The sequence below is a fragment of the Pseudomonas sp. DWP2-2 genome (assembly GCF_049897065.1).
Classification (GTDB): domain Bacteria; phylum Pseudomonadota; class Gammaproteobacteria; order Pseudomonadales; family Pseudomonadaceae; genus Aquipseudomonas; species Aquipseudomonas paracarnis.
Map to the genome: position 1 here is coordinate 1 of NZ_JAFCVN010000004.1, position 111897 is coordinate 111897.

Annotated in this window: 109 protein-coding genes, 2 tRNA genes, 1 rRNA gene and 2 pseudogenes; 55 read left to right on the forward strand and 59 right to left on the reverse strand. The window is 60.0% G+C overall.

Annotation, left to right across the window (positions count from 1 at the left end; translation table 11 throughout):
* From rrf to ACP7CZ_RS10315, 4 genes are all read left to right on the forward strand, one after another.
* Nucleotides 1-74, forward strand: a 5S ribosomal RNA gene (gene rrf / locus ACP7CZ_RS10300); the annotation flags it as partial.
* 191 nt (nt 75-265) lie between these two features.
* Complete coding sequence (locus ACP7CZ_RS10305; RefSeq protein WP_034128130.1) at nt 266-925, forward strand: paraquat-inducible protein A; 660 nt, start codon at nt 266-268, stop codon at nt 923-925.
* A complete protein-coding gene (locus tag ACP7CZ_RS10310; protein ID WP_054897181.1) occupies nt 912-1535 on the forward strand; it encodes a paraquat-inducible protein A in 624 nt (207 codons plus the stop codon). The genes ACP7CZ_RS10305 and ACP7CZ_RS10310 overlap by 14 nt, the downstream gene beginning before the upstream one ends.
* Nucleotides 1528-3831, forward strand: a complete 2304-nt coding sequence (locus tag ACP7CZ_RS10315; protein ID WP_054921763.1) for a PqiB family protein — start codon at nt 1528-1530, stop codon at nt 3829-3831. The genes ACP7CZ_RS10310 and ACP7CZ_RS10315 overlap by 8 nt, the downstream gene beginning before the upstream one ends.
* A 187-nt stretch (nt 3832-4018) precedes the next feature.
* On the opposite strand, the gene mksF is transcribed toward ACP7CZ_RS10315, so the two are convergent.
* The 3 genes from mksF to mksB are packed head-to-tail and all read right to left on the reverse strand — an operon-like array spanning nt 4019 to nt 8830.
* Nucleotides 4019-6859 (reverse strand): Mks condensin complex protein MksF, encoded by a 2841-nt coding sequence (gene mksF, locus ACP7CZ_RS10320; RefSeq protein ID WP_034128127.1) that lies wholly within the window; start codon nt 6857-6859, stop codon nt 4019-4021.
* Nucleotides 6856-7563: an Mks condensin complex protein MksE gene (gene mksE, locus ACP7CZ_RS10325; RefSeq protein ID WP_003188281.1), complete on the reverse strand. Its 708-nt coding sequence runs from the start codon at nt 7561-7563 to the stop codon at nt 6856-6858. Before mksE ends, mksF begins: the two co-directional genes overlap by 4 nt.
* Nucleotides 7553-8830 carry an Mks condensin complex protein MksB gene (mksB, locus tag ACP7CZ_RS10330; protein WP_032893713.1) on the reverse strand — a complete coding sequence of 426 codons (1278 nt, stop codon included), beginning with the start codon at nt 8828-8830 and terminating at the stop codon, nt 7553-7555. The genes mksE and mksB overlap by 11 nt, the downstream gene beginning before the upstream one ends.
* 187 nt (nt 8831-9017) lie before the next feature.
* Between mksB and ACP7CZ_RS10335 the strand changes: the two genes are divergently transcribed.
* Together ACP7CZ_RS10335 and rimI are read left to right on the forward strand one after the other, a co-directional pair.
* On the forward strand, nt 9018-9764 hold the full coding sequence (locus ACP7CZ_RS10335) for a hypothetical protein (RefSeq protein WP_060764114.1): 747 nt from the start codon (nt 9018-9020) through the stop codon (nt 9762-9764).
* Nucleotides 9757-10209 carry a ribosomal protein S18-alanine N-acetyltransferase gene (gene rimI, locus ACP7CZ_RS10340; protein ID WP_054897177.1) on the forward strand — a complete coding sequence of 151 codons (453 nt, stop codon included), beginning with the start codon at nt 9757-9759 and terminating at the stop codon, nt 10207-10209. Before ACP7CZ_RS10335 ends, rimI begins: the two co-directional genes overlap by 8 nt.
* A gap of 119 nt (nt 10210-10328) precedes the next feature.
* Here the strand turns inward: rimI and ACP7CZ_RS10345 are convergent, their stop codons facing one another.
* Nucleotides 10329-10733, reverse strand: coding sequence for a hypothetical protein (locus ACP7CZ_RS10345; RefSeq protein ID WP_054897176.1), 405 nt, complete (start codon nt 10731-10733; stop codon nt 10329-10331).
* A gap of 138 nt (nt 10734-10871) precedes the next feature.
* Between ACP7CZ_RS10345 and can the strand changes: the two genes are divergently transcribed.
* Nucleotides 10872-11516, forward strand: a complete 645-nt coding sequence (can, locus tag ACP7CZ_RS10350; protein WP_003188288.1) for a carbonate dehydratase — start codon at nt 10872-10874, stop codon at nt 11514-11516.
* Here the strand turns inward: can and ACP7CZ_RS10355 are convergent.
* The 3 genes from ACP7CZ_RS10355 to acpA form a co-directional block, all read right to left on the reverse strand.
* Nucleotides 11513-12037 carry a hypothetical protein gene (locus tag ACP7CZ_RS10355; protein ID WP_034128124.1) on the reverse strand — a complete coding sequence of 175 codons (525 nt, stop codon included), beginning with the start codon at nt 12035-12037 and terminating at the stop codon, nt 11513-11515. The genes can and ACP7CZ_RS10355 overlap by 4 nt on opposite strands.
* Before the next feature lie 135 nt (nt 12038-12172).
* On the reverse strand, nt 12173-13342 hold the full coding sequence (locus ACP7CZ_RS10360) for a hypothetical protein (protein WP_054897175.1): 1170 nt from the start codon (nt 13340-13342) through the stop codon (nt 12173-12175).
* Between the two features lie 119 nt (nt 13343-13461).
* Nucleotides 13462-15162: an acid phosphatase gene (gene acpA / locus ACP7CZ_RS10365; protein ID WP_181125421.1), complete on the reverse strand. Its 1701-nt coding sequence runs from the start codon at nt 15160-15162 to the stop codon at nt 13462-13464.
* Nucleotides 15163-15317: 155 nt separating this feature from the next.
* On the opposite strand from acpA, the gene ACP7CZ_RS10370 reads away from it, so the two are divergent.
* Nucleotides 15318-15608 carry a nucleotidyltransferase family protein gene (locus tag ACP7CZ_RS10370; RefSeq protein WP_032893707.1) on the forward strand — a complete coding sequence of 97 codons (291 nt, stop codon included), beginning with the start codon at nt 15318-15320 and terminating at the stop codon, nt 15606-15608.
* Between the two features lie 81 nt (nt 15609-15689).
* A complete protein-coding gene (locus tag ACP7CZ_RS10375) occupies nt 15690-15827 on the forward strand; it encodes a hypothetical protein (protein WP_230633863.1) in 138 nt (45 codons plus the stop codon).
* A gap of 69 nt (nt 15828-15896) precedes the next feature.
* Here the strand turns inward: ACP7CZ_RS10375 and ACP7CZ_RS10380 are convergent, their stop codons facing one another.
* Nucleotides 15897-17315 carry a short-chain fatty acid transporter gene (locus tag ACP7CZ_RS10380; protein WP_034128121.1) on the reverse strand — a complete coding sequence of 473 codons (1419 nt, stop codon included), beginning with the start codon at nt 17313-17315 and terminating at the stop codon, nt 15897-15899.
* A gap of 186 nt (nt 17316-17501) precedes the next feature.
* Here ACP7CZ_RS10380 and ACP7CZ_RS10385 point away from each other — a divergent pair, with 186 nt between their 5' ends.
* Complete coding sequence (locus ACP7CZ_RS10385; protein WP_054897172.1) at nt 17502-18791, forward strand: MFS transporter; 1290 nt, start codon at nt 17502-17504, stop codon at nt 18789-18791.
* Nucleotides 18792-18794: 3 nt separating this feature from the next.
* Here the strand turns inward: ACP7CZ_RS10385 and ACP7CZ_RS10390 are convergent, their stop codons facing one another.
* Nucleotides 18795-20165, reverse strand: coding sequence for a gluconate:H+ symporter (locus tag ACP7CZ_RS10390; RefSeq protein WP_060764118.1), 1371 nt, complete (start codon nt 20163-20165; stop codon nt 18795-18797).
* 217 nt (nt 20166-20382) lie between these two features.
* Here ACP7CZ_RS10390 and ACP7CZ_RS10395 point away from each other — a divergent pair, with 217 nt between their 5' ends.
* The 4 genes from ACP7CZ_RS10395 to ACP7CZ_RS10410 all read left to right on the forward strand — a co-directional run bounded on the left by ACP7CZ_RS10395 (nt 20383) and on the right by ACP7CZ_RS10410 (nt 26912).
* Nucleotides 20383-21288, forward strand: a complete 906-nt coding sequence (locus ACP7CZ_RS10395) for a cation diffusion facilitator family transporter (protein ID WP_294152318.1) — start codon at nt 20383-20385, stop codon at nt 21286-21288.
* A gap of 109 nt (nt 21289-21397) precedes the next feature.
* The gene (locus tag ACP7CZ_RS10400; RefSeq protein WP_054897169.1) at nt 21398-22624 is read left to right on the forward strand and encodes a TolC family protein; all 1227 of its coding nucleotides are present in this window, start codon (nt 21398-21400) and stop codon (nt 22622-22624) included.
* 19 nt (nt 22625-22643) lie between these two features.
* The gene (locus ACP7CZ_RS10405) at nt 22644-23750 is read left to right on the forward strand and encodes an efflux RND transporter periplasmic adaptor subunit (protein ID WP_096144137.1); all 1107 of its coding nucleotides are present in this window, start codon (nt 22644-22646) and stop codon (nt 23748-23750) included.
* 18 nt (nt 23751-23768) lie between these two features.
* On the forward strand, nt 23769-26912 hold the full coding sequence (locus ACP7CZ_RS10410; RefSeq protein ID WP_054897167.1) for a CusA/CzcA family heavy metal efflux RND transporter: 3144 nt from the start codon (nt 23769-23771) through the stop codon (nt 26910-26912).
* 143 nt (nt 26913-27055) lie between these two features.
* Here the strand turns inward: ACP7CZ_RS10410 and ACP7CZ_RS10415 are convergent, their stop codons facing one another.
* The 3 genes from ACP7CZ_RS10415 to ACP7CZ_RS10425 all read right to left on the reverse strand — a co-directional run bounded on the left by ACP7CZ_RS10415 (nt 27056) and on the right by ACP7CZ_RS10425 (nt 30774).
* On the reverse strand, nt 27056-28447 hold the full coding sequence (locus ACP7CZ_RS10415) for a heavy metal sensor histidine kinase (RefSeq protein WP_054897166.1): 1392 nt from the start codon (nt 28445-28447) through the stop codon (nt 27056-27058).
* The gene (locus tag ACP7CZ_RS10420) at nt 28444-29118 is read right to left on the reverse strand and encodes a heavy metal response regulator transcription factor (RefSeq protein ID WP_032893695.1); all 675 of its coding nucleotides are present in this window, start codon (nt 29116-29118) and stop codon (nt 28444-28446) included. Before ACP7CZ_RS10420 ends, ACP7CZ_RS10415 begins: the two co-directional genes overlap by 4 nt.
* A 336-nt stretch (nt 29119-29454) precedes the next feature.
* Entirely contained in the window at nt 29455-30774 is a 1320-nt protein-coding gene (locus ACP7CZ_RS10425; protein ID WP_054921782.1) for an OprD family porin, read from the reverse strand.
* 226 nt (nt 30775-31000) lie between these two features.
* Here ACP7CZ_RS10425 and ACP7CZ_RS10430 point away from each other — a divergent pair, with 226 nt between their 5' ends.
* The 4 genes and pseudogenes from ACP7CZ_RS10430 to ACP7CZ_RS10445 all read left to right on the forward strand — a co-directional run bounded on the left by ACP7CZ_RS10430 (nt 31001) and on the right by ACP7CZ_RS10445 (nt 33382).
* Nucleotides 31001-31333 carry a DUF2790 domain-containing protein gene (locus ACP7CZ_RS10430; protein ID WP_014716799.1) on the forward strand — a complete coding sequence of 111 codons (333 nt, stop codon included), beginning with the start codon at nt 31001-31003 and terminating at the stop codon, nt 31331-31333.
* A gap of 186 nt (nt 31334-31519) precedes the next feature.
* Nucleotides 31520-32206: pseudogene (locus ACP7CZ_RS10435) on the forward strand (PAS domain-containing protein); the annotation flags it as partial.
* 108 nt (nt 32207-32314) lie between these two features.
* Nucleotides 32315-32746 (forward strand): annotated as a pseudogene (locus tag ACP7CZ_RS10440) (methyl-accepting chemotaxis protein); the annotation flags it as partial.
* Between the two features lie 60 nt (nt 32747-32806).
* Nucleotides 32807-33382, forward strand: coding sequence for a flavin reductase family protein (locus ACP7CZ_RS10445; RefSeq protein WP_034128112.1), 576 nt, complete (start codon nt 32807-32809; stop codon nt 33380-33382).
* A gap of 139 nt (nt 33383-33521) precedes the next feature.
* Here the strand turns inward: ACP7CZ_RS10445 and ACP7CZ_RS10450 are convergent, their stop codons facing one another.
* Entirely contained in the window at nt 33522-34331 is an 810-nt protein-coding gene (locus ACP7CZ_RS10450) for an AraC family transcriptional regulator (protein WP_034128111.1), read from the reverse strand.
* 162 nt (nt 34332-34493) lie between these two features.
* On the opposite strand from ACP7CZ_RS10450, the gene ddlA reads away from it, so the two are divergent.
* Nucleotides 34494-35591: a D-alanine--D-alanine ligase gene (gene ddlA / locus ACP7CZ_RS10455; RefSeq protein WP_073845001.1), complete on the forward strand. Its 1098-nt coding sequence runs from the start codon at nt 34494-34496 to the stop codon at nt 35589-35591.
* A 22-nt stretch (nt 35592-35613) separates the two neighbouring features.
* Here the strand turns inward: ddlA and ACP7CZ_RS10460 are convergent, their stop codons facing one another.
* The 6 genes from ACP7CZ_RS10460 to ACP7CZ_RS10485 all read right to left on the reverse strand — a co-directional run bounded on the left by ACP7CZ_RS10460 (nt 35614) and on the right by ACP7CZ_RS10485 (nt 40069).
* Complete coding sequence (locus ACP7CZ_RS10460) at nt 35614-35928, reverse strand: helix-turn-helix domain-containing protein (protein ID WP_019817027.1); 315 nt, start codon at nt 35926-35928, stop codon at nt 35614-35616.
* The gene (locus tag ACP7CZ_RS10465; RefSeq protein WP_019817026.1) at nt 35915-36235 is read right to left on the reverse strand and encodes a hypothetical protein; all 321 of its coding nucleotides are present in this window, start codon (nt 36233-36235) and stop codon (nt 35915-35917) included. Before ACP7CZ_RS10465 ends, ACP7CZ_RS10460 begins: the two co-directional genes overlap by 14 nt.
* A 194-nt stretch (nt 36236-36429) precedes the next feature.
* Nucleotides 36430-38259: a gamma-glutamyltransferase gene (ggt, locus tag ACP7CZ_RS10470; protein WP_294152297.1), complete on the reverse strand. Its 1830-nt coding sequence runs from the start codon at nt 38257-38259 to the stop codon at nt 36430-36432.
* A gap of 38 nt (nt 38260-38297) precedes the next feature.
* Nucleotides 38298-39077: a PhzF family phenazine biosynthesis protein gene (locus tag ACP7CZ_RS10475; protein WP_034128107.1), complete on the reverse strand. Its 780-nt coding sequence runs from the start codon at nt 39075-39077 to the stop codon at nt 38298-38300.
* A 128-nt stretch (nt 39078-39205) separates the two neighbouring features.
* Nucleotides 39206-39282, reverse strand: a tRNA-Met gene (locus tag ACP7CZ_RS10480).
* A gap of 235 nt (nt 39283-39517) precedes the next feature.
* Nucleotides 39518-40069: an RNA polymerase sigma factor gene (locus ACP7CZ_RS10485; RefSeq protein WP_054897146.1), complete on the reverse strand. Its 552-nt coding sequence runs from the start codon at nt 40067-40069 to the stop codon at nt 39518-39520.
* Between the two features lie 263 nt (nt 40070-40332).
* Here ACP7CZ_RS10485 and ACP7CZ_RS10490 point away from each other — a divergent pair, with 263 nt between their 5' ends.
* Genes ACP7CZ_RS10490 through sctU form a run of 11 tightly spaced genes read left to right on the forward strand, consistent with a single transcriptional unit; the run spans nt 40333 to nt 50475 of the window.
* Nucleotides 40333-41388, forward strand: a complete 1056-nt coding sequence (locus ACP7CZ_RS10490; protein ID WP_181125409.1) for a TyeA family type III secretion system gatekeeper subunit — start codon at nt 40333-40335, stop codon at nt 41386-41388.
* Nucleotides 41385-43478, forward strand: a complete 2094-nt coding sequence (sctV, locus tag ACP7CZ_RS10495; protein WP_072446975.1) for a type III secretion system export apparatus subunit SctV — start codon at nt 41385-41387, stop codon at nt 43476-43478. The genes ACP7CZ_RS10490 and sctV overlap by 4 nt, the downstream gene beginning before the upstream one ends.
* Before the next feature lie 37 nt (nt 43479-43515).
* Entirely contained in the window at nt 43516-44421 is a 906-nt protein-coding gene (locus ACP7CZ_RS10500; protein WP_294152290.1) for an FHA domain-containing protein, read from the forward strand.
* A complete protein-coding gene (locus tag ACP7CZ_RS10505; protein WP_034128102.1) occupies nt 44418-45776 on the forward strand; it encodes a FliI/YscN family ATPase in 1359 nt (452 codons plus the stop codon). The genes ACP7CZ_RS10500 and ACP7CZ_RS10505 overlap by 4 nt, the downstream gene beginning before the upstream one ends.
* Nucleotides 45763-46191 carry a type III secretion system stalk subunit SctO gene (sctO, locus tag ACP7CZ_RS10510; protein ID WP_054921802.1) on the forward strand — a complete coding sequence of 143 codons (429 nt, stop codon included), beginning with the start codon at nt 45763-45765 and terminating at the stop codon, nt 46189-46191. The genes ACP7CZ_RS10505 and sctO overlap by 14 nt, the downstream gene beginning before the upstream one ends.
* The gene (locus tag ACP7CZ_RS10515; protein WP_054921804.1) at nt 46188-46643 is read left to right on the forward strand and encodes a type III secretion system HrpP C-terminal domain-containing protein; all 456 of its coding nucleotides are present in this window, start codon (nt 46188-46190) and stop codon (nt 46641-46643) included. The genes sctO and ACP7CZ_RS10515 overlap by 4 nt, the downstream gene beginning before the upstream one ends.
* 2 nt (nt 46644-46645) lie before the next feature.
* Nucleotides 46646-47659 carry a FliM/FliN family flagellar motor switch protein gene (locus ACP7CZ_RS10520; RefSeq protein ID WP_089041408.1) on the forward strand — a complete coding sequence of 338 codons (1014 nt, stop codon included), beginning with the start codon at nt 46646-46648 and terminating at the stop codon, nt 47657-47659.
* Nucleotides 47656-48312 (forward strand): type III secretion system export apparatus subunit SctR, encoded by a 657-nt coding sequence (gene sctR / locus ACP7CZ_RS10525; protein ID WP_294152280.1) that lies wholly within the window; start codon nt 47656-47658, stop codon nt 48310-48312. Before ACP7CZ_RS10520 ends, sctR begins: the two co-directional genes overlap by 4 nt.
* Nucleotides 48313-48319: 7 nt before the next feature.
* Nucleotides 48320-48583 (forward strand): type III secretion system export apparatus subunit SctS, encoded by a 264-nt coding sequence (sctS, locus tag ACP7CZ_RS10530; protein ID WP_034128097.1) that lies wholly within the window; start codon nt 48320-48322, stop codon nt 48581-48583.
* A gap of 9 nt (nt 48584-48592) precedes the next feature.
* Nucleotides 48593-49381, forward strand: a complete 789-nt coding sequence (sctT, locus tag ACP7CZ_RS10535) for a type III secretion system export apparatus subunit SctT (protein WP_054897140.1) — start codon at nt 48593-48595, stop codon at nt 49379-49381.
* Nucleotides 49378-50475: a type III secretion system export apparatus subunit SctU gene (sctU, locus tag ACP7CZ_RS10540; RefSeq protein WP_034128095.1), complete on the forward strand. Its 1098-nt coding sequence runs from the start codon at nt 49378-49380 to the stop codon at nt 50473-50475. Before sctT ends, sctU begins: the two co-directional genes overlap by 4 nt.
* Here sctU and ACP7CZ_RS10545 read toward each other — a convergent pair whose 3' ends face one another.
* The 19 genes from ACP7CZ_RS10545 to ACP7CZ_RS10635 all read right to left on the reverse strand — a co-directional run bounded on the left by ACP7CZ_RS10545 (nt 50476) and on the right by ACP7CZ_RS10635 (nt 64795).
* Entirely contained in the window at nt 50476-50841 is a 366-nt protein-coding gene (locus ACP7CZ_RS10545) for a hypothetical protein (RefSeq protein ID WP_034128094.1), read from the reverse strand.
* Nucleotides 50838-51041: an HrpT family type III secretion system protein gene (gene hrpT, locus ACP7CZ_RS10550; protein WP_054897139.1), complete on the reverse strand. Its 204-nt coding sequence runs from the start codon at nt 51039-51041 to the stop codon at nt 50838-50840. Before hrpT ends, ACP7CZ_RS10545 begins: the two co-directional genes overlap by 4 nt.
* Nucleotides 51038-53176: a type III secretion system outer membrane ring subunit SctC gene (gene sctC, locus ACP7CZ_RS10555; RefSeq protein WP_054921807.1), complete on the reverse strand. Its 2139-nt coding sequence runs from the start codon at nt 53174-53176 to the stop codon at nt 51038-51040. The genes hrpT and sctC overlap by 4 nt, the downstream gene beginning before the upstream one ends.
* 14 nt (nt 53177-53190) lie before the next feature.
* Nucleotides 53191-53580 (reverse strand): type III secretion system chaperone, encoded by a 390-nt coding sequence (locus ACP7CZ_RS10560; protein WP_034128091.1) that lies wholly within the window; start codon nt 53578-53580, stop codon nt 53191-53193.
* A gap of 1 nt (nt 53581) precedes the next feature.
* Nucleotides 53582-53800, reverse strand: coding sequence for a hypothetical protein (locus tag ACP7CZ_RS10565; protein WP_034128090.1), 219 nt, complete (start codon nt 53798-53800; stop codon nt 53582-53584).
* Nucleotides 53801-53904: 104 nt separating this feature from the next.
* Nucleotides 53905-54477, reverse strand: a complete 573-nt coding sequence (gene sctL, locus ACP7CZ_RS10570) for a type III secretion system stator protein SctL (RefSeq protein ID WP_034128089.1) — start codon at nt 54475-54477, stop codon at nt 53905-53907.
* Between the two features lie 24 nt (nt 54478-54501).
* A complete protein-coding gene (locus ACP7CZ_RS10575) occupies nt 54502-55044 on the reverse strand; it encodes a hypothetical protein (protein ID WP_034128088.1) in 543 nt (180 codons plus the stop codon).
* Nucleotides 55037-55825 carry a type III secretion system inner membrane ring lipoprotein SctJ gene (sctJ, locus tag ACP7CZ_RS10580; protein WP_054897135.1) on the reverse strand — a complete coding sequence of 263 codons (789 nt, stop codon included), beginning with the start codon at nt 55823-55825 and terminating at the stop codon, nt 55037-55039. The genes ACP7CZ_RS10575 and sctJ overlap by 8 nt, the downstream gene beginning before the upstream one ends.
* Before the next feature lie 6 nt (nt 55826-55831).
* Complete coding sequence (locus ACP7CZ_RS10585; protein ID WP_057977397.1) at nt 55832-56194, reverse strand: hypothetical protein; 363 nt, start codon at nt 56192-56194, stop codon at nt 55832-55834.
* A gap of 53 nt (nt 56195-56247) precedes the next feature.
* Nucleotides 56248-56415, reverse strand: a complete 168-nt coding sequence (locus ACP7CZ_RS10590; RefSeq protein ID WP_034128085.1) for a hypothetical protein — start codon at nt 56413-56415, stop codon at nt 56248-56250.
* A gap of 180 nt (nt 56416-56595) precedes the next feature.
* Nucleotides 56596-57513: a sigma 54-interacting transcriptional regulator gene (locus ACP7CZ_RS10595; protein ID WP_294152256.1), complete on the reverse strand. Its 918-nt coding sequence runs from the start codon at nt 57511-57513 to the stop codon at nt 56596-56598.
* A 370-nt stretch (nt 57514-57883) separates the two neighbouring features.
* Complete coding sequence (gene ychF / locus ACP7CZ_RS10600) at nt 57884-58984, reverse strand: redox-regulated ATPase YchF (protein WP_014716830.1); 1101 nt, start codon at nt 58982-58984, stop codon at nt 57884-57886.
* 22 nt (nt 58985-59006) lie between these two features.
* Nucleotides 59007-59591, reverse strand: coding sequence for an aminoacyl-tRNA hydrolase (gene pth, locus ACP7CZ_RS10605; RefSeq protein ID WP_054921813.1), 585 nt, complete (start codon nt 59589-59591; stop codon nt 59007-59009).
* Between the two features lie 167 nt (nt 59592-59758).
* On the reverse strand, nt 59759-60358 hold the full coding sequence (locus ACP7CZ_RS10610) for a 50S ribosomal protein L25/general stress protein Ctc (RefSeq protein ID WP_003188351.1): 600 nt from the start codon (nt 60356-60358) through the stop codon (nt 59759-59761).
* Nucleotides 60359-60495: 137 nt separating this feature from the next.
* A complete protein-coding gene (locus ACP7CZ_RS10615) occupies nt 60496-61437 on the reverse strand; it encodes a ribose-phosphate pyrophosphokinase (protein WP_003171603.1) in 942 nt (313 codons plus the stop codon).
* A gap of 46 nt (nt 61438-61483) precedes the next feature.
* Nucleotides 61484-61558: transfer RNA gene (locus ACP7CZ_RS10620), tRNA-Gln, on the reverse strand.
* Nucleotides 61559-61595: 37 nt separating this feature from the next.
* Nucleotides 61596-62447, reverse strand: a complete 852-nt coding sequence (gene ispE / locus ACP7CZ_RS10625) for a 4-(cytidine 5'-diphospho)-2-C-methyl-D-erythritol kinase (protein WP_034128083.1) — start codon at nt 62445-62447, stop codon at nt 61596-61598.
* Between the two features lies 1 nt (nt 62448).
* Nucleotides 62449-63066 carry a lipoprotein insertase outer membrane protein LolB gene (gene lolB / locus ACP7CZ_RS10630; protein ID WP_032893661.1) on the reverse strand — a complete coding sequence of 206 codons (618 nt, stop codon included), beginning with the start codon at nt 63064-63066 and terminating at the stop codon, nt 62449-62451.
* A 4-nt stretch (nt 63067-63070) separates the two neighbouring features.
* Nucleotides 63071-64795, reverse strand: coding sequence for a tetratricopeptide repeat protein (locus tag ACP7CZ_RS10635; RefSeq protein ID WP_181125151.1), 1725 nt, complete (start codon nt 64793-64795; stop codon nt 63071-63073).
* Nucleotides 64796-65111: 316 nt separating this feature from the next.
* Here ACP7CZ_RS10635 and hemA point away from each other — a divergent pair, with 316 nt between their 5' ends.
* From hemA to ACP7CZ_RS10665, 6 genes are all read left to right on the forward strand, one after another.
* Entirely contained in the window at nt 65112-66401 is a 1290-nt protein-coding gene (gene hemA, locus ACP7CZ_RS10640; protein WP_003188356.1) for a glutamyl-tRNA reductase, read from the forward strand.
* On the forward strand, nt 66398-67480 hold the full coding sequence (gene prfA / locus ACP7CZ_RS10645) for a peptide chain release factor 1 (protein ID WP_054896862.1): 1083 nt from the start codon (nt 66398-66400) through the stop codon (nt 67478-67480). Before hemA ends, prfA begins: the two co-directional genes overlap by 4 nt.
* Complete coding sequence (prmC, locus tag ACP7CZ_RS10650; protein WP_294151252.1) at nt 67481-68311, forward strand: peptide chain release factor N(5)-glutamine methyltransferase; 831 nt, start codon at nt 67481-67483, stop codon at nt 68309-68311.
* Nucleotides 68305-69060: a molybdopterin-synthase adenylyltransferase MoeB gene (locus ACP7CZ_RS10655; protein WP_034128079.1), complete on the forward strand. Its 756-nt coding sequence runs from the start codon at nt 68305-68307 to the stop codon at nt 69058-69060. The genes prmC and ACP7CZ_RS10655 overlap by 7 nt, the downstream gene beginning before the upstream one ends.
* Nucleotides 69053-69847 carry a glutamate racemase gene (gene murI, locus ACP7CZ_RS10660; protein ID WP_294151248.1) on the forward strand — a complete coding sequence of 265 codons (795 nt, stop codon included), beginning with the start codon at nt 69053-69055 and terminating at the stop codon, nt 69845-69847. The genes ACP7CZ_RS10655 and murI overlap by 8 nt, the downstream gene beginning before the upstream one ends.
* Before the next feature lie 111 nt (nt 69848-69958).
* Nucleotides 69959-70477, forward strand: a complete 519-nt coding sequence (locus ACP7CZ_RS10665; protein WP_014716838.1) for an acyloxyacyl hydrolase — start codon at nt 69959-69961, stop codon at nt 70475-70477.
* 108 nt (nt 70478-70585) lie between these two features.
* On the opposite strand, the gene ACP7CZ_RS10670 is transcribed toward ACP7CZ_RS10665, so the two are convergent.
* The 12 genes from ACP7CZ_RS10670 to ACP7CZ_RS10725 form a co-directional block, all read right to left on the reverse strand.
* On the reverse strand, nt 70586-70888 hold the full coding sequence (locus tag ACP7CZ_RS10670; RefSeq protein WP_054922553.1) for a YkgJ family cysteine cluster protein: 303 nt from the start codon (nt 70886-70888) through the stop codon (nt 70586-70588).
* Nucleotides 70889-70942: 54 nt separating this feature from the next.
* The gene (locus ACP7CZ_RS10675; RefSeq protein WP_057977391.1) at nt 70943-71434 is read right to left on the reverse strand and encodes a DUF2878 domain-containing protein; all 492 of its coding nucleotides are present in this window, start codon (nt 71432-71434) and stop codon (nt 70943-70945) included.
* A complete protein-coding gene (locus ACP7CZ_RS10680; RefSeq protein WP_054896866.1) occupies nt 71427-72698 on the reverse strand; it encodes an SAM-dependent methyltransferase in 1272 nt (423 codons plus the stop codon). The genes ACP7CZ_RS10675 and ACP7CZ_RS10680 overlap by 8 nt, the downstream gene beginning before the upstream one ends.
* Nucleotides 72685-73494 carry a DUF1365 domain-containing protein gene (locus ACP7CZ_RS10685; RefSeq protein ID WP_294151203.1) on the reverse strand — a complete coding sequence of 270 codons (810 nt, stop codon included), beginning with the start codon at nt 73492-73494 and terminating at the stop codon, nt 72685-72687. Before ACP7CZ_RS10685 ends, ACP7CZ_RS10680 begins: the two co-directional genes overlap by 14 nt.
* Nucleotides 73491-74738 carry an NAD(P)/FAD-dependent oxidoreductase gene (locus ACP7CZ_RS10690; RefSeq protein ID WP_054922542.1) on the reverse strand — a complete coding sequence of 416 codons (1248 nt, stop codon included), beginning with the start codon at nt 74736-74738 and terminating at the stop codon, nt 73491-73493. The genes ACP7CZ_RS10685 and ACP7CZ_RS10690 overlap by 4 nt, the downstream gene beginning before the upstream one ends.
* Nucleotides 74735-75517, reverse strand: coding sequence for an SDR family NAD(P)-dependent oxidoreductase (locus ACP7CZ_RS10695; RefSeq protein ID WP_054896869.1), 783 nt, complete (start codon nt 75515-75517; stop codon nt 74735-74737). Before ACP7CZ_RS10695 ends, ACP7CZ_RS10690 begins: the two co-directional genes overlap by 4 nt.
* Nucleotides 75514-75936, reverse strand: coding sequence for a nuclear transport factor 2 family protein (locus tag ACP7CZ_RS10700; protein WP_054896870.1), 423 nt, complete (start codon nt 75934-75936; stop codon nt 75514-75516). Before ACP7CZ_RS10700 ends, ACP7CZ_RS10695 begins: the two co-directional genes overlap by 4 nt.
* Nucleotides 75929-77371, reverse strand: a complete 1443-nt coding sequence (gene phrB / locus ACP7CZ_RS10705; protein ID WP_198791010.1) for a deoxyribodipyrimidine photo-lyase — start codon at nt 77369-77371, stop codon at nt 75929-75931. The genes ACP7CZ_RS10700 and phrB overlap by 8 nt, the downstream gene beginning before the upstream one ends.
* Nucleotides 77372-78301, reverse strand: a complete 930-nt coding sequence (locus ACP7CZ_RS10710) for a MerR family transcriptional regulator (protein ID WP_034128070.1) — start codon at nt 78299-78301, stop codon at nt 77372-77374.
* A gap of 3 nt (nt 78302-78304) precedes the next feature.
* A complete protein-coding gene (locus tag ACP7CZ_RS10715; RefSeq protein ID WP_054896872.1) occupies nt 78305-79264 on the reverse strand; it encodes a YbgA family protein in 960 nt (319 codons plus the stop codon).
* A 112-nt stretch (nt 79265-79376) separates the two neighbouring features.
* A complete protein-coding gene (locus ACP7CZ_RS10720; protein WP_054896873.1) occupies nt 79377-79592 on the reverse strand; it encodes a TIGR02450 family Trp-rich protein in 216 nt (71 codons plus the stop codon).
* The gene (locus ACP7CZ_RS10725) at nt 79589-80575 is read right to left on the reverse strand and encodes an NAD(P)/FAD-dependent oxidoreductase (protein ID WP_034128068.1); all 987 of its coding nucleotides are present in this window, start codon (nt 80573-80575) and stop codon (nt 79589-79591) included. Before ACP7CZ_RS10725 ends, ACP7CZ_RS10720 begins: the two co-directional genes overlap by 4 nt.
* Nucleotides 80576-80787: 212 nt before the next feature.
* Here ACP7CZ_RS10725 and ACP7CZ_RS10730 point away from each other — a divergent pair, with 212 nt between their 5' ends.
* The gene (locus ACP7CZ_RS10730; protein ID WP_054896874.1) at nt 80788-81687 is read left to right on the forward strand and encodes a TIGR01777 family oxidoreductase; all 900 of its coding nucleotides are present in this window, start codon (nt 80788-80790) and stop codon (nt 81685-81687) included.
* Nucleotides 81688-81701: 14 nt separating this feature from the next.
* Complete coding sequence (gene hemH, locus ACP7CZ_RS10735) at nt 81702-82727, forward strand: ferrochelatase (protein WP_236279328.1); 1026 nt, start codon at nt 81702-81704, stop codon at nt 82725-82727.
* Between the two features lie 631 nt (nt 82728-83358).
* Here the strand turns inward: hemH and inhA are convergent.
* Nucleotides 83359-84039 (reverse strand): isonitrile hydratase, encoded by a 681-nt coding sequence (inhA, locus tag ACP7CZ_RS10740; RefSeq protein WP_054898222.1) that lies wholly within the window; start codon nt 84037-84039, stop codon nt 83359-83361.
* 89 nt (nt 84040-84128) lie between these two features.
* Here inhA and ACP7CZ_RS10745 point away from each other — a divergent pair, with 89 nt between their 5' ends.
* A complete protein-coding gene (locus ACP7CZ_RS10745; RefSeq protein ID WP_294165637.1) occupies nt 84129-85097 on the forward strand; it encodes a GlxA family transcriptional regulator in 969 nt (322 codons plus the stop codon).
* Here ACP7CZ_RS10745 and ACP7CZ_RS10750 read toward each other — a convergent pair.
* Genes ACP7CZ_RS10750 through ACP7CZ_RS10760 form a run of 3 tightly spaced genes read right to left on the reverse strand, consistent with a single transcriptional unit; the run spans nt 85083 to nt 88601 of the window.
* Entirely contained in the window at nt 85083-85994 is a 912-nt protein-coding gene (locus ACP7CZ_RS10750; RefSeq protein ID WP_205548215.1) for an alpha/beta fold hydrolase, read from the reverse strand. The genes ACP7CZ_RS10745 and ACP7CZ_RS10750 overlap by 15 nt on opposite strands.
* Nucleotides 85982-87808 (reverse strand): glycoside hydrolase family 15 protein, encoded by a 1827-nt coding sequence (locus ACP7CZ_RS10755; protein WP_054898225.1) that lies wholly within the window; start codon nt 87806-87808, stop codon nt 85982-85984. Before ACP7CZ_RS10755 ends, ACP7CZ_RS10750 begins: the two co-directional genes overlap by 13 nt.
* A complete protein-coding gene (locus ACP7CZ_RS10760; RefSeq protein ID WP_054898226.1) occupies nt 87801-88601 on the reverse strand; it encodes a glucose 1-dehydrogenase in 801 nt (266 codons plus the stop codon). The genes ACP7CZ_RS10755 and ACP7CZ_RS10760 overlap by 8 nt, the downstream gene beginning before the upstream one ends.
* 146 nt (nt 88602-88747) lie before the next feature.
* Between ACP7CZ_RS10760 and ACP7CZ_RS10765 the strand changes: the two genes are divergently transcribed.
* The 7 genes from ACP7CZ_RS10765 to ACP7CZ_RS10795 all read left to right on the forward strand — a co-directional run bounded on the left by ACP7CZ_RS10765 (nt 88748) and on the right by ACP7CZ_RS10795 (nt 96012).
* The gene (locus ACP7CZ_RS10765) at nt 88748-89149 is read left to right on the forward strand and encodes a cytochrome c (RefSeq protein ID WP_080757661.1); all 402 of its coding nucleotides are present in this window, start codon (nt 88748-88750) and stop codon (nt 89147-89149) included.
* A 79-nt stretch (nt 89150-89228) separates the two neighbouring features.
* Nucleotides 89229-89729 carry a sigma-70 family RNA polymerase sigma factor gene (locus ACP7CZ_RS10770; protein WP_181125376.1) on the forward strand — a complete coding sequence of 167 codons (501 nt, stop codon included), beginning with the start codon at nt 89229-89231 and terminating at the stop codon, nt 89727-89729.
* A gap of 26 nt (nt 89730-89755) precedes the next feature.
* A complete protein-coding gene (locus ACP7CZ_RS10775; protein WP_294165641.1) occupies nt 89756-90706 on the forward strand; it encodes a FecR family protein in 951 nt (316 codons plus the stop codon).
* 97 nt (nt 90707-90803) lie between these two features.
* Complete coding sequence (locus ACP7CZ_RS10780) at nt 90804-93197, forward strand: TonB-dependent siderophore receptor (RefSeq protein WP_294165643.1); 2394 nt, start codon at nt 90804-90806, stop codon at nt 93195-93197.
* A 245-nt stretch (nt 93198-93442) separates the two neighbouring features.
* Nucleotides 93443-94459 carry a type III secretion effector protein gene (locus tag ACP7CZ_RS10785; protein WP_294165645.1) on the forward strand — a complete coding sequence of 339 codons (1017 nt, stop codon included), beginning with the start codon at nt 93443-93445 and terminating at the stop codon, nt 94457-94459.
* A 292-nt stretch (nt 94460-94751) separates the two neighbouring features.
* A complete protein-coding gene (locus ACP7CZ_RS10790) occupies nt 94752-94928 on the forward strand; it encodes a type III secretion effector protein (RefSeq protein WP_080757665.1) in 177 nt (58 codons plus the stop codon).
* Between the two features lie 421 nt (nt 94929-95349).
* Complete coding sequence (locus ACP7CZ_RS10795; RefSeq protein WP_230960040.1) at nt 95350-96012, forward strand: type III secretion effector protein; 663 nt, start codon at nt 95350-95352, stop codon at nt 96010-96012.
* A 9-nt stretch (nt 96013-96021) separates the two neighbouring features.
* Here ACP7CZ_RS10795 and ACP7CZ_RS10800 read toward each other — a convergent pair whose 3' ends face one another.
* A complete protein-coding gene (locus ACP7CZ_RS10800) occupies nt 96022-97173 on the reverse strand; it encodes an MFS transporter (protein WP_294165651.1) in 1152 nt (383 codons plus the stop codon).
* A 360-nt stretch (nt 97174-97533) separates the two neighbouring features.
* Here ACP7CZ_RS10800 and ACP7CZ_RS10805 point away from each other — a divergent pair, with 360 nt between their 5' ends.
* From ACP7CZ_RS10805 to ACP7CZ_RS10825, 5 genes are all read left to right on the forward strand, one after another.
* On the forward strand, nt 97534-98520 hold the full coding sequence (locus ACP7CZ_RS10805) for a diaminopimelate epimerase (protein WP_252950279.1): 987 nt from the start codon (nt 97534-97536) through the stop codon (nt 98518-98520).
* A gap of 285 nt (nt 98521-98805) precedes the next feature.
* On the forward strand, nt 98806-100701 hold the full coding sequence (gene tssI, locus ACP7CZ_RS10810; protein ID WP_054898233.1) for a type VI secretion system tip protein TssI/VgrG: 1896 nt from the start codon (nt 98806-98808) through the stop codon (nt 100699-100701).
* The gene (locus tag ACP7CZ_RS10815; RefSeq protein ID WP_054898234.1) at nt 100701-101537 is read left to right on the forward strand and encodes a DUF4123 domain-containing protein; all 837 of its coding nucleotides are present in this window, start codon (nt 100701-100703) and stop codon (nt 101535-101537) included. Before tssI ends, ACP7CZ_RS10815 begins: the two co-directional genes overlap by 1 nt.
* A complete protein-coding gene (locus ACP7CZ_RS10820; RefSeq protein ID WP_372241982.1) occupies nt 101530-102309 on the forward strand; it encodes a hypothetical protein in 780 nt (259 codons plus the stop codon). The genes ACP7CZ_RS10815 and ACP7CZ_RS10820 overlap by 8 nt, the downstream gene beginning before the upstream one ends.
* Before the next feature lie 13 nt (nt 102310-102322).
* Nucleotides 102323-104473 carry a lipase family protein gene (locus tag ACP7CZ_RS10825; protein WP_252950278.1) on the forward strand — a complete coding sequence of 717 codons (2151 nt, stop codon included), beginning with the start codon at nt 102323-102325 and terminating at the stop codon, nt 104471-104473.
* A gap of 9 nt (nt 104474-104482) precedes the next feature.
* Here the strand turns inward: ACP7CZ_RS10825 and codA are convergent, their stop codons facing one another.
* From codA to ACP7CZ_RS10845, 4 genes are all read right to left on the reverse strand, one after another.
* The gene (codA, locus tag ACP7CZ_RS10830; RefSeq protein ID WP_057976618.1) at nt 104483-105718 is read right to left on the reverse strand and encodes a cytosine deaminase; all 1236 of its coding nucleotides are present in this window, start codon (nt 105716-105718) and stop codon (nt 104483-104485) included.
* Between the two features lie 48 nt (nt 105719-105766).
* Nucleotides 105767-107035, reverse strand: coding sequence for a cytosine permease (codB, locus tag ACP7CZ_RS10835; RefSeq protein WP_057976620.1), 1269 nt, complete (start codon nt 107033-107035; stop codon nt 105767-105769).
* A 398-nt stretch (nt 107036-107433) separates the two neighbouring features.
* Nucleotides 107434-107790, reverse strand: a complete 357-nt coding sequence (gene queD / locus ACP7CZ_RS10840) for a 6-carboxytetrahydropterin synthase QueD (RefSeq protein WP_057976622.1) — start codon at nt 107788-107790, stop codon at nt 107434-107436.
* A gap of 182 nt (nt 107791-107972) precedes the next feature.
* Nucleotides 107973-109052, reverse strand: a complete 1080-nt coding sequence (locus ACP7CZ_RS10845; protein WP_054898802.1) for a hypothetical protein — start codon at nt 109050-109052, stop codon at nt 107973-107975.
* A gap of 158 nt (nt 109053-109210) precedes the next feature.
* On the opposite strand from ACP7CZ_RS10845, the gene ACP7CZ_RS10850 reads away from it, so the two are divergent.
* From ACP7CZ_RS10850 to ACP7CZ_RS10865, 4 genes are read left to right on the forward strand one after another with little or no spacing between them, the layout of a single operon-like run.
* Nucleotides 109211-109513 carry a PepSY domain-containing protein gene (locus ACP7CZ_RS10850; protein ID WP_054898803.1) on the forward strand — a complete coding sequence of 101 codons (303 nt, stop codon included), beginning with the start codon at nt 109211-109213 and terminating at the stop codon, nt 109511-109513.
* Nucleotides 109513-109824 carry a PepSY domain-containing protein gene (locus ACP7CZ_RS10855; protein ID WP_003190266.1) on the forward strand — a complete coding sequence of 104 codons (312 nt, stop codon included), beginning with the start codon at nt 109513-109515 and terminating at the stop codon, nt 109822-109824. Before ACP7CZ_RS10850 ends, ACP7CZ_RS10855 begins: the two co-directional genes overlap by 1 nt.
* Nucleotides 109824-110492, forward strand: coding sequence for a response regulator transcription factor (locus ACP7CZ_RS10860; protein WP_034125807.1), 669 nt, complete (start codon nt 109824-109826; stop codon nt 110490-110492). Before ACP7CZ_RS10855 ends, ACP7CZ_RS10860 begins: the two co-directional genes overlap by 1 nt.
* Nucleotides 110489-111802, forward strand: a complete 1314-nt coding sequence (locus ACP7CZ_RS10865) for a sensor histidine kinase (RefSeq protein ID WP_252950276.1) — start codon at nt 110489-110491, stop codon at nt 111800-111802. Before ACP7CZ_RS10860 ends, ACP7CZ_RS10865 begins: the two co-directional genes overlap by 4 nt.
* Nucleotides 111803-111897: the final 95 nt, after the last annotated feature.

Consider the following 111897-nt stretch of genomic DNA (forward strand, 5'->3'; position numbering starts at 1 on the left):
AACTCAGCAGTGAAACGATGCATCGCCGATGGTAGTGTGGGGTTTCCCCATGTGAGAGTAGGTCATCGTCAAGATTAAATTCCGAAACCCCAATTGCGAAAGCAGTTGGGGTTTTGTTTTGGGCGCTCGAAAAGTGTCCACCTTGTCCCCGTACACCTGTGCGCCCCAACCTCCGACCTGACTGCCCCGACAAATTTGCACAGTTATTTCTGAGCGACACCACTAGAATAGCCACCTAATCATTTTTAGAGTCAGAGCCCTATCTATGCCCGATCCGGTTGATGCCCACGAGGTATCGGATTTACCGCTAGACGATCTGGTGGCATGCCATGAGTGCGACTTGCTGATGCGCAAACCAACGCTCGCCCTCGGCGAAAAAGCCCAATGCCCACGCTGCGGCTACGAGCTATACGCTCACCGTCACAATGTGGTCGAGCGCAGTCTCGCCTTGGTACTGGCAGCCCTGCTGCTGTACGTCCCCGCGAACTTTTTGCCCATCATGCAGCTCAATCTACTCGGGCAGTCTTCGGAGGACACCGTGTGGAGCGGCGTCGTTGGCCTGTTCGATACGGGCATGCAAGGCGTTGCCGCCGTGGTGTTCCTGTGCAGCATGGGCATCCCCTTGCTCAAGCTTCTGTGCCAGTTGGCAGTGCTGCTCAGTATTCGCTGGAACATCGGGCGCAATTACGGGCTGCTGCTATATCGCATCTACCACCACATGAAGGACTGGGGGATGTTGGAGGTCTACTTGATGGGTGTGCTGGTGGCGATCGTAAAGCTCGCCGACATGGCCTCCATCACAATTGGCCTGGGTCTGGTCTGCTTCGTGAGTCTATTAATGGTTCAAGTTCTGCTTGAGGTGGTGATGTCGCCCCATCAGATCTGGCAAGCGCTGTCAGGAGAGGATGACCATGCGGGCGATTGATGCAGGTATTCTGATTTGTACCGAATGCCATGAGTTGAACAAGCAGGAAGCGGATAGCGAGGAGCAGCTCTGCACACGTTGTGGCGCGTTGATCCATGCCCGTCGCCCCAATAGCCTTACACGTACCTGGGCGCTGTTGATCACCGCGGCGATCCTGTATATCCCCGCTAACCTGTTACCCATCATGACGGTCAGCTCCCTTGGCCAAGGCGACCCCAGCACCATCATGTCGGGTGTCATCCAACTGGTGCAGCACGGGATGTTTCCTATCGCTGCCGTGGTGTTCATCGCCAGTATCCTGGTACCGACCTTCAAGTTGGTCGGCATTGGCCTGCTGCTGTTCTCGGTGCAGCGTCACCAACCGCTGTCCGCGCAACAACGCATTGTGATGTATCGCTTTATCGAGTTCATTGGGCGTTGGTCCATGCTGGATATCTTCGTGATCGCCATCCTGGTGGCGCTCGTTAACTTTGGGCGGCTAGCCAGTATCGAGGCCAACCTCGGCGCTGCGGCGTTCGCCAGTGTGGTGATCTTGACGATGTTTGCCGCAGTAACTTTCGATCCCCGACTGATTTGGGATAACACGGAGTCGGACGACGACCATGAGTGATTTGCCTAAAGCTAAAACCCGCCCAGCCTCTAACTGGTCGGCCATTTGGGTGCTGCCCCTGATTGCCCTGATCATCGGTGGCTGGCTGGGGTGGCGTGCCTATTCCCAGCAAGGTATCGAGATTCAAGTTCGCTTTGAAAGCGGCGAAGGTATTCAGGTCAACAAGACCGAAGTGGTCTACAAAGGCATGACCGTGGGCAAGGTCAAAACCCTGGCCCTGGATGACGAAGGCAGCAATCGCGGGGTGATCGCCACCATCGAGATGAACAAGGACGTGGAGCAGTACCTCAAGACCAACACCCGCTTCTGGTTGGTCAAGCCCAGCGTCAGCCTTGCCGGTATCACCGGCCTGGAAACCCTGGTTTCAGGTAACTACATCGCCGCCAGCCCCGGTGATGGCGAGCCCACGCGCAAGTTCAAGGCGCTCTCCGAAGAGCCGCCGTTATCCGACGCCAAGCCCGGCTTGCACCTGACCCTCAAGGCCGATCGCCTGGGCTCGTTGAACCGTGGCAGTCCGGTGTTCTACAAGCAGATTCAGGTCGGCCAGGTCAAAAGCTACCTGCTGTCTGAAGACCAGAGCACCGTCGAGGTCAAGGTCTATATCGAGCCGACCTATGCCAACCTGGTGCGCAAACACACGCGTTTCTGGAATGCCAGCGGCATCAGTATCGACGCCAACCTTTCCGGCTTGAAAGTGCGCAGCGAATCCCTCTCCAGCATTGTCGCCGGAGGTATCGCCTTCGCCACTCCTGAAAACCGCAAAGACAGCCCGCCCACCGACCCGAGTCTGCCTTTCCGGCTATACGAAGATTTCGACGCCGCCGCAGCGGGCATCAAGGTCAAGGTCAAACTCACCGACTTTGAAGGCCTGCAGGCCGGGCGTACGCCGGTCATGTACAAAGGCATCCAGGTCGGCAGCCTGAAAACCCTGAAGATCGACCCGGACCTGTCCAGCGCCAGTGCCGAGCTGACCCTCGATCCATTGGCTGAAGACTACCTGGTCGAAGACACGCAATTCTGGGTGGTCAAACCGTCCATCTCCCTGGCGGGCATCACCGGCCTGGAGGCCTTGGTCAAGGGCAACTACATCGCGATTCGCCCAGGCGACAAAGGCACCCCGCCACAACGCGAATACGTAGCCCGCGCCAAGGCGCCACCTTTGGACCTGCGTTCCCCGGGCCTGCACATGGTGTTGCTCACCGACAGCCTGGGCTCGTTGGATGTCGGCAGCCCGATTCTGTACAAACAGGTCAAAGTCGGTTCGGTGCAGAGTTACCAGTTTTCACGCAAGAAAAAACAACTAGTGATCGGCGTTCATATCGAGAAGGAATACGAAAGCCTGGTCAACGGCTCGACGCGCTTCTGGAATGCCAGCGGCGTCACCCTTACGGGCGGGCTCACCGGCGGTATCCAGGTCAAAAGCGAATCCCTGGCCAGCCTGATGGCGGGCGGTATCGCCTTCGAAACGCCGGAACCGAACGTGCCATTGAAACATCGCATCCCGCGCTTTCGCCTGTATGCCGACCGTGATGCCGCCAACCAGCACGGCACTCTGGTGACCATCAAAGTCGACCGCGCCGACGGCCTGAGCGCCGGCACACCGGTGCGCTTCAAGGGGCTGGATGTGGGCAAGATCGAAAGTGTCGACCTCAGTGCCGACATGCAGTCGGTGCTGCTCAAGGCGCGTATCACTCAGGTTGCGGACCGCATTGCGCGCACGGGCAGCCAGTTCTGGGTGGTCAAGCCGGAACTGGGGCTGATGAAGACGGCTAACCTGGAGACCCTGGTCACTGGCCAATACATCGAGGTGCAACCGGCCGCGAAAAACGCCGGCCCGCAGAAGAGCTTTGTCGCCCTGACCCAGCCGCCTGAAACCGTGCATCAGGAAGCTGGCCTGAGCCTCACACTCAGCGCCGCCCGCCGTGGTTCGTTGAAGGAAGGGGTACCGGTCACCTACCGTGAAGTGACGGTCGGCAAAGTCACCGGCTATGAGCTGGGCCAGACCGCCGACCGTGTGTTGGTGCACATCCTGATCGAGCCCAAGTACGCACCTCTGGTACGCAGTGGCAGCCGCTTCTGGAACACCAGCGGCTTTGGCCTCGACTTCGGCTTGTTCAAGGGCGCGACCGTGCGTACCGAGTCCCTTGAAACGCTGGTGGCCGGCGGCATCGCCTTTGCCACGCCGGATGGCGAGCGCATGGGTAACCCGGCACGGCCGCAGCAGACGTTCCCGTTGTTCGACAAGTTTGAGGATGAATGGCTGACCTGGGCGCCTAAGATTCCACTCGGTAAATAAACCGAGGCGCGGCTATCGCGGGCAAGCCCGGCTCCCACAGGGATATGCATTTTCAGCAAGTATGCATTCCAACTGTGGGAGCCGGGCTTGCCCGCGATGAGGCCCACAAACACACCGCAAATCCCAAGCCGAAAAAAAGGCCGCGATCCCAAAAGATCGCGGCCTTTTTGCCTTTCAGTACAGCCCGTCAGACTTCATCCAGCTCCGGCTCGTCCGCCTGCACATTCATCGTCGCCTTCACCACATCATGGCGACGGATGTACTTCCAGTCCGCCTCATCAATGTAGATCCCGTTCGGCCCGCTGCCGCCCTCCAGGTCGATCGCCACCTGGGCGGACACCTGCGGCTTCACACTCGCCAGGATCGGTACAAAGCCCAATTGCAGGCTGGTTTCCAGCAGTGCTGCCTGGTTCTTCTCATCGATGTCTGCCGCTTCATCGAGGTAGTACGGCAACCGCACGCGACCGGCCTGGTCGCGGTCCATCAGGTGCAGCAACAAGTACATGTTGGTCAGCGCCTTGATGGTCATGGTAGTGCCGTTGGACGCAGCGCCGTCGATGTCGGTATGGATCACCGGCTGGCCGTTGACCTTGGTGATTTCGAACGCCAATTCGAACAAATCCTTGAGGCCCAACTGGTTATGGTTGGCGGCGACCAGGCGAGCCAGGTATTCCTTGGCTTCTTCGTTCTTGTTGTCCTGTTCGGCGCTCTGGCTGAGGTCGAACACCGAGAGGGTCTCGCCTTCTTCATACTGACCGGCACTGTGGATGATCTGGTCGATATGCTTGAGCGCTTCCTTGTTCGGCGCCAGTACGATGCGGAAGCTTTGCAGGTTGGAGACCTGGCGCTTGTTGATCTCACGGTTGAACAACGCCAACTGGTGTTCCAGGCTGTCGTAGTCACTACGGATGTTGCGCAGGGTACGGGCGATGTCGGTGACCGCTGCACGGCGCGCCTTGCCGAGGGTCAGCGCCTCGTCGGTACGGTGCGCATAGGCGTTGATCAGCAGTTGCAGACGACGCTCGACATCATCCTCACTGTCGAACTTGGCCACGCCCTTGAGACGCACCTGGGCGTACAGCGCTTCGATCTGGCCATCGGCGCGCAGCAAACCCTGCCAGCTGTCCTGATAGTCATTGAGCAGCGGCAGCAGGTTGTCCATGGAGTCGTCGACCGGGTCCATGAACGGCGTACCGAACGGCAGGTCCGCCGGCAACAGCTGACGACGGCGCAACGCGTCATCCAGCGTGCGTTGCTTGGCTTCCATATCGCCGATCTGACGGCCGACCAGTTGCAGCTTGGCCGACAGTTGCTGGACGCGCTCGGTAAAGGCATCGCTGGAACGCTTCAACTCGTCCTGGGCCGCTTCCATCTGCGCCAGGTTTTCCAGCTTCTCGCCTTCTTCGGCGCTCAGGGTCTGGGTGCGGCGGAAGTCTTCCAGGGCCTTTTGGGCATCCAGTACCTGCTGGTACAGCGCTTCGGTCTGGGTCTTGCTTGCGGCGCGGTCGGACGCCACGGCCTGCTGGGTTTTCAGTTGCTTGAGCTCTTTTTCCAGGCGCTCTTTCTGGTCACGCAACGCGGCGCGATCCGCCAGGGCTTGCAGTGCCGGCGGCTCGATGTGCGAGATGTCGATGGACAGCCCCGGCACCTCAAAGCGCTCGCCCTTGAAGCCATCGAGAATCTGCTCCAGGGATTTGACCCACTGGCCGTCCTCGTCCAGCGTGATGCCATGTTCGCCCAGCGGCAAGCTGAACAGCGAGCTGTTGAACAGGCGCATCAGGCGCTCGACATCCTGCTGCGAAAATTCTTCGCGCAGCTTGGCGTAGCTGTTGTTGTCCGCGTGATCGAGTTGCTGCTTGACCGACTTCAAGCGCTTTTCCAGGTCGCGCAGGCGTTCTTCCAAGTCCTCGGCGCTGAACTGCCGCGACTGCGCCAAGGCGCCCGCCAGTTCATCGTGGGCATCCTTGGCGGCGAGCAATTGCTGCTCCAGCATCTTGACGTCATCCACCAGGGCAAAGCGGTGCTTGAGCACGGACAACTCGCCCAACCAACGCTGGATGCCACTGATTTCCCGCTCCAGGCGCATCAGCTCCTGTGTGCCGCCGCGCTGGTCGTTTTGCAGCGCGTCCTGCTCGTTGCGGTAGTGTTCGGCCTGGATGGTCAGCTCTTCCTTGCGCGCACTGGCGTAGTCCGACCAGGTGCCCAGCAACGAATCCAGCAGCGGCGACAGGCGATGCAGTTTGCCGCGCAGGGCGTCGCGCTGTTTCACGCCATTGGCCAGGGCTTCAACCAAGGGGCCGGCAGCCACCAGCGAGTTGTAGTCCTGCTCCATGCGTCGCACATCACGGAAGGCTTCTTCACAGGCCGCGATGTAGTCGACACTGCCCGAACGCAGGCTGTGTTCGAAGGCATCAAGGAACAGTTGCTTGAGCTTGGCCGCGGTGATTTCGCGCATGTGCAGCAGGTTGATAAACAGCGCGCGGAACGTCTTCAGGCTCTGCTCGCTGGTGGAGCGCAGCGGAATCAGCGTCAGGTCCAGCGGGACCGACGTATGCCCGCCCACCAGCAAGCGCCGCAGTTCATCGGGCTTGAGCTCGTAGGCTTTCAGGCCCTCGCGCTCAAGGTTGGTGAACAGCTCTTTCTGACGCAGGCAGGTGTCGTTTTTCTGGTAGTGGGTAAGGTCCAGCTTGCCGGCGTAGGCAAAGAACTGGTGACCAAAGCCGCCGCCCGGGCCGCGGCCGACCACGCCGATAACGTGCGGGCCGTGGGGCAGAGAGACTTCTACCAGGATGTAGCTGGTGTCGGTGGCAAAGTAGAAACGCCGCGATTGTTCCAGGGTGTACTTGCCGAAGCTCATGTCCGACATGCGTGCCAGGATCGGGAATTGCAAGGCGTTGATCGAGGCGGATTTACCCAGGTTGTTGGCGCCATACACCGACAGCGGCTCTTCCAGCGGGAACAAGCCCAGGCTGTAACCGGCAGTGTTCAATAGGGCGAAGCGGCGGATGCCGTAGCGTTCCTTACTCATGCGTCGGTCTCCTGTTCTTCGGCAATGGCACGGGCCAAGGCATCTTCTTCGCTTTCTTCGGTGAAGGCGCTCAGATCCAGCGGGTCATCGGTCTTCAGCAGTTTCTCGTCGCTGTCCTCGTCGATAATCACCGGTGCCGGCAGCGGCAGTACGCTGTGTACGCTGGCGGCAAGGTCGCGGTCCTGCTGCACCGACAGGCACACATCCAGGAAGCGGTGCATCGGCGGCAGGAAGCGGTAGATACCGTTGTCTTCGCTGGCAAAACCCAGTTGGGTCATGCGGCGCATGATTTTTTCTTCGAGCTCTTCCTGGGTCTGCACCTCGGCCTGGATAAACAGGTCACGGTATTTCTCCAGCAACGAAGGCAATTCATCGCGGCCCAGGCTGCCGCCGTCGAGCACCGCAATCGGGTCGCGACCCTGGTCGGCCAGGTGTTCGACGATGATGAAGGTGAACAGGGCCAGGCGCTGGGCGGTTTTGTTCACCTGCGCGGCAGCCACGGCAGTGTCCGGCACGAAGTAATAGAAGCCGCGGGTATCGCACACCAGCTCAAAGCCCAGGGCCTTGAACAGCGTGCGGTACTGGTCCTGGAAGTTCGACAATTGCGCGTACAGCTCCGGGTCGCGACGGCTGACGTGGTAACCCTTGAACAGCTCGCGAAAGATCGGCGCCAGCTGGGACAGTTCGGATAGATCAAGATGCATAAGGCGTGCTCGCAGAATTCTCGGTGGCATCGACGCCGGCCGGGAGCAGGGCGAAGGAGCGCAGGCTGACCTGGTGCTCGTGGGTGTGGTAATCGCGACGTTCCAGGCGCTCGCGCTTGAAGCGTTTTTCCCGGGACAGGCGCGAAAACCAGTACAGCAATTCATCGGTGGCGCCGTCCGGTTCCTGCTCCAGCAGCCAGGTCATCAGGTCGGGCATCGGCAGCGCGTCTTCGCAGCGTTCGAGCATTTCCTTGACCGTACGCGGTGCGCGCTGGGCTTCGCCTTTGTGGGACTTGTGCGCCTTGGGGAAACGCGCCGGCTTGGGTTCGAAATTGGCCAGGGCATACACATAGGCCTCGACCTGGCTCGCACTGCCCAAAAAGGTGCTTTGCGGCCGGGTGAACATCGGCATCGCCGCTTGCGGCACCGCGTCCAGGCCTTTGCGGCGAATCGCCGACAGGGCCAGCGCCGCACCGCGAGTCACGGCGTTATGCCGGCGTGCTTCTTCACGCAGCGGCAGCAGCAACTCCCGCGCATGGCGCAAGGTCAGCTGGGCGCTGGTTTGCATCTCGAGGATGCGCGCATGGGTGCGCAGCAGCATGTCGTCATCTACCAGGTGGCCAAGACGCTGTTGCTCGGTGAGCATGCGCAGCAGCACGTTTTCCACCTTGCGTACGCCTTGCTCGAAGGCGCCGTCGGCGTTCACCAGTTGGATCATCGGCTCGACGTATTCGTCCCAGGTCGCCAATACCTCGGCGTAACGCTGGCGCAACGGGATCTGGCGGTCGCTGGTCTTGGCGCGGTCGGCCACGGCGGCGAGGGCCTGTTCGTCGTTGGCGAGTTTTTTGAGCACATCGCGCACGCGCATATCCAGCAGGCGCAGTTGCCGGGCCAGGTCGTGGCCGTCACGGATGTCGAAGGCGTCCTGGATGTAACCGGCCAGACGCTCCAGGTGGCGCAGGTAGGCTTCGATTTCCAGGCACAGGCCAAGCCGGTGCTCCTTGCGAAGATAGGCGAGGAAGTCGTGGATCTGCGCGTTGAGCTCGAAACGGTTCGGGCTCTTGGCGACAGGTACCAGGATATCCAGGCGAATCCACACGTCCAGTAGGCTGGTGATGTCCTGGGGCGTGCTGTCCAGTTGTTGGGCGGCCAACTGTGCGCGCAGCTCGGCCAGGCTCAGGGTGCCTTGGTCGAAGTGTTCGCACAGAGGCTCAAGTAAGGCCCAGTGTTCGGCGAGGGCGCGCAGGACGCGCTTGGGTTCGATCATGGGAATGGCCGGCTGGTTGGCGATTAAAAGTCGCGATTGTACTGCATCAGGCGCGGGATTTATCCACAGCCGGTCAGTGCGCAGTGGGCGATTGTTGCCGAACAGCGGTAGAATCCCCGCTCTTTACTTATCCACAAGTGGCCGAGCTGTGCTTATCGAGTCCCGACGTCGCGCTTACTTGACCGCCATGCAGGTGGTCAACTGGCTGCCCCGCACCGAACTGCCGTTTGCCGCGCCGTCGCGGCCCGAGTTGTTGCAGGCGCTTGAGCCTTATGAGGCGTTCGAGTCGTCGGGGGAAGAAGCGGCCGCGCCCGTGGCGGTGGTCAAGCCCACCCCTGAGACGCGCCCGGTGGTCGAACGGGCCAAGATCGAAGTGCCGCGCCCTGCGCCGGTGACCAAAGCTGCCAAGGTGCTGGAGGAGGCTGCGCCGGTGGCCAAGGCGCCGGTCGTGCCGCCGCCACGCTTTGCCCTGCAATTGCTGCGGGCCGGGCGTTGCCTGTTGCTGGTGGAACTGCCGACCGGCGAACGTTTCCAGTCCCGCGACCCGGCCTACCTTTTGCTCAAGGACATGCTGCGCGCCGCCGGCCTGCCCGACAGCCCGCAAATCGTCGGTGAGCCGGTGCGCTGGCCGCTGCTGGTGCGCGGCACCATGGACCAGGGCCCCGAGGCCGCACGAGATTTCGTCCAGGGGTTTGTCTCGGCACGCCTGGAAGACGAGCCTTGCGTGTGCCTGTGGCTGATCGGCCTGCCCGCTGTGCGGTTTGCCGGTGAAGCAAACGCCGAGGCCTGGTACCGCGAGCTGCAGGTTGAAGGCCTGGGTTCGGTGTGGGCCCTGCCGGGCCTGGAATTATTAATGGAAGAGCCACAGCGTAAGGCTGATGTCTGGCAAGCCATGCGCCGGCTGATGGCGCGCTGGAAAACAACTGATGAGTGAGGCTTTATCCTTTCGCCCGATGACCGAGGCCGACCTCGAGGCCGTGCTGAAAATCGAATACGCGGCGTTCAGCCACCCCTGGACCCGCGGGATTTTTCTCGACGGGCTGGGCAAGTACCAGATCTGGCTGATGTTCGAAGGCGAGCAGCAAGTGGGGCACGGGGTGGTGCAGATCATTCTCGATGAAGCGCACTTGCTGAACATTACTGTGAAGCCGGAAAACCAGGGCCGTGGTTTGGGCCTGGCGCTGCTGGAGCATTTGATGTCGCGTGCCTATGCCGCCAATGCGCGAGAATGCTTCCTCGAAGTGCGGGACAGCAATACCGGCGCGTTTCGCCTGTATGAGCGTTATGGCTTCAACGAGATCGGCCGTCGCCGGGATTACTACCCCGCTGTGGGTGGCCGCGAAGATGCAGTCGTGATGGCGTGCACCCTGGTCGATTAAATACAGAGCCCCCTATGTGCAGAACCTCTGTGGGAGCCGGGCTTGCCCGCGATGCAGGCACCTCGGTCTTCAAGTAACACCGCGGTGATACCATCGCAGGCAAGCCAGCTCCCACAGGGTCAGCGCTTGCCGTTCAGTGGGTCCAGATCAGCCAGTTCCGCCTCATCCAACCCATTCCCGCCACCAATGTCATTCTCTCCCACGACGCTCAAGTCATAGTCGGCGGCATTGTCTTCGCCTTCCTCCTGCGCATCCCGCGCGCCGTCCTCACGGATCAGCGTCTCCGGGCTCATATCGTCGTCGGTGGATTCATGATCATCCGTCGATGCGCCGGTCAGCCCGGCTTCGCGCACCCGTTCGTCGGGCATCAGATGGTCGCGCTCACGGCGGGGCAGCTCGTCGCCGATTTCCGCAGTCTGGTCCTGCTCGTCAAAATCCAGCTCGCGCATCTCACCCATGCGGTCTTCGTTGTCATCGATCGGTTCCGGCTGCGTTGCGCCGTAGGGACGTCGTGATTCAGTCATGGCCAATCCTCATACTGTGGGGCTTATAGTGTGTGGACAGGCATGGCAGCCAAAAAATTCAAGCTAATTAGCGCCTGGCGTGACCCGGACGAGGGCTTGTCAGTCACAAACCTGCGCATCATTCCTGAGGCTTCCCTGATGAACGAACTACAAGACCTGCTTGATAACAACGAACGCTGGGCGGACGCGATCAAACAGGAAGATCCCGAATTCTTCGCCAAGCTCGCCCGCCAGCAGACCCCGGAATACCTGTGGATCGGCTGCTCCGATGCCCGTGTACCGGCCAACGAGATCGTCGGCATGTTGCCCGGTGATCTGTTTGTGCATCGAAACGTGGCCAACGTGGTGCTGCACACTGACCTCAACTGCCTGTCGGTGATCCAGTACGCGGTGGATGTGCTCAAGGTCAAACACATCCTCGTCACCGGTCACTACGGCTGTGGCGGCGTGCGTGCGTCGATGCAGGACCGCCAGTTCGGCCTGATCGACGGCTGGCTACGCACCATTCGCGACCTTTACTACGAAAACCGCGATGTGCTGGCCCAGTTGCCGACCGAAGAAGAGCGTGTGGACCGCATGTGCGAGCTCAACGTGATCCAGCAGGTGGCCAACGTCGGCCACACCAGCATTGTGCAAAATGCCTGGCATCGCGGGCAGAGCCTGTCGATCCATGGCTGTATCTATGGCATCAAGGACGGTCGCTGGAAGAGTTTGAACACCACCATCAGTGGCTTCGAGCAACTGCCGCCGCAATACCGCCTGCGTCCGTTGGGCGAAGCCTAAGGTCGTTTGTGCTCACGCCACCAGGCCATGAAGGCCTGGCCTTCGGCGTTCAGCGGCTCCTTGCTGCCGGTGATCCAGCCCCGGCAGTTCAGCTCGCCGCAATGGCAAGCGAACTGCCGGGCCAGTGTGTCTTCGGTGGTGGCGTAATCCAGCGTCAGCAAGCTGCCGGCGCCGATGGGTTGCACCGTCCATAGCTCCAGGTACGTGGTGTCTAGAAACACGTTCGGGTTGCAGGAGTGCTGTAACAGGCCGCAGAGCCAACAATCGTACAAGTGGATGCGGGGTGACAGTTGCAGCGTGTACGGGCGCCGTTCGCTCACGGCATAACCGGAAACCTTAGCAATGCGCGTGCGACTCTCAAAGGCCACGCGCGCCGTGACCCTGGCCGCAACCCCTTCAGCCTCTTGCTTGACCTCAAAGTGCTCGGTCGAGGGGTAACCCTGTTCCACGAGCAGCGTCTTGAAGGGATAGAGGCAGTCATTCACAGCCGTTTCAGCCTTATCCATGGCTCGAGTTTTCATCACTCTCCTGAGCGGGGCTGCATGGACCTGCGGGTGTGACGGCCAGTCTTGCAGCAAATGGGCGCGGCCCTAGATTCGCCGAAGTGGGATCCGGTTTCTACTGTCAAAGTTGACAGTAGAAACGGTTTCTTCGCCTTAAAGCGCGGGGGCTATGACGGTGGGCGTGGGAGCGGCATTTCTCAACAGTTTCAACTGCGCTTTGATAGGCGCTGTGGCGCACTTGGCGTTGGCCTGCTCAGGCGTCAGGTGGCGCACCGAGGTGTAGAACAATTCACACGTCTGCTCCTTGCGCGTGACTTGCCAAGTGTTCAGGCAGGCCTTGAGCAATACGTTCGCATCGCTGGCGGGTTTCTGGCCCATGCCTGCTTGCCAGCAGGCGGCGCTCAAGTCCTGGCCCATCACTTTCAAACCGGCGTCATCAGCCTTTTGTTCATCACCGTCATAGCTGTCGGGGCTGGCCGCATACCAAATGTAACTTGGGTGGTTGGCGCCCAATACCGCGACGGTTTTGCCAGGCTCCGGGCTGATCTGCGCCAGGCTCAGCACGCCCACGGTTTGCCCGTATTGTTGCTTGATCCAGCTACGCACTGGCGCGCCGAAGGCCACCATGGGTAATGCGCCGCCAGGGCGCAGGCTCAGTTCCTTGACCATGCGGGTCTGGTAGTCGGTGAAATACCCGTAGACGGTTTCCAGGTCTTTGCCGGCATTGGACGGCGCAGCGATGGGCGCGATATCGATGATGGTCTGGTACGCCGGCGTTTCCGTGGCCGGTACGCCATTTTCGCTTAACAAGGTGGCCCAGCGGTCGGTGGTGGCCGATTCCAGGTAATCCTGGGCCTGGGTCAGCGAGTAATCCGGAGGGAAGTGCAACAGCTCGATGCTTTTGCGGTTTTCCAGGGCCATGCCCAACGGCAGGAACAGGTACCAGTTGTAGGCCCATTTGCCATCGCTGTTGAGCTGGCTGGCGCCTTGGTAAGCCAGGTCGGCGGTATTGAGCAGCGTGGTCAGTGGCTGGCCGTAACTGTCGGGCACGCCGCTGAAGGACGCCGTGACCTGACCGTCGTGGGTCTTCACACTGACCTTGGCCCGGCTGTAACCGTCACGTTGCAGGCTCTGGTTCAAATAGTGTTCGGCGGTCTGCTCCAGTGACCATGGCCGGAAGCAGATCACATTGCAGTTGTTGGGGTACGCGAACAACTGGGTGACGCGCTGCGTGCTGCCCAGTGGCACCTCGATGTCGGCCTGTACGACCGCACTCGCCAGTAGTGCGGCGAGGGTGAAGGACAGCCTGGTCGGTTTAAACATAGTCGATTCCTTGTCAGCGAAGCCCGTCTGCGCGGGATGGAAGCCCACCTGCACACAGTAGCGGCTGACCGGGAAAATCGCGTGTTAAATCGCCCGGCATGTCGTTATTGGATAAGCCCCTACAGGCTGAACTGCAAGGCATTGCTCAGATCGCCCATGGGTTTCTGGCCGCGCGCGATCATCGCGTCATCGCGCTGCTTGAGGCCGTCCAGGGTTTCCAACTGGAACACCCGGGTGATCAAACGCAGGATCGATGCCGTGTCGTACACCGTATGGTCCACCGTGCCTTTGCGGGCAAACGGCGACACCACCAGCGCCGGAACCCGCGAGCCCGGGCCCCAGCGGTCACCCTGGGGCGGCGCCACGTGGTCCCACCAGCCGCCGTTTTCATCCACGGTCACCACCACCACCATGTTTTTCCACTGCGGGCTTTCTTGCAGCACCTTCAAGGCGCGGGCGATATGGCGGTCGCCCGAGGCCACGTCGGCATAACCGGCGTGCATGTTCAAGTTGCCCTGGGGTTTGTAGAAGCTCACGGCGGGCAGCTTGCCGGCCTGGGCGTCGGCGAAGAACCGGTTGGTGCTTGACTCATCGCCCAAACCGCCGTCACGCAGACGCCTGGCACGTTCTGCCGGGTTTTGCGGCCCTTGCTGCTTGAAGTAATTGAACGGCTGGTGGTGGTACTGGAAATTCGGAATCTTGGGGATGCCGCCGGAGTCCTTGAACTGCTCCAGGGTGGCTTGCCACGCACCGGCGTACCAGGCCCAGTCGATGTTCTTCTTCGACAGCTTGTCGCCAATATGCTCGTGGGTTTGCGGCACCAGCACATTGGGCAGGTCGGGCTTGGAGTAATCCGGGTTTTGCGGGTCGCGGATCCAGGTGGGCCAGTAGGGTGGGGCCAGGGTGTTTACGCCGTAACCATCGGGTGTCAGTGCGCTGGGGCCGAATTGTGGTGGGCCGGTCATGGCGCTGGCCGGTGACGTGTCCAAGGGCTTTAGGCGCGTGTCGCTGGGGTCATCGCTTTGCAGCGTGGCGATCTGCGCCTTGGCCACCGACTGCGCGGCATTGGGATAAAACGGCGCGGTGGCGCTGATCAGGTACTGGTGGTTAAGGAACGAGCCACCAAACGCGCCCTGGAAGAAGTTATCGCACAGCACAAACTCCTTGGCCACGTCCCACAGGCGCAGGGCATAACGGCTTTGGGCGTAATGGCCCATCACCAGCCCACCGGAATCGCCCCAGGCGACAAAACCATCATTCTTGCCGCCGTTGATCTGCATCTGGTTCTGGTAGAACACGTGCCATAGGTCGCGGGTCACCAGGCTCAATGGCAGGTCTTCGCCCTGCGGGCCTTTGAGGGCGAACGGCGCGTTGGGCAGGTTTTGCTGGAATTGCACTTCGCTGGGGTAAGTCACCCCGTCCACCGTTTGTGGGCCGACCTGCAACACACCGCCCCAGCTCGGTGGCAGGGCAGGCAATACGCTGCCATCGCGGTCGCGCTGCTGGAAGTCCTTGGCGGTTAACGCCGACAGCGGTTTCTCCACCCCGGGGAAATCTGCGAACAGGTTGTTGAAGCTGCGGTTCTCGGCATAAATCACCACCACGGTTTTCACCTGCTCGCGCAGCGCCTTGTCCAGTTCCTGGGGCGTGAGCGGCCGCGCCACGGGTGGGTTCGGTGCTTCGCTGGTATTGCCGCAGGCACTCAAGGTCGCCCCCACCCCCAACACCGCCGCACCGCCGAGGAAGCGCCGACGGCTGGTGTCTACCCGCGTTTTGGGGGCGCAGTCGTGGGCAGGGTGGTCGTTGTGCTCGTCACTCATTGCGAGGAATCCTTGGCGAGATGTTGCAAGATATTTCGCAGGACGGTAGCAATGGAATGTGACGGAACAAAGACAGGCGTGTGATGGGCGGGGCGTGTCTACACGGCTCAAGCGCTGCTAGACTGCCCTTCTAATGCACATCACTGAGGTGAGTCGTGAGACCTTCAACTGCACTTGATCTGCAACGAACGGCTGTACGAGAAGTGGTCGGACGTTTCCGTATTTCCAATCCCAGAGTATTTGGGTCGGTACTGATGGGGACTGACCAAGAAGGCAGTGATCTTGATTTGCTGGTAGACGCGCCGCCGGGCACAACGCTCTTTGATCTCGGTGGGTTGCAGGTCGAGCTTGAGGACTTGCTCGGCGTTAATGTCGACCTGCTTACGCCTGGCGACTTGCCTTTGAAGTTTCGCGATAAAGTGCTAGCGGAGGCCCGGCCAGTATGACGGAAAGTCGGCTAGGGGATTATCTGGCAAGCTGCCACTGACGCGATCACTTTTGTAGAGGGCTTGAGCAAAGAAGAGTTTTTGGAGGACCGGCGAACACAACAAGCTGTGGTCATGAGCCTGATCATCATTGGTGAAGTGTCGACGAAAATCATGGATCAGCATCCGGACTTCGCGGCACGCCATTCACATATTCCTTGTACAGAGTGCATTACCTGATCTATTGGCACGCCTTCCTGTAAATCCTTGACCGCAACTGTTCTACCAACAGTTGCGGTCACTCGTTATTCAGGGCATCACAGGCGGCAAATACTTCAGCGTCGTTCCCAACGCCCACAGCAGAAACAACACCAGCGGCGTATGCACCAGCAACTGCACGAACGAAAACCCGATCAAATCCCGTGCCTTCAGCCCCAGCACACCCAGCAACGGCAACATATAAAACGGGTTGATCAAGTTCGGCAGCGCCTCGGCGGCGTTGTAGATCTGCACCGCCCAGCCCAGGTGGTATTGCAGATCATTGGCCACTTGCATCACATACGGCGCTTCGATGATCCACTTGCCGCCACCTGAGGGGATGAAGAAGCCCAGCACTGCTGAGTAAACGCCCATCAGCAGGGCGTAGGTGTCGTGGGAGGCGATGGAGGTGAAGAACGTCGAGATATGGTGCGCCAGAGTCTGGCCGTCGCCGCCCTTGACCACCGTCATCAGTGCGGCAATCGAGCCGTACAGCGGGAACTGGATCAGCACGCCGGTGGTGGTCGGCACCGCACGGGCCACGGCATCGAGGAAGCTGCGCGGGCGCCAGTGCAGCAGCGCGCCCACCATGATGAACAGGAAGTTATAGGTATTGAGCCCCGAGATGGCGCTGATCGCCGGCTTGGTCGAGAACTCATGGAACAGCCAGCCGGCCGCCAGCGACGCCAGCAGAATCGTCAGCAACGGGCTGTGTTCCAGCCATTCACCGGGGCGCGTCGGCGCCTGCGGCTTGGGCAGGTTGAAGGCCGGGTCAATGCCGCAGGCCTTGGCATCCCGGGCGCTGTTGGGGCCAGGCGCGGTGGCGTAGGCGATGATCAGCGACACTACGATCAGCGCCAGCAACAGCACGCCGGATTGCCACAAAAAAATAGTCTCGGTGAACGGGATCATGCCGGTGATCGACAGAATCGACGGCGGCAAGCTGGCCGGGTTGGCCTGCAACTGCGCGGCCGACGACGACAGCCCCAGCGCCCATACGGCCCCCAGGCCCAGGTACGCTGCAGCGCCAGCGGCACGGTAGTCCATGCGCAAATCCGTGCGCCGGGCCAATGCCCGCACCAGCAAACCGCCGAACACCAGGGACAGGCCCCAGTTAAGCAACGACGCCACCATGGAAATCAACGCCACCCAGGCCACAGCCGAACGGCCATTCTTGGGAATGCGCGCCAGGCGGTCGATCAACTTCACTGCCGGCGGTGAGCTGGCGACCACGTAACCGCCGATCACCACAAAGGCCATCTGCATGGTGAACGGGATCAGGCTCCAGAACCCATCGCCAAATGCCTTGGCCGCTTCGGCCGGTGCGGCGCCCATGCCCAGGGTCGCCACGGCGACGATGATCACGGCGAGGGCGGCAAACACCCAGGAGTCAGGAAACCAGCGCTCGGCGAAGTTGGAGCAACGCAGGGCAAATCGGGCATAGCGGCTGTCTTCGATAGCATCGGCCACGAGTCTTTCCTCTTGTAGTTATTATGGGGTTTGGCAGTTTTACGGCATGTTCCTCTACGGCCATTGATTTGGGAATGTTGTTATCTTCAACGATCAATGAGTAAAACAAATATATCCGTCACGATTGCCATCGATGGGCTCAGCTCATAACCTGCACGCCATTTTGTTTGCCTGCCGAGCCTGCACATGACTGCCACCTTTTCCCCACGGGCGCAGCGTTTTTCCCGCTCCGACTACAAAACCCTGGGCCTGGCTGCCCTCGGCGGCGCCCTGGAAATCTACGACTTCATTATCTTCGTGTTCTTTGCGCTGACCCTCAGCCAACTGTTCTTCCCGCCGGAAATGCCCGAGTGGCTGCGCCTGTTGCAAAGCTTCGGCATTTTCGTGACCGGCTACCTCGCCCGTCCACTGGGCGGCATCCTGATGGCGCACTTTGCCGACCACCTGGGGCGCAAGCGTGTCTTCAGCTTGAGCATCCTCATGATGGCCTTGCCCTGCCTGCTGATCGGCGTCATGCCGACCTACGCGCAAATCGGCTATTTCGCCCCGCTGATCCTGCTGGCGCTGCGCGTGCTGCAAGGCGCAGCAGTGGGCGGCGAAGTGCCCAGCGCCTGGACTTTCGTCGCCGAGCACGCACCGCGTCACCATCGTGGCTATGCCTTGGGGTTTTTGCAGGCCGGCCTGACCTTCGGTTACCTGCTGGGGGCGCTGACCGCCACTTTGCTAGCGCAGGTCTTCACCCCCGCCGAAATCCTCGATTACGCCTGGCGCTTCCCCTTCCTGCTGGGCGGCGTATTCGGTGTGATCGGCGTATGGCTGCGCCGCTGGCTCAGTGAAACCCCGGTGTTCCTGGAGATGCAGGCGCGTCGCCAGGCCGCCGCCGAAATGCCCTTGCGCACCGTGCTGCGCGACCATCGCGCCGTGCTGCTGCCGGCGATGATCCTTACCTGCGTGCTGACGTCTGCCGTGGTAGTGCTGGTGGTCATTACCCCGACCATGATGCAGAAAACCTTCGGCATGAGCCCCAGCCACACCTTCGCCCTCAGCGCCCTGGGCATCGTCTTCCTGAATATCGGCTGCGTGCTCGCCGGCCTGCTGGTGGACCGCATCGGCGCATGGCGCGCGGTATTGGTCTACAGCCTGTTGCTGCCGGTGGGCATTGCGCTGCTGTACGCCAGCCTGATCGCCGGCGGTGTGTGGCTCGGCGCGGCGTATGCCGTGGCGGGCCTGAGTTGCGGCGTGGTGGGCGCGGTGCCGTCGGTGATGGTCGGGCTGTTTCCGGCGCAGGTGCGGGTGTCGGGCATTTCCTTCACCTACAACATTGCCTATGCACTCTGGGCAAGTACTACACCGTTGTTATTGATCGCGCTGATGCCGACCAGCCCGTGGATCTGCGTGGGGTATTGCGTGGTGATGGGGGCGGTGGGGGTGGCGAGTGTGGCGTTGTTTGGCAAACGCCACAGCCTGGCCGCCTGAGGATCAGGTTAGGAAGTGCCAGAGCAACAAGGTCCCCACCAACCCGACCACCGAAACAATCGTCTGCAACACCGACCACACCCAGATCGTCTGTTTCAACTGCAAGCCAAAGTACTCACGCACCATCCAGAACCCGGCGTCGTTGACGTGGCAGAAGAACACCGAGCCGGCGCCGATGGCCAGGGCGACCAATGAGCTTTGCGTCGCCGCCAACCCGGCCATCATCGGCGCGAGGATGCCGGCGGTCGTGGTGGTGGCGACGGTGGCCGAGCCGGTGGCCTGGCGCAGGGCCACGGCGATCAGCCAGGCCAGCAGCAGGTAGGGCATGTGCGCGCCTTCGGCGACTTTGCTGATGGTCTGGCTGACGCCGGCGTCCAGCAGGGTTTGCTTGAGGCCGCCGCCGGCGCCGATAGTCAGCAGTAGTACGGCGATGGGCGCCAGGGCTTTGCGCAGGGTGTTGCCGACGTCGGCGCGTGGCATGCCCGCCGCCCAACCCAGGCAGACGACCGCGGCGATTACGGCCAGGCCGAGGGCGACCAGCGGTTCACCGAGGAATTTCAAGGTCAGGGCGAGGGTGCTTTCCGGCGCCAACGCGACTTTAGCCAAGGTGCTGCCGAGCATCAGGATTACCGGCAACAGAATGATCAGCAGCGACACACCGAAGCTCGGCTGGCGCGGGGCCTTGGGCGGTGCGCTGAACAAGGCGCCGATATCGGCCGGCTCATCCACGTGCAGGCGCTTGGACAGCCAGTTGCCATACAGCGGCCCGGCCAGGATCACTGCCGGCACCGCCAGGCAAAAGCCCAGCAACATGGTCAGGCCCAGGTCGGCGTGCAATGCGCCTACGGCAATCAGCGGCCCAGGGTGAGGTGGCATCAAGGCATGCAAGGTGGTCATGCCCGCCAGTGCAGGGATGGCGATCTTCAGCAACGGCTGGTTCGAACGCTTGGCCATCACAAAGATGATCGGCACCATCATCACCAGGCCCACTTCGAAGAACAGCGGCAGGCCGATCACCATGGCGACCAACGCCATCACCCAGGGCAATGACTTGCCTTTGCCCAGCCCGAGCAACGTGGTGGCAATACGGTCGGCCGCGCCGGATTCGGCCATCAGCGCGCCGAGCATCGCACCCAGGGCAATGATGATCCCGGCTTCCCCGAGAATCGTCCCGGCGCCTTTGCTGAAAGCCTTTGCCACTTCTTCCGGTGGCAGGCCGGCGCCGACCCCGGCGATAAAGGTGCCGATCAGAATCGACAGGAAGGGTGGCAGTTTGGTCGCGCTGATCAGCACAATGATGCTGGCGATCGCCAACAGCACGCAGAGCATGAGGCGGGTGTCGTGAACCATCCACGCGGCAGTCGATAACTCCAAGACGGAACTCCTTATCGAGCAGGTTGGCTAATATGTTTCTTTTTGTTTCGGCCCGAAAAGCATACCTGATACATCTTCCCCAACGCGTGCATGAACGATTTTGGTGCGCCCGAAGCTAACGACCCTCTGGCGCTCAGATGACAATTTTGCAAACCATGCCAGTGGATCTGGCCTATAGCTCTATGATCCGCCCCATCCCAACCCACGAGGACATTTCATGAGCGCAGGACACAGCCACGCCCAAGTACGCGCCGGCCACGAACGCAAGTTATGGATCGCGCTGGGGCTGACCGGCAGCTTCATGCTGGCCGAAGTCATCGGCGCTTTTATCACCGGCAGCCTGGCGCTGTTGTCGGACGCGGCGCACATGATGACCGACGCCCTGGCCCTGGCGATTTCCCTGGTGGCGATCCAAGTCGCCAAGCGCCCGGCAGATCGCAAGCGCACCTTCGGTTATGCGCGGTTCGAGATCCTGGCGGCCGCCTTCAATGCATTACTGCTGTTCGCCGTGGCGTTCTACATCTTGTACGAGGCTTACCAGCGGCTGCAGGCGCCCGCCGAAATCCAGTCCACCGGCATGCTGGTGATTGCGCTGCTGGGGCTGGTGGTCAACCTGATCTCCATGCGCCTGCTCAGCGCTGCCAGTGGCGAGAGCCTTAACGTCAAGGGCGCCTACCTGGAAGTCTGGAGCGACATGCTGGGCTCCGTCGGCGTGATCATTGCCGCGCTGGTGATCATGTTCACTGGCTGGGGTTGGGTTGACTCCGTGGTCGCGGCCGCCATCGGCTTTTGGGTATTGCCGCGCACCTGGACGTTGCTTAAGGCGAGCATGAACATCCTGCTGCAAGGTGTGCCGGAGGGTGTGGACATCGAGCGGGTGGAGCAGGCCATCCGCAGCGTGCCGGGGGTCAGGGACGTGCACGATCTGCATATCTGGGCCCTCACCAGTGGCAAGAACGTGCTGAGTACGCATCTGGTCGCGGATGCGTCCCAGGGCACTGAGCAACAGATCCTCAGCCGAGTGACGGAGTTACTGCACGAACAGTTCGATATTTCCCACGCCACGATCCAGGTCGACGGCGAGGGTTTTCAACATGACGATCACGACGAAGTGCATGCCTGAGCCTGGCTAACGGATTTGTAATCTTTCGCCCACGGCCCTGATAAGTACCGAAAGCTACATTGCCCCCGCTGGGAAACCTCAGCGACTTCATGGGCGTGGAACTCTCGTTATGGCAATTTTCGTTAGAACACTGTTGGGGGCGGCGGCACTGGTAGTGTGGATATCCGCAAACGCCGCCCAGGCACAACCCCTCACCCTCGATGCAGCCTTGCAAACCGCCTTCGCCAACAACCCGGACCTGGCGGCCGCACAATGGGAAATCGACATCGCCCAAGGCGGCCGGCAACAGGCCGGCCTGATCCCCAACCCGGTGGCCTCCTGGGACGCTGAAGACACCCGCCGCAACAGCCGCACCACCAGCATCAAACTCAGCCAGACCCTTGAACTGGGCGGCAAGCGCGGTGCACGCATCGAGGTGGCCACCCGCGCCCAGGATGCCGCCGCGCTGACCCTGGAGCAGCGTCGCAACCAGTTGCGCGCCGAGGTCATCGACAGCTACTACGGCGCCCTGCGCGCCCAGGAACGCCTTGACCTGGCGCAACGCTCCATGACGCTTGCCGAGCGCGGCCTGGTGGTCGCCAATGGGCGCGTCACCGCTGGCAAGTCGTCGCCGGTGGAAGCCACTCGCGCCCAGGTGCAGGTGTCGCAAATCCGTCTGGAATTGAACCGCGCACAGATTGGCCTCACTGACGCCTACCGTCGCCTCGCCACCAGCACCGGCAGCGCCGCCACCGACTTCCAGGCCGTCGCCACGCCAAGCACCTCGGTACCGGCGTTACCCGCCGCCGCGCCATTGTTGGCACGCCTTGAGCAGACCGCCGAATTGCGCCTGGCCGAACTCAGCATTGTGCAGAACGAAGCCAGCGTGGGTCTGGAAAAAGCCCAGCGCATTCCGGACCTGGACGTGTCGATCGGCAGCCAATACGACGCCAGTGTGCGCGAACGGGTGAACCTGGTGGGCGTGTCGATGCCGATCCCGCTGTTCAACCGCAACCAGGGCAACATCCTCGCGGCCACCCGACGCGCCGACCAGGCCCGCGACCTGCGAAACGCCGCCGAACTGCGCCTGCGCACCGAAACCCGCCAGGCCCTGGACCTGTGGCAAACCGCGAACACCGAAGTGCGCGCGTTCAACCAGCAGATCCTGCCCGCCGCACAAAGTGCGGTAGACAGCGCCACCCGTGGCTTCGAGATGGGCAAGTTCAACTTCCTCGACGTGCTCGACGCCCAGCGCACCTTGATCGCGGCCCGTACCCAATACCTTGCTGCCACCGCCCAGGCCACCGAGGCCTGGGTACGCATCGAACGCATTTACGGCGACCTCGCCCGCTTCTGATTTTTCCTGGAGTCTCCTGATGAACAAAAAACATGGCATGGCGCTCGCCGTCGCCTTGGGCCTGATGCTTTCCGGCTTCGCCCACGCCGAGGAAGAAGAAGGCAAGCTCGAACTCACCGAGCAGCAGATTCAAGCTGCCGGCATCCAGTTGGCCCAGGCGCAACCGCGTGCCATCAGCACCGTGCTGACGCTGCCGGGCGAGGTGCGTTTTGATGAAGACCGTACCTCCCACATCGTGCCCCGCGCAGCGGGCGTGGTAGAGGCGGTGAAGGTCAACCTGGGCCAGTCGGTGAAGAAGGGCGAACTGTTGGCGGTGATCGCCAGCCAGCAAATTTCCGACCAGCGCAGCGAATTGGCCGCCAGTGAGCGCCGGGTCGAACTGGCGCGTACCACCTTCCAGCGCGAGCGTCAGTTGTGGCAGGACAAAATCTCTGCCGAACAGGATTACCTGCTGGCGCGGCAGACCCTGCAAGAAGCCGAAATCGCCCTGAACAATGCGCGGCAAAAAATGACTGCGCTCAGCGGCAGCGCGGTACTGGCCGGCGGCAATCGTTATGAACTGCGTGCGCCCTTCGCCGGTGTGGTGGTGGAAAAACACCTGGGGGTGGGCGAGGTGGTCAGTGAAACCAGCAATGCCTTTACCCTCTCGGATCTGTCCCAGGTGTGGGTCACCTTCGGCGTATTTCCCAAGGACTTGAACAAGGTTCGCGTGGGCAAACCGGTGAAAGTCAGCTCGACGGAAATGGGCACCGAAGTGCTGGGCACCGTGGCCTATGTGGGCAACTTGCTCGGTGAGCAGACGCGCACCGCTACCGTGCGCGTGACGGTCCCCAATCCTGACGACGCCTGGCGCCCGGGCTTGTTTGTGGCCGTGCAAGTGGCCACCGATACCTACCAGGCCAAGGTCGCCGTGCCGCAAACCGCTATCCAGACCGTCGAGGACAAACCCTCGGTGTTTGTGCGCACCGCGGACGGCTTTATCACCCGTCATCTTGAACTGGGCGTCAGTGAAAACGGCTACGTCGAAGTGCGTAAAGGCCTGGAGGCCGGCGCGCAGGTGGCGACGGCTGGCAGCTTCATCCTCAAGTCCGAACTGGGCAAAGGCTCGGCCGAACACGCCCATTGATCCTGCGAGTGATTCCCCATGTTTGAGCGCCTTATCCAATTCGCCATCGAGCAGCGCATCATCGTGTTGCTGGCGGTGCTGTTGATGGCCTGTGTCGGCATCGCCAGCTATCAGAAACTGCCCATCGACGCAGTGCCTGACATCACCAACGTACAGGTGCAGATCAACTCGGCGGCGGCCGGTTTTTCGCCGCTGGAAACCGAGCAGCGCGTCACCTTTCCCATCGAAACCGCCATGGCCGGCCTACCGGGCCTGCAGCAGACGCGATCGCTGTCGCGTTCCGGTTTGTCCCAGGTCACGGTGATTTTCAAGGACGGCACCGACCTGTTCTTCGCCCGCCAATTGGTCAACGAACGCCTGCAAGTGGCCCGTGAGCAATTGCCTGACGGCATCGAAACCGCGATGGGGCCGATTTCCACTGGCCTTGGGGAAATTTTCCTGTGGACCGTCGAAGCCGAGGACGGTGTGCGCAAAGAGGACGGTACGCCTTACACCCCCACCGACCTGCGGGTGATCCAGGACTGGATCATCAAACCGCAACTGCGCAACGTGCCAGGCGTGGCCGAGATCAATACCATCGGCGGCTTCGCCAAGGAATATCAGATTGCGCCAGACCCCAAGCGCCTGGCCGCTTACAACCTGACCCTCAACGATCTGGTCACGGCGCTGGAGCGCAACAACGCCAACGTCGGCGCCGGCTATATCGAGCGCAGCGGCGAACAGTTGTTGATCCGCGCGCCGGGCCAGGTGGCGTCTATCGACGACATCGCCAACATTGTCATCACCACCTCGGACGGCACACCGATCCGCGTGCGCAATGTGGCCCAGGTCGACATTGGTCGTGAGCTGCGTACCGGCGCCGCCACCGAAAATGGCCGTGAGGTGGTGCTGGGCACGGTGTTCATGTTGATCGGCGAGAACAGCCGCAGCGTGTCCCAGGCGGTGGCGAAAAAGCTTGAGGAGATCAACCGCTCGCTGCCCGAAGGCGTGGTGGCGGTCACTGTTTACGACCGCACCAACCTGGTGGAAAAAGCCATCGCCACGGTGAAGAAAAACCTCTTCGAAGGTGCGTTGCTGGTGGTGGCGGTGTTGTTTCTGTTCCTGGGTAATATCCGTGCAGCGCTGATCACTGCGATGGTGATTCCGCTGGCGATGCTGTTCACCTTCACCGGCATGTTCACCAACAAAGTCAGCGCCAACCTGATGAGCCTGGGCGCGCTGGACTTCGGCATTATCGTTGACGGTGCGGTGGTGATCGTCGAGAACGCCATCCGCCGTCTGGCCCACGCACAGCAGCGCCACGGCCGGTTGCTGACCCGCAGTGAACGCCTGCACGAAGTGTTCGCCGCGGCCAAGGAGGCACGACGCGCGCTGATCTTCGGGCAGTTGATCATCATGGTGGTGTACCTGCCGATCTTCGCTCTCACGGGCGTGGCCGGGAAGATGTTCCACCCCATGGCATTCACCGTGGTGATTGCCTTGCTCGGCGCGATGATTCTGTCGGTGACCTTCGTACCGGCGGCGATTGCGTTGTTCGTCACCGGCAAGGTCAAGGAAGAAGAAAACTTCGTCATGCGCAGTGCGCGTCGGGTGTATGGCCCGGTGCTCAACTGGGTGATGGTGCGTCGGCCCCTGGTGTTCGGCCTGGCCGCACTGACCATCGTCGTGTCGGGGTTGGTCGCCAGCCGCATGGGCAGTGAATTTATCCCCAGCCTCAGCGAAGGTGACTTTGCCCAACAGGCGCTGCGTGTGCCTGGCACCAGCCTGACCCAATCAGTGCAGATGCAGCAGCAACTGGAAAAAACCTTACTGGCCCAAGTGCCGGAAATCGAGCGGGTGTTTGCGCGCACCGGTACGGCGGAAATCGCCTCCGACCCGATGCCGCCGAATATTTCCGACAGCTACGTGATGCTCAAACCCAAGGACCAATGGCCGAACCCGAAGAAGTCCCGCGAGGCAATCATCGCCGATATCCAACGGGCCAGCGCGATTGTGCCGGGCAGCGTGTATGAGCTCTCGCAGCCGATCCAGTTGCGCTTCAACGAGCTGATTTCCGGAGTGCGCAGCGATGTGGCGGTGAAGGTGTTCGGCGATGATATGGCGGTGCTCAACCAGACTGCCGGGGAAATCGCCGAGACCTTGCAGAAGCTCAACGGCGCCTCGGAAGTGAAGGTGGAACAGACCTCCGGCCTGCCGGTGCTGACCATCAATATCGACCGCGACAAGGCCGCTCGCTTCGGCCTGAATGTGGGTGATGTGCAGGACACCATCGCCGTCGCTGTCGGTGGGCGCCAGGCCGGTACGCTGTACGAGGGTGATCGGCGTTTTGACATGGTGGTGCGCTTGTCCGACACGTTGCGCACCGATATCGACGGCTTGTCACGGCTGTTGATCCCGGTGCCGGCGCTGGCGAGTAGTACCTCGGGGCAGTTGGGCTTTATCGCCTTGTCCCAGGTTGCCAGCCTCGACCTGGTGCTGGGCCCCAACCAGATCAGCCGCGAGAACGGCAAGCGCCTGGTGATCGTCAGCGCCAACGTGCGCGGGCGCGATATCGGCTCGTTTGTCGAGGAGGCCGAAGCCGCCATCACTACCCAGGTGAAAGTCCCTGCCGGTTACTGGACCACCTGGGGCGGCCAGTTCGAACAGTTGAAGGAGGCGTCCGAACGCTTGCGCATCGTGGTGCCGGTAGCGTTGCTGTTGGTGTTCGGGTTGCTGTTCATGATGTTCAACAACCTCAAGGACGGCCTGCTGGTGTTTACCGGCATCCCCTTCGCGCTTACCGGCGGGATCATGGCCTTGTGGCTGCGCGATATTCCGCTGTCGATTTCAGCGGGTGTGGGCTTTATCGCCTTGTCGGGCGTGGCGGTGCTTAATGGCCTGGTGATGATCGCGTTCATCCGAAACCTGCGCGAGGAAGGCCGCTCGTTATCGGTGGCGATCCACGAAGGCGCGTTGACCCGCTTGCGCCCGGTACTGATGACCGCGCTGGTGGCGTCCCTCGGGTTTATCCCCATGGCACTCGCCACCGGCACCGGCGCCGAAGTGCAGCGTCCATTGGCGACGGTGGTGATTGGCGGGATTATTTCTTCGACTTTGCTGACCTTGCTGGTGCTGCCGGCGTTGTACCAATGGGCTCATCGCCGCGATGAAGAGACCGCCTGACAACCGCGAAAACGCCGCAATGTGCGGGCTTACCCTCTGTCGGAGCGAGCTTGCTCGCGAAAAACCCACAGGCGCCGCGTTTATTCAGGAAACACGCGTTATCGTTGACGTTTTTCGCGAGCAAGCTCGCTCCTACATTGGGCCTAGGCTGGCTTTGAAGGAAACACCAGGCTGAACCGCGTAAAACGCCCAAGCTGGCTGGTGACATGCGCATGGCCCTGATGCAAATGCATGATCGACTTCACAATGGCCAACCCCAACCCGGTGCCGCCCTCGGCGCGGGTACGACTGCTATCGGCGCGGTAGAAACGTTCGAACAGGTGCGGCAGGTGGTGCGCTTCAATGCCTCGCCCCGGGTTGCCCACCGACAGCGATACGCTCTGCTCGTAGGTCTCCACCAACAGCAACACGGTAGAGGCCTCGGGTGTGTGGCGAATGGCATTGGAGAGCAAGTTGGAAATCGCCCGCTGGATCATCAGTCGGTCGCCGGTCACCCAGGCATCGCCGCGCAGGCTCAGGGTGACGCCTTTATCTTCGGCGCTCAGGGCAAACAACTCCATTACCCGCTGGGCTTCCTGGGCCAGGGACACCTCGGTGAATGAGGCCCGCGCCGCCGGATGGCTGACCTGCGCCAGAAACAGCATGTCGCTGACAATTCGCGCCAGGCGTTCGAGTTCTTCGGTGTTGGATTCCAGCACCGCCTTGTATTCCTGCGGCGGGCGCTGGCGCGACAGGGTCAACTGGGCCTTGCCCATCAGGTTGGTCAAGGGGGCGCGCAGTTCGTGGGCCAGGTCATCGGAGAATTGCGAGAGTTGCTGCACACCGGCATCCAGGCGGTCGAGCATCACGTTGATGCCGTGGGCGAGTTCACCCAGTTCGTGGGGCAGGTTGTCCACAGACAAGCGATGGGTGAGGTCCTGGGTGGTGACTTTCGCCGCCACCTGGCTGAACTGCTTCAACGGCGCCAGGCCCCGTTGCACCAGCCACCAGGCGCCCATGCCAATCAGTATCAGCAGTAGCGGCAGCGCAATCAGCGTGGCGCGCAGGTAGGCACTGAGCAATGCCTGGTCGTCCATGCGGTCCAGGGACAGCAGCACCCGCACACGTTCACCGTTGGCCAGGCGCATCAAGCTGGAGGCACTGAGTACCTGGTTGCCGTAGCTGTCGACCCAATTGAGGTAGCCCAGGGTTTCCCGTGGCTTGAAGTCGGTGAGCAGTGGTTCCTGGGGCTTGCTGCCGACGTTCAGCAGCACGCTGTTATCGGGCGCGGTGCCGACGATGGTCAGGTGGAAATTGTCGTGGCCGATCACCAGGTCCATCAGCGAGTGCGGGCGGGCGCGGATGGCATGGGCGTCCAGGCCCAGGGCCAGGCTGTGCTGGATCTGTTCCATCTTGCTTTCCAGGTTTTTTCGCGCGAGTTTTTCCAGCTCATGGGTGAGGGCCAAGTAGGCCAGGGTCGCCAGCAGCAACACCAGGCCCGCGCCCATCAGGCTGACCGTCAGGCCCAGGCGCATCGACAGGCTGCCGGTCTTCATGGGCGCGCTTCCAGCACGTAGCCTACGCCGCGAATAGTGTGGATCAGCTTGACCTCGCTCTGGTCATCCACCTTGGCGCGCAGGCGGCTGATGGAGACTTCGACCACGTTGGTGTCGCAGTCGAAATTCATGTCCCAGACCAAGGAAATAATCTGTGTGCGGGTCAGCACTTCGCCGGCCTGGCGCATGAGCACTTGCAACAGCGCGAACTCCTTGGTGGTCAGGTCGATGCGCCGGGTGCCGCGATAAGCGCGGTGGCGGCGCGGGTCCAGTTCCAGGTCCGAGACGCGGAACACTTCCGGCTGTGGAATGTGTTCGCTGCGACGCATCAGGGTGCGCACGCGGGCCAGCAGTTCGGGAAACTCGAACGGCTTGACCAGATAATCGTCGGCGCCCATGTCCAGGCCCTTGATCTTGTCAGCCAGCCGGCCACGGGCGGTGAGCATCATCACGCGCTGGGTGCCGTTGCGGCGCAATTCTTCCAGTACTTGCCAGCCATCCTTGCCCGGCAGGTTCACGTCCAGAATCACCAGTTCATAGGCGTGTTGCCCGGCCAGGTGCAGGCCGTCGATACCATTGGCGGCGCAGTCGACCACGTAGCCACTTTCGTTCAGGCCCTGTTGCAGGTAGTCGGCGGTTTTCTGCTCGTCTTCAACCACAAGAATACGCATGGGGGTTACCTCTTGAATTAGGGGAGAGAAGGCGCCCATGTCCCTATGGCGGCGGGTTCGGAAGTGGGAAAAGTCTGAAGGCTAAAGTAGCTTTAGGGTCAACTGCGACCGTCGGTCGCATGTGTCGCAGGCAAAAAAAACGCCCCAAGCGGGGCGTTAAAAATTCATCTCTTTCCAAAGGAGCTACACAAAAGCTTCAGAGATGAATGTGCTCGGGTGAATAAGTTGAAGCGAGTATAGAAAGTTCCACTTAACGAGAAGCTGAGGCCAATATTACAATTTTGATAACTGGCTATTTGTGAACAGATGTTAGTTAATCGCGAGCGAATGTAAGGGCTACAGCACGACCAATGGGTATTCGGCAATCAGACGAACTTCTTCCAGGTCTGATTCAAACGCACTGGAGCGCACGGTGGCCTGGCGCAAGCGCAGGGACAAATCCTTCAAACGCCCACTTTGCACCACGTATTTGGCCTCGATATCCCGTTCCCAGCGGCGTTGATCGGTCAAGGGGTTACCCGCTGCATCGCGGCGCATATACACGGCATTGGCGTTGCTATAGTCGGCGCCGGTGCCTTTGCCGTAGCGGGTCATGAACGACAGGCCGGGAATGCCGAACGCTTGCATGTCCAGGTCGTAGCGCACCATCCATGAGCGCTCCTTGGGCGCGTTGAAGTCGCTGTACTGGATCGAGTTATTGAGGAAGATCGAGTCTGATTGGCGCAGGTAGTCGAAGTCATCGTCGCCGTTGTTACGCTGGTGCGACACGGCCACGCTGTGGGCACCGACCTTGACCCCGAGCCTGGCGCTCCAGATGTTGTTGTCGAACTCGCCGAGCCGTTTCTGGCCTTCGTCCACGGCCTTGTAGTAGTTGAAGTCACCGAACAATGACACGTCGTCGGTCAATGCGTAATTGGCATTGCTGCCGAAGTAGTACTGATCCCAGGCGTCCTTCAAGCGGCTGCTGTACAGGCTAAAGCCCAGATGGCTGTTGAGCTGGTAGTCACCGCCGAAGTAGGCGATCCAGGGCGAGTCGACCTTGCCTGCATAGAAGGTGGCAAAGCCTTTGTTCATGCCGCTTTCACTGGGCTGGCTCATGCCGCTCAGGCGCCCGCCTTGCAGGCTCAAGCCTTCCAGACTGGTGTTTTGCAGGGTGACGCCGCGAAAGCTCTCGGGCAACAGGCGAGAGTCGCCGTAGGCCACCACCGGCGTAAGTGGGAACACGTCGCCGGCCTTGATCACGGTGTCCAGCACGCGCAGTTTCGCCGCGCCGCCGATTTTGCTGTAGCTGTTTTCCGGCTGGTTGTCGCTGTTCACCGGCAGCACGCCGAACGAGCCTTTGCCGCCGCTGCGGCCGCTGCCCGAGTCAAGTGTGAGGCCGTACATGGCGAATGCGTCCAGGCCAAAACCCACGGTGCCCTGGGTAAAACCGGATTCGAATTTGCCGATGAAACCCTGGGCCCAGGCTTCGGAGTAACCATTGCCAGTGGGGCTGGACTGGCCTTTGCGGTCATCGCGGTTGAAGTAGAAGTTGCGTGCCAGCACGTTGATGCGGCTGCCCTCTATAAAACCCTCGGGCTTGTCCTCCACTGCCATGGCGGCCATGGGCAGTGCAGCCATCAGTGAAAAGGGAAGGGTGTAATGACGAATGCTCATGATGCGCTCCTCGGTGATGGCAGTTATCGGCTTCTTATAGAGGCGGGCGTTTTTATTGATCTGGCCCTGGCTGATAGTTGCAAATGGCGGATAACAACTGCATGGCTTGCACATTACAATTCTGGAAACTAACGACCATCTAACAAATAAGTAATGTTCTGGTGAACCTGCCGTCAGGGTGGGTTGGTTAATCTCGACACTGAACTTTTCAGTCGAGGAAATCGCGATGAACTTTTATAAAGCAGGTTTGGCTGTATTAACGGCTGTGTTGTCATTTGGCGCACTGGCCGAAGGGGGTGGGGACCGCACCTTTGCCCTGATGATGGAGCGCAATGAGAAAGCCATGGCCGCGTACGCCATCAAAAAAGGCAAGCCGGTGCCTGAGGTCCAGGCGTACCGCTATGGCATGGACCTGGACATTGCCAAGGTCGTCAACGTGACGCCGCCGATCCGCTCGTGCAACGCCGTACCGTCGCGCATGACCTACGAAGACTCCAGCGGCAAGCTCAATACCCTGGAATATCAGGTCATGGGCGTATGCCGTAACAATGGCGGTTGAAAATATAGTTCGGCCCAGGGCTCAAGCGCTCTTCAGAAAACCCCGGCAGCGCCGATGCAAGTGAGTACACCTACCTCACTTGCCTAACGGTGCCCCATGTTCAATACCCGCCTGAAGCAGGAGCTGACCGCTCTGCGCGAAGAATTGTCGAGCTTGCTCCAGGTGAAAGAGAGCCTGGAAAGCGAAATGCTCTGCCTGACACTGGACCCTGAAGGCCGTGTGGAGTGGGCCAATGCCAACTTCCTGCAGGAACTGGCTTATTCGCTGGGCGAGATTGTCGGGCGTGCTATCGAAGACCTGGTGCCGGCACATGTGCGCCAGGACGAGTTCCAACTGCGCTTCAAGCACGCGCTGGCCCGCGGCGAACACTTTGCCGGCGCCGTACGCCTGATGCGCGGCAATGGCAAGGAAGCCTGGTTGCGCTCAATCGTGCAGCCGGTGCGCAGTTCGGAGGGGCGCATCAAGCAGTTTTCGATTTTTTCCAGCGACCTTACCCGCACCATCGAGAGCTCGCGTGAACATGAAAACCTGATCACTGCACTGATGCGTTCCACCGCGTTGATCGAGTTCGACCTGGAGGGGCATGTACTCACCGCCAATGACCGCTTCCTCGGCGCCATGGGATACAGCCTGGCGCAGATCGAAGGCAAGCATCACCGTATGTTCTGTGAGCCACAGGAATACAACAGTGCCGAATACCAACAGTTCTGGAAGCGCCTGAACGCCGGTGAGTTCGTCGCCGCGCGCTTCAAACGTGTGGACAGCCACGGCCGCCTGGTGTGGTTGGAGGCCACCTACAACCCGGTGCTGGACGCCAATGAGCGGCTGTACAAAGTGGTCAAGTTCGCCACGGTCATTACTGACCAGGTCAACCGCGAGCAGGCAGTGGCCGAGGCCGCCAATATTGCCTACAGCACCTCTTTGCAAACCGACGACAGCGCCCAGCGCGGCACCACCGTGGTCACCCAGGCCGTGGACGTTATGCGCGACCTGGCCCAGCACATGCAACAGGCCGGTGAAGGCATCGAGGCGTTGAATGCCCAGTCCCAAGTGATCGGCAGCATCGTCAAGACCATCAGCGGCATTGCCGAGCAAACCAACCTGCTGGCGCTCAACGCCGCCATCGAAGCGGCGCGTGCCGGTGAGCAGGGGCGTGGCTTTGCGGTGGTGGCCGATGAAGTACGGCAATTGGCGTCACGTACCAGCAAAGCCACCGAGGAAATTGTTGGTGTGGTGCGCCAGAACCAGGACATGGCCCGCGACGCGGTGGCCTTGATGGCCGACGGTCGTGCGCAAGCCGAGCAGGGCCTGGCCCTGGCGGCGGAGGCGGGTACCGTGATCGTCGAGATTCAGGACGGTGCGCAAAAAGTAGTGAGTGCGGTCGGGCAGTTTGCCAATCAGCTGTCGAGCTGACCTGTCGGGCTTGTGCTTGAGGTATCGTAGGTCTTTTCTCGCTTGCAGAGCTGATCGACCATGAGCCCTACGTTCCGTCGCCCCGTCCCATTGTCCAAGGCTTACCGTTTGCTCAACCACGGGCCGACCGTGTTGGTGAGTGCAGCCCACAACGGCCAGCGCAATATCATGGCCGCTGCCTGGGCCATGCCGTTGGATTTCGAACCACCGAAAGTCGCGGTGGTGCTCGACAAGGCCACCTGGACCCGCCAGCTACTTGAAGGCGCCGGCACCTTCGTACTGCAAGTGCCTTGTGCCGCACAAGCTGATCTGGTGCAAACGGTGGGCAATACCCGCGGTGCTGAAACCGACAAATTCGCAGCCTACGGCCTGCACACTTTCAGCGGTGAGCACACCGAGGCGCCGATGCTGGAAGGCTGCGTGGCTTGGCTGGAATGCCGCCTGCTGCCCGAGCCGCATAATCAGCAGGCCTATGACCTGTTTCTGGGCGAAGTGGTGGCGGCCTATGCTGATGAGCGGGTATTCAGCGAGGGCCGCTGGCATTTTGAAGGGCATGATGAACTGCGCACGTTGCACCATGTGGCGGGCGGGAATTTCCTGGCCATTGGCCAACCGATTGTCGGGCGCCAGCTCTGACAGAGGCGCAAAGCCACGAAGATCAACTGTGGGAGCTGGCTTGCCTGCGATGGCATCACCTCGGTGTATCTGATGTACCGAGGTGATGCCATCGCAGGCAAGCCAGCTCCCACAGTTTGAACGTATTCCAACCCAGTACTCAGCGTCCGAGCATTTTCACCCAACGCGATGGCGGCATGCCGTAGGTGCTGCGAAATTGGCGGGTCATGTGGCTTTGGTCGGTGAAGCCTGCGGTCATCGCCGCATCCACCAACGATTGGCCCTGGGCCAACAAGTGGCGCACCAGGTCCAGTCGGCGCATGGTCAGGTAGCGGTAGGGGCTGGTGCCGAATAACAAACGAAAATCCCGCGATAACGCCCACCGGTCGCGGCCGGCGTGGTCGGCAATTTCATCCAGGGTGATGCTGCGGCCCAGGGCGCTGTGGATGAATTCACGGGCGCGTTCGGCCGCGATGTAGTCGAAGGATTTACGGCGGATGATGGCCCCGGACGCAGCGCTCAGCGCGTGGGCCAGGTCGAACAGGGCATCTTGCTCTTGCATCGGGTCAATCGGGCAATCCAGGCTTTGCAGCAACACTTCGCTGGCGCGGTGCAGCCGTGGGTCGGTGGACAAGCCGCCGGGGATAAACGGCAACGGCTGCCCACCGAGGATCTGCTGGATCAGCGCCGGCTCCACATAGATCATCCGGTACTTGAAGCCTTCATCGCTGCCGGCACGGCCGTCATGGGTTTCATCGGGGTGGATCACCATGGTGGTGCCGGGCAGGCTGTGGGTTGTGCCGCCGCGATAATGAAAACTCTGTACGCCGAACAACGTGCGCCCTATGGCGTACGTGTCATGGCGATGAGGGTCGAAGGCGAAGCCGGCAAAGTACGCCTCGATACGGTCAAGGCCACTGGCGTGGGGCGCGCGGTGCAGCCAGTCGAGGGAGTGGATGGGGTTGCCCATGGTGACTTGTCACAAAAGGAAGTGGAAACACGTTAACTGAGTCTGCACCGATTGTCTGCTGGGGTCTTGTACGATTGTGCAGGTGTGGGGCAATGCACATCGGGTAGCGAATCGCTAACCACCCATGGTAAGAAGCCTTACTTTCAACAGTGAGGCCGGGTCATGAGCAAGGTGCGGGTAGGGATTATTTTTGGTGGCCGTTCGGCTGAGCATGAGGTCTCGCTGCAATCGGCGCGCAACATTGTCGATGCCCTTGATCGCTCACGCTTCGAGCCGGTTTTGATCGGTATCGACAAGGCCGGTCACTGGCACCTCAATGACACCTCGAACTTTCTGCTCAACCAGGAAAACCCGGCACTCATCGCCCTCAACCAGTCCAACCGTGAATTGGCCGTGGTGCCCGGCAAGGCCAGCCAGCAAGTGGTGGAAACCTCCGGGCAGGGCATGCTGGAACACATCGACGTGATCTTCCCGATTGTTCACGGCACCCTCGGTGAAGACGGTTGCCTGCAAGGCTTGCTGCGTATGGCGGACTTGCCCTTCGTCGGTTCCGACGTGCTCGGCTCGGCGGTGTGCATGGACAAAGACATCAGCAAGCGCTTGCTGCGCGACGCGGGTATTGCGGTCACGCCGTTCATCACCCTTACGCGAGCTAATGCGGCGCGCACCTCATTTGAAACGGCCGCTGGCAAGCTCGGTGTGCCGATGTTCGTCAAGCCCGCCAACCAGGGTTCGTCGGTGGGGGTAAGCAAAGTCGGCAGCGAAGCCGAATACCGCGCTGCCGTTGAACTGGCGTTGGGGTTTGATGAGAAGGTGCTGGTGGAGTCCGCCGTCCAGGGCCGTGAGATCGAATGCGCCGTGCTGGGCAATGACGAGCCCATCGCCAGTGGTTGTGGCGAGATCGTGGTGAGCAGTGGTTTCTATTCCTACGACAGCAAATACATCGATGGCCAGGCCGCCCAGGTGGTGGTGCCGGCGGCGATCAGTCATGACGCCAGCGAGCGGATCCGCAGCCTGGCCATTGAGGCGTTTGAAGTGTTGGGCTGCGCCGGGTTGGCGCGGGTGGATGTGTTCCTGACGCAGGACGGCGAAGTGCTGATCAACGAGATCAACTCACTGCCCGGTTTTACCCGCATCAGCATGTACCCCAAGCTGTGGCAGGCGGCAGGCATGAGCTACAGCGAGCTGGTGAGCCGGTTGATCGAGCTGGCGCTGGAGCGGCATGCGGGGCGCAAGGGCTTGAAGATCAACCGCCAGTGATTGGCCCGAAGCAGTAACGCGATCAGGCGTTACTGAGTACTTCGCGAAAAACGTCCGGCCTTATGGCCGCAATATGCAGTAGCGAACGTGCTGCTCCGGAAGGTGCGCGACGCCCTTGCTCCCATTCTTGAAGGGTTCTTACTGACACGCCCAGAAGCTCGGCAAATTTGGGTTGTGAGAGCCCTGTCTTGCTTCTTGCTTCGGCAGCCTGAGTGACCTCAACGTGCTGCACGGCACCGTAACGTCCCGCTTTGACATCCTGAATGGCTGTGAGTAGTTCTTCGCCTATATTGCGTTTGGCGTCACGTTCCTTCAGTTCTTTATCAGTGAGTGGCATGGTTCATTTCCTTTGCGATTTTGTACAGGATATGTGCCGGAATATTCTCCGTGGCGCTCTTGCCATAAATCAGTAGCGCGACGACTGCTCCGCACTCCAGTTGTGTGGTGTAGATGACCCGCACTGATCCACTTTTACCCCGGCCCTCCATGCTCCAGCGTATCTTTCGGCAACCTCCCGAGCGCGGAATGACATTTCCAGCATCAGGATGGCTGGCGAGAAACGCCATGAAGATACCTTTTTCATCTTCAGTCCAATAGTCAGGCCATTGCCTGCTGAAGAGAGGGGATTCTATGAGAGTGAACACGCGAAATTCTACGTCCTTGACGTAGCCTCTGGCAAGAAAGAGCGGGCCAGAAAATCGCAGGTGAGATGGGGCTGCTCAAGAAGGTTTTTATCGCAAAAGATGACATGGCACTTTGAGTTTTGGCGCTCCGCGTAGGATTTAAGGCGTAAGGTTGCAGGTCTTTTTTTATAAGCCTGTACGGATAGATCAACACCTTAATCACCCAACGCCTCACCTTCACGCCGAGGGTCAGCGCCACCACTGAGCGTCACCTTGCCCTGGGCATCCCGTGTGCGCACGATGGCCTGCACGCCGCTGGTCATCTCGATCTCGCTCAGGGCGTGGCCCTTGTCCTTGAGCACCTGTTTCAGCGCCGGGCTGAACAGCCCAGCTTCCAACTCGGTAGCACCATTGCGACTGCCGAAGTTAGGCATGCTGATGGCCGCCTGCGGGTCGAGCTTCCAGTCGAGCATGGCCACCAGGGATTTACTCACGTACTCGATGATCTGCGAGCCGCCGGGGGAGCCGACGGTAGCCAGCAGTTCGCCTGTCTTGCGGTCGAACACCAGGGTCGGCGCCATGGCCGAGCGTGGGCGTTTACCCGGTTGTACGCGGTTGGCCACAGGCTGGCCGTTTTCTGCGGGGATGAACGAGAAGTCGGTCATCTGGTTGTTGAGCAAAAAGCCCTGGACCATCACGTGAGAGCCGAATGCCGCTTCAACCGTGGTGGTCATCGACACGGCGCCGCCCTGGTCGTCCACCGCCACTACCTGTGAGGTGGAGATGCGCAGCGGCGAGCGGTCTGGTGCGTACGCCACCTGAATACCGGCGGGTTGGCCGGGCTTGGCGATGCCCATGCTGCGCTCGCCGATCAGCGTGGCGCGTTGTGCCAGGTAACCTGGCGCGACGAGGCCGGCGACCGGGACGGGGGTGAAGTCTGCATCGGCCACGTACAGCGCGCGGTCGGCAAAGGCCAGGCGCCCGGCTTCGGCGAGCAGGTGCACGGCCTCGGGTGTCGGCTCAAGCCCGGCCGGCGAAACACTCTTGACCGGTGTCATGGGGGCGATGGCCAGGCGTGGGTCGCGGGTTTCCAGCGCCTGCAATGTCCCCAGGATCTGCGCCACGGCAATCCCGCCCGAGGACGGCGGTGGCATGCCGCAGACCTTCCATTGTTTGTAGTCGGTGCACAGCGGTGCGCGCTGCTTGGCGGTGTAGCCCTTGAGGTCGGCCTGGGACAGGCTGCCGGCATTGCGATGGCCCTGTACCTTGCGTGCGATTTCATCGGCAATCGGGCCTTGGTATAGCGCATCCGGCCCTTCCTTGGCGATGCGCTTGAACACCGCGGCCAGTGCCGGGTTTTTCAATCGTGTACCGGTGGCTTTTGGCGAGCCGTCGGCATTCAGGAAGTACGCCGCCATGTCGGGTGATTGCGCGATAAAGCGGTCAGCGGCGATCAAGCTGTGCAAGCGTGGGGAAATGGCAAAGCCTTGCTCTGACAGACGAATTGCCGGCTCGAACAGCTTGGCCCATTGCAGGTGGCCGCTCTTTTTGTGCGCCATCTCCAGGGCGCGCAATACCCCAGGCGTGCCCACCGAGCGGCCGCCAATCTGCGCGTCTGTGAACGCCATCGGCGTACCGTCGGCCTTCAGGAACAGACGCTCTGTCGCCCCGGCCGGTGCTGTTTCGCGGCCGTCATAAGCCTGCACCTGTTGTCCATCCCACAGCATGATGAATGCACCGCCGCCGATGCCGGACGACTGCGGTTCCACCAGAGTCAATACCGCTTGCATGGCAATCGCCGCATCAATGGCTGAGCCGCCTTGACGCAGCATTTCACGCCCGGCTTCAGCGGCCAATGGGTTGGCGGCGGCGGCCATATGGCGCTCGGCGTGGCGGGTGCTCAGGTCGGTGCGATAGCCCGAACCCAGCTCTGGCGCCGGAGGCTGTTCGTTGACGGGCGTGTGGCAGGCTGCGAGGGCCAGGGTTGCGGCGATGACTGTCAGGCTGCGGCGGGAAATCAAAAACACGCGCTGAACTCCGTTCATGTTGAGAAGGTGCTGTGGTCCTTGGGCTACTGCGTTTTTTACAGGTAAATCGTGCCTTGCATGTACAGCACGGCCTTGCCGGAAATAATCACCCGGTCACCCTGGAGTTCACAGCGCAACTGGCCCTTACGCTGGCCGCCTTGTTCGGCGCTCAATTGCGGCTTGCCCAGGCGCTCGGCCCAGAACGGTGCCAGCGAGGTGTGCGCCGAGCCGGTAACCGGGTCTTCATTGACGCCCACATTCGGGCCGAACCAGCGCGAGACAAAATCAAACCGCGTGCTCTTGGCGGTCACCGCAATACCGCGTTTAGGCAGGCCTTTGAGTCGCGCAAAGTCCGGTGCGAGGGTCGCTACCTGCGCTTCATCTTCCACCAGCACAATATAGTCGTCGGTGCCAAACACCTCGGCGGTTTCAAGCCCCAGGGCACTCAACATGCCGTGGGGCGGCTCGCAGCGTTCGGGTTTCTTTGCCGGAAAATCCATCGCCAGCTCATCGCCGTTGCGCGTTACCCGCAACTCGCCGCTACGGGTGGCAAAGCGCAGAACCTGCGGGGCGTCCGCCAATTTGTGGATCAATACCCACGCGGCTGCCAACGTGGCATGGCCGCACAGGTCCACCTCAACTTCCGGCGTGAGCCAGCGCAACTCATAGAACTCGCCACGGGGTACAAAGAACGCGGTTTCCGAAAGATTATTCTCGGCCGCGATCTGCTGCAGTTGCTCGTCGGGCAGCCACTCGGTGAGCGGGCACACTGCTGCCGGGTTGCCGCCGAAGGGATGGTGGCTGAAAGCGTCGACTTGGTAGATGTCCAGTTGCATCGGGGGCACTCCGTGTTCAGGGGAGGCTGGACACTAACAGTGGGGTAGGGGGGCGTCAAAATACAGTTAGGGAGTTTTTTGCGCGCATAAAAAAACGGCCTACCTTTCGGTAAGCCGTTTTTAGTACTTGGTGGCTACACAGGGACTTGAACCCCGGACCCCAGCATTATGAATGCTATGCTCTAACCAACTGAGCTATGTAGCCAAGTGGCGCGCATTATTCGCTTGGAACGGCAATGCGTCAAGCGTTTTTATTGAATTTTTTTCTACGCTTTCAACTGTTTAAGCCAAAGCCCTGGTTTTGGCGACGGGCGGTGACGAATGCGTTGTGGATGAGGGGAGTGGAAGCGCTTGGCGTCTTCGAAGATTTACTCGCAGGCCATGTCCGACAATGTTGGGCAGATATCCCTGTCGCCCAACACGTGACTGGCTAACTCAACTTACCGATGCAGTGGGGGGTGGGTGACGCGCTTGAGCTGTTCGCGGGCCCGTGACAAGCGCGAGCGCACGGTGCCGATAGGAATGTCCAGTACATCGGCGGTGTCCTGGTAACTGCCGTCGGTTTCCAGCGAGGCGTACAGTGTTCTGCGCATCTCGGTCGGCAAGTGGTCAATCGCACTCAGGGTATTTTCCAAGCGCCGGTTGACTTCGAACTCCCAGTCCAGGCTGTGGTTTTCTTCATGGCCATGCCACAGCGACTCGTCGAATTCGCAATGTGCAGGCTTGGCATACAGGCGCCGGAAGTGATTGCGGATCAGGTTCTGCGCGATGCCGCACATCCAGGTACTGAGTGTCGCGGTACCACTGAAACGTTCGCGATTGCGCCAGGCCTCCAGGTAAGTCAATTGCAAAAGATCATCCGCGTCTTCCGGGTTCAGGACCCGTTTGTGAATGAAACGGCGAAGTTTTTTCTGTTGATCGTCTGTCAGATGGAGCATGAATTGAGGCGAACTGCCACCAAGGTGAACGAGGGCTTCAATAGGGATATTCATGATTTTTCCTTAAGGTAGACGCAGTCGAAATAGTTTCGGCGGTTACCTCTTTTGCACTGCCTGTGCCAAAGGAGAATCATTGTGTAACCATATGATTTATATAAATAAATACGTTATGGTCGTGGTGGTTTTGTGCAGCAATTTGCAAAAGGCACCAGGGACCTGTGCGGGTTTTTTCATCTTGTTGGATGAGTGAGTTTCAGTGGAACCATCTGGGCGGGCCTGACCACATATGGACACTCTCTTCCTGTACTGGCCTGCCCATGAAAGTCGAATCTACCAACGAAGTGCCAATGACCCCGCGGGTGGAACTCCCCACCGCTAGCCCGGCCGCCAAACCTGAGCCAGGCCAAGGTGTCGATGATCTTTCTCTGCACTTCAGTCAGGAGGTGGAATCCAGCAGTCGTACGTTGGATAAGCGTGTAATTGACGTGCGTGTGCCTCCTGTCCAGGTGCTCGCGCAGCTCTATGAGCAGTTGGGGCATCCGGCCCAGGAAAGCTTTGCCGCGGTAGTACGTCGAATCAGGCAGAAATTACTCACGCAACCCAGCATCGATACATTGCTGGAGCTCACTGGCGGTGATCCGGCGCGCACCTTCGTGGTACTCAAGGCGGTGTGCGGGCAGGCCGAGGCCGACGTGCGCAACTCCGAAGCCGACCTGGCGCGGGATGCAATTGCCAAGCTGGAGATCCGCTTCAAAGGGGAGATCCAGGCGGGCCTGAATATTGCCATGGCCTTGCATAAGAAGAGTGGCGATCCAGAAGAGCTCCAGGCGCTGCGCGCGCTCTATTACGCCAGTGTGGTGACACGGCAATCCCTGGCGACCATGATGCACGCGCTGCTCGGCATCTACAGTGACGACCGTTTTGCACATGGGTTGAAAATGATGTCCAGCGCCCTGACGGCCGACATTGCCGCCCATGTGTCCTCCGTCCCTACGGCAATGTTGCGCACCTTGCTGACAGGACTGGGCAAATGTGGCGCATTGAGCGGGGTGTTATGCAGCTGTCGTGAGCTGATTCAGAACCTTGCAATCGAAATGAATGCGGTAAGCCTGCTGCGACGCATGCTGGGTTATGCAGACACCGGCATCGTGACAAATGAAGTCATGCGCCTGGCTGAAGATATGGGGGCCAGCACATCAAAACTCGTGTCTCTCAATGCGCTTTATAAGCTGTTTCAAAAGTTGCCCGAGGCCTTGTGGCCGGATAGCAAATCACGCCAAGAGGCGCTGCACAATTTTCTGCTGGTGATGGACGAGCTTGCTCGCCTCGAACGCATACGCCCTGGTTTTCCTAATTCGACTATCCTGGCGTGAGCGTGCTGTCCACCCTCAACGGTGTACTGCTCAAGGTGGCGCAGCGTGCCGAGGTCTTGGGCGCGGTGGTGATCATGGCCATTGTGTTCATTTTCATCGTGCCGCTGCCTACCTGGCTGGTGGACATTCTGATTGCGCTGAATATCTGTATTGCCTGCCTGTTGATCATGCTCGCGCTTTACTTGCCCGGGCCTTTGGCGTTCTCTTCCTTCCCGTCGATTTTGTTGCTGACCACCATGTTCCGCCTGGCGTTGTCGATCGCAACGACGCGCTTGATCCTGCTCGAACAGGACGCCGGCGATATCGTTGAGGCCTTCGGCAATTTCGTAGTGGGCGGCAACCTGGCTGTTGGGATGGTGATCTTTCTGATCCTGACCCTGGTCAACTTTCTAGTGATCACCAAGGGCTCTGAGCGGGTTGCCGAAGTGGCGGCGCGCTTCAGCCTGGACGCAATGCCGGGCAAGCAGATGTCCATCGACAGTGACTTGCGTGCCGGCTTGATTGACGGCGTGCAAGCGCGGGACAAGCGTGAGCAGTTGTCCCGCGAGAGTCAGCTGTTCGGGGCCATGGATGGTGCCATGAAATTCGTCAAGGGGGATGCCATCGCGGGGTTGATCATCGTTGTGGTCAACCTGTTGGGCGGCTTCTCCACAGGTATGTTCCAGCACGGCTTGAGCGCCGCCGATTCAATGGCGCTGTATTCGGTGCTGACGATTGGCGATGGTCTGATTGCGCAGATTCCGGCGCTGTTGATCTCTCTCACCGCCGGCATGATCATTACCCGCGTGGCGCCGGAAGGGCGCAAGGGCATCACGAACATGGGCGCCGAGATCGCACGCCAGATGACCAGTGAGCCCAAGAGCTGGATGATCGCCTCGGTGGCCATGCTGGTGTTTGCGATCGTGCCTGGCATGCCGACCCTGGTGTTTATTCTGCTGGCGATGATGACCGGCGCCTTGGGTTATTACCTCGACCGTCGGCGCCGACGTGAAGCGCAGCCAGAAGCCGAAGCCGTCGAAGCCGTGCGGCCTGAAGAAAATGGCAAAGAGGATCTGCGCGGGTTTGATCCGTCCCGGCCCTATCTGCTGCAGTTTCCCTCGGCTTTGCGCGGCACGCCTGAGGTTACCGATCTTATTCACGGAATCCGTCAGGTTCGAAATTCCCTGGTTGCCAATATTGGCCTGACGTTGCCGCCGTTTGAAGTCGAGATCGATGACTCGCTGGACGATGATGAAATGCGCTTCTGCGTCCATGAGGTACCCATGGTCAAGGCGTCGGTGGTCCAGCACGTTGCCGTGGAGCGCAGCGCCCTGACGGTTGAGCCTGAGCATGGCGTACCGGGATTGGCCGAGCGCAATGAACAGGATTGGCTCTGGCTGCCACCCGACGACCCACTGCTCAATGACACGCAGTTGGAGCGCTTCACGGCGACGAGCCTGATCGTCGACCGCATGAAGAAGGCGATGATGCTCAGCGGGCCGCAGTTCCTGGGGATTCAAGAGAGCAAGTCGATCCTCAGTTGGCTTGAGAACAACCAACCCGAGCTGGTGCAGGAACTGCAACGCATCATGCCGATCTCGCGCTTTTCGGCGGTGCTGCAACGCCTGGCCAGCGAAGGGGTTCCGCTGCGCGCCGTGAGGTTGATTGTCGAATCGCTGATCGAATACGGCCAGCACGAACGCGAGCCGGAAGCACTGGCTGACTATGCGCGCATTGCCCTCAAGTCGCAGATCTACCACCAGTACAGCGAGGCCGATGGGCTGCATGCCTGGCTGTTGTCACCGCATACCGAAAACATCCTGCGCGAGGCGCTGCGCCAGACCCAGACCGGGGTGTTCTTTGCACTCGACGGCGATAATAGCGCTGCGCTGGTCAACCTGCTCAACCAGGCCTTCAGCGCACGGGCAAAAATAAAAAGTGTGTTGTTGGTGGCGCAGGATTTGCGCAGCCCCTTGCGCACCTTGTTGCTTGAGGAGTTCAACCATGTGCCGGTGTTGTCTTTCGCCGAGCTGGGGAGCACTTCCAAGGTCAAGGTGCTGGGGCGTTTTGACCTTGGCCAGGATGAGTTGATGCACGGGACATTGGCATGAACACAGCGCTACTTGCAGAGTACGGGGGGACGTACTGATGTTCGAACTCCGAGTGTTGGATGGTTTGCATCAAGGGGCCGCGCTGCCTCTGTTTGGTGAGCAGTGGAGCCTTGGCGCCAACGCGGACGCTGATCTCTTGCTGGATGATCCCGGTATCGCCGAGCACCACGCGCGCCTGCTATTGCTCGAAGGGCGCTGGTCGGTGCAGGCTGAAGCGGGGCTGCTGAAAAACGGCGATGGGCAAATGTTGGCGCAGATCGGCGATCTGGCACTCGACACGCCGTTTATGATTGGCCCCGTCAGCTTGTGTGTCTGCCCTGCCGATCATCCTTGGCGGCAGGCATCGGTGCTCAAGCCGCCCCGGCCGGCAACGGAGCCCTTGCCCCAGGCGCCATTGCCGCTGACGCTGTCTTCCATTCCCTTGTTGCAGCAAAAACGCTTGGTCAGCCTGGTTCTGCTATGCGCCGTGATCATCGCTGCGGTCGGCATTATCTTCAGCGGTGAGCGTGAGGCCCAGGCATCGCTGATGCCGGCGGTCATTCAGAAACCCGGGTTGGACTCACCCGTTGAGGTGCGTCAGCAACTCATGAAGATGCTCAACGAACGTGAATTGCTCCAGCGCGTCAGCTTGCAGATCGTCAATGGTCAGATTGCCCTCAATGGTGTTGTTTCCCAGGATGAAGTGGAACTGATTGCGCGCATGCTCGACCGTTTTGCCGAGCAATTCGACACTGTGGTGCCGGTGCTCAGTCGCGTACGGGTACGCGAAGGCAGGCTACCGTTCAAGATCTCGCAGATAGTGGGTGGCCCGAATGGCCACGTGGTGCTGGAGGAAGGAAGCCGCTTATTCGTGGGTGATGAAGTGGATGGCCTGCGCCTGGTTTTGATCGATAACAGCAAAGTGGTTTTTGACGGCGAGCAACGCTATGAGGTGGGCTGGTGAAGGGGTCGCTGCAGGAGCGTCTGGAGGCCTGGCAACTGAACCAGTCACAGGCGTTGAGCAGTTTCGCGCCGGTGACAATGCTCGGTCGTATCCAGCGCGTGAACGGCATGCTGCTGCAGTGCCGGTTGCCGCAGGCACGTATTGGTGACCTATGCAAAGTCGAAAAAGGGCCGGGCGACTACATGCTCGCCGAGATCATCGGGTTCGATCAGCGCGATGCGGTGCTCAGTGCCCTGGGCAACCTTGAAGGCGTGCGTGTAGGCGCCAGCGTCGAGCGGTTGGGGGTTCCGCATCAGGTCCGGGTCGGTGATGAGTTGTTGGGGCAGGTGCTGGATGGTTTTGGCCGCCCGATTGCGGGCGATGGTGTGAGCGCGTTCGTGGAAGCGGACACCCCTGGGGCGACCACAGTGTTATGCGAGGCGCCTCTTCCTACCGAACGGCCGCGGATCAACCGCGCACTGGCTACGGGGGTGCGCTCGATTGATGGCCTGATGACTCTGGGGGAGGGCCAGCGTGTCGGGCTGTTTGCCGGAGCCGGTTGTGGCAAGACCACCTTGTTGGCCGAAATCGCCCGTAACGTGGAGTGCGATGTGATCGTATTCGGTCTCATCGGGGAGCGGGGCCGGGAACTGCGCGAGTTTCTCGATCATGAACTGGATGAGCAGTTGCGTGCCAAGGCCGTGTTGGTGTGTGCAACCTCCGACCGCTCAAGCATGGAGCGCGCGCGTGCTGCGTTCACGGCAACTGCGCTGGCCGAAGGTTTCCGGCGCAAGGGCCAGAGGGTGCTGTTGCTGATCGACTCTCTGACCCGTTTTGCCAGGGCCCAACGTGAAATCGGCCTGGCTGCCGGTGAACCCTTGGGGCGCGGTGGTCTGCCGCCGTCGGTCTACAGTTTGCTGCCACGTCTGGTGGAGCGTGCCGGCTTGACCCGTGAAGGCGTGATCACGGCCATCTATACAGTGTTGATCGAACAGGACTCCATGAACGATCCGGTAGCGGATGAGGTGCGCTCTCTGCTCGACGGTCATATCGTCCTGTCGCGCAAGCTGGCCGAGCGCGGCCATTACCCGGCGGTCGATGTCCTGGCCAGCCTTTCGCGGATTCTAAGCAATGTTGCCGAGCCCGTGCATATCCGTGCCGGCACGGCGCTACGACGCTTGCTGTCGGCTTACCAGCAGATCGAGCTGATGCTCAAGTTGGGGGAATATCAGCCCGGCAACGATGCACTCACCGACCTGGCTGTTGACAGTCGGCAGGCGGTAGATGGCTTTCTGCGCCAGGACTTGCGCGAACCTTCGCCGCTTGCCGCCACCATGGACCAATTGGCTGAGCTGACCGCCCATGTCCCATTCTGAAGTGTTACCGGCTGAAATCGATACCCTGCGACGTTTGCGCCGACACCGTGCAGACCGCGCCGAGCGTGCGCTGCGTGAGGCAAAAAGGGCGCAGCAAGCGCTGGTCGCGCATATCCGGGAAGCGCAGGAAATCCTCGAGCAAACCCGCCTGGAAGAGGCCCGGCAATGCGCGCAGCTGTTGAGTCAGCACCAGGGGCAGGTGGTGACGTTCAAGGCGCTGAAAAACTGGAGTGCCAAGGAGCGGCAATTATCGGCGGGTACCCGGCGTGAAGAAGGCCAATTGTTGCAACTCCAAGAGCAGCAGCAAGAGCGGGCTGCACGGGTCGGCCAGGCGCAGAAACACGTCACCTTGTGCTTGCGCCAGGTAGAAAAAATACAAGAGTTATCTGAGTTACTGAGGCAGGAGCCGATATGAAACAGGTTTCAGTTAGTCCGCCTGAACGTCAGCGTCCGCGCGAGTCTCGCGATGATCGTGCACCTGAATTCGGTGCCCTGGTGCCTTGGGAGCAAGGGCGATTGTTCGCCCGGTTGTTTGACGATGGTGGCCAGGACAGCGGGGGGTATGGAGCGTCTCTGAACGGAATCAAAGCCTCGGGCGATGTCGCCATGATCGGGGCACTGACCGAGCAGTTGGCGCCGCGAATGCTCGTTGGTTCGCAATGGCCGTTGATGGCTGTTTTTCACCTGGGCCGCCTGGGGCGGATCAACGCCAGTATCCGCCGGGAGCAGGGGGGCTGGAATGTCGAGCTGCATGCAGAGCAAGACAATACGGTGCACTGGCTCAGTGGTGTACGCCAACAATGTGAGCAACGGTTGGCGCAGAGCCTGCGCCAGCCTGTCAGTTTGTATCTGGCAAAATCGACGTAGGCATGATGCTGCCACCTTTGATACTTCCCAGATTCAAAACCGATATTGCGGTTGCCCGGCAGCGCTTGGGGCAAGGGTTGTGTATGCCGTTCGAGGTCGCTGGGTCGAGTGGCGAGTTGAGAATGGAGCCTGGTACTGCTCCTGTGGGCATCCAGCCGCTCTGCTTCGAAACCGCCTGTGGCGTCTTGGCCTTCAGTGAGCCAGGACCACAGTTCAGCTTGATGGGTGAATGCCCCGTGACGCTCGAGCCGGCCGGGAATGATCCGGACGCCTGGTTCTGGGAGTTGTTCCAGCATCATCTGAGCCCTGAGGTGCAGGCGTTGTTTGGGTACCTGCGTTTGCTGCCAGGCGCTCGCCCCATGAACTTTGGTTGTCGACTCTGCGTGACGCTTGGGGCCTCTCGCGTGGCGGGCTATCTGTGGCTGTCTGTCGAGAGCTTTCTGGCGCTATGCAAGGCGGGGCCGTGGCGATCCAGGGCTGAGCCGATGCCGGCGCAGTTTCGGCTGGCGGTTGACGTAACGCTTGGGCACCTGCGGTTGTCCATGCACCAGCTGCGCGGCTTGCGGGCTGGTGACGTGCTGGTGCTTGAGCGAGCCTTTTTCAGTGCGTCGGGAACCGGCCACGTGCAGGTTGGCAAACAGCGCCTGGTGGGCTGGATCGACGCTGAATCCGGGCCGATGCGCCTGACCCTTACTTCTATCGAGGATATGTTTGTGGATGAGGATTTTGCAACACAGCCCTACTCAGAGCATGAGGATGAAACAGCGGTGATGGATGTGTTCGGGCATGAACCATTCGACGAGCTGAGCATGGCGCTCAATGTACGGTGCGGTACGCTGAACCTGACCCTCGGCGAATTACGCAACCTTGCGCCCGGCGCGGTGTTGGGGGTTGCCGGCTATGCCCCCGGCACTGCCGGTCTCTATTACGGCGACCGCCCCCTCGGCCTGGGCCAGTTGGTTGAAGTGGACGGGCGACTGGGGCTGCAGATGTCTCGCGTGATCTTTTCTCGATGAATAGTTTCCAGGGAATAGATCCGGTCGTCCTGGCAATATTTCTTGGGGCACTGTCGTTGATGCCCATGCTGTTGGTCGTCTGCACGGCGTTCCTGAAGATCGTGATTGTGCTGATGATCACCCGCAATGCCATCGGTGTGCAGCAGGTGCCTCCGGGCATGGCCATCAATGGTATTGCCCTGGCGGCAACCCTGTTCATCATGGCGCCTGTAGGCTATGAGATGGCCGAGATCGTCAAGGTGTCGCCCCTGGACCTGACCAGCGTAGGCGCACTCCAACAGACGGGAATGGAGGCGATCAAACCATTGCGCACCTTCATGCTGCGCAACAGTGACCCGGATATTCTTACCCACCTGTTGGAAAATGCCATGCGCATGTGGCCGGCGCAGATGGCGCAGGAGGTCCAACGTGAGGACCTGATCCTGCTGGCGCCGGGCTTTGTGCTGTCACAGTTGCAGGCGGGGTTCGAAATCGGCTTCCTGATCTATATCCCTTTCATCGTGATTGACCTGATCGTTTCCAATCTCCTCTTGGCTTTGGGTATGCAAATGGTCTCGCCCATGACCATTTCCCTGCCGCTCAAATTGCTCTTGTTCGTGATGGTCTCCGGGTGGTCGCGGTTGCTCGACAGCCTGTTCTTTTCCTATCTCTGAGTGACCTATGGAACCCATCGTACTGTTCAAGCAGGGCATGTTGCTGGTAGTCATGCTGACGGCGCCGCCGCTGATCGTGGCGGTGGTGGTGGGGGTCATGACCTCCCTGGTGCAGGCGCTGATGCAGGTACAGGACCAGACGTTGCCCTTCGGTATCAAGCTGGTGGCAGTGGGGATCACCCTGATCATGACCGGTCGCTGGATCGGTGTGGAGTTGATCCAGTTGATGAACTTGACCTTTGACATGATCGGTCGATCGGCCCTGCACTGAGGTCTGCCTGTGCTGTTATATCTTGAGTATTTGCCCTCCCTGCTGGTCGCCATGGCGCGTATCTACCCCTGCGCTTTCCTCGTGGCGGCATTCTGTTTTCAACATATACGCGGCATGCTGCGGCATACCATTGTGGTGGTCATGGCACTGCTGCCTGCACCTGCCATTCATGTCATGCTGGAGGGCCAGGAACACTCGGCGCTGATGCTCGGAGGGCTGGTCCTCAAAGAGTTGGCCCTGGGGTTATTGCTGGGCGTGTTGCTGTCGATGCCGTTCTGGCTGTTCGAGTCGGTCGGGGCGTTGCTGGATAACCAGCGGGGCGCTTTGGCCGGTGGTCAGCTCAACCCCTCGCTTGGGCCAGACGCGACGCCGGCCGGGCATCTGTTCAAACAATTGGCGATTTTTTTGCTGATGGCCAGTATGGGCCTCGGGGCGTTGACGCAGGTGATCTGGGACAGCTATCTGCTCTGGCCACCGACGGTGTGGTTTCCACTGCCCGCTGCCGATGGGTTCGATGTATTTGTCGGCCTGCTTGGCGATACCTTCACGCACATGATGCTCTACGCTGCCCCCTTTATTGCGGTGCTGCTGTTGCTGGAGTTCGGCATCGCGCTGCTGGGGGTCTACAGTCAGCAATTGCAAGTGAGTACGCTGGCGCCGCCCCTCAAGAGCCTGGCGGGTATCGGTGTGCTGTTGTTGTATTTTGCGTTGCTGCAGGACCTGATCGTCGGGCGCATGGGCTTGCTTAAAGACCTCAAGCACTCCCTGGGCGTGTTCTTCAAGGTCTCGCTGTCATGAGTGATTCGGGGGAAAAGAAGCACCCCGCATCAGCCAAGAAGCTGCGTGATCAGCGTAAGAAAGGCCAAGTCGCCCAAAGCCAGGATGTGGGTAAGCTACTGGTGCTGACAGCTATCAGCGAAATCGCCTTGTTCACCGCCGAGAGCAGCCTGCAACGTTTCCAGCAGTTGATGCTGCTGCCGATCACGCGTCTGTCCTTGCCTTTCCCGCAGGCGCTGGAAGAAGTGATGGTCGAAGGTTTGATGTTGTTTTTCTCCTTCGCCCTGTTGATGGCCGCGGTGGCGATTATCACGAAGCTGGTCAGCAGTTGGATGCAGTTCGGGATTCTGTTCGCGCCGGACGCCTTGAAGCTCGACTTCAATCGTCTCAACCCGCTCAGCCAACTCAAGCAAATGTTTTCTGCCCAGTCGGTAATGAACCTGTTGATGAGCATCGTCAAGGCAACACTGCTGGGCCTGATCCTGTACGTGGTGATCTGGCCTTCCCTGGGGGCGTTGATCAATATGGCCACCAGCGATCTGCAAAGCTACCTCCTGGGATTGATCGCCCTGTTCCGCTATCTGCTGCATGCCTGTCTCGGGTTATTGCTGGTGCTGGCGCTTATCGACCTGGCGATGCAGAAATACTTCTTTGCCAAGCGCATGCGCATGACCCAGGTCGAGGTCATGAAAGAGTACAAGGACATGGAGGGCGATCCCCACGTGAAGGGGCAGCGCCGCGCCCTGGCGCAGCAATTGGCCCAGGAGGAGCCGAAGGTCAAGCTGCCCAAGCTGGAGGAGTCCGATATGTTGGTGGTCAACCCGACGCACTTTGCCGTGGCCTTGTATTACCGCCCCGGCAAAACGCCGCTGCCCCTGCTGGTGAGCAAAGGGACTGATGATGACGCCCGTGCGTTGATCGCTCGCGCCAAAGCGGCTGATGTACCGGTGATCCAGTGCGTGTGGCTGGCCCGTACGCTGTATACGAACAAGCTGGGGGCGACAATTCCTCGTGAAACCCTGCAGGCCGTGGCATTGATCTACCGCACCCTGCGCGAGCTTGATGATGAGGCCAAGCGTGAAACTCTGGAGTTGCCGGAGCTTGACCTGCGTTGATCAGCGCCGGGTACGCGCATCCAGGGTTTCAAGGTTGGCCAACGACAACATTCGGCTGAGGAGCCTGTCGAGCAGGTTGGGCTGTGGGGGCAGTGCATGCCAGATCACCAGCGCGTCCTGTGCGTCAATGTAGATAAAGCAGCCATCGAATGCCACGGCCTGCTCGAAACGCCGCTCCAGCGCGTTCTGCAATTGTGAGGCTTGCAGCGCCTCGCGAGCCACGTGCAGGGCCAGACCCTGACGGGTTCCGGCTTGCATGTTGCTGGCTGTTACCCCCGGGCCAAGCGTCAGGTGGGCGGCAGAGCCGCCCACCAGGCTGTCGAGGAAGACCTGGCGTTCATCGGCCGGGGTTCCCTGGGCGCTCATCGTTCCAGCGACACCGTCTGATAGTCCGGACGCTCTCCGGCAGGGCCGGGTTCTACGCGCGTTTGTGAGGGCCACCAAATCACCAGCTTGTCCTTGGACGATTGCGGACGTGAGCAGGAGTCGCCCTTGCACGTGGGCGTACAACCGGCGACGAGCAGCGCCGCGCCGATCAGGGTGACGTACAGCGAGCGATGTTTCATGGCTTGGCCTTTTGAGTTGGAGTGATCAGGGAGGGACGGGGCACGCTGATGTGTTCATCCTTGACCACCGGGCGCATGGCGATAAACACTTCTGCTTCCTCGCCCGGCTTGAGCCAGGCGCGGGGCCAGACACTCACGGCCAGGGTTTGCGAAGTACTGCATTCCTTTTCGTCGATGCGCACATTGCGATTGAACTGGTTGCGCAGCACCACCACGGCTACGTTGTACTGCGGGCCGGCGTACCACTGGCTGCGCTCGGTGTTCAGCGCCAGCAAGTTGCGGGTACTGCACAAGGTGTTCAGCCCCAGGGGCATCGGCGCTACCTTGAAGGCTTTGGGCACTTGCCCGGTGACCAGGTGCGCCAGGGTACTGATAATGTCGCTGCGCTTGATCACTGGCTGGTGAGGGTCGTAGCGCCTGGCCAGGGGGGTGAGAGCGGCTTGCAATTCGACCTGGTCTGCCTGGGGCAGGTAGCGTGAAGGGTCGGTCTGGTCGCCGATAACGCGTGGCGTGAGGATAAATAGACGTTCGCGCCGATTGTTCTGTCGTTCAGTGGAGGAAAACAACGCCTTGCCCAACAGCGGAATATCCCCCAGCAGGGGGACTTTGCTGTGCTTGTCGGTGCTTTCGGTGACATGGAAACCACCGACCACGAGCGAACGTTTTTCGGCCATGATGGCTTGGGTGCTGACTTTGCCTCGGCGTACATCGAAGCTGCCGGGAGTAGGGTTGGCCTCTTCGAAGTTACCGTCCTCGATATCTACCAACAGCTGAATCTGATGGCCACCACGGCTCGTGATGACGCGGGGCACGACCTGGAAGCTGGTACCCACGGTGATCGGTAAAATCGTAGCGTTCTGCCGACCGCGAGTCAGGTATTGGGTCCGGTTGAAATCAATTACCGCTGGCTGGTTTTCCAGTGTCAGGACTGACGGATTGGACACCATGGTTGCCAGGCCCTTGGCTTCCAGCGCGCGTATCTCCGCGTCGAAACGACCGCGGTTTTCAATTGTCAGCTGAGCGTTGCCGGAAATCATGTTGGCTGCGCCACTGAAGCGACTGTTCTGAAAGCCCCATCTCACCCCGAATTCGCGCAGTTGCGTGCGCTCGATGTCGAGGATGATGGCATCGATTTCCACCAGTTTGCGTGCCACGTCGAGCTGGGTGATCAGTTCGCGATACATTGCCTGCCGTTCCGGCACGTCATAAATCAGGATGGCGTTATTGCGCAAGTCGGCTTCGACGCGGATACGGGCAGGGCTGAGGGGGACCCGCCGGGTGATTGACATGCCCGTATCGGTCGAGTCGTTCAACCCGGTTGTCGGCGTGGAGCCGAGCATTTGCCCCAGCAACGGGTTGCTCAAGCGTGGCACCACCGGTGTGATGAACGGGGGCTGGGTGATGGAGCGTTGAGACTGCGCCGAAGACGATGAGGGTGAGCGCGGTTCCAGGAGCCCTCTTAGCATGGTGGCTACACCGGGGATGATGATTTTTTCGTTGCGGTATTCCATTTGGCGATCCGCCGCGCTGGCGAATTTCAGTGGATAGCTCAGCACGCTCTGTTTTTCATCCGTAGAACGGCGCTGGCTGCTGAAGCGCTTGATCTGTTCGATATAAACCTTCGGGCCGGAGACCAGCACAACACCGTCTTCCGGCAACTCGCCCCAGCCGAAACGACTGTCGAGCAAGCCTATATCGGTCAGCGCTTGTTTGAGGTCCGCGATGGTCTCGGAGGAGACTTCCAGGCGCGCGGATTCTTGCTGGTCCAGGGTGCTGATATAGAGGGTGTTGTTATACATATACCATTGGAAACGGTGTTCGACCCCCAACCGGTCGAGCAATGATTGCGGCGTATTTGCGCGTATCTTGCCGTTGACGTTACCTTCGAGCAGGCCCTCGACCTGGAGCTGAGTACCAAATGTCTGGGCAAAATCCTCCAACACTTCGCGCACTGGCTTGTGCTGGGCTTCATAAGCGTAGGCCGTGTTCTTCCACTCAGGAGGTATTGCGGCCAGCGCGCTATCCAGTGGTAGCAGCCACCCAGGCAGCATAATGAGCCAGCACCAGGCGGCGCGGGGAGTAAAAGCAGGTACGTGAGGGCGCAAGCGTTTGTGCTTGTCGTTTTTATCAGGCATGGGAAAGTCTCTGGTTAGTACGGTGTCGAGCGCAGCGACGTGGATATGAATGTGCGTACAGGCCGCGCCTGGCGCGCGACGACGGCGCGCCAGGTGTCGCGTTGGTTGAGGAGGGACTCGAGACACTTCGCCAGCGCTTCGCCGTGCCCCCTCTCCACGCATTGAATAAGCCAAAGCGCACCGGTGGTCGGCGCCAATGCAACTGCACCGTGAAAATAGCTCAGGCTAGGGCCTCCCAGGCGCATCCAGGTGCGCAACTGGGCTTTGTGATCGCCCGCCTGGGTCAACTGGACCTTTACCAGCAGTCTGTTCGAAACGCGTTGAAAGATGATTTCGTCGTCGCTCTCAAACAAGGTGAGCTGCTCTTCGTGGCCATTCAGCCAACCGGCAAGGAGTGCTTGCAACTTATTGCACGCCATCCAGCGCTGTTTTGAGCAGTGTATGTCTGGAGCGCGTGTGTTCGTTGAACGCGATGACAGAGAGCTTCTGTTGTTTCATGAGGTTGCTGAAGTAATCGATATCTGCATCGAGCGCTTCCGGATCTTTATAGGCCGTATTCACCCGCTTGATATCAGCCTGAACTTGCCTCAATAGATGGTTTTTCAGGTTTCCGTGAAAGTCCATGATTTTTACTCCAGATGTGTCTGAACTGTGTGGCGGGTTGATTGCCACCAGTTCCATCGGAAGAAATTTTTTTAAAGATATCGCCTGCCTCTACCGCTATGTTCCTACACGTTTGTAAACAATATTTCTCGCATCGAGGCCCAGTCGATCCGAAAATCGCCTTCATCTGTTTCCAGTAACAGCGATTGAGGTTTGACCTGGTCATCGGGGCGAAGCTTCCAAGGTGTAGAGCCCAGCTGGACCAAGGCTTGGGCTATCTGCTCATGCTCGAGCGGGTTGCAAACCAGGGTGGCCTTCATAGGTGGAATTTGCGTCGTTACCAACTGTTTGACCAATGCCGAAAGGCGCTTTGGGGGAGGCACTTCCTCCAACAGGCAGTGGAAGGCTCGGTTGGCGATGGATGTTGCGTAGTGTTCGAGGTTGTCACACATCGCCTTGCGTTGGCGCTCCCACGCACTGAGTTGCGCGTGGGCGCGTGACCAGAAGTCGAGGCGGGCCTGCTCAAGCATTTCTTCACGATGCTCAACCGCCTGGCGCAGCAGCTCTTCAGCTTGGGCCCGTGCGCTATCTAGCAACTGCGCGGACTGAAAGCAATCGGCGAGCATCTCCCGGGTAATCAGTACTTTTGGCTGCCCGGAAGCGCCGTCGTGCAATTCGATTTTGCGTTGGGTCAACATAGACAATGCTCTGGTGTGTTGCCGTTAACGACGAGTTGTTTCACTACCCGTTGCGTCGATACGCCAGACAATCGCCTGCCACAGCGTATTGAGCCGGCCATGCGCATCGTCAAATGGCAGGTGTGTGGTTTCAAGTGCCTGCACCCGGTCAGGCGGCAAGCGCAGACGAAGGCGTTGCCAGACAGCAGGCTCGACCCAGGCCCTCAGCAATTGCATTGGATCATCCTCCGGCTGCAACAGGGCGTCAGGGTGTAGCGCCTTGGCAAGGCGCTCACACCACTTGCGGTGTTCATCGCACAAGGGGCTGTCGAGGTTGGGATGGCACGTAAGCTCCAGCAGTGCTATCGCCAGATCGAACTGCTCCCGTGAAGCCAGGGCCAAACCAAGCACCGTTGCACAGGGAGGGGGAGGCAGGCATGGCTCGATGCCCAACGCTGCGCACGCCAGCGCGGGTTGGCTGCGGCACAAGGCGGGTACTGCGTGGTAGGCGTGAGCGCTGGTCGCGTCCGGGTGCGAAAACTGCCACGGACTGGCCCACCATTGGGCCCAGGCCAGATGATCACTCATTCGCTAGAGGCGCTGGGGCGACAGGTTCCTGCCTGGATCGTTGGCTTCGTATGCGCCAGAACAGCGCCAAGGCGAGTGTCAGTATCGCGCCGATAACCAGAGCGCTCATAGCGGTACGCCAAAAACCGACGTCTTCCTCAGGGATCAGGAACGGACCGAAGTAGCTCAGGCGTTGTTGTTCCTGGTAAGCCGTTGCCGGTACAAAAACCACCGTGAGCTTCTGCGCGTTATCCAGTGCAGTGGTCATGCCAGGAATACTACTGGATACCATCCTGCGTACGCGCGCGCGGATGCTGTCGGGCTCCAGTCGTGGGTCATGTTTGATGAACACTGAGGCGGAGGCGGGTTGGACGGGCTCACCGGGAGCCACGCGTTCGGGCAGCACCACGTGCACACGAGCGACGATGACCCCATCGATGTTTGACAGGGTCGCCTCCAACTCCTGGGACAGGGCATAGATATACCGGGCACGCTCTTCCAGTGGCGTAGAGATGACGCCCTCCTTGCGGAAGGTGTCCCCCATCGTGGCACGGGCGACCTTGGGCAATCCGACCGCTTCCAGTGTGCGAACGGCGCGGCTGATATCGGCTGCATTGACACGCACCACGACGCCGTCCTTGGCAGGCACTTTTTGTGCGCGTATGTGTTTGTCAGCCAGTTCCGCGATGACCTCATTGGCATCCTGCTCGGAGAGTTGGCGATGCAGTTCGACACTTTCGCCGCAGCCGCCCAGCATCAGCGCCAGCGAGAAAACTAATCCGACGGATAGAAAACGAGTCATTTTTTCCTACTGCAGGTTGCTGATTTTTTCTAGGCATTGCGCGCCCTTGCCGACGCACTTCACCAGGGTTTGGGTCAGTAGAATGGAGTCTGAAAGATTGGGGGTGTAGTTGAGCCGATTTTTTTCTTTGAACTCATTGTTGAAGTCCTTGAGACCTCGACTCATACCACTTTTAGCCTTGTCCAAATACTGCAAAGCGTCGGTCAGTGCGTTCGCGGATGGCGTGGCGGTAACCCGTTGCATCGAGGGGGCCAATAACGCGCTGAAAAAGCTCGCATCTTCGCTGTGGTGCGTAGGTTGGGTAGGGGACCTGTGGGCTGTAAGGCCGTTTTGATATTCGCGTAATACGTCGACTTCTTCTATTTGCATATGGACCTCTAAGGGGAAACCCGCCCTTTGATGACCAAGGGCGGTGAAGCTATTTAACGCAGCGCGTCGTTGTTCTTTTTCTGCTCACTGATCCTGAACGCCTCATTGCTTTCTTTCATGGATTCGCGAAGCAGTTGCTTCCTTTCTGCCTTAAGGTCTGCGTTTTCGCCACCGGTGACCGGGGGGTGGTAGCTTTGCGGGTTGATGCCAGAAATACTCATAGTGATGCTCCGCTATCTAAGAAATGACATTTGAGCCGTGATTCGTAGTTGCAATAGTGTTGCTGCCGATAGGCACTAAATATATCAGGCTCATCCTTGTGTGGTTCAGGCTCGAATATGGTTCCCGCTTTTACTTAAAGGGTGTGTCTAAGGTGTCTTCGGTGTGGGCTGAGCAGCGGGCTACTGTATATCTAGTTGTTTCATTCGGTAGTAAAGCGTTCTCTTTGCCATGCCCAACTCTACAGCCACTTCGTCCACACAGTAGGTATGACGCCGCAGCGACTCTTCAATCAGAGCTTTCTCGATTTGTTGCAGGCGTTCTTTCAGGTTGGTGGGTTGGTTTGTAGCGTTCGAGGGCGAGCTTGATAATGGCGCCAGACCCAGCACGAAACGTTTGGCAGTCGAGCGCAGTTCACGCACATTCCCCAGCCATGGATGGCACAGCAACTGTTGGACGAGCTCGCTGCAAGGGTTGGGGGCGAGACACTTATAGTGCTCGGCTTCCTCTTGAATCATATTCAGGAACAACGGGACGATTCGGTCACGGCGATTGCGCGGCGCAGGCAGATTGATATTTACGACGTTCAGGCGGAAATACAGGTCGCGCCTGAACTTTCCCTGCTCGACCATCTCATGCAGGGATTGTTGCGCAGAGGCGATGACTCGCATGTCCACCGGGATAAACCGGGTTGAGCCCAGGCGTTCGACGCCACGTGACTCCAGCACACGTAGCAGTTTGGCCTGCATGGAAAGCGGCATGCTGTCGATTTCATCCAGATACAAGGTGCCCAGGTGTGCGGTTTCGATAAAACCCGCACGTGATTGCACTGCTCCTGTATAGGCGCCGCTGTTGACGCCGAACAGTTGGCTCTCTGCGAGGCTTTCCGGGATGGCGGCGCAGTTCACTGCGACAAAATGACCTCGTCGCCCCGACAAACGATGGATTCGTTGGGCCAGGGTATCCTTGCCAGTACCCGTCTCCCCCAACAACAAAATATCGATATCGAGCGCTGCGGTACTCTTGAGCGTACGTTCGATATCCAAGGTTTCAACAGAAGGGAAGTATGTCTCATTTGTTGTCTTGTAAGAGGCTGACATAGTCAGGGTGCTCCACTATCGCTATCACTTCACTGTTGATAGAACGCTGTTGGCGTGCGGTCAGTAGAGCGCAAATAATCAAAAATGTCATCGTGCTTATTAGTATGAAAATACTGCGCGAGAGCGTGTCAAATATTAACTATGTCAGGGCGCTGTATTGTTCAAGTGCATTCTTGATGGTTGTTGAATCTTTAGTGTAGGAGAAGACTTAAGGCTTGAAGGATTCATCGTTTAAATCGATCAAGGGTTATGAGTGATTAAGTTTTCTAGGTGTGGGGCTTTTAGTTGGGTGGCAGGTAGAAACAGGAGGCAATAAAAAACCGACGCAATGCGTCGGTTTTTTTGTATCGGGCAGAGGTTCAGCTAACGCTTACACGTTGAAACGGAAGTGCATCACATCGCCATCTTTGACAATGTAATCCTTACCTTCCAGGCGCCACTTACCGGCTTCCTTGGCACCGGCTTCACCCTTGAACTGGATGAAGTCGTTGTAAGCGATCACCTCAGCGCGGATAAAGCCTTTCTCAAAGTCGGTGTGGATCACGCCAGCCGCCTGTGGCGCGGTAGCACCGACCTTGACGGTCCAGGCGCGGACTTCTTCGACACCGGCGGTGAAGTAGGTCTGCAGGTTGAGCATTTCGTAGCCGGCGCGGATTACGCGGTTCAGGCCAGGCTCTTCCAGGCCCAGGGCCTCGAGGAACATGTCCTTTTCTTCGCCGTCATCGAGCTCGGCGATTTCCGCTTCGATCTTGTTGCATACCGGAACAACGATGGCGCCTTCTTCGTCGGCAATGGCCTTGACCACGTCGAGCAGCGGGTTGTTCTCGAAGCCGTCTTCGGCAACGTTGGCGATGTACATCACAGGCTTGGTGGTCAGCAGGTGGAAGCCCTTGATCACGGCCTTCTCATCGGCCCCCATATTCTTCATCAGGCTGCGCGCCGGTTTGCCTTCGGTAAAGTGCGCGATCAACTGCTCCAGCAGGCCCTTCTGGACCACTGCATCCTTGTCGCCGCCCTTGGCGTTACGCGCGACTTTCTGCAGTTGCTTTTCGCAGCTGTCGAGGTCGGCGAAGATCAGTTCCAGGTCGATGATCTCGATGTCGCGCTTGGGGTCTACGCTGTTGGAGACGTGAATCACGTTCTCGTCTTCAAAGCAGCGGACCACGTGGGCGATAGCATCGGTTTCGCGGATGTTGGCCAGGAACTTGTTGCCCAGGCCTTCACCTTTCGAGGCGCCGGCGACGAGGCCCGCGATGTCGACGAACTCCATGGTGGTCGGCAGGATGCGCTTGGGATTGACGATGGCCGCCAGTGCGTCAAGACGCGGGTCCGGCATTGGTACGATGCCGCTGTTGGGTTCGATGGTGCAGAAGGGGAAGTTCTCCGCCGCAATACCGGACTTGGTCAGGGCGTTGAACAGGGTGGACTTGCCGACGTTGGGCAGGCCGACGATGCCGCAATTGAATCCCATGGTGTTTCCCCTCGGATAAGAGTCAAGCCTTCTGGCTGTGCAGGTTTTTCATCGCACGGTTCCATTCACCGGCGAAGATATCCGGCAGCACGCCGAGGGCAAAATCGATGCTGGCATCGAGTTTTTCCTGTTCGGCGCGTGGCGCACGACCCAGGACGAAATTTGAAACCATACTGGCAACGCCTGGGTGGCCAATGCCGAGCCGCAGACGGTAAAAATTATTCTGATTGCCCAACTGCGCGATGATGTCACGCAGGCCATTGTGCCCACCATGCCCGCCGCCGAGCTTGAGCTTGGCTACGCCGGGTGGCAGGTCCAGTTCGTCATGGGCCACCAGGATTTCTTCGGGTTTGATCCGGAAGAAGCCCGCAAGCGCCGCGACAGCCTGGCCGCTGCGGTTCATGTAGGTGGTGGGAATCAACAGACGAACATCCTGACCCTGATGCGAGAAGCGCCCGGTCAGGCCAAAATATTTGCGATCGACCACCAGATTGATGCCTTGGGCGTGGGCGATACGCTCAACAAAAAGGGCCCCCGCGTTATGCCGGGTCTGTTCGTATTCGGCGCCTGGATTTCCCAGGCCAACGATCAGTTTAATGGCAGTCACGACAGGGGCCCTTCCTTTGGAGTTGTGGATAACATCGCCGTACCCAGATGCGGCGAAAGTGGACGACACTACATCATTTACTCAAGAGTAAACGCCGCGTTATCGCCCGCTTTCTCGCTACGTTTCGGTCCGCGATGTTTCCTCAAGCTCCGGCAATACAGAGTGAATTACTCTGCAGCGCCTTCTTCAGCTTCTTCTGGAGCAACGCGTGGAGCGTGAACGTTGGCAACAGCTTTGTCATCACCGTGAGCCAGTGCAACAAACTCAACGCCTTTAGGGGCCTTGAGGTCGGACAGGTGAACGATGGCGCCGATTTCCAGAGCCGACAGGTCGACTTCGATGAACTCAGGCAGGTCTTTCGGCAGGCAGGTCACTTCGATTTCGTTCAGGACGTGAGAGATCTCGCCGCCTTTCTTGACCGGAGCTTCTTCACCCACAAAGTGCACAGGCACGATGGCGGTCAGTTTCTGGCCAGCTACAACGCGAACGAAGTCAGCGTGCATGATGAACTGCTTGGAAGGGTGACGCTGCATTGCTTTAACGATGACGTTCTGCTTGGCGCCGTCGACGTTCAGCTCGATAACGTGGCTGTAGGCAGCTTCGTTTTCGAACAGCTTGGCGATTTCCTTGGCCAGGATGGTCACGGATTCAGCAGGCTTGTTACCACCGTAGACAACGGCTGGGATGTTGGCGGCGTGACGCAGGCGGCGGCTCGCACCTTTCCCCAGGTCAGTACGCGCTTGGGCGTTCAGAGTAAATTCGTTCATGTTGTATCTCCAAAATAGCCATCATCGAGGGGCGTTTGCGACCAGCGCCGAACTCGATATGGGCAAAAAAGCCCCGCCCCAGCGGAATGCTGGGGCGGGGCGCTTTTCGTCAGTGAGGTGATCCGTTGGTTTGACCCTTAACGGAACATCGCGCTGATCGATTCTTCATTGCTGATGCGGCGAACCGCTTCGGCAACGACCGGTGCAATATCCAGTTGGCGGATACGTGCACAGGCTTGAGCTGCGGCGGACAACGGGATGGTGTTGGTCACCACCAGTTCGTCCAGCACGGAGTTCTCGATGTTCTCGATCGCTCGGCCCGACAGCACAGGGTGTGTGCAGTAGGCGAAGACTTTTGCTGCACCGTGCTCTTTCAAGGCTTTCGCCGCGTGGCACAGGGTGCCGGCGGTGTCGACCATGTCATCAACCAGAATACAGGTGCGCCCTTCGACATCACCGATGATATGCATCACTTCAGAGTGATTGGCTTTCTCACGGCGTTTGTCGATGATCCCGAGGTCCACGCCCAGGGATTTGGCAACAGCCCGTGCACGCACGACGCCACCAATGTCCGGGGACACGATCATCAGGTTTTCAAAGCGCTGGTCTTCGATGTCATCCACCAGGACGGGGGAGCCGTAGATGTTATCTACTGGAATATCGAAGAACCCCTGGATTTGGTCAGCGTGCAGGTCAACCGTGAGCACACGGTCGATACCTACCACGGTCAGCATGTCAGCAACGACTTTCGCGCTGATAGCTACACGTGCGGAGCGCGGACGGCGATCCTGACGGGCATAACCAAAGTAAGGGATTACAGCTGTGATTCGAGTCGCTGAGGAGCGGCGGAAGGCATCAGCCATCACGACGAGTTCCATCAGGTTATCGTTGGTCGGAGCGCAGGTCGGCTGAATAATGAAGACGTCTTTACCGCGGACATTTTCATTGATCTCGGCTGTAATTTCGCCGTCGGAGAATTTACCGACAGAGATGTCACCGAGAGGGATATGCAGCTGACGTACGACACGTCGAGCCAAATCGGGGTTGGCATTCCCCGTAAAGACCATCATCTTGGACACGCGCAGTACCTAGAGGCTGAGGGTAACCTGGATGAGTATTAGAAAATGGCAGGGGCGGCTGGATTCGAACCAACGCATGGCAGGATCAAAACCTGCTGCCTTACCGCTTGGCGACGCCCCTGTATCTGTTGCAACGAGTGCCTAACACTCGGTTCCTTTTAGAGCAGACTTTGCAGCTTGCGATGCAACATCGAAACGTTGCTTCCTTTTGCTACAAACCCTGTAAGGGTCTCTGTAAGAAGGGCCGAGACTTTATCAGCTTCAGCTTTGCTTGGGAAGCCCCCAAACACACAACTTCCAGTTCCGGTTAATTTTGCTTCGGTAAATTTACCTAACAAATTCAAAGCGTTACGTACCTCTGGATAACGCCTTGCTACAACCGGTAAGCAGTCATTTCGACTGTTTCCCTTGGGAACGGGGCGCACTTTAATGGGAGAAGAGTTACGTGTCAACAACGGATCTGAAAAAATTTCTGCTGTACTTACAGATACTTGCGGCACCAACACGACATACCAAGGTTCTTCGGGCTCTACAGGGGTGAGTTTTTCCCCGACGCCTTCAGCAAATGCGGCGTGCCCCCGCACGAAAACCGGGACGTCGGCGCCCAGCGTGAGGCCCAGCGCAGCAAGGCGATCGTGGTCCCAGCCCAGTTGCCATAAGTGATTGAGGCCCAACAAAGTGGTCGCGGCATTTGAGCTGCCGCCACCGATACCACCGCCCATGGGCAGGATTTTGTCGATCCAGATATCAATGCCAAGTGGGCAGCCGGATTGTTCCTGAAGTTTTTTGGCCGCCCGCACAATCAGATTGCTGTCGTGGGGCACACCGTCGAATTCGGTGTGCAACTGAACCACGCCATCGTCACGCACGGCAAAGGTGAGCTCATCGCCGTAGTCGAGAAACTGAAACAGCGTCTGCAACTCGTGGTAGCCATCTTCACGGCGGCCAAGGATGTGCAGCATCAGGTTGAGCTTGGCCGGGGAGGGCAGGGTCAATTTTTGTACGGACACGTTATTGCCCCAGCTTGCGCGGTTGCCAGTCCTTGATCACCAGCGTGACATCAAGGTCGGTGCCATGCAGCTTGATACGTTCGGGCAGCCAATAGCCGCTTTGCTCCACGTAGCTCAAATATTCGACCTGCCAGCCATCCTGCTCCAGGGTGGCGAGGCGGCTGTCGCCATTGAGGCTCAGACGGCTCTTGCTGTCAGGCGCCGGCAAGCCGCGCACCCACCAGACCAGATGCGAGACGGGCAACTTCCAGCCAATCTGCTGCTCCAGCAGTTCTTCCGGGGAGGTTGCCTCGTAGCGGCCTTGGTTGGCCACTTCCAGGCTCACTTGCCCTGGCCTGCCAGTCAGGCGGGCCGCGCCACGGCCCAGGGGGCCCGAGAGGCGAATGTCGTAATAGTCCTGGCGCTGCAGCCAGAACAGCGTGCCGCTGCCAGAGTCTTTCGGCGCACGCACCCCGACCTTGCCTTCGATCTGCCAGCCATCAATGCTGCTGAGCTGGTCCTTGTGTTGTTTCCATTGTGCCGGGTTGCCCTGGCCTTCAACGGATTCACGGCTGCCAATACCCGCGCAACCGGCGAGCAGGGCGATGAAGCTGAAAACGATAACGTGGCGCAAGAACATAAATTTAAAGGGTCTCGGATCCGGTCAGGCGCTTGATGGTGCTGCGCAGGATGGGGCTGTCGGGTTGTTCCTTGAGGAATTTTTCCCAGATTTGTCGGGCTTCGCGCTGCTTGCCATTGGCCCAGAGCACTTCGCCCAAGTGTGCGGCAACTTCCTGGTCCGGGAAACGCTCCAGGGCCTGGCGCAGCAAGCGCTCGGCCTCGTCGAGGTTGCCCAGGCGGTAATTCACCCAGCCCAGACTGTCGAGCACGGCAGGGTCTTCCGGGTTGAGCGCATGGGCTTGTTCGATCAGCGCCTTGGCTTCGGCGTAGCGCGTGGTGCGGTCGGACAAGGTGTAGCCCAGGGCGTTAAGTGCCATGGCGTTGTCCGGGTCGCGCTTGATGATCAGCCGCAGGTCTTTTTCCAACTGCGCCAGGTCATTGCGTTTTTCTGCCTGCATGGCGCGGGTGTACAGCAGGTTCAAATCGTCGGGGTATTGCAGCAACGCCTGTTGCAACAGTTTCCAGGCGCGTTCGCCCTGTTTGTTGGCCGATAAGGTCTCGGCCTGGATCAGGTACAGCTGGATGGCGTAATCCGGCTCGGCATCGCGGGCCGCGGCCAGGCGTTTTTCCGCTTCGTCGGTGCGGCCGTTGCTCATCAGGATATCGGCCTGGCGCAATTGCGCTGGCAGATAATCATTGCCGGGGCCGACCTGGGCGTATTCAAGCAGGGCCGCCTGGGGGTTGTTGCGCTCTTCAGCGATGCGGCCCAGGTTCAGGTGCGCCGAGTCCACGTGGCTGTCACGTTCGATCAGCTCTTGCAGGTAGCCCTTGGCCTCGTCCCAGGCTTTGGCTTCCAGGCACACCAATGCCAGGGAATAACGCAGTTCGTCGTCGTCCGGGTATTGCTGGACCAGGTTGGCGAACTGCACTTTGGCGTCTTCCATACGGTCCTGCTCAACCAGCATACGTGCATAGGTCAGGAGCAGGCGCTTGTCGCCGGGGTATTTCTTGATGCTTTTTTCCAGCAGCGGAATCGCTTCCTTGCCGCGGTTAAGGCTTTGCAGCAGGCGTGCACGCAACAGGATGGGCGCGATTTCACCTTCTTCCGGCGGGTTCTGCTCCAGCAGCTTGAGCGCGGCGTCGGCTTCATCGTCCTGTTGCAGCAGCAGGGCCTTGCCGAAAATCAACTGGCTGTTCTTCGGGTGCTTTTGCAGCAGGCGATCGAAACTCTTCATCAGGCCGTTGCGCGTGTCCTGGTCGGTGTCGGCGGCCGACAGCGCAAGAAAGTCAAAATGTGTGTCGCCTTTGCCCTGCAGAACCTTCTCCATATAAACCATGGAGTCGTCATAGCGCCCGGCACGCGCCAGTTGCACGGCTGCGGCGCGCTGGGCTTCCAGATCATCCGGGGCATTTTTGGCCCAGATCAGCGAGGTGTCCAGCGCTGCCTGGTCGGCGCCCAGGTATTCGGCGATGCGAAACGCTCGCTCGGAAATCCCCGGGTCCTGGGTGTTGATGGCCTGGGTCACGTAATTATCCAGCGCAATATCAAAGCGATTGCGTTGGCCGGCCAGCTCAGCTGTCAGCAGGCTGTAGATCGTTTCTTCACTGAACGAGGAATAAACCTTGGGTTTTTCAGGGGCGGGAGTGCTGTCTTCCACCGGCGACGTAGCGTCCGGCGACACGGGTGCCATGGCCTGGCAGCCGCTGAGGAAGACAAAAGCGAGGAGCAACGCGGAAGATCTATTCATATAGGAAGAGGACGACTAACCTGCGGTCGGATCATCATGACACAAGCCTTCGGCCAAACATAACCGGGGCACTCGGAATACGACTATTGCTGCCTTTTGCCTTTCCTTTGTAGGAGCGAGCTTGCTGGCGAAAAACCTGAGAGCGCCGCTGGGCGCCCGGCTTGCCGCGTTATCGTTGACGATTTTCGCGAGCAAGCTCGCTCCTGCAAAAGTGCATTGATAGGCATAAGGTATAGGGACAATAGACGACGGTGGTTGTTCTGAATCTTTCGAAGTAGGACAATTGTCGGCTTCCCGACATCATCAGCGATATTGAATGGCCTTCCTCGCACTCGGTATTAACCACAAGACTGCCTCCGTAGACGTGCGCGAGCGCGTGGCGTTTACGCCAGAGCAGTTGGTTGAGGCCTTGCAGCAGCTCTGCCGGCTTACCGACAGCCGCGAAGCTGCGATCCTTTCGACCTGCAATCGCAGCGAGCTCTATATAGAGCAGGAACATCTCTCGGCGGATGTGGTGCTGCGCTGGCTGGCCGATTATCACCATTTGAGCCTCGATGACCTGCGTGCCAGCGCTTATGTGCATGAAGAGGATGCGGCAGTTCGTCACATGATGCGCGTGGCGGCCGGTCTCGACTCGCTGGTGTTGGGTGAACCGCAGATTCTCGGCCAGATGAAGTCTGCCTACGCCGTGGCGCGTGAGGCCGGCACCGTCGGCCCATTGCTGGGCCGCCTGTTCCAGGCCACCTTTAATTCCGCCAAGCAAGTGCGTACCGATACGGCCATCGGCGAAAACCCGGTGTCCGTGGCCTTTGCCGCAGTGAGCCTGGCCAAGCAGATTTTCAGCGACTTGCAGCGCAGCCAGGCCCTGCTGATCGGCGCTGGTGAAACCATCACCCTGGTGGCCCGTCACCTGCACGATCTTGGCGTGAAGCGCATCGTGGTCGCCAACCGCACCCTGGAGCGCGCCAGCATTCTGGCCGAGCAGTTCGGTGCCCATGCGGTGCTGCTGTCGGACATTCCCGCTGAACTGGTGCGCAGTGATATCGTCATCAGTTCTACCGCCAGCCAATTGCCGATTCTGGGCAAGGGCGCGGTCGAGAGCGCGTTGAAGCTGCGCAAGCACAAGCCGATCTTCATGGTAGATATCGCCGTTCCACGGGATATCGAGCCCGAAGTCGGCGAGTTGGACGACGTTTACCTTTATAGCGTCGATGATCTGCATGAAGTGGTCGCTGAAAACCTCAAGAGTCGTCAGGGTGCCGCCCAGGCCGCCGAGGAAATGGTCAGCACCGGCGCCGAAGATTTCATGGTGCGCCTGCGTGAGCTGGCGGCAGTGGATGTGCTCAAGGCGTATCGTCAGCAGGGTGAACGCCTGCGTGATGAAGAGTTGCTCAAGGCCCAGCGCATGCTGGCCAACGGCAGCGGCGCCGAGGAAGTGCTGATGCAATTGGCCCGTGGCCTGACCAACAAACTGCTCCACGCTCCTAGCGTCCAGTTGAAAAAGCTTACCGCCGAAGGCCGCCTCGATGCGCTGGCCATGGCCCAGGAACTCTTTGCCCTCGGTGAGGGCGCGTCAGACAGCTCTTCGGATAAAAAACCGCAATGAAAGCGTCACTGCTCAATAAACTGGACGTGCTCCAGGACCGTTTCGAAGAACTGACCGCCTTGCTCGGCGATGGCGAGGTCATTTCCGATCAAACCAAATTCCGTGCTTATTCCAAGGAATACGCCGAAGTTGAGCCCATTGTGGCCACTTATAAACACCTGCTGAAAGTCCAGGCCGACCTCGAAGGCGCCCAGGCCCTGCTCAAGGACAGCGACCCGGACATGCGCGAAATGGCCGTGGAAGAAGTCCGCGAAGCCAAGGAAAAACTCGCTGAGCTTGAGGGTGACCTGCAACGCATGCTGCTGCCCAAGGACCCTAACGACGGACGCAACGTTTTCCTCGAAATCCGCGCTGGTACCGGTGGCGACGAGGCGGCGATTTTTTCCGGTGACCTGTTCCGCATGTATTCGCGCTATGCCGAGCGTCGCGGCTGGCGCGTGGAGATCCTCTCCGAGAACGAGGGCGAGCACGGTGGCTATAAAGAAGTCATCGCCCGGGTTGAAGGCGACAACGTCTACGGCAAGCTGAAGTTCGAATCCGGGGCGCACCGCGTGCAACGGGTGCCTGCGACCGAATCCCAAGGCCGTATCCACACCTCGGCGTGCACCGTCGCGGTGTTGCCTGAGCCGGACGAACAGGAAGCCATCGAGATCAACCCGGCGGATTTGCGTGTCGACACTTACCGCTCATCCGGCGCGGGTGGCCAGCACGTTAACAAGACCGACTCGGCGATCCGTATCACACACTTGCCGTCGGGCATTGTGGTGGAGTGCCAGGAAGAACGTTCCCAGCACAAGAACCGTGCGCGGGCCATGTCCTGGTTGTCGGCCAAGTTGAACGACCAGCAGACCAGCGCCGCGGCCAACGCAATTGCCAGCGAACGCAAGCTGCTGGTGGGCTCCGGCGACCGCTCCGAGCGTATCCGTACCTACAACTTTGCCCAGGGCCGGGTCACGGACCATCGGGTCAACCTCACCCTGTATTCCCTCGACGAAATTCTCGCCGGGGGCGTGGATGCGGTGATCGAGCCGTTGCTCGCCGAATACCAGGCCGACCAACTGGCAGCGATAGGTGACTAAATGACCATCATCGCCAGCCTGCTGCGCGCCGCTGACCTGCCCGACTCGCCGACGGCGCGCCTGGACGTGGAGTTGCTGCTGGCCGCTGCCCTGGGCAAATCACGCAGCTATCTGCATACCTGGCCGGAAAAGATCGTCAGCAGCGAAGACGCGCTGACCTTTTCCGGCTACCTGCAGCGCCGCCGCAGCGGCGAGCCGGTGGCCTATATCCTCGGCCAGCAAGGCTTCTGGAAACTCGACCTGGAAGTGGCACCGCACACTTTGATCCCCCGCCCGGAAACTGAGTTGCTGGTGGAAGCTGCCCTGGAATTGCTGCCCGCCACGCCCGCCCAGGTCCTGGACCTGGGCACCGGTAGCGGCGCCATCGCCTTGGCCTTGGCCAGCGAACGTCCGGCCTGGCAGGTCACGGCGGTCGACCGTGTGCTGGAGGCCGTGGCCCTGGCCGAGCGCAATCGTCAACGCCTGCACCTCACTAACGCCACGGTGCTCAACAGCCACTGGTTCAGCGCCCTGCAAGGCCAGCGCTTCGACCTGATCATCAGCAACCCGCCCTACATTGCCGACAATGACCCGCACCTGGTGGCCGGCGATGTGCGCTTCGAACCGGCCAGTGCGCTGGTGGCGGGGCACGATGGCCTGGACGACTTGCGCCTGATCATCCAAGAGTCTCCCGGCCACCTGAACGACGGAGGCTGGCTGTTGCTCGAACACGGTTACGACCAGGCCCAGGTCGTGCGCGATTTGTTACTCAACCAAGGCTTTGACGGCGTACACAGTTGCATCGACCTTGGCGGTCACGAACGCATCACCTTGGGGCGCCGCCCGTGCTGACCGATCAGGAGCTGTTGCGCTATAGCCGGCAGATTCTGTTGCAGCATGTCGACATTGATGGTCAATTACGCCTGAAACAGAGCCGCGCGTTGATCGTCGGCCTGGGTGGCCTGGGCGCTCCGGTGGCGCTTTACCTGGCCGCTGCTGGGGTGGGCGAATTGCACCTGGCGGATTTCGATACGGTCGATTTGACCAACCTGCAACGCCAGATCATCCATGACACTAACAGCGTGGGGCAGACCAAGGTCGATTCGGCCATGGGGCGCCTGAGAGCGATCAACCCTGAAGTCGCCCTGGTCGCCCATCGTGCTGCGCTGGATGCCGACTCGCTGGCTGCTGCGGTCAACGCAGTGGATCTGGTGCTCGATTGCAGCGATAACTTCTCTACCCGCGAGGCGGTCAACGTAGCCTGCGTTGCCGCCGGCAAACCGTTGGTCAGTGGCGCGGCCATTCGCCTTGAGGGGCAATTGTCGGTATTCGACCCCCGCCGCGCTGACAGTCCCTGCTACCACTGTTTGTATGGGCACGGCAGCGACACTGAACTGACCTGCAGCGAAGCCGGCGTTGTCGGGCCGTTGGTCGGTGTGGTTGGCAGCCTGCAAGCGCTGGAAGCCTTGAAGCTGCTGGCCGGTTTTGGTGAGTCGTTGGTAGGGCGCCTGTTGTTGATCGATGCGCTGACCACGCGTTTTCGCGAGTTGCGCGTCAAGCGTGACCCAGGCTGCAGCGTCTGCGGGGCAAAGCATGGTTAAGGGCGCGCCTGTTGGTGTGTTCGATTCCGGTATCGGCGGCTTGACGGTGCTGGAAGAAATCCAGCAGTTGTTGCCCCACGAGTCACTGCTGTACGTGGCGGACTGCGGGCACATTCCCTATGGTGAGAAAACGCCGGCGTTCATTCTTGAACGTTCTCGCTCGGTCGCTGAGTTTTTCCGCGAGCGGGGCGCCAAGGCCTTTGTGATTGCCTGCAACACGGCGACGGTCGCCGCGGTGGCCGATTTGCGCCAGGACTACCCCGACTGGCCGCTGGTAGGCATGGAGCCTGCGGTCAAACCTGCTGCCGCGGCCACGCGCAGTGGTGTGGTGGGTGTGCTCGCCACTACGGGCACACTGCAAAGCGCCAAGTTCGCCGCCTTGCTCGACCGTTTTGCCACCGATGTGCGGGTGATTACCCAGCCGTGCCCGGGCCTGGTGGAGCTGATTGAAGCCGGCGACCTCAACAGCCCCGCCTTGCACTCCCTGCTGCAAGGCTATATTGAGCCGCTGCTTAGCGCCGGTTGCGACACCATCATCCTGGGTTGCACTCATTATCCCTTCCTCAAGCCACTCCTGGCGCAGATGCTGCCCCCCAGCATCATCCTCATTGATACCGGCGCCGCCGTGGCGCGCCAGCTCAAGCGCTTGCTGGGTGAGCGCGACCTGCTGGCCATTGGCGAACCTGAACCTGCACAGTTCTGGACCAGCGGCGATCTGTGTCACCTAAGAAACATCCTACCGGCACTTTGGAAACATCCTGGAGTTGTGCGAAGCTTTGGCTCGTGAAAATTTCGTGAAATCAGCCTGAAAAAAGCTGAACTTCTGGCTATGCGTCGGCTTCTATAGCCCGTTAGCCTGTACACAACCAAATTATCTCGTTTGCAAAGGATGTTTCACATGAAGCGCTTGTTCTGTTTGGCTGCGATTGCGGCCGCTATGTTGGGACACTCTGTTTCAGCCCAGGCCGCCGGCCTGGAGTTCGGCTTGGGGAGCACCAGCGATTCGACGCTGACCTACCGCCTGGGCCTGACCTCCGATTGGGACAAGAGCTGGATGCAGAGCAATGTCGGCCGACTGACCGGCTACTGGAGCGGCGCCTATACCTATTGGGAAGGGGATGATCGTGCGGGCGCCAGCAGCCTGTCGTTCTCGCCGGTGTTTGTGTATGAGTTTGCCGGCGAGTCGGTCAAACCCTACATCGAAGCCGGTATCGGCGTGGCGTTGTTCTCTCGCACTCGGCTGGAAGACAACAACATCGGCCAGTCCTTCCAGTTCGAAGACCGCCTGGGTTTCGGCCTGCGGTTCAACGGCGGGCATGAAGTGGGCATTCGTGCCACGCATTATTCCAACGCCGGCATTAGCAGCAATAACGATGGTGTAGAGAGTTACTCGCTGCACTACACCATGCCGCTGTAATGCACTGTAGGAGCGAGCTTGCTCGCGAAGAACCTCAACGATAACGCAGCGAATCAGGTTTAACGCGGCGTTCTCAGGTTTTTCGCGAGCAAGCTCGCTCCTACAGAATCAGCGGTAGGCCGTGGTAATGCCTTCACGCTCTTCAAGGCATTCCGGCGCCCCCATCTCGAACTCCCGGCAAATCAACGGCCGAAGCTCATAGATCGTGCACATCATCGTGTCGCGGTCCAGCGCTGCGCACCAGCCGTCGTCCAGGCGCATCATCACCTCACCCCCCCAATCGTCGGTATCGATAAAGCGTTGTGGCACGCCGGTGTCGGTGATCAGCATGACTTCCAGCTGGCAGCAACAAGCCGCGCACGTCGAGCACGTGACGGGTTCGGTGATTTGAATGTGAGGGATGTTGGTCATAGGCGCGCAGTGTAAGGCAAGTGCGTCAGATGCGTATGAATGCTCGGACGGGCGTCAGTGTTCCAGCCTCTGCGCAACCCCGTGTAACAGCGGAAAGAGCATGGCCCATAACAGCGCCAGGCCGATCAGTGTTGGGGCGGTGCCGTACGCAAAACTCACGCCTGCCAATTGACTGCCGGCGTAATAAGACAACGGCCCGCCCACCGCGCCTAGCAGGCTGGCGAGCCACCAGGGCCGTGCGCTCCAGGCCAGGCAATGGCGCAAGGTGGTGGCCAGCAAGGCCCATAACAGTATCAGCCACAGCGGAATCAGTGGCCCCGGCGTATTGAACTCAAACACGCCGAGCCCACGCAGTGCCGTATCGACCAGTGTTCCCAGCACCGTCACGGCCAGAATCACTTGCCCCTCTCTTGCCCAAGAGCTTATCCACAGCAAGTGTGCGCCCAGTACCGCGATGCCGATCAGCAGCCAACGGCTATCGCCGCCGAGCACGCAGGCAAACCAGCCGCACTGAAACAGCACGGTGTTGGCCAGGGATTTAAGCACTGAAACGCCCAAGCAGCGGCGGATTGATGGCCGCCGGTTTGGCCAGCAGCAACTGCGCGGTGCCGATGGTGCGCTCCATAAAGCCACCTTCGCAGTAGCACAGGTAAAACTCCCACAGGCGCAGGAAGTATTCGTCATAACCGAGTTCGGCAAGACGGCCATGGGCGCGGCGAAAGTTTTCATGCCACAGGCGCAGGGTGCGGGCGTAGTGCAGGCCGAAGTCTTCCATGTGCAGCAGGTTCATGTCGGTGTCACGGCTGACGATCTGCAGCATGTTTTGTACACAGGGCAGCGCGCCACCAGGGAAGATGTAGCGCTGGATAAAGTCGACGCTGCGTTTGGCCTGCTCAAAGCGTTGTTCACGAATAGTGATGGCTTGCAGCAGCATCAGGCCGTCGGGCTTGAGCAGCTGGGCACATTGTTTGAAATAGGTGGGCAGGAAACGATGGCCCACCGCTTCAATCATTTCGATCGACACCAGCTTGTCGTACTCACCGGTGAGGTCGCGGTAATCGCTCAGCAGCACGGTCACACGATCTTGCAGGCCCGCCGCCTGGATACGCTGCGCGGTGTAGGCGAACTGTTCCTTGGACAGGGTCGTGGTGGTGACCCGGCAGCCGTAATGCTGCGCCGCATACAACGCCATGCTGCCCCAGCCGGTACCGATTTCCAGCAGATGGTCGCTGGGCTTGAGCGCCAGTTTCTGGCAGATGCGTGCTAATTTGTTCAGTTGTGCCTGTTCCAGGGTGTCATCGGGGGTCAGGAATTGCGCGGCCGAGTACATCATGGTGGGGTCGAGAAATTCTTCGAACAGGTCGTTGCCCAGGTCGTAATGGGCGGCGATGTTTTTTTGCGAGCCTTTGCGTGTGTTGCGGTTGAGCCAGTGCAGGCCCTGAGTGAACGGCCGCGCCAGGCGTGCCAGCCCGCCTTCCATGGCGTCGAGCACCTCCAGGTTGCTGACCATCACCCGCACGACGGCGGTGAGGTCGGGGCTGGTCCAGTAACCATGGATAAACGCTTCGCCAGCGCCGATCGAGCCATTGGCCGCTACCAGCCCCCATACCGCCGCGTCGAGAATCTGGATCTCGCCCAGCAGGTGCGCTTCCCGTGCGCCGAAGACTTGCCGCTCGCCATCCTCGATGATCACCAACTGGCCGTGGCGCAATTGGCTGAGCTGGCGCAACACGCCTTTGCGCAACAGCGCAGCGGTCATGCCGTTGACGTTCAGGCGGTTAGCCTTGACCGATAAGCTAGGGGATTTCATGGTGGCGATCCTTGGTATACCCGACTGCGGTGCGAGAGGCGCCATCGGCGGCCTGGTGGGAAAAAATCGGAGTGCGTTTGAGCAGCAGGCGCAAGGCTTGCCAGTAGATCGCAAGGCCGGTCTTGGCGGTCATCCAGGGAAAGCGCCACAAATAGCGATGCAGGCTGGCGCGGTTCAGTGCCTGTTTTTCCAGGCTCAAGGTGGCGTCGAAGACTTTTTGCGTGCCCTGCCAATCGGCCATATGCACGCCGAGCCTGGCGGCGGGCTGGCTGAAACTCATGCGGTATTCCAGCTCGCGAGGCAAAAACGGCGACACATGGAAGGCCTTGGCCACGGCGAAATGCTGGTGCTCATCGGCGCCCAGTGTCTGGGCGGGCAGCACGTAGTGATAGCGCTCGCGCCATGGGGTGTTGGTCACTTCACACAGGATCGCGGCCAGTTGCCCGTCAGCCTCGAAGCAGTAGAAGAAACTCACCGGGTTAAAAGCCAGGCCCCAACTGCGGGCCTGGGTCAGCAGGCAGATAGCGCCCTGGGGTGTTTGCCCCAGGGCCTTGCCGACTTCCTGGCGCACGGCATCGCTCAGGCTCATGCCGTGGCGTGTGAATTCACGCAGGTAATCCTGTTGGCGAAAGCCGAAGGGGGCCAGGCGACCCGTGCCGGCCAGCGGCGAGAGCCCCAGTACTTCATCCTCTTCGCTGAGGTCCAGGTACAACAGGCCGATGCGGTAGCGAAAGGCGTGGGCCTTGGGCGTAAACCGGCGATGGGCGATCCAGCCGCTGTACAAGGCGCTGTTCACAGGGTTTCCCCAAACGCCTGGGCCACGCGCAGAGCGCTGACCACGCCGTCTTCGTGAAAGCCGTTGGCCCAGTAGGCCCCGCAGTAAAAGGTATTGCGCACGCCGTTCAATTCTTCCCAGCGTGCCTGTGCGGCGACTGCGGCCAGGCTGTATTGCGGATGGGCGTAGGTGTAGCGCGCCAGGATCTTCAGTGGGTTGATCATCGGCGTCTGGTTGAGGCTGACGCAAAAGGTAGTGGCGCTGTCGATGCCTTGCAGGATGTTCATGTCATAGGTGACGGCGGCCTGTTGTTGCACGTTGCCCGTCAGCCGATAGTTCCAGCTGGCCCAGGCCAGTTTGCGGTCGGGCAGCAGGCGTGTGTCGGTGTGCAGCACCACGTCGTTTTCGGCGTAGGGCAGGGCGCCGAGGATCTGCTGTTCGGCCTGGCTGGGGTCATCGAGCAAGGCCAGGGCCTGATCGCTGTGGCAGGCGAATACCACGCGGTCGAAGGTTTCGCTGCCGGCCGGGCTGTGGATAACTACACCTTCGTCGCTGCGTTGCACCTTATGCACAGGGCAGTTGAGCCGTATCTGTTCGCGAAAGCTGCGGGTCAGCGGCTCGATATAACAGCTGGAACCGCCTTCGATCACGCACCATTGCGGGCGGTTGCTCACCGAGAGCAAGCCGTGGTTCTTGAAGAAGCGCACAAAAAACTGCAGCGGAAACTTGAGCATATCGGCCAGGGACATCGACCAGATGGCAGCGCCCATCGGCACGATGTAATGCCGGATAAACCTGGGGCCATAGCCGCCAGCGGTGAGGTAATCGCCCAGGGTCATGTCGGCGCTGATGCGCTGTTCTTGCAAGTCCAGGGGCGCCTGGCGATTGAAGCGCAGGATATCGCGCAACATGCCCCAGAATCCCGGCGACAGAATATTGCGGCGCTGGGCAAACAGGCTGTTGAGGTTGTTGCCGTTGTACTCGAAGCCTGTGCTTTGGTCGCACACCGAAAAACTCATCTCGGTGGGTTTGAACCTGACCCCGATCTGCTCCAGCAGACGGATGAAGTTCGGGTAGGTCCAGTCGTTGAACACAATGAAGCCCGTGTCCACCGCATAGTTTTTGCCGTCGACCGTCACGTTGGCCGTGTGTGTATGCCCGCCAATGCAGTCATTGGCCTCGAACAGCGTAATGTCGTGGCGACGGCTGAGCAGGTAGGCGCTGGTCAGCCCGGCGATGCCGCTGCCGATAATGGCGATCTTCACAGGTCGTCCTTCTTCGGTGGCGGGCTGCGCAGCATGCGTTTGCCGATGATCAGTTGCGCGCGGTTGGGCAGCTTCGACAGCGGCCACAAGGTGGCAATGAACAGGGCCGGAAAGGCGATTTCCAGCGGGCGTTTTTCCAGCTTGGCGAAAATGTGTTTCGCGGCTTTGTCGGCCGGCCAGCTCAGGGGCATCGGGAAATCATTGCGCTCGGTCAGCGGCGTGTCGACGAAGCCTGGGCTGATCACCGTGACATCGATGTTTTCCGGCGATAGGCCGATACGCAGGGATTCGAACAAGTAACGCAGGCCGGCCTTGGACGCGCCGTAGGCTTCGGCGCGGGGCATGGGCAGGTAGGTCACGGCACTGGCCACGCCCACCAGGTGCGGGGTGCGCCCTGCGCGCAACAGTGGCAGCGCGGCCTCGATGCAATAACTGCTGGCCAGCAGATTGGTACGCACCACGTGCTCGATGATCGAGGCGTCAAATTGCCGGGCGTCGACGTATTCACAAGTGCCGGCGTTGAGGATCACCGTGTCCAGCGAACCCCAGACCTCGCTGATACGCTCGCCGATCTCGCGCACGGTCTGGCTGTTGGTCAGGTCGCCGGCCACCACCAGAACCTGGCCTGGATATCGAAGGGCGAGGGCATCCAGCGGGCCTTGGGTGCGGGAACTCAGGGCCACTTGGGCGCCGCTCTCGAGCAACTCCACGGCCAGCGACGCACCGATACCACTGCTGGCGCCGGTCAGCCAATAACGACGGGGCGGTGTAAGGCTCATCCCATTCTCCTTTTCAGCCAACGAATAACGCGACCCAGTAGGGGGACATGTTCATAGAGCAGGGCGCCGGCATCGAAATAGTCGCGATGGCGGTAAACCTTGTCGTGCCACATCAAATGAGAACAGCCTGGCACCTCGATCACCTGGCCGCTGGCCAAGCGTGGGTGACGAAAACGCATAGTCCAGCGCAGGTAGCCCTCGCCTTCGGCCACGGTATCGAAGCCGTGGAAGTCAAAATGCAGCTCGCTGACGTTGCTGTACAAGTCGGCAAAGTAACGCCGCAACGCTGGCAGGCCCTGGACTTCATGCAGGGGGTCGGCAAAGGCGGTGTCCTCGCTGTACAGGCGGCCGAGCAGGTGCAGGTTGTGCTTGTCCAGCGTGGCGAAGGTGTGGGCAAACTGGTGCAGGAAGTCACTCATGTTCGGCCATCTCCTGACGCGAGGGCAGCCGGCGAAATGCGGCCAAGGCGCGCTCGCGAGACTGTTTCAAATCGACGATGGCACGCGGGTAATCCGCCACGCCGAACAGGCCCCCAGCCGCTTCGGGGTTGTGCACTTGTTTTTTATTCAGCGCGGCCAGTTCCGGGAGCCAGCGTTTGATGAATACGCCGTCACCGTCGAATTTTTCCGATTGGCTCAGCGGGCTGAATATCCGGAAATACGGCGCCGAGTCGGTGCCCGTGGACGAACTCCATTGCCAGCCGCCGTTGTTGGCCGCCAGATCACCGTCGATCAGGTGGCGCATAAAGAAGCGCTCGCCCTCGCGCCAGTCGATCAGCAGGTTCTTCGTCAGGAACATCGCCACCACCATGCGCAGGCGGTTGTGCATCCAGCCGGTTTCCAGCAATTGGCGCATGGCCGCGTCGATGATCGGCAAGCCGGTGCGCGCCTGTTGCCAGGCGGCCAGGTCTTCGGGCGCCTTGCGCCAAGCCAGCGCTTCGGTTTCCGGGCGAAACGCGCGGTGGCGGGAAACCCGTGGGTAGCCGACCAGGATGTGCTTGTAGAACTCGCGCCACAGCAGCTCGTTGATCCAGGTGATGGCGCCGATGTCGCCGCTTTCGAACTCGCCCTGGTTGGCTTGCAGCGCGGCGTGCAAGCACTGGCGCGGCGAAACCACTCCGGCGGCCAGGTAGGCAGAAAGCTGACTGGTGCCGGGCTTGGCCGGGAAGTCGCGTTCGTCCTTGTAATAGCTGATCTGCTGATCAACGAAGGCATCGAGGCGACGGCGCGCCTCGTCTTCGCCAGCGGGCCAGAGCGCACGCAAGTTTTCGCTGGGTGTCTGGAACCCTTCGACTGCCGTCGGCACAGGGTCGCTTTTCACGCCAGGCTTGGCCTGGGCCTTTGGCGTCGGCACCACGCGGGGCAGGGCGCTGTGCAGGCGGCTGTAGCAGACCTTGCGGAACTGGCTGAACACCTGGAAGTAGGTGCCGGTCTTGGTCAGCACACTACCCGGCTGGAAAAACAGTTGGTCCAGGTAGCTGTGGAAGGTCACGCCGTCAGCTTCCAGGGCCTGGGCCACGGCGCGGTCGCGGCGGCTCTCGTGAACGCCATATTCCTCGTTGACGTGTACCGACTCCACCGACAGCTCGCGGCACAGTTGGCTCAGTACCGTCGGCGCCTGGTCCCAGGTCGCGGCGTGGCGGATTAACAGCGGAATGTTGAGGTTGCCCAGTGCCTGGCTCAGGTGCTGCAAGTTGCGCAGCCAGAAATCGACTTTGCACGGCGCGTCATCATGCGCCTGCCATTGCTCGGGCGTGATCAGGTAAACAGCCGCGACGGGGCCGCGCTGGCACGCGGCCGCCAGGGCAGTGTTGTCGTGCAGGCGCAAGTCGGTGCGCAGCCAGATCAGATGCATTTAGACAATTCCACGCTGGATCAATAATTGATGGGCCGCCAACAGGTCCTCGGCCACGAACAACTCAGGGATGTCCTGGGTTAATACGCCCAACTCGGCGTGGTGGATGCACACCGTTGGTCCGGCAATCACCGTTGGGCAATGGATGCCGCCCAGCAGTTTGCTGAGTGCCGACACTTGCAACGCCTTGCTTGAGTACAGCAGCACCGCACGGGGTTGCAGGTGTTCCACCGCCAGGGCCAGTTCGCCGACAGGCAGTGGCCAATCGAATACTTCCACCGGGCAATCGGCACTGCTGGCCAGCCAGGCGCTGAGCCACAGGTGCGGTTCCAGGGGCAGGTCGGAATGATTGACCAGCAACAGGGGCGCGCCGTGGAGTTGACGATTGTTGTGATAGATCCGTGCGCCAAACTTGCTGCGCAGCCAGGACAGGAAGAACACCCGCTCCATCTGCGCGCCGAACTGGCCCTGCCAGCGTTGTTCCAGCTCGTTGAGCAGCGGTAGCATCAATTGCTCGCACAAGGTGCGTGGCGGGTAAAGCGCCATGGCCTGGTTGAAGGCGTCATCGACCCGGCGCTCGGCCAGTTCACTGATGGCACTCACCAAATGCTGGCGCAGGCTCTGCCACTCGTTTTCCATCGGCTCCGGGCTACCTTGGGCGGAGTCGATCAGCCCTTTGACCTGGCTGACCGGCACGCCGCGATTGAGCCAGGTGAGGATGGCCTGGATGCGTTGCACATGTTCGGCGCTGAACAACCGATGCCCTTTGGGCGTGCGCTGGGGCACGATGAGGCCGTAGCGGCGCTCCCACGCGCGCAGCGTCACCGCATTCACGCCGGTCTGGCGCGCCACCTCGCGGATCGGCAGCCAGCCGTTTTCCAGGGCCAGGGCGAGGTCTTCGCCGGGTTCGTCGAGCAGGGCAGGTTTCATGGGTTAGATCGCATTACGCAGGCTGAGGTTTTCCGGGTGCGGTTGCAGGTAGGCCTGCTGCGCGATGTAGCGGTCCGGATGTTGGCGAAAGTGGTGTTTGAGCAGGGTCAGCGGCACCACCAGTGGCACGATGCCGTGGCGGTATTGGCCGATGACGGTCTGCATTTCCTGTTTGTCATCGGCACTGATGGCTTGCTTGAGATAGCCACTGATGTGTTGCAGCACATTGGTATGGGTAGCGCGAGTCGCGCATTTTTTCAGGCCCGCCATCAGTTCGCTGAAATAGCCGTCGGCCAAAGCTTGCAGGTCAATGCCCTTGCCCATGCTGCCGAGCAAGTGGCCCAGGCTTTTGTAATGCGCCGGGCTGTGGGCCATCAGCAGGTACTTGTAGCGCGAGTGAAACGTCAGCAAGCGGTGACGGGTAAGGCCGTCGGCCAACAGTTGCTGCCAACTGGCGTACACGAATACGCGGGTGAGGAAGTTTTCCCGCAGCACCGGGTCGTTCAGGCGACCGTCTTCCTCCACCGGCAGGTTGGGGTGTCGAGCACAAAACGCCTGGGCGTAAATGCCGCGCCCGCCGCCGTCGACGGGCGTGCCGTTGTCGCGGTACACCTTGACCCGCTCCAGGCCGCAGGACGGTGACTTTTGCATGAAGATGTAGCCGCACAGGTCGGTATGTTCCCGGGCCATTTGCTGGCCGTAATCATCCAGTGGCTGAGTGACATTGAGCGCAGGGTTTACGCTGCCCACGGCCTGCGGGTGGTTGGGGTCCCCGACCAGGCGGATCGCTTGCCGAGGAATGCCCAGGCCGATGGCAACTTCAGGGCACAACGGGACGAAATCGAAATAGTCACTGAGGGTCTGACTGCATAGCAGGGACTGTTTATGACCGCCATTGAAGCGCACGTTCTCACCCAGAAGGCAGGCGCTGATGGCGATCTTCGGTTTCACACGGCTGGACATAAGCAAACCTCTGCAAGAATCCTGTACAAGCTACAAATCTTGTACAACTAAATCTCATCATAGGCTCGATGTTGTACAAGTCAAATATTTTGTACAGGGTTGTGCCGCCGCTTTATTTCCAGCCGATTGTCCAGTCCTCAGCGTTTTTCAGGGTCTGCCAGGGCAGGCGTTCGGCGCGCCGAGTAAGGATGGCCTGCAGTTCGATGTCCAGCACCGTGCCCTCGTCGTCACGGAACAATTCGGTGACCAGGAAGTGTTTTTCCTTGTGGCGGGGATGAGCTGCCGTCCATTTTGACAGCAGCAGTTTGGCGGGGTTGATGCGGTTCATTGCAAGTGCTCGATCAAGCGTCGCGCCGCTTCCTGGCCACTCAACCAGGCACCTTCCACCCGGCCGGAGAGGCACCAGTCACCACAGACGAACAGGCCCAGGTCGGCGTCGGCCAGCACGCCGAATTCATGGCTGCTCGATGGGCGCGCGTAGAGCCAACGGTGCGCCAGGCTGAACGACGGCGCAGGCATGGCGCTGTGCAGCAATTCGGCAAAGGCGCCGTGCAGGTGTTCGATCACCGCTTCCTTGGGCAGGTCCAGGTGGGCCTTGCTCCAGGCGCTGGTGGCGTGCAGCACCCAGGTGTCGAGGGTGGTATCGCGCCCGGGCTTGCTGCGGTTGCGCGCCAGCCAGTCGAGGGGGCTGTCTTGCACGAAGCAGCCCTCCATCGGCGTATCCAGGGGCTTGTCGAACGCCAGGGCGATGGCCCAGGTCGGGTCCATTTTTACCCCGGCGGCGGCGCTCGCCAGCTTGGGCGCGGCGGCCAGCAGGGCGGTGGCTTGGGGCGCCGGCGTGGCAATGATCACGTGACTGAAAGGGCCGTGATTGCCGCCGTCCGCGTCGAGCAGGTTCCAGTGCTGCGTGCCCTGGAAGACTTCGGTGATGCGGCAACCGAACTCCACCGGCAAGTCGTCGAGCAGGGCGCGAGTGATGGCGCTCATGCGCGGCGTGCCCACCCAGCGGATCTGCTCATCGGGGGAGGGCGTCAATTGCCCGGACTTGAAGTTATACAACTGGGGCTTCCACTGCTCGGCCCAGCCGTTGCTTTGCCAGCGCTGCACTTCGTTGACGAAGCGCCGGTCGCGAGCGGTGAAGTATTGCGCGCCCATATCCAGCGCGCCGGCGTCGCTGCGCTTGCTGGACATGCGGCCACCGCTGCCGCGGCTTTTATCGAAGAGATGCACTGCATGCCCAGCGTCTTGTAACGCTCGGGCGGCGGAGAGACCGGCGATGCCGGTACCAATGATCGCGATGGGAACAGTCATGGGAGGCCTCGTTTTACCGTTGGGTACAGACTACGCCGACACCAATAGCTGTACAATATTGTTTTTTGGTATAAGTTTTGGCGTGCCTGATTGTGTGGCGTGACCTATGGTTAAGCTAAGGCTTGAACCCCCGTCACGCTCAATTATCAAATTGATCCCTGCTTATAAAATAGACCAGTGAGCGGCGGCGAACGTTACATGAGGAGAGTCCCATGCATATTTTGCTGACCGGCGGTACCGGCTTGATCGGCCGTCAACTCTGCAAGCACTGGCTCGCGCAAGGCCACCGCCTGACGGTGTGGAGCCGGCAACCGGAAACGGTCGCCCGGGTGTGCGGTGCGCAGGTGCTCGGAGTGGCTCGCCTACAAGAGGTGATTGGCACGGTGGACGCGGTGGTCAACCTGGCAGGCGCGCCTATCGCGGACCGGCCTTGGACCCATAAGCGCAAGGCATTGCTGTGGAACAGTCGCATTCACCTCACCGAAACCTTGCTGGCCTGGATGGAAAGCCTGGAACAAAAACCGGCGGTGCTGATCTCCGGCTCTGCGGTGGGTTGGTACGGCGACGGCGGCGAGCGCGAACTGACCGAAGCCAGCGGCCCGGTGCTGGATGACTTCCCCAGCCAGTTGTGTATCGCCTGGGAGGAAACCGCCCAGCGTGCCGAAGCCTTGGGCATTCGCGTGGTGCTGGTGCGTACGGGGTTGGTGCTGTCTGCCGAGGGCGGCTTTTTGTCGCGCCTGCTGCTGCCGTTCAAACTGGCGCTGGGCGGGCCGATTGGCAATGGACGGCAGTGGATGCCCTGGGTGCATATCAAGGATCAAATCGCCCTGATTGATTTTCTTCTGCACAAGCAAGACGCCAACGGTCCTTATAATGCCTGCGCGCCGCACCCGGTGCGCAACCGCGAATTTGCCAAGACCTTGGGCCAGGTGCTGCACCGCCCGGCGTTCATGCCGATGCCGGCATTTGCGTTGAAGGTTGGCCTGGGTGAGTTGTCCGGCTTGTTGCTGGGCGGGCAAAAGGCTTTGCCTGAACGGCTGCAGGCCGCAGGTTTCACTTTCCAGTTCACTGAGTTGCGTGCGGCTCTGGACGACTTGTCCAGCCGCCTCTAAAGATAGGATGTTGCATGACCGATCACGCGTTGTTACTGGTCAACCTGGGTTCGCCAAAGTCCACTTCAGTGGCCGATGTGCGCAGCTACCTCAATCAGTTCCTGATGGACCCTTATGTGATCGACTTGCCGTGGCCGGTGCGGCGCTTGCTGGTATCGCTGATCCTGATCAAGCGCCCCGAGCAATCGGCCCATGCCTATGCGTCGATCTGGTGGGACGAGGGTTCGCCGTTGGTGGTGCTGAGCCGCCGCCTGCAGCAGCAGATGACCGCGCAGTGGACCCAGGGCCCGGTGGAATTGGCGATGCGTTACGGCGAGCCGTCCCTGGAAACGGTCCTGACACGCCTGGCCGCCCAGGGTATTCAAAAAATCACACTAGCGCCGTTGTACCCGCAGTTTGCCGACAGCACCGTCACCACGGTGATAGAGGAAGCCAAGCGAGTGGTGCGCGACAAGCAACTGAATGTGCAGTTTTCGATCCTGCAACCGTTCTACGATCAGCCTGAGTACCTCGATGCGCTGGCGGCGAGTGTGCGCTCTTATGTGGAGCAGGATTACGATCACTTGCTGCTCAGTTTCCATGGCTTGCCTGAGCGTCATCTGACCAAGCTCGACCCCACGGGCCAGCACTGCTTCAAGGATGCCGACTGCTGCAAGAACGCATCCCCTGAAGTGCTTGCCACCTGTTACCGCGCGCAGTGCTTCAGCGTGGCGCGGGATGTGGCCGAGCGGCTGGGTTTACCGGAGGGCAAATGGTCGGTGGCGTTCCAGTCCCGCCTGGGCCGGGCCAAGTGGATCGAACCCTACACCGAGGCACGCCTTGAGGCATTGGCCCAGCAAGGCGTGAAGAAGCTGCTGGTGATGTGCCCGGCGTTCGTCGCCGACTGTATTGAAACGTTGGAGGAAATTGGCGATCGCGGTCGCGAGCAATTTCTTGAAGCGGGGGGCGAGGAGCTGGTGTTGGTGCCTTGCCTGAATGACGAGCCGCAGTGGGCGGCAGCGCTTAATACCCTGTGCGAACGAGCGCCGGTTGCCTTGTAATCGAGCCCTGCGGTGATCCAATTGTGGGAGCTGGCTTGCCTGCGATGGCGGCCTAACCGCGACGCTTCCCTACTTGCCCCCCCGCGGACCAATTGTGGGAGCGGGCTTGCTCGCGAAGGCGGCATGGCAGTCAACACAGTTGGATTGTGTACATATCCATTCCTGCGGTAACGGCTGCTTAGGGTTCCGCTTTTACAGCGGGTCACTTTGGAAAAGCGCCGGAATGCCGGCCCAGCCCAAAGTAACCAAAGGGCTCTTGCCCCACCACTCGGCACCTCGCCTAGGCTCGGTGTGCCCGAACACAGGCTTGAATCCGTGGGCCGCCGCCACGCGCCATCCATGGCGCGGGGCGGCTAACCCGGCGTCCTGCCGGGTTACCCACGAATTCAAGCCTGCGTTCGGCCAGCGTGGTTTAATGGGGCGCCTAAGATCAAGAGCAAGTTCAAGAGCGACTCGCTTCGCATCGTGATTACTGTCGGCTACAACTGGACGGCCGTTGAGCACCGAAATAATCAAAAGGAGTTTCGTACAGCGGTCTAGGACTTACCTCACGTTCAAGCGTTGAAACCGGTTCATTCCCACGGACCTTCAGTCGCTGCAAATTCAGCGACCGGACGTGAGAAATCCAACTTCAACCCAACCGCGCAGCCGCCCGCGCAACAATCTCCCCGCGCACTTTGCGTGACTCCACCGTGCGCTTGTTGGCTTCCTCCAGCACATGCCTGGGCGCCGTCTCCGGGCGGCCTGAGTCAAACGGTGGGGCCGGCGCGTATTCGATCTGCAGTTGCACCAGTTGCGCCGCCGCTTCGCTGTACAACTCCGCGGCCAAAGTCAGGGCAAAATCAATGCCGGCGGTGATCCCGCCGCCGGTAAACAGGTTGCCATCACGCACCACACGTTTCTGTACGGGGATGGCACCGAGCGGGGCGAGCAGGTGGTGGTACGCCCAATGGGTGGTGGCCTTGCGACCGCGCAGCAACCCTGCCGCGCCCAGTACCAGTGAGCCGGTGCACACCGAGGTCATGTAGCGCACTGTCTGGGCCTGGGCCTTGAGGAAGTCCAGGGTTTGCGGGTCTTCCATCAATGGGCCCACACCGGCGCCGCCGGGTACGCAAAGCACATCCAGGTTCGGGCAGTCGGCGTAGGTCATGGTCGGCGTGAACACCAGGCCAGTGCTGGAGGTGATCGGCGCGAGGTCTTTCCACACCAGGTGCAGCTTCACGTCTGGCAGCGAACCGAGGACATCATAGGGGCCGGTAAGGTCCAGTTGCTGGATGCCGGGGAACAACAGAAAGCCGATCTGCAAGGTCATGTTTCAAGCTCCGAAAAGGAATGGACGTGCTCACTGTAGAAGCCTAGGCTTTGGCGAATACGCCATTGAGCCCACTAATCTCGCCAATCATGCCTAAAATTATTCATGTACTCGCGTTTGAGAATGCCCAGGTACTCGATGTCACCGGGCCTCTACAGGTATTCGCATCGGCTAACGATTTGGCGCGCCAGCATGGTTTGCCATTGCCCTACGCGGTCAACGTCATCGCCGCTCAGGCTGAGCCGGTGATGACGTCAGCCGGCCTGGCGCTGCTGGCCGAACCGCTGCCCGCCATTGACCAGCCCTGCGACACCCTGGTGATCGCCGGTGGCTGGGGCGTGTACGGCGCTGCCGAGGACCCGGCGCTGGTGCAATGGGTGCGCGATAAATCCTTGCACACCCGGCGCATGGCTTCGGTTTGCACCGGGGCTTTTCTGCTGGCCGCCAGTGGCTTGCTCGATGGTTGTCGCGTGGCCACGCACTGGACGCGCTGTGAAGAACTGGCGCGCAAGTTCCCTGCGCTCACGGTGGAGGCCAATCCGATTTTCATCCAGCAAGGTGCGGTGTGGACGTCTGCCGGCGTGACCGCTGGGATCGACCTGTGCCTGGCCCTGGTAGAGGATGACCTGGGGCGTGCGATTGCCTTGGAGGTGGCGCGCCACTTGGTGGTGTTCCTCAAGCGCCCTGGCGGTCAGTCGCAATTCAGCGTGACGTTATCCCTGCAAAAGAGCGACAGCCGTTTTGTCGAGCTGCATGCCTGGATCGCCGATAACCTGACGATGAATCTGAGCATCGCCACCCTGGCGGCCCAGGCTGGCATGAGCGAGCGCAGCTTTGTGCGCCACTACCGCACCGAGACCGGCCAAACCCCGGCGCGGGCCGTGGAACTGATTCGCGTCGAAAACGCACGCCGGCAACTGGCAGATAGCACAGCCTCCATCAAGCGTATCGCCATGCAATGCGGTTTTGGCTGTGAAGAGACTTTGCGCCGCAGCTTTCTGCGGGCCTTGTCAGTGACGCCCCAGGCTTATCGAGAGCGTTTTTCACCGCTCCAGTAGTTCCAGCAAAGCTTGAAGCGTGACCTGGGGCGCTTCCTGGAAAACGTTATGACCCACGCCGGGCAACACCTGGCGGCGATAAAAACCGCTGAAGTGCTCCACGTCATCATCCTCCAGCGACGGCGGGCCCACGCCATCGTCGGCCCCGCACAGCGAAATGCTCGGTACTGATATCGGCGGTTGCGGCACCAGCGCCTGCTCGATGTATTCCAGCGCGGGATCACCCGGCGCATACATGAAGCGATGGCGATAGGAGTGAATCACCACCTCGACAAAATCCGGGTTATCAAACGACGGCGCGGTCAGGCCGTAGCGGCTTGGCCCTTCGGCCCAGGACGGTGACCACAGCGTCCAGAGCAATTGGCAGAGTTCACGCCGGTTGGCCGTCAACCCGTCGACCCCGCGCTGGGTGTGAAAGTAATACTGATACCAGAGCCGGTGCTCTGTCTCAGGTGGCCTGGGCTTGAGCGACTGGCTGATGGCCTGGATGTTGTAGCCATCGCCGGTCACCAGGCCGCGCACCCGCTGCGGCCATAGCGCCGCGACAATACAGGCGGCGCGCCCACCCCAGTCAAAGCCGGCGAGGGTGGCTTGCGGGATGGCCAAGGCATCCATGAAGTCGAGCAGGTCCTTGGCCAGCGCCGCCTGTTGGCCGGAGCGCATCACTTGCGTGTTGATAAATCGCGTCGGGCCATAACCGCGTAAATACGGGACCAACACCCGATAACCACGTTCAGCCAGCACCGGCGCGATGTCGTCGTAGCCCCGTGGGTCGTAGGGGAAGCCATGCAACAGGATCACCGGTTCGCCATCGATGGGGCCGTGGGTTTCGTAAGCCACATCCAGCAGGGTTGTGCGCACATACAGCAGTGGGGCAGGGGATGTCACGGTTGCCATACGGTTTTCTCCCCGCTGAGTTTGCGGTCCAGGAACGTTGCCGCGCTGATCAATGCCAAGTGGCTCAAGGCCTGGGGCGTGTTGCCCAGGTGCCGGGCCTGGCTGTCGAACTCTTCGGCGTACAACCCCAGCGGGTTGGCGTAACGCAGCAACTGTTCGAATTCCAGATGGGCCTTTTCAACTTGCCCGGCGCGCGCCAGGCATTCGACGTACCAGAACGAACAGGCGGCAAACGCGCCTTCGACGCCTTGCAGCCCATCGATCTGGCTATCGTCATTGCGGTAGCGGTAGACCATGCCGTCGCGCACCAGGCTTTTCTGGATCGCTTCCAGTGTCGTGAGCCAGCGCGGGTCCGTGGCGGCGACAAAGCGCACCAGCGGCATCAACAGCATCGAGCCGTCGAGGGCGGTGCTGCCGATATGCTGCACAAAATGCCCGCGTTCTTCGTTCCAGAAGTTAGTCCAGATGTCGGCGTAGATCGCCTGGCGCGTCTGGTCCCAGCGTGCGAACGGGGCCGGCAGCGAACGTTTGGAGGCCAGGCGAATGGCACGGTCCAGGGCCACCCAGCACATCAGGCGTGAGTGCAGGAAATGGTGCTGCTCACCGCGCATTTCCCAGATGCCCACGTCTTTGTGGTTCCAGATCTCACACACTTGGTCGACCACTTCCACCGTGTGTTTCCAGCCTTGGTGGGAGATGGCTTCGCCGTACTTGTTGACCAGATAAACCGCGTCCATCAGTTCGCCGTAGATATCCAACTGGACCTGGTCGAACGCTTCGTTGCCCACCCGCACCGGTTGGGCGCCGCCGTGGCCGCTCAAGTGGTCGAGGGTGGTTTCCGGCAGTTCCTGGCGACCGTCGATGCCGTACAGGATGTTGATCTTGGTCGGCTGGCCGCAGCAGTCGCTGACCCGGCCCCTGAGCCAGCGCATATAGGCGTTGGCTTCCTCGACGAAACCCAGGCGCATGAACGCATAGACGGTGAACGAGGCATCGCGGATCCAGGTATAGCGGTAGTCCCAGTTGCGTTCGCCGCCGGGCGTTTCCGGCAGCCCGAACGTGGCCGCGGCGATGATGGCGCCGTGTTTGCGCGAGGTCAGGAGTTTCAGCGCCAGGGCCGAGCGGTTGACCATCTCGCGCCAGCGCCCGCGATAGTTGGACTGGCTGATCCAACCGCGCCAGAACTTCAAGGTGCGCTCCAGGTAGAGGTCGGTACAGTCGTTGGTGACGCGCGCATCCTCCTGGCCACCGAGGACAAATTCGGCGCCTTCATCCTGGGCGAGGGTAAAGGTGGCGATGGCGGTGTTGCCTTGGAGGGTCAGCGGCTGACTGCCAATCAGGCGCAGGCCGGGCTGGCCGCTGGCGGTGAACACCACGCTGGCAGCCTCGGCCTTCGCCTCGGTGGGGGCCCGGGCATAGTCGTGGCGCACGGCGCAGCTCAGGTGGATAGTCGCCTTGCCACTGACCACCCGTACCCGCCTGATCAGCAAGGGCAGTTCATCGACGTTTTCGCTGACGGTCAGCAGGTCGGTGATCTCCACCACCGCTTCATCGCTCAGCCAGCGAGTCTGCAGCACATTGGTGTCGGGCAGGTAGATCTGCTCGCGGCGGGCGTTGGGCAGGTCCGGGGTAAGCTGGAACGTGCCGGCCTCGGGCGTGTCGAGCAGTGCGCAAAACACCGAAGGGCTGTCGAATTCCGGCCAGCAGAAGAAGTCGATGCTGCCGCGGTCGTTCACCAGTGCCGCGCTGCGCATGTCGCCGATGATCCCGTGGGCATCGATGGCGCTTTGAGGTTCGTTCTTGAAATCAACCATTGCCACGGAACTCCGGGTAGAGGCTCATACCGCCATCGATGAACAAGGTGCTGCCAACCACATAATCAGAGGCATCGCTGGCCAGCCACACCACCGCATTGGCCACGTCTTCGACGTCACCGACACGACCATAAGGAATCAATTTGAGCAGCTCTTTTTCTGCAGCGCCTTCAGTGGCTGCGCGGTTGATCGCCGTGCGAATCGCCCCAGGCGCAATGCCATTGATACGGATGCGTTGTTCGCTGACTTCCTGGGCGAGGGTGCGCATCAGCATCTCCACGCCGCCCTTGGACGCGGCGTAATTCACATGCCCGGCCCAGGGGATGACTTGATGCACCGAACTCATATGGATGATTTTGCCGGCGGCCCGTGACACACCTTCGCGAATACCCTGGCGATTGAAGATGCGCACCGCCGCGCGCGCGCAGAGGAACTGCCCGGTGAGGTTGACACCAATCACCGTGTTCCAATCCTCAAGGGTCATATCGACCAGATTGGCATCTTTTTGCAGCCCGGAGTTGGCCACCAGAATATCCAGGTGGCCGAAGGCGTCGAGGGTTTGCGCGAACAGGCGTTCGACATCGGCCTCCTTGGACACATCGCCGCCAATCGCAAGCGCTCGGCCGCCGTTGGCATTGATCTGCGCGGCGAGAGCCTCAGCCGGTGCCGCCTGGGAGTTGTAGTTAAGCACCACCGCCGCGCCTGCTGCGGCCAGGGCTTTGGCCGCTCCCGCGCCAATGCCGGAACTGGCCCCGGTGACCAGGGCCACTTGTTGCTGCAAGGAAATCTGCATCGCCCACCCACCGTTTTATGAGAGTCCTTCTTGCTGACTGGCGGCGGCGAGCGGAAGTTCACCCCCTGGCGCTTACGCCCAACTCGGGCAAAGCGCGACTTTATCGTATGATGCTGAAAACAAAGGGCAATACAGGAAGCGATGGAATGCATGCGTGGGCCGATACCCGATGGATGAAACTATTACTCAGCGGCGTAGTGGCCGCTTTATCACTGGCTCAGACAGCCTTGTGCGTCGCGGAAAACAGCAATGGTAAAACGCTGTATCTACAGCGCTGTGCTGTGTGCCACGGGCCCGATATCAAAGGCACGGGGCCATTGGCAAAAAAAAGTAATCCGCCAACCCCCGACCTGACAACTGCCACCTTCAAGAAACGACTCCATGATTATCCGGGCGTTATCGTCTCCTCGGTCATCCTTCGCCCCAATGGCAACCTGATCCCCAAGACGCTGCAAGACAACGGCGTAAAGATCGCGCCACATGCCTGGAGCGTTAAAGACTTTCGCGATTTGCATCAATACATGAGTGAGGTCATTTCAAACAAATAGTGGGTGGGCGATGAGCAGCAATTGCCCCACTTAATAGGAAGCATTACTATTCACGTCCCGCCTCCCCAGTGCTCTCGCGATGACTCCTCAGCCGCCCCGCAGAACAGGCTTTTTCGAGCACTACGAAGAGTTGATCGGCACCTGGACGCGCCGCCTGAGAAACCGTCAGCAAGCCGAAGACCTGGCGCACGACACCTTCGTGCGGGTGCTTGAGTCCGCTGCCTGCGAGGTGGCGCAGCCCCGCGCCTACCTGCATCAAACCGCGCGCAATATTGCGGTGGATGCCTACCGCCGCGAAGACCGCCGCGAGACGTTGACGCTGCAGGCGATTGATCACAGCACGCCTCACAGTAGCGACCCGGAGCATTACATGCACGCGATCCAGTTGGCCGACGCCATCGAGCGGGCGCTGGCCGAGTTGCCGCTCAACTGTCGCAGGATTTTCATCTGGCAAAAGATCGAAGGGCTCACCCAGCAGGAAATCGCCACACGCCTGGGGCTGTCTAAAAACATGGTGGAAAAGTATATGATCCGCACCCTGCGACATCTGCGTGATCGTCTGGATGCGAGCGCGCCATGACCGGCTTTGAAACAGGATCTTCCACGATGGATAACCGTGTCCGTGATGAGGCCGCGCAGTGGTTTATACGCCTGCAAGACGGCCCATTGAGCGCCCAGGAACGCCAACGTTTCGATGCCTGGCGCAGGTCGCAGCCCGCGCATCAGTACGAAATCGATGTGCTGCAAGGGCTATGGAGTGCGACGGATTTGCTGCCCAAGGCCCGCTTGCAGGCGCTGGGCGATGCGCCGACCGAGCGCCTTGGACGGCGTGCGCTGATGCGTTATGCCGTGGCCGCCAGTGTGGTCGCCATTGCAGTGGGCCTGGGTGCGTACCGCGGTCTGGGGCAGCCAAAGCCCTACAATGCCGAATTCAGCACGCGGTTAGGCGAGCATCGTCAGGTGACCTTGCCTGACGGTTCCGTGATGGACCTCAACAGCCGCAGCGTGGTCGCGGTTCATTACGAAAAGGGCCGTCGGGGCGTAGAGCTCAAGCAGGGCGAGGCGATGTTCAGCGTGCAGCATGACGCCGGGCGCCCGTTTGTGGTCGCAGCCGGCGCAGGGCAGGTGACCGTCACCGGCACGCGCTTTGATGTACGTCGGGAGGCGGACCAGACCCGCGTGGCGGTCGAAGCCGGCACGGTCAAGGTGCAGGGCCGGGCATCCGATCACATCGTCATGCTCACCGCCGGGCGTGGCACCCATGTCGATCCCCAAGGCCAAGTGGCGGCGGCCTACGCGGTGAACCCTGAAGAACTGACCGCGTGGCGCAACGGTAAACTGGTGTTCAACAACGCCACCTTGGTCGACGTGGCGCGGGAAGTGTCGCGCTACCGCGAGCAACCGCTGCGGGTCAGTACGGCAGCGGTGGGCAATCTGCGCTTGACCAGTGTCTTCAACTCCAGCGATACCGATGCCTTGCTCAAGGCCTTGCCCCACATCCTGCCGGTCGCCTTGCGCACTCTGCCGGACGGTAGCCAGGAAATTATTTCGCGCTGACATTCAGGTTTTTTTCGAGTTCTTCGTCTTCTCCTGCAACTGCAACTGGTTTGCATTAACGGCCGCGCATGCTTGCGATCACAGGACTAGGTTCGACGTGAAAAAACTTGCCCCCCACAACAATAAAATTTCCCGCTGGGCGCCCTTGGCCCTGGCCGTTGCCATCAGTACCGCACAGGCTGCCGAGGGTATCCACATTCGTGCGCAATCCCTCGGCGCAGCCTTGAGCCAATTGGGCCAGCAGACCTCGCTGCAAGTGTTCTTCAGCCCCGATATGGTTGCTGGCAAGCAAGCTCCTGCGGTCGATGGCAATCTCTCGCCCGAACAAGCCCTGCGGCAATTACTGCAAGGCAGTGGCCTGGATTACCAGATTGACGCCGGCTCCGTGACCTTGCGTCCGGTGAGCCGCGGCACCGGTGAAGCGGGCTCACCGCTGGAACTGGGGGTCACCGATATCAAGGTGGTGGGCGACTGGCTTGCCGACGCCGATGCCGAAGTGGTGCAGAACCATCCCGGCGCACGCACCGTCATTCGACGCGAAGCCATGGTAGAGCAGGGCGCGATGAACATCGGTGACGTCCTGCGCCGCGTGCCTGGCGTGCAAGTGCAGGAATCCAACGGCACCGGTGGCAGTGATATTTCCCTTAACGTCGGCGTACGCGGCCTGACCTCGCGCCTGTCACCGCGCTCCACCGTGCTGATTGACGGCGTACCGGCTGCGTTCGCTCCTTACGGCCAGCCACAGCTGTCGATGGCGCCGATTTCTGCCGGTAACCTGGAAAGTATCGACGTTGTCCGCGGTGCGGGTTCGGTGCGTTATGGGCCACAGAACGTCGGCGGCGTGATCAACTTCGTGACCCGTGCGATCCCGCAAGACTTCTCCGGTGGAGTCGGCACCACCCTGCAAACGTCTGCCCACGGTGGCTGGAAGCATGTAGAGAATGCCTTTATGGGCGGCACGGCCGACAACGGTATCGGCGCCGCGCTGCTGTACTCCGGGGTCAACGGTAACGGTTACCGCAACAGCAACAACGGCAACGACATCGATGATGTGATCTTCAAAACCCACTGGGCGCCGACAGATCAAGACGATTTCTCGCTGAACTTCCACTATTACGATGCCAGCGCCGATATGCCCGGCGGCCTGACCCAGAAGCAGTTCGATGCCAACCCGTACCAATCGGTGCGTGACTGGGACAACTTCAGCGGGCGCCGCAAGGACGTGTCGTTCAAGTACATCCGCCAGATCGACGACCGCACCCAGGCCGAAGTGCTGACTTACTATTCCGACAGTTTCCGTGGCAGCAACATTGCCAACCGCGATCTCAAGACCCTCAGCTCCTACCCGCGCACCTACTACACCTTCGGCATCGAGCCGCGTGTGTCCCATGTGTTTGACCTGGGGCCCAGTACCCAGGAAGTCAGTGTGGGGTATCGCTACCTCAAAGAAGGCATGCACGAGGAGGCCACCAGCCTGAACCTGGTCAACAACGTACCGACGCCGGGCGGGCAGAGCGACGGTCACGTGTATCAGGACCGCACGGGGGGCACTGAAGCCAACGCCTTCTATATCGATAACAAAATCGATATTGGCAAATGGACCATCACCCCGGGCATTCGCTTTGAAGATATCCGTACCGAATGGCATGACCGCCCGGTCGTTGCCCTGAACGGCAAGCGTACCGAGGAAAAACGCCGCGAGGTCCACAACAACGAACCGCTGCCGGCGCTGAGCGTGATGTACCACGTGTCTGACGCCTGGAAACTGTTCGCCAACTACGAAACCTCCTTCGGCAGCCTGCAGTATTTCCAACTCGGCCAGGGCGGTACCGGCGACCAGACGGCCAACGGCCTGAACCCGGAAAAGGCCAAGACCTACGAGGTCGGTACGCGCTACAACGACAGCGTCTGGGGCGGCGAAGTGACGCTGTTCTACATCGACTTCTCGGATGAACTGCAATACGTCAGCAATGACGTGGGCTGGACCAACCTCGGCGCCACCAAGCACAGCGGCATCGAAGCATCCGCCCATTACGACCTGTCCAACCTCGACCCGCGCCTCGACGGCCTGACCGCCAACGCGGGCTTCACCTACACCAAGGCCACCTCCGAAGGTGATGTGCCGTTCAAGGGCCGTGACCTGCCACTGTATTCCCGCCAAGTGGCGACCCTGGGCCTGCGTTACGACGTCAACCACTGGACCCACAACCTGGACGTCTATGCCCAGTCCGGCCAGCGTGCGCCCGGCACCGGCACCACCTATATCACCCAAGGCTCTGCTGATGGCCAATACGGTGATATCCCCGGGTATGTCTCGGTCAACCTGCGCAGCGGCTACGACTTTGGCGCGCAACTGTCGAACCTGAAACTGGGCGTGGGCGTGAAGAATGTCTTCGACCAGCAGCATTACACACGCTCTAGCGACAACAATGCAGGGTTGTACCTGGGTGAGCCTCGCACGTTCTTCCTACAGGCAAGCGTAGGGTTTTGAGCTTTAGCCGATGAAGAAAAATCGCGATCTCAAAGGTCGCGATTTTTTTTTGGCCCGGGCCAGGGGCACCGCCCATTCATCGCGAGAAGATCGCCGCTGTCCAAGCTGTTTCCTACACCTTGATCACATATTGTTGCTGGATCAGGAACTGATTCCGACGCAAAACCACACATGGGAAAGCTGGTGGGCTTCGACATTGCGTTGGAGCGACAAGCTGAAAATCGCCCACTGTCATGGAGAAACTTATGTCGGTATCGATGTTGGATACACCCGTCTCTGCTTCAGCAACGTCTGACCTTCCACCGGCCAAGGTCGACATTAAAGTCGCTGACGAGGCTGCGGCTGCGCGTTCTTTCAATGGCCAGAATGCTGCCCATGTTAATTTCCAATCCAGGGAGAACAAGGACGGGCCGGTATTTGGTAGTCCTCAGGCGCCGACCACCGCGGCTGACGCGCATGGGCGTCACCACAGCCCGCAGGGGGCGCAGAGTTTGCTGAGCCAATTCAAGCAGTGGGTCGGTCATTGCTTCAGCGGACATCGGCCGCCCACGCATCCTGGTTGTGAACATCGGCCGCCAAGGCCGAACCCAGGTTGCAGCAACCCGCCCCCCAGACCGAATCCTATTGAGAGCAATCCTCCACCACGACCGGACCCCACCGCAGGTCGACCGTATCCGCCCGCCCCCGGCAGGCCGGATCCGCAGTACGCGTTGAAGAACCGCGAAGAGTTGGCCCAACAACTGCTCGACAACTTCAATGCCTTCAGAGACCCGAAGAAGCCTGGCTACGTCAGCGTTGACAGCATTCTTGCGATGGCGAAAAGAGGGTGGTCGCCTAATCCCGTCATGAACGAGAACATCCGCCTGGCCAATGAGTTGCTACGACGTCCGGAACTGATGGCAGCGATGGATAGGCACAGTTCCACCGGCGCCCTGGATGGTCTTATCGACCGGCAAAAACTGAATATGGTGATCAAAGGAGAGAACTACTTCAAGTACAAGACTGACAAGGAACTGGCCGGTGAGCTGCTTGATCATTTCGACGAGTTGAAGAAAAGGAGCGGGGGCTCAAGCCTGAAAATCAGCGAACTGAAAGAGTGGGCGCGCAAGCCGCTCACTGGCGATGCAGCCAAGGATCATCTGATTCAGTTATCCCAGGAAATACTCACGCGCAGTGACGTGCTCGAAAAAATGGATAACCACCTCAGTAAAGACGGCGATGGGAAGATCAGCCGTAGAGGGCTGTACTCGTTGTCCCGCTGACCGCTCTTGCGGCGCCACCTTTTTGAGGTGGCGCCAGTTTTATATGTTTCAAGGAACGAATTATTCCCGGTTGCCACATAGGTGGTACCTGCGGTAGTGATTTGGCATGCCGTTTTTTCAGCTTTCGAATGAGGGAAAACATATGACTTCAACCTCGTTTAATTCCCCCAAACCTGGCCCTCTCGAGCTTTTGCGCAACACCCAGCAAGCGAGTCTGGCAATGCCAGAGGAGTGCGCAGCGTCGCAAAGTCTTCCCTTTGAGTCGACCGAATATGAGGCCGAGGCGCGGCGCATGAAGGCTTATGCCGGCGAGCGCAAATTCCAGGCGCCCGTTTCGGATGATTTTTCCCGGGGCCTGCTGGCGGAGTTGCAGACGCCGGGGGCCGGTGGCGATTCATTGAAAGACACCGGCTTGATCAACAGCCTGGCAGGCTGGTGGCGTAGGCGAAAGCTGGATGAGGGTGGTTGACCACGGTTTTACATATTGTCATTGGTATTAGCCTTTTACTCGGAACTGTCGAGCCCATCCAACCACACATGAGGTACCTGCCTGAGGAGAGTCTATTCGTTGATTTTGCCCATCACGGCACAGACCACCCAGCGGATATGCATCTGAAAAGAGTTGGAGAAAACCCATGACAATTAAGGGTGCAGTACCTTCCGGCCGGCCGCTTCCTCCCGACAGGCTGGCCGCACAATCAACCACCCCACCACCGGTCTGCCAATCTGAAACCTGGTATGAAGCCCCATCCGCGCCCTCGGCTGGAGGCTCGCACAAACCCTTTCTCTTGCGTGGGACCTTATCCGCTCTGCGCTATCGAGACTTGCAGAACTCCCCTGTTGAGCGGGCCAGTGGTTCCCTGCCAAGTGCAACTACAAAGGATAGCCAGTTGGCAAAGGCCTTGGAAAAATCCTTCGGCGCGGTGCACCCGTTTCTGAATGACGGGCGCTTGACTTGGACGTCCTTGAAGCGGATCGCTGCTCAACCGACGGGTGAAAACGAGGTGTTGGACAACGCGATCCAGGTCGTCAGAGAAATTCTCAAACGCCCTCGGCTAAGCGACGCTATCTTCAGCCGTGATGGCGATATCACACGTGACAGCCTCAGTGCAGCTGCCCAGACCTTGCAGGGCAACAGCTCTCCAAGTGTTTTCAGCCAGGATCCGTTTCATGCCCAAAGCAATGCACGGGTGGTGGAGGCGCTGCAAAGCCAGTTTGCGCATCTGCGAGACGAGACCATGGATCGAACCTATCTCTTTGAAACGCATCAGTACGTTGAAATAGCCAAGCTTCGGTCGGTTATGCAAGACCCGTATGAGGTAGATCAACACGGCGCGCCTGTGCTGGATACGTCTACAGGCATGCCCAGGTCCCAATACAGCGAGCTCAGTGTCTACACAGCGAAGAATATTCTTGACCGTCCGGGTTTGCTTTCGTCATTACAGCGAGCCAATGGCACACGACTGTTTGGCCCGCCTCACAAGGACGGTTGGCTCAGCAACAAAAGCCTCGAACGTTGGCGGGAGCAGGACGATGCTCGCAAAGCGCGTTGAAGCTTGGACTCATACCTTGAGGATTTTTCCACTGATGGCTACTGCCGCCAGCAATACCGCGATCAGGATGAACGCAGTACTCAAGCTGCTGCCATGGGCGATAAAGCCAATCATGGCGGGGCCGGCGAGAATCCCGGCGTAGCCCAATGTGGTGATGGCAGGCACTGCGATATGCTCTGGCATCACCGTTTGCTTACCCACGGCGGTATACAGTACCGGTACGATATTCGAACACCCTGCACCCACCAGCGCGTAGCCGAGCAGCGCCGTTTCCCACGTTGGCAATAGGGTCGCGAGGAGCAAGCCGGCAAAGGCCAGCGCGCCACCGATCACGATTACGCGAGTGGGGCCCAGGCGTCGAACAATGGCATCGCCGGTCAGGCGTCCAGCAGTCATGGTCAAGGCAAATGCCGCGTACCCCAGGCCGGCGTAAGCCTCATCCAGGCCGCGCTCGGCGCTGAGGAACACAGCACTCCAATCCAGCACGGCACCTTCAGCCAGGAATACGATGAAACACAGGCAACCGATAAACAACACCACGCCATGGGGCACTGCAAATGCCGGTCCCGAGCTTTTGCTGCCATAAGGCAACAAATGCGGTGCGGCTTTCAACAGCGCCGCCACCGTGATAACGACGACCACCAGAGTCGCCTGCAATGGCGACAGGCCCAGCCCCAGCAACCCCGCAACCCCCGCTGCGCCGACAATGCCCCCCAGGCTGAACAACCCGTGAAAGCCCGACATCATGGTTTTGCCACTGGCGCGCTCAACGATCACCGCTTGCAGGTTGACGGTGGAGTCCACGGTGCCCAGGCCCGCGCCAAACAGGAATAACCCCGCGATCAACAGCGGGATCGAACTGACAGTGGCCAGCATCGGCAGGGCCAGGCAGATCATCAGCGTCCCTGCGGTGAGCACGCGTCGGCAGCCAAAGCGAGATGCCAGCACGCCCGCAGCGGGCATCGCGATGATCGACCCCACCCCCAGGCACAACAACAGCAGGCCAAGGGTGCCTTCATTCAGATTTGCACGCGCCTTTGCGTACGGCACCAAAGGTGCCCAGGCGGCGATACCGAAACCTGCGATAAAAAAAGCGATGCGGGTCGACATCTGCTCCAGCCGCCCGGGAACCACGGGGGCAGGGGTGGGAATGGCAGTCATGAAAAATCCTTGGTTTGGCGTTCAACGAACGATGTCCGGCGCGACATCCTTGCACATCAGGCCCTCTCGAGCGAGCTGGGTTCCTTTTGTGATCAGGATTAAAAGCGCAGATTGCGAGCATTTTTTTTACAAAAAATGGAACGCTTTGTCGTGGGGTAACCACGTAGGAATGGTCGAACCTGTAGGAGGTGGTCCGGAAGGTGTGTACTCCCTGCAGGAGTGGCTGAACCCCAGGTTCTTGCAGTGGCTTACTGCCTTTGCGCCCACCTCCCACAGATCGACCGTTCTGTAATACGCTGCTGTCCCGATGGTCGATAAGTGAGCGGACGAACCGATGAAAAATCTCTGGCTGGCGTGGTCATGACTCGGTTCTACGATGCACGCGGAAATATCTATGGGGTGGTCAGCCCGGCCCATTTGCGCGGTCTGGGTATCGATGTGCCCGACAACGCCCGCTTGGCTGCAAGCACGCGCAAGATGTGGGCCGCGTCGGCCATTGCGTCCGAATGTGGCTGGGGTGCATTACCACCACCGACCGGTGCAAAGGCGTATCGCTGTGATGGTTTGTTAGTCGGGCCATTTCAAGCACGGCCACCGTTTGATCTGCTGATCATCAATACCGACAGTTCTCTCGCCGAACGCAGTGGGAATGGCCTGACCATTTTTGCCCAGGCGTTAACCGACCAGGGGTTAATGGTGCACGGTAGCGAGTTGCGGGTGTATCACGACAAGCCGGATGCGGTATCGCCCGTGATCACCTGTGTCGAGCCGGCGAAGCATGAACAGGTGCCAGGCTTCTGGCTGGCGTTGGGCAGGCCCGAGTTTGGCCCCTTGGCGGTGGGGGCGGTCGGTGTGAGCCCTGTGGTCGCGGCACATCATGAATTCAGCCGCGTGGCGGCATTGGCGTCGATCAATGCGCAATGGGGAAACAGCCAATTTGTCCGGATAGGCAACCCTCATTGTGTGACGCTGGTTGAGCATGTGTCGGCGTTGCCGGTTAATGACACGATGCACCAGTTGGCACTTTTCAATCGGTTGAAGGCCATCGCTTTTGCACCGCCGGCAGGGTGCGGGCAACTCTGTGTTGGCGGGGTCAACCTGCAATGGGTTGCTCGAGACGCTGGCAATCGAGTCATCGCGCGCGTATTTGAGCGAGGAGAGGGGCCTACGGCGTCTTCGGGGACCAGCGCCAGCGCAGTAGCATGCGCGGCATGGCGCGCGGGTTGGATTGAGGGTGACGACGTAACGGTGGTGATGCCGGGTGGCACGGCGCCAGTGCGATTGCAGACCGAGTCTGGAAATGTGCTGAGTGTGAGTCTTTTCGGGACGGCGCGACTAATTATGTAGATCTCGGAACAGCAGGTGCCTTGAATTAGTGTCAGTCGTTTCCTTAAAGCTTAGTTGTAAATAGACAAGCAACAGTCCGCGTTTTCTGTTTGTTATGGAAAGTATTAATATTTTGTAAAAAGACACTTCCATCCTCGTTGTACGAAACTTCTTTTTTATTCGGTGCGGGCCGAAAATCGCCTGAAATCGCTAAGCTTGAGCATGTTCAGGTGCTTTTTTTCCAATCCAGTTGGCGTTGGCGAAAGAGAGTCGTTCAATCGAAAAGTTGATGGCGGGTAACAAAGGATGGTTAACAAGTTTCTTTCGTCATGTTTCAAATTGATCCTTTCAGAAATAAATACAGATCTTCAGGTAGTAGCGTTCAAAGGCAGCGAAGCCCTCGATCAACCTTACTTCATACAGGTGCAGTTAGTCAGCGAAGATCCTTCTCTTGACCTGGAGGCATTGCTTCATAAACCCGCCTATCTGGACTTCGGGGAAGCAGGGCAGGGCCTGCATGGGTACGTCTACGCCATCGGTCGGGACGATCCCGGTGCGCGACTCACCCGTTATCACATCACGCTGGCTCCACGCCTGGCATCCCTTGCCCATCGTTGCGACCAGCGGATTTTCCAGCAGCGCAGCGTACCGCAGATCATTGCGACGGTCCTCGAACACCACGGCATCTTCTCTGACGCCTATGCCTTTGAACTCGGGCCGGTGGTGTATCCGCCACGCGCGTTTTGCGTGCAGTACAGGGAGTCCGACCTGCATTTTATCCAGCGGCTGTGTGAAGAGGAGGGCATCCACTATCACTTTCGTCACAGCGTGGACAATCATCTGCTGGTGTTCGGTGATGATCAGACAGTATTTCGACGGTTGTCGGTGCAGCGGTATTGTTCGTCGCCTGATCCGGCGCTCCAGAGCCATGTTGTACAGCGCTTCGACCTGCGATTGGAGACGCGCAGCCGGCGCACTGTACGTCGTGACTATGACTTCGAGCACCCTTCATTTCGTCTGCAAAAAGAGGCCGGTGCCGTGCAGGCGCAAACTTTGGAAGACTATGCCTACCCTGCCGGTTTTAAGGGGCATGCGCGCGGCGCGCAGCTGGCGCGACGCGGCCTGGAGCGTCACGAGCGTGATCGCCACAGGGTGTTGGGCAAGAGCGATCAGCCGGCATTGCGCAGTGGTCACTTCCTTGAGCTATGTGATCACCCCGACCCACTCTGCAACGATTTATGGCTGCTGACTTCGGTGCGTCATGAGGGTTACCAGCCGCAGGTGTTGGAGGAGTCGATGGTTGAAGCCAGTGGATTCCAGGGCTATCGCAACCGATTCACCGCGACACCCTGGCGTGCAGTGCATCGACCGGCCCTCAAGCATCCCAGGCCAACGATCAGTGGCAGCCAGACCGCGACGGTAACCGGGCCTGCGGGCGAAGACGTGCATTGCGATGCCTATGGTCGGGTGAGGGTGCGCTTTCATTGGGATCGTGTGGACAACCGCGAGGGGGCGAGCAGTTGCTGGCTGCGCGTGGCGTCCGGTTGGGCGGGGGACGGGTTTGGTGCCATGGTGATTCCACGGGTAGGCATGGAAGTGCTGGTGAGCTTTCTGGAGGGCGACCCGGATCACCCTCTCGTCATGGGTTGCCTGCCCAATGCATCAAACCTGCCAGCCTATCCCTTGCCGCAGCACAAGACACGCAGCGTGCTGCGTAGCCGCAGCTCACCGGATGGCGGAGGGGCTAACGAGCTGCACGTTGAAGATCGACGCGGCGAAGAACTCATCTACCTGCACGCCCAGCGTGACTTGGAACAACGGGTGGGTCATGACAGTCGCCTGGAGGTAGAGGGCGATAGCCTGACTCGCGTTGGCCAGAGCCTGGTGTTCGAAGCTGGGCAGCGGGTTCACCTCAAGGCCGGTGCCAGCCTGGTCATTGAGGCCGGTGCGCAACTGAGCTTGATGGCTGGCGGGGAACACTTGGTGATGCAAGCGGGCAGTATCTCAAGCAGCAGGCCCCTTACCCAGGCCGGTTCGTCGGTCGCAAACAGTTCGGCGAGCCCGGCTTTGTTCGCTGGCGCGCAGTTGTCGGCAGTGCAAAGCGTCGTCATGGACTTGGCCAGGCAACTTGACGCGGACTTTTGCCCCCTGTGCGAGCGCTGTCGCGAAGGCCTGTGCGATATCACGCAGAGGGCGGCTTGATGGACAGCTTGCCCCGTCGTTGGATGGCCCAACAGCTGCAGAACGGGCACCGATTGTGCCTGATAGTGGAAGGTGGCCACGAGGCTCGCCAGCCTCTATTGGCAGGTTGCGCCCCGTCGCACTATTGCAATCTCTATAGCGATACCGCCGCGGCGGAGCTGGCGAGTTCTGGCCCGATCATCCTCTTGCTTGAGCAGATCAATGAACCCGCCCTGGCTGATCTGTTGCAACACCCCGAGTCAAACTGGGGGTGGCTCGCGAGCTTGTCGGCTACCGACTTGACGGATGTGGCGCGCCATTGGCGCGAAAGGCTCCTGACAGGGCCGGAGGGCCAGCAGGCGCTTTACCGCATTCACGACAACCGCACCTTGGCCCGCGCCCTGGCCTATCTGGCCAAAGAGCATTGGCCGGTCTACCTCGGGCCGCTGATCAGTGTGTGCTATTGGCACGAAGGCCATTGGTGCCATCACGAAAACCCTGCACCGGGCGATTACCCAGCGCCTCGGCTCCCGCCTTGGCTCGATACACCCAATCCCCAGGCCGAAGCCATCCTGAACGCCAATATCCTGCGTTACCTGTTGGCGGAACACAGTGAAGACCTGGCGGCATTGGTCGAATTCCAAGACCCAAGGATTTGGCTGGCCCAGGTACTGGCGCAGGCGCGCGCTTGGCAATGGCGGGAGCCGGAGAAGCTCGAATTTCTGGTGGTGCGTCGTTTGGCAGAGGCGACCCGAAGCAGTGTTATCCATTGGCAGCCGAGGGCCGGCGAGGCGCCAGGGGAGCATTTTGAACGAGTGGTGGAGCAGTGGCGCAGGGAGGTAGGGAAAGGTGAATAGGTGGATAGGGTGGGTGTTGCTGGTTGTTGCGGCTGCGTGGCTTTCGGGGTGTACGGGGAGGACGGTGGAGCGTTTTACATTGGAGGTGGATTTGCCAGCGCAATTTGAACTTAAAACGGCTGCCAACTACCGGCCCGCAACGGGTGAGACTTGCACCTTGCCTCGGCGGCGAGGCAAAAGACCTGAGCGGAAAGTCTTTTTTACAGACTACAAGCCTGTGGCGAGCAGTGTGAGTTATGAGTTGCCACTGACTGAAACGGTAGAAGGATGTCCGTTGGTCCTGCGCAGTGTGGAATTTGACTTCTATGCGAAGTGGGGGACACGGAGTACGGATGTGGGCGGGAATTTCGGGAGTATTTCCATTCGAGACCGTTTGGAGGCCGACCTGCCTGGTATGCCCGACTCGGGTGTGCAGGAAATACTTGGGCAATGTAAGTGGCACTTTCGGACGGTAGGGCCTTTGCATGCGATTAGAAAACTCCTGATCTGCAATTCATTGGATTCGATGGGAAACTTGCAAGAGTCGCGGGTAGGGGGCGTTGTACAAAGAGATCAACTGTCGGGAAGAAAGCTTAAGGTTGTGTTGAATTTGACTGATGAGGAACGACCTGCCTTTGGCGATAATTGGATAAATGTTCCAGGTGGATGGAAGCGATGTAGGGGTAAAAACTTTGCCGATCGGGACGCTTATTGCAACGGCAATACCACCGACTTTAAACCGATAAAAATGCCGGATGGCCGCATTTGTAATATTTATCCATCGTGTGAGTAATAAGGAGTAAGCCATGTATTTGGACGCAAGGAAGCGACCCTTTTTCAGTGACAGCACGCCAGCTTGTTCATTGCGAGGGCAATGGGTGAGTTTTTGCTTGGTCGATGAAACTGGAGTTGGGGCGACGTACGCTGGCCTGTCGTATACGGTCCGCGACAGCGCTGGACGAGAGTACAAAGGTAGATTGAACGGGGAAGGATTCGTCAAGCTAAAAGATATTTACAGCGGTCCCGTAGTCCTCGTTTTTGACGATCTGTATTCAGGAACCGAGCAGCCATATCGTCGGTTAATGATGCGGCCGACTTATCAGCTACCTATCACCGAGCTTCAAGTTCGTGCTGAGCAAACCAGATTTGCTTCGGTCGATGGACGTCGTATTGAAGCCAATCCCGCTCAACATCAACCCAACAGATTTTATCAAGTCGAAGTTAGAGATTTAGTTCGTCATGTTGCCCATTTGCCTCCGACAACGCCTCGAGTCCACTCTCCCAAGCGCCATGCACTGAAAATGTTGGCCGATCTGGGCTTCGGCCCGCCTCAGCCTTCATTGGTGGGTATCGTACTGTTCCCCAACAAGCACACCGTTCTGGAAGTGCGACCACTACGGGCCTTACGCCCCATCTTATCCACCGAAGACGGCTTCTGCGCCCTTAACCTATACCAACTGGCATTGTTTGCTGCGTTGAGTTACTGCGATTTTGGACAGGCCCCCGCCGAAAAACCATTAGACGAAGTCCGGTTTCCGTTGGATCCGAGCGTTGGAAATTTATTCGCTGAACAGCTTTCGGTGTATCACGAAGCCTGGCGAATTGATCCGAAGCAATCACACCGTTTTTACCCGATCTACGAAGATATCCCTTACTCCCAACGCTTCGAAATCCTGCCGTTCGATCCCGTGTTGTATCCCCAAAATCGCCCGGAACGAAACGAAGAGCAGGAGCATCCCGCACGTTTGCACTTTTTCGATGATGAAAAATTCGGTACTGACACCCAGGCCTTCATCACCCACCACGATGAAGTCATCCTGATCTCTGTGCGAGGAACGGTCAGCCGTGCCGACGCATTACGTGACGCCGACGCCCATCAGGTGGCCTTCGAAGGCGGTGTTGGAAAAGCCCACGATGGTTTTTACCAGGCCTATCGGGCGCTGCGTAATTTCGTATTGCAATATCTTGATCAGTTTCACACCGGCCAGCGCATCGTAATGTGCGGCCACAGCCTCGGCGGCGCCATAGCACTGCTGTTGGCAGAAGGACTGCGCCGAACCCCAGACGCCCATTACAACATCCTGCTCTACACCTACGGCGCTCCCCGCGCCGCCGACTCTGAATTTACCGCCGGTGCCTCTTCCCTGGTCCACCACCGCATCGTCAACCACAACGACCCCGTCCCCAGCGTCCCGGCGCCCTGGATGAATACCACCGCCAAGCTCTGGATTCCCGGGGCCATCACACTATTCAGCAACCCCGTACCCGGTGGCCTGTTGTTCGCCGCAGGGCTGGTGCGCGTGGGCGGCAACCCCTATCGGCATCATGGCGAGCAATATCATTTCATGCCGATCACGCTCCCGGATGGCAGCCATTCTTCGGTGTTATGGAAACCTGGCTGTGAATCCCTCCAAGAAGCGGGTTGCAACCGCGCATTGCAACTGCAGGGCGACATGCCCGACCGCGATAATGTGCTGAGGCAGCTGTTTCAAGCCGACCAGCACTTCATGACCACCAGCTACATCCCCGCGGCGTGGGCGACATTGCGCCGCTGGCAACAAACCCTGGAGAGTGAGGGCTCGTTGGTGACCCAGAGGGAATTCGAGCTGCTCGACCGGGCCTTTGAAGACATGCGCGAGCAACTACGGGCCAAGCGGCGTGAGCTTGCTCTGCGGCGCCCTGCCAATGATCGTAGCCATGAACCTACCGATGCCTTGAACGCAGAGATCGACCGTTTGCACACCAGCCGCGAGCGCTTGGCAAGCCTGCGCTGGCGTCGCCTGCAAGCCCGCGATGTCTACGGCAGCCATGCCTCTTCTGCACATCTGCAAGCGAGCCTCAAGCGTTGGTTCCGCCATCGTGAGAATCGTGAGCCGGCCCAATTCACCAGCGTTCCGCCGCCTTCCCACGATGAACAGGTACGGGTGCAAACGTTGGACATCGACTCAGTCGTCTAACCCACGCGGTTACATAAACTCTACCTGTGCCGGTTGCCGTTTCATCAGTACCTTGCCGTTGCGAATCGAGTACAACGGCAGGCCCTGGCTACGTATGACTTCGTAGTCGCTGTCGGCCGACAGTATCAGCAGGTTGGCCGGGCGACCTGCTTGCAACCCATAACGATCGCCCAGGCTCATGGCTTTGGCACTGTTGTCGGTGACCAGGTCCAGGGCGTTTTGCAAATTGCGGTAACCGAGCATATGACAGATGTGCAGACCGGCCTCCAGTACTCGCAGAATGTTGCCGTTACCCAGCGGGTACCAGGGATCGACGATGGAATCCTGGCCGAAACACACGTTCATGCCGGCCTCAAGCAGTTCGTTCACACGGGTGACACCACGGCGTTTCGGGAAGTTGTCGAAGCGGCCCTGCAGGTGGATGCTTTCGGTGGGGCACGAGACAAAGCTGATGCCGGAGTGTCCTAGCAGGCGAAACAGCTTGGCGCAGTAAGCATTGTCGTAGGAACCCATGGCGGTGGTATGGCTGGCGGTCACGCGGGCACCCATGTCGCGGCTGCGGGCTTCTTCCGCGAGGACTTCGAGAAAGCGTGAGTGGGGGTCATCGGTTTCGTCACAGTGCACGTCCACCAGGCAGCCAGTACGCTCGGCCAGATCCATGAGGAACTTCACCGAACTCACGCCTTGGTCGCGGGTGTATTCGAAGTGGGGGATGCCACCGATCACATCGGCACCCAGGCGAATGGCTTCTTCCATCAACTCGCGACCATTGCGGAAGGACTCGATGCCTTCCTGGGGGAAGGCGACGATTTGCAGGTCGATCAGGTGGGTACTCTCTTCACGTACCTCCAGCAGGGCCTTGAGTGCGGTGAGGTCCGGGTCGGTGACGTCGACATGGGTGCGCACATGCTGGATGCCATGGGCGGCGAGCGCCTGAATGGTTTTTTTGGCCCGGGCCTTGGTGTCTTCCAGAGTAATGGTGGCCTTGCGTTCGCCCCAGCACTCGATGCCTTCAAACAGCGTACCGCTCATGTTCCAGCGCGGCTCGCCGGCGGTGAGGGTGGCGTCGAGGTGGATGTGGGGCTCGACAAAGGGCGGTATGACCAGGTTGCCGGCGGCGTCCAAGTCGCCGGCCATCAGTGTGGGCGCTCCGGTTTGCGCAGTGATGCTGGCGATCCGGCCATTTTCCAGGTGCAGATCATGCAGGCCTTCACGGTTGCGCAGGCGGGCATTGATGATGTGCATGGGCAAGTTCCTCTTGGCTAAAAAATCAGGCAGACAGCCGCCAGATCCTCAGGACGATACCGATGTCCAGGCGGTCATGGCGCGTAGTATGGCGCTGAGCAGCACATAGGTCAGCGATGCGGCAAAAATTCCCACCAACGGCGCGACCCACGGCGAGTTGAACGCGACCACGGTACCCACCCCATACGCGATCAGACCTGGCCAATTGAATGCCGGTAAGTGAGCCTCTGCCAAGCGCGGATATTGGCCGCGATAGCGATAAAAGAAGTCCGCCATGATCACGCCTCCTATCGGCGGGATGACCGTGCCCAGCAGGATCAGGTACGGCACCAACAGGTCGTACATGCCGAACAAGGCGAGCAGGGTGCCGATCACCGCGCCGGCCAGGGTCACGCTCTTGCGACGCTGGGTACGCAGCAGGTTGCAACCGGCGACGGCGAAGTTGTAGATGGTGTTGTCCTGGGTGCTCCAGATATTGAGCAGCAACATCGCCATCGCCGCCGTGGCGAAACCTTGCAGCAGCAAGACTTCCACTACATCCGGTTGCTGATAGACGATGGCGCCATAGGCCCCGATCAGCACCATCAAACCATTGCCGACAAAAAAACCGATCAGGCTGGCCAGCACCGCAACCTTGGCCGAGCGCGAAAACCTCGTCCAGTTGGTGGCCTGGGTTGCCCCGCTGACAAAGGTCCCGAACACCAGGGTGATGGCGGTGGACAAGTCCAGCTCAGCGCTGGGCACCACCGCCAGCAGCCCCTCCAGCCCGCCGACCTTTACGGTGGCGACCCACATCGACAGCAGCAACAGGAGCCCCATGGCCGGCACCGCGATGTAGGACAGGATTTCCAAGCCGCGATACCCCACATAGGCGGTGGCGCAGAACAGTAAGCCAAATATCACCATCAGCCCCAGCACACTGCCCTGGCTCAATTGGAAATACTTGCCCAATACCACCGCAGCCGTGGCCGTGCCCCAGGCATACCAGCCGATCTGGGTAAAACCGAGGATCAAGTCACTGAGCTTGCTGCCCACTTCGCCAAAGCAGAAACGCCCCATCAACACCGAGTTCAAGCCGCTCTTGAACGCGATGTAACCCAAGCCTGCGGCGTAGATACCCAACAACAGGTTACCCAGGGCCACGACGCCGAGCATGTCGATGAAGCTGAACGCCACCCCCAGCTTGCCGCCGGCGAACATGGTCGCGGTAAAAAAGGTGAACCCCAGCAACACCATGGCCGTAGAGGCCAGACCCTTGCGCGCGTGCAAGGGGACTTCGCTGAGAGGGTAGTCGTTGCCGGGGTCTTGTTGCGTCATGGGGGCTGCTCCCTGAGTGGTGACCCAGGTCGTGTGCATCCTGCGTGCCAATGCAGGTGCAGGCAGGTATGCGCTGACGGAGTAAGCCCTTTATAAGGCCGCCTCCTCCCAATCAGAGCAAAAGCAGTGCAGCGGTGAGCCAAACTGGCTCAGTCGATCGGCGTCTGTGCGGGTTTTCCTAATGGATCAGCCCGCCGCTTCGAAAAAAAACACCTACAGTTGGCAATGCCAGCCAATTAAGAGCTAGAGCGAACAAACAGTGACCTGTGGCGAGGGAGCTTGCTCCCGTTGGGCTGCGTAGCAGTCCCATCTTTTGGGGCCGCTTCGCGACCCAGCGGGAGCAAGCTCCCTCGCCACAGTGACATTCCCCGCAGGTGGTCTTTTCAACACTCGATCACTTACTCGCCGCGATAAATGCACCCACTGGTGCACGTCTCGTGGATACGGATCGCACTGAGTTCCGGCAGCAAGAGTTTCAGTTCATTCCAGATCCACTTGGCCAGCACTTCGCTGGTGGGGTTTTCCAGGCCGGGAATGTCATTGAGGTAGTTGTGGTCGAGGCGTTCATAGAGCGGCTTGAAAATCGCCTTGATCTCCGAGAAGTCGCGAATCCAGCCGGTATGGGGATCCAGATCGCCGCTCAGGTGGATGGCCACCTTGAACGAGTGCCCGTGCAGACGCCCGCATTTGTGGCCTTCCGGTACGTGGGGCAGGCGATGGGCGGATTCGAAGGTAAACTCTTTGAAGATTTCCACAGTGTTTTCAGCTCGGTCAGGTGTCTGGCAGGCGGCGAGTTTAACAGTTTGATCAACCTCTGCGCATACCGCCCCTCATGTTGTAGGAGCAAGCTTGCTCGCGAAAAACCCAAGGGCGCCGCGTTAATCCAGGCACCCTGCGTTATCGTTGACGACCTTCGCGAGCAAGCTCGCTCCTACACTTAAAGGGCGAGCAAACGGTCGCCGAGCTTGCCGTTATCCGCCAATGCCAAAAACTCATCCCCCAGCCGTTGGCTCTCGCTCATGGCAGTTTGCCAATATTTGTTACGGCCAGGGTCATCGCCCATAAAGCGCTTGAAGTCGCTGCGGTCTGGCAGCTTGCCGTGGGGCAGGCGGGCCAGGTAGTCCCTGGACGGCGCCAGCAGTAATACATCCTGCAAACCTTGCTGGTTGCTGCGCCGCCATGGCAGGCCCTTGTCGAACCAGCCGGGGATGACCCGGTCAGTAAAATGCGGATACAACACGATGTCATCGCCGTGGTAGGGCAGGTCGAGGTGGTAGTCCAGCAGGCCGCCGTCGCGGTAGGTGCCGGCCCCGGCCCCAGGCAGGTCGCGCACGCCTTGCATGACCATGGGGATCGAGCCGGACGCGAGCAACGCCTGGCGCAGGTTACCCACGTCCAGGGTGAGGAAGCGCGAGGGGAAATCCTTCAGGGGGTGTACAGGGGGCGCCTGGCGCGGGTCGTGGATGATCAGCCGCTCGAAATGCCGCGACAGCCGTGCGCGGCCCCGCAGGTTATCGGCAATCACCGATGACAGGCCCAGCCCCAGCCGCCCACGGTGGTCATCGGCGAGCAAACCGTGGCTCTTGACCACCATGATGTTCAGCCGATAGTCGGGGTTGTCCAGCACCCGCGCATCGCGCCCGGCCAGCAGGTCGTCGAGCATGCGTTGGCAGCTCTGGCTGACTTGCGCCATGGTCACGCCTTTGGCAAAGCGCTGCTCGTTGTACAGCCGGCCCAGGTCGAGCAAACCTTGCACCGGGTCGGGCAGGCAGGCGCTGGCAAACCGCCAGGAGCCAATGGACGCGCCGATCAGCGCACGCTCGCGCGGCGCACGGGGCAACCAATCACCGAACAGCGCCAGGTCGAGCCCTTGGATACCCAGGGCCTTGGGGCCGCCAGCCGCCCCGGGGAGGATACCGACGTCGGCAGGCGCAAGGCCCTGCTCGCGGATGCGGGTGATGGCGCGTTTACCGGCCTTGAGGGTCAAGGCCGGGAACTTGATATGGATGGCTGTCATACCGGTCTCTGTTGAGGCGAGCGGGGCAGTATAGGAAATCTCGCAGGCAGTGGGAAAAATGGCTTGACTGGAATTGCCATGGTGGCAATTCAGTTTCAGTTAAGTTGCAGGGCGTACGGTGGCCGATGTAGGAAAACATCATGTAACGGAGACTTATCATGAAGCGCCTCACTGCCCTGGGCGCCGCCGCTATCATCCTCGTTACGGCGACCCCGGCCGCCGCCGTGGACCCCGACAAGCCACTGATCGTGCCGGCCACTGTTACAATTGTCGCTTTCGATCAGTTGGAAGCCACGGCCCTGGCCCTTCACCCTGGTTCGACGCTGCTGGACACCGATCTGGATGAGGAATACGGCAAGTACGTCTATGAAGTCGAGCTACGAGATACCGACGGCATTGAATGGGATGTTGAATTGAACGCGCTCACCGGGCAGGTTCTCAAGAATCATCAGGATACGTAATGAAGGTAAATTTACGCGTCGGCAGTCGCGTGGCGCTGGTGCTCATGGTGTTTTGTTCCAGCCTCGCGGCCCGCGACCTCAATCAGGACGAAGCCCTGGCCCTGCGCCAACAAGGCGTCATCCTGCCATTGGAACAGCTGTTGCAGCAGGCCATGGCGCGATACCCCGGCTCACGGCTGCTGGAAGCCGAACTGGAAAAGAAACACGGGCAATACGCCTATGAAGTGGAACTGGTGACCACCGAGGGCGTGGTGCGCGAGATCAAGCTGGATGCCACCAATGGCGACCTGATCAAAGATGAGGAAGACTGATGCGCCTGCTCCTGGTGGAAGACAACGTGCCCCTGGCCGACGAACTGATGGCCGGCCTGCAGCGCCAGGGCTACGCGGTCGACTGGCTGGCCGATGGCCGCGACGCCGTGTATCAAGGACGCAGCGAGCCGTATGACTTGATCATCCTTGACCTTGGCCTGCCCGGTTTACCCGGGCTTGAAGTGCTGGCGCAATGGCGCGCCGCCTCGTTGGCCATACCAGTGCTGATCCTCACGGCCCGCGATTCCTGGGCCGAGCGTATCGAAGGGCTCAAGGCCGGCGCCGATGATTACCTGAGCAAACCCTTTCACCCCGAAGAGCTGTACCTGCGCATCCAGTCGCTGCTGCGCCGCTCCCATGGCCAGACGAACCAGCCCACCCTGCAAGCTGCCGGCCTGCATCTGGATGAAGGGCGCCAGTGCGTGCTACGTGACGGCGCCGAGATCCAGCTGACGGCTGCCGAGTTTCGTTTGTTGCGCTATTTCATGCTGCATCCCGAACAGATCCTGTCCAAAAGCCACCTGGCCGAACACTTGTATGACGGCGAGACCGAGCGCGACTCCAATGTGCTGGAGGTGCACGTCAACCATCTAAGGCGCAAATTGGGCCGCAGCGTGATCGAGACCCGGCGTGGCCAGGGCTACCGTTTCGGCGCCACCCCGGCATGAGGTCGATCCAGCGGCGCTTGAGCCTGGGGTTGATCAGCGTGATGGTGATTGTCGGCGTGGTGCTGGCACAAACCAGCCTGTGGTTGTTCGAGGCGGGTTTGCAACGCTACCTTGAAGCGGGCTTGCGCAACGACAGCGAAAATCTGCTGGTGGCGCTGGTGCGTGGGCCCAACGGCGTGCAGTTGGATGAGCAACGCCTGTCGCCGGCGTACCAGCGGCCGTTTTCCGGGCATTACTTTCGTATCGACTTTGCCGATGTGCATTGGCGCTCCCGTTCATTGTGGGACCAGGAACTGCCCCGGCTCGCGGTGGCGGGGCTCAAGGGCAACCTGCAACTGGGGCCCGAAGGCCAGCAACTGTTGGTGCTGCGCTCGGACTACAAGCGCTTCGGCCAATCGATTTCCATCAGCGTGGCCCAGGACTACACGCCTGTGCGCGAAAGCTTTCGCCTGATGCGCCAGGTCGGCCTGGTGATGGGGCTGGCGGCGCTGCTGTTGGTGCTGATCCTGCAACGGGTCACCGTGCGCCGTGCCCTGCGCCCCCTGGAGACCGCACGCAACCAGATCGCCCAACTGCAACAAGGCCAACGCTCGCAACTCGACACCCAAGTGCCGCTTGAGCTGGAGCCCCTGGTGGCGCAGATCAACCACCTGTTGGCGCACACCGAAGACAGCCTCAAGCGCTCTCGCAACGCCCTCGGCAACCTGGGGCATGCGCTGAAAACCCCGCTGGCAGTGTTGTTGAGCGCCGCCTCCAGTGACGCCCTCAAGGATCATCCGCAACTGAGCCAGTTGCTGCGCGAGCAATTGGAGCAGGTGCAGCAGCGCCTCAACCGTGAACTCAACCGTGCGCGCCTGGCGGGCGATGCCTTGCCGGGCGCGTTGTTTGACTGTGAACAAGAGCTGCCCGGTTTACTGGCCACCCTGCGCATGATCCACGGCGAACACCTGGACCTCAGCTATCAGGTGGCGCCGGGCCTGCAACTGCCCTGGGACCGTGAAGACTTGCTGGAACTGCTGGGCAATCTGTTGGACAACGCCTGTAAATGGGCGGACGCCGAGGTACGCCTGAGGGTCAGCGAGACGCCCCAGGGCTATCGGCTGGCGGTGGAAGACGACGGCCCCGGCATTCCCGAGGCCCAGCGCGACCAAGTGTTCAGCCGTGGCGCACGCCTGGATGAGCAAAGGGTTGGCCATGGCCTGGGTTTGGGGATCGTGCGCGACATTGTTGAGGTGTGGGGTGGGGTGTTGCAACTGCAGGAGAGTGAGCTGGGTGGGCTCAAGGTATTGATCCAGTTGCCACGCCGCTGACACTGGCACACCGCTGCTCAAAATGTGGGAGCTGGCTTGCCTGCGATAGCATCGACTCGGTTTACCTGAAATACCGAGGTGTTTGCATCGCCTAC

What these genes read in the sequence shown, in the direction of transcription:
- ACP7CZ_RS10305 (WP_034128130.1), top strand. Translation starts at nt 266, where the DNA reads ATGCCCGATCCGGTTGATGCCCACGAGGTATCGGATTTACCGCTAGAC.
- ACP7CZ_RS10310 (WP_054897181.1), top strand. Translation starts at nt 912, where the DNA reads ATGCGGGCGATTGATGCAGGTATTCTGATTTGTACCGAATGCCATGAG.
- ACP7CZ_RS10315 (WP_054921763.1), top strand. Translation starts at nt 1,528, where the DNA reads ATGAGTGATTTGCCTAAAGCTAAAACCCGCCCAGCCTCTAACTGGTCG.
- mksF (WP_034128127.1), bottom strand. Translation starts at nt 6,859, where the DNA reads ATGAGTAAGGAACGCTACGGCATCCGCCGCTTCGCCCTATTGAACACT.
- mksE (WP_003188281.1), bottom strand. Translation starts at nt 7,563, where the DNA reads ATGCATCTTGATCTATCCGAACTGTCCCAGCTGGCGCCGATCTTTCGC.
- mksB (WP_032893713.1), bottom strand. Translation starts at nt 8,830, where the DNA reads ATGATCGAACCCAAGCGCGTCCTGCGCGCCCTCGCCGAACACTGGGCC.
- ACP7CZ_RS10335 (WP_060764114.1), top strand. Translation starts at nt 9,018, where the DNA reads ATGCAGGTGGTCAACTGGCTGCCCCGCACCGAACTGCCGTTTGCCGCG.
- rimI (WP_054897177.1), top strand. Translation starts at nt 9,757, where the DNA reads ATGAGTGAGGCTTTATCCTTTCGCCCGATGACCGAGGCCGACCTCGAG.
- ACP7CZ_RS10345 (WP_054897176.1), bottom strand. Translation starts at nt 10,733, where the DNA reads ATGACTGAATCACGACGTCCCTACGGCGCAACGCAGCCGGAACCGATC.
- can (WP_003188288.1), top strand. Translation starts at nt 10,872, where the DNA reads ATGAACGAACTACAAGACCTGCTTGATAACAACGAACGCTGGGCGGAC.
- ACP7CZ_RS10355 (WP_034128124.1), bottom strand. Translation starts at nt 12,037, where the DNA reads ATGAAAACTCGAGCCATGGATAAGGCTGAAACGGCTGTGAATGACTGC.
- ACP7CZ_RS10360 (WP_054897175.1), bottom strand. Translation starts at nt 13,342, where the DNA reads ATGTTTAAACCGACCAGGCTGTCCTTCACCCTCGCCGCACTACTGGCG.
- acpA (WP_181125421.1), bottom strand. Translation starts at nt 15,162, where the DNA reads ATGAGTGACGAGCACAACGACCACCCTGCCCACGACTGCGCCCCCAAA.
- ACP7CZ_RS10385 (WP_054897172.1), top strand. Translation starts at nt 17,502, where the DNA reads ATGACTGCCACCTTTTCCCCACGGGCGCAGCGTTTTTCCCGCTCCGAC.
- ACP7CZ_RS10395 (WP_294152318.1), top strand. Translation starts at nt 20,383, where the DNA reads ATGAGCGCAGGACACAGCCACGCCCAAGTACGCGCCGGCCACGAACGC.
- ACP7CZ_RS10400 (WP_054897169.1), top strand. Translation starts at nt 21,398, where the DNA reads ATGGCAATTTTCGTTAGAACACTGTTGGGGGCGGCGGCACTGGTAGTG.
- ACP7CZ_RS10405 (WP_096144137.1), top strand. Translation starts at nt 22,644, where the DNA reads ATGAACAAAAAACATGGCATGGCGCTCGCCGTCGCCTTGGGCCTGATG.
- ACP7CZ_RS10410 (WP_054897167.1), top strand. Translation starts at nt 23,769, where the DNA reads ATGTTTGAGCGCCTTATCCAATTCGCCATCGAGCAGCGCATCATCGTG.
- ACP7CZ_RS10415 (WP_054897166.1), bottom strand. Translation starts at nt 28,447, where the DNA reads ATGAAGACCGGCAGCCTGTCGATGCGCCTGGGCCTGACGGTCAGCCTG.
- ACP7CZ_RS10420 (WP_032893695.1), bottom strand. Translation starts at nt 29,118, where the DNA reads ATGCGTATTCTTGTGGTTGAAGACGAGCAGAAAACCGCCGACTACCTG.
- ACP7CZ_RS10425 (WP_054921782.1), bottom strand. Translation starts at nt 30,774, where the DNA reads ATGAGCATTCGTCATTACACCCTTCCCTTTTCACTGATGGCTGCACTG.
- ACP7CZ_RS10430 (WP_014716799.1), top strand. Translation starts at nt 31,001, where the DNA reads ATGAACTTTTATAAAGCAGGTTTGGCTGTATTAACGGCTGTGTTGTCA.
- ACP7CZ_RS10445 (WP_034128112.1), top strand. Translation starts at nt 32,807, where the DNA reads ATGAGCCCTACGTTCCGTCGCCCCGTCCCATTGTCCAAGGCTTACCGT.
- ACP7CZ_RS10450 (WP_034128111.1), bottom strand. Translation starts at nt 34,331, where the DNA reads ATGGGCAACCCCATCCACTCCCTCGACTGGCTGCACCGCGCGCCCCAC.
- ddlA (WP_073845001.1), top strand. Translation starts at nt 34,494, where the DNA reads ATGAGCAAGGTGCGGGTAGGGATTATTTTTGGTGGCCGTTCGGCTGAG.
- ACP7CZ_RS10460 (WP_019817027.1), bottom strand. Translation starts at nt 35,928, where the DNA reads ATGCCACTCACTGATAAAGAACTGAAGGAACGTGACGCCAAACGCAAT.
- ggt (WP_294152297.1), bottom strand. Translation starts at nt 38,259, where the DNA reads ATGAACGGAGTTCAGCGCGTGTTTTTGATTTCCCGCCGCAGCCTGACA.
- ACP7CZ_RS10475 (WP_034128107.1), bottom strand. Translation starts at nt 39,077, where the DNA reads ATGCAACTGGACATCTACCAAGTCGACGCTTTCAGCCACCATCCCTTC.
- ACP7CZ_RS10485 (WP_054897146.1), bottom strand. Translation starts at nt 40,069, where the DNA reads ATGAATATCCCTATTGAAGCCCTCGTTCACCTTGGTGGCAGTTCGCCT.
- ACP7CZ_RS10490 (WP_181125409.1), top strand. Translation starts at nt 40,333, where the DNA reads ATGAAAGTCGAATCTACCAACGAAGTGCCAATGACCCCGCGGGTGGAA.
- ACP7CZ_RS10500 (WP_294152290.1), top strand. Translation starts at nt 43,516, where the DNA reads ATGTTCGAACTCCGAGTGTTGGATGGTTTGCATCAAGGGGCCGCGCTG.
- sctO (WP_054921802.1), top strand. Translation starts at nt 45,763, where the DNA reads ATGTCCCATTCTGAAGTGTTACCGGCTGAAATCGATACCCTGCGACGT.
- ACP7CZ_RS10515 (WP_054921804.1), top strand. Translation starts at nt 46,188, where the DNA reads ATGAAACAGGTTTCAGTTAGTCCGCCTGAACGTCAGCGTCCGCGCGAG.
- ACP7CZ_RS10520 (WP_089041408.1), top strand. Translation starts at nt 46,646, where the DNA reads ATGATGCTGCCACCTTTGATACTTCCCAGATTCAAAACCGATATTGCG.
- sctR (WP_294152280.1), top strand. Translation starts at nt 47,656, where the DNA reads ATGAATAGTTTCCAGGGAATAGATCCGGTCGTCCTGGCAATATTTCTT.
- sctS (WP_034128097.1), top strand. Translation starts at nt 48,320, where the DNA reads ATGGAACCCATCGTACTGTTCAAGCAGGGCATGTTGCTGGTAGTCATG.
- sctU (WP_034128095.1), top strand. Translation starts at nt 49,378, where the DNA reads ATGAGTGATTCGGGGGAAAAGAAGCACCCCGCATCAGCCAAGAAGCTG.
- ACP7CZ_RS10545 (WP_034128094.1), bottom strand. Translation starts at nt 50,841, where the DNA reads ATGAGCGCCCAGGGAACCCCGGCCGATGAACGCCAGGTCTTCCTCGAC.
- hrpT (WP_054897139.1), bottom strand. Translation starts at nt 51,041, where the DNA reads ATGAAACATCGCTCGCTGTACGTCACCCTGATCGGCGCGGCGCTGCTC.
- sctC (WP_054921807.1), bottom strand. Translation starts at nt 53,176, where the DNA reads ATGCCTGATAAAAACGACAAGCACAAACGCTTGCGCCCTCACGTACCT.
- ACP7CZ_RS10565 (WP_034128090.1), bottom strand. Translation starts at nt 53,800, where the DNA reads ATGGACTTTCACGGAAACCTGAAAAACCATCTATTGAGGCAAGTTCAG.
- sctL (WP_034128089.1), bottom strand. Translation starts at nt 54,477, where the DNA reads ATGTTGACCCAACGCAAAATCGAATTGCACGACGGCGCTTCCGGGCAG.
- ACP7CZ_RS10575 (WP_034128088.1), bottom strand. Translation starts at nt 55,044, where the DNA reads ATGAGTGATCATCTGGCCTGGGCCCAATGGTGGGCCAGTCCGTGGCAG.
- sctJ (WP_054897135.1), bottom strand. Translation starts at nt 55,825, where the DNA reads ATGACTCGTTTTCTATCCGTCGGATTAGTTTTCTCGCTGGCGCTGATG.
- ACP7CZ_RS10585 (WP_057977397.1), bottom strand. Translation starts at nt 56,194, where the DNA reads ATGCAAATAGAAGAAGTCGACGTATTACGCGAATATCAAAACGGCCTT.
- ACP7CZ_RS10590 (WP_034128085.1), bottom strand. Translation starts at nt 56,415, where the DNA reads ATGAGTATTTCTGGCATCAACCCGCAAAGCTACCACCCCCCGGTCACC.
- ACP7CZ_RS10595 (WP_294152256.1), bottom strand. Translation starts at nt 57,513, where the DNA reads ATGTCAGCCTCTTACAAGACAACAAATGAGACATACTTCCCTTCTGTT.
- ychF (WP_014716830.1), bottom strand. Translation starts at nt 58,984, where the DNA reads ATGGGATTCAATTGCGGCATCGTCGGCCTGCCCAACGTCGGCAAGTCC.
- ACP7CZ_RS10610 (WP_003188351.1), bottom strand. Translation starts at nt 60,358, where the DNA reads ATGAACGAATTTACTCTGAACGCCCAAGCGCGTACTGACCTGGGGAAA.
- lolB (WP_032893661.1), bottom strand. Translation starts at nt 63,066, where the DNA reads ATGTTCTTGCGCCACGTTATCGTTTTCAGCTTCATCGCCCTGCTCGCC.
- ACP7CZ_RS10635 (WP_181125151.1), bottom strand. Translation starts at nt 64,795, where the DNA reads ATGAATAGATCTTCCGCGTTGCTCCTCGCTTTTGTCTTCCTCAGCGGC.
- hemA (WP_003188356.1), top strand. Translation starts at nt 65,112, where the DNA reads ATGGCCTTCCTCGCACTCGGTATTAACCACAAGACTGCCTCCGTAGAC.
- prfA (WP_054896862.1), top strand. Translation starts at nt 66,398, where the DNA reads ATGAAAGCGTCACTGCTCAATAAACTGGACGTGCTCCAGGACCGTTTC.
- prmC (WP_294151252.1), top strand. Translation starts at nt 67,481, where the DNA reads ATGACCATCATCGCCAGCCTGCTGCGCGCCGCTGACCTGCCCGACTCG.
- murI (WP_294151248.1), top strand. Translation starts at nt 69,053, where the DNA reads ATGGTTAAGGGCGCGCCTGTTGGTGTGTTCGATTCCGGTATCGGCGGC.
- ACP7CZ_RS10665 (WP_014716838.1), top strand. Translation starts at nt 69,959, where the DNA reads ATGAAGCGCTTGTTCTGTTTGGCTGCGATTGCGGCCGCTATGTTGGGA.
- ACP7CZ_RS10670 (WP_054922553.1), bottom strand. Translation starts at nt 70,888, where the DNA reads ATGACCAACATCCCTCACATTCAAATCACCGAACCCGTCACGTGCTCG.
- ACP7CZ_RS10680 (WP_054896866.1), bottom strand. Translation starts at nt 72,698, where the DNA reads ATGAAATCCCCTAGCTTATCGGTCAAGGCTAACCGCCTGAACGTCAAC.
- ACP7CZ_RS10695 (WP_054896869.1), bottom strand. Translation starts at nt 75,517, where the DNA reads ATGAGCCTTACACCGCCCCGTCGTTATTGGCTGACCGGCGCCAGCAGT.
- ACP7CZ_RS10700 (WP_054896870.1), bottom strand. Translation starts at nt 75,936, where the DNA reads ATGAGTGACTTCCTGCACCAGTTTGCCCACACCTTCGCCACGCTGGAC.
- phrB (WP_198791010.1), bottom strand. Translation starts at nt 77,371, where the DNA reads ATGCATCTGATCTGGCTGCGCACCGACTTGCGCCTGCACGACAACACT.
- ACP7CZ_RS10710 (WP_034128070.1), bottom strand. Translation starts at nt 78,301, where the DNA reads ATGAAACCTGCCCTGCTCGACGAACCCGGCGAAGACCTCGCCCTGGCC.
- ACP7CZ_RS10715 (WP_054896872.1), bottom strand. Translation starts at nt 79,264, where the DNA reads ATGTCCAGCCGTGTGAAACCGAAGATCGCCATCAGCGCCTGCCTTCTG.
- ACP7CZ_RS10720 (WP_054896873.1), bottom strand. Translation starts at nt 79,592, where the DNA reads ATGAACCGCATCAACCCCGCCAAACTGCTGCTGTCAAAATGGACGGCA.
- ACP7CZ_RS10725 (WP_034128068.1), bottom strand. Translation starts at nt 80,575, where the DNA reads ATGACTGTTCCCATCGCGATCATTGGTACCGGCATCGCCGGTCTCTCC.
- ACP7CZ_RS10730 (WP_054896874.1), top strand. Translation starts at nt 80,788, where the DNA reads ATGCATATTTTGCTGACCGGCGGTACCGGCTTGATCGGCCGTCAACTC.
- hemH (WP_236279328.1), top strand. Translation starts at nt 81,702, where the DNA reads ATGACCGATCACGCGTTGTTACTGGTCAACCTGGGTTCGCCAAAGTCC.
- inhA (WP_054898222.1), bottom strand. Translation starts at nt 84,039, where the DNA reads ATGACCTTGCAGATCGGCTTTCTGTTGTTCCCCGGCATCCAGCAACTG.
- ACP7CZ_RS10745 (WP_294165637.1), top strand. Translation starts at nt 84,129, where the DNA reads ATGCCTAAAATTATTCATGTACTCGCGTTTGAGAATGCCCAGGTACTC.
- ACP7CZ_RS10750 (WP_205548215.1), bottom strand. Translation starts at nt 85,994, where the DNA reads ATGGCAACCGTGACATCCCCTGCCCCACTGCTGTATGTGCGCACAACC.
- ACP7CZ_RS10755 (WP_054898225.1), bottom strand. Translation starts at nt 87,808, where the DNA reads ATGGTTGATTTCAAGAACGAACCTCAAAGCGCCATCGATGCCCACGGG.
- ACP7CZ_RS10760 (WP_054898226.1), bottom strand. Translation starts at nt 88,601, where the DNA reads ATGCAGATTTCCTTGCAGCAACAAGTGGCCCTGGTCACCGGGGCCAGT.
- ACP7CZ_RS10765 (WP_080757661.1), top strand. Translation starts at nt 88,748, where the DNA reads ATGCATGCGTGGGCCGATACCCGATGGATGAAACTATTACTCAGCGGC.
- ACP7CZ_RS10770 (WP_181125376.1), top strand. Translation starts at nt 89,229, where the DNA reads ATGACTCCTCAGCCGCCCCGCAGAACAGGCTTTTTCGAGCACTACGAA.
- ACP7CZ_RS10775 (WP_294165641.1), top strand. Translation starts at nt 89,756, where the DNA reads ATGGATAACCGTGTCCGTGATGAGGCCGCGCAGTGGTTTATACGCCTG.
- ACP7CZ_RS10785 (WP_294165645.1), top strand. Translation starts at nt 93,443, where the DNA reads ATGTCGGTATCGATGTTGGATACACCCGTCTCTGCTTCAGCAACGTCT.
- ACP7CZ_RS10790 (WP_080757665.1), top strand. Translation starts at nt 94,752, where the DNA reads ATGAAGGCTTATGCCGGCGAGCGCAAATTCCAGGCGCCCGTTTCGGAT.
- ACP7CZ_RS10800 (WP_294165651.1), bottom strand. Translation starts at nt 97,173, where the DNA reads ATGACTGCCATTCCCACCCCTGCCCCCGTGGTTCCCGGGCGGCTGGAG.
- ACP7CZ_RS10805 (WP_252950279.1), top strand. Translation starts at nt 97,534, where the DNA reads ATGACTCGGTTCTACGATGCACGCGGAAATATCTATGGGGTGGTCAGC.
- tssI (WP_054898233.1), top strand. Translation starts at nt 98,806, where the DNA reads ATGGTTAACAAGTTTCTTTCGTCATGTTTCAAATTGATCCTTTCAGAA.
- ACP7CZ_RS10815 (WP_054898234.1), top strand. Translation starts at nt 100,701, where the DNA reads ATGGACAGCTTGCCCCGTCGTTGGATGGCCCAACAGCTGCAGAACGGG.
- ACP7CZ_RS10825 (WP_252950278.1), top strand. Translation starts at nt 102,323, where the DNA reads ATGTATTTGGACGCAAGGAAGCGACCCTTTTTCAGTGACAGCACGCCA.
- codA (WP_057976618.1), bottom strand. Translation starts at nt 105,718, where the DNA reads ATGCACATCATCAATGCCCGCCTGCGCAACCGTGAAGGCCTGCATGAT.
- codB (WP_057976620.1), bottom strand. Translation starts at nt 107,035, where the DNA reads ATGACGCAACAAGACCCCGGCAACGACTACCCTCTCAGCGAAGTCCCC.
- ACP7CZ_RS10845 (WP_054898802.1), bottom strand. Translation starts at nt 109,052, where the DNA reads ATGACAGCCATCCATATCAAGTTCCCGGCCTTGACCCTCAAGGCCGGT.
- ACP7CZ_RS10850 (WP_054898803.1), top strand. Translation starts at nt 109,211, where the DNA reads ATGAAGCGCCTCACTGCCCTGGGCGCCGCCGCTATCATCCTCGTTACG.
- ACP7CZ_RS10855 (WP_003190266.1), top strand. Translation starts at nt 109,513, where the DNA reads ATGAAGGTAAATTTACGCGTCGGCAGTCGCGTGGCGCTGGTGCTCATG.
- ACP7CZ_RS10860 (WP_034125807.1), top strand. Translation starts at nt 109,824, where the DNA reads ATGCGCCTGCTCCTGGTGGAAGACAACGTGCCCCTGGCCGACGAACTG.
- ACP7CZ_RS10865 (WP_252950276.1), top strand. Translation starts at nt 110,489, where the DNA reads ATGAGGTCGATCCAGCGGCGCTTGAGCCTGGGGTTGATCAGCGTGATG.